At 29.4% G+C, this 115,343-nt stretch carries 108 protein-coding genes, 3 tRNA genes, 2 other RNA genes and 1 pseudogene (2 of these 114 cut by a window edge); 52 read left to right on the plus strand and 62 right to left on the minus strand.

The genetic code is table 11. The features are described from left to right. From BCB68_RS02985 to BCB68_RS03010, 6 genes are all read right to left on the minus strand, one after another. A protein-coding gene (locus BCB68_RS02985) for an SEL1-like repeat protein (RefSeq protein WP_094079472.1) crosses the window boundary here: on the minus strand, positions 1-506 show its 5' end (the start). Its footprint begins 1,150 nt before the window's first position; the window shows 506 of its 1,656 coding nt (coding positions 1-506); the start codon lies at positions 504-506; the stop codon falls past the left edge of the window. Positions 507-666: 160 nt separating this feature from the next. After that, positions 667-1,092, minus strand: a complete 426-nt coding sequence (locus BCB68_RS02990) for a zinc transporter 7-A (RefSeq protein ID WP_237048688.1) — start codon at positions 1,090-1,092, stop codon at positions 667-669. A gap of 40 nt (positions 1,093-1,132) precedes the next feature. Continuing rightward, on the minus strand, positions 1,133-1,762 hold the full coding sequence (fic, locus tag BCB68_RS02995) for a protein adenylyltransferase Fic (RefSeq protein WP_094079473.1): 630 nt from the start codon (positions 1,760-1,762) through the stop codon (positions 1,133-1,135). A gap of 282 nt (positions 1,763-2,044) precedes the next feature. Continuing rightward, positions 2,045-2,578: a hypothetical protein gene (locus BCB68_RS03000; RefSeq protein WP_094079474.1), complete on the minus strand. Its 534-nt coding sequence runs from the start codon at positions 2,576-2,578 to the stop codon at positions 2,045-2,047. A gap of 36 nt (positions 2,579-2,614) precedes the next feature. Then, positions 2,615-2,830: a hypothetical protein gene (locus tag BCB68_RS03005; RefSeq protein WP_094079475.1), complete on the minus strand. Its 216-nt coding sequence runs from the start codon at positions 2,828-2,830 to the stop codon at positions 2,615-2,617. Positions 2,831-3,078: 248 nt separating this feature from the next. Then, on the minus strand, positions 3,079-5,013 hold the full coding sequence (locus BCB68_RS03010; protein ID WP_094079476.1) for an ABC-F family ATP-binding cassette domain-containing protein: 1,935 nt from the start codon (positions 5,011-5,013) through the stop codon (positions 3,079-3,081). Between the two features lie 195 nt (positions 5,014-5,208). Here BCB68_RS03010 and BCB68_RS03015 point away from each other — a divergent pair, with 195 nt between their 5' ends. Continuing rightward, complete coding sequence (locus tag BCB68_RS03015; protein WP_007070517.1) at positions 5,209-5,472, plus strand: SemiSWEET family transporter; 264 nt, start codon at positions 5,209-5,211, stop codon at positions 5,470-5,472. A gap of 231 nt (positions 5,473-5,703) precedes the next feature. Continuing rightward, a complete protein-coding gene (locus BCB68_RS03020; RefSeq protein WP_094079477.1) occupies positions 5,704-6,918 on the plus strand; it encodes an ATP-binding protein in 1,215 nt (404 codons plus the stop codon). Between the two features lie 179 nt (positions 6,919-7,097). On the opposite strand, the gene BCB68_RS03025 is transcribed toward BCB68_RS03020, so the two are convergent. The 5 genes from BCB68_RS03025 to BCB68_RS03045 all read right to left on the minus strand — a co-directional run bounded on the left by BCB68_RS03025 (position 7,098) and on the right by BCB68_RS03045 (position 11,940). Next, positions 7,098-8,066 (minus strand): transposase, encoded by a 969-nt coding sequence (locus tag BCB68_RS03025; protein ID WP_094079478.1) that lies wholly within the window; start codon positions 8,064-8,066, stop codon positions 7,098-7,100. Positions 8,067-8,086: 20 nt separating this feature from the next. After that, positions 8,087-9,442 carry a DUF2207 domain-containing protein gene (locus BCB68_RS03030; protein ID WP_094079479.1) on the minus strand — a complete coding sequence of 452 codons (1,356 nt, stop codon included), beginning with the start codon at positions 9,440-9,442 and terminating at the stop codon, positions 8,087-8,089. 191 nt (positions 9,443-9,633) lie between these two features. Further along, positions 9,634-10,485: an META domain-containing protein gene (locus BCB68_RS03035; protein WP_094079480.1), complete on the minus strand. Its 852-nt coding sequence runs from the start codon at positions 10,483-10,485 to the stop codon at positions 9,634-9,636. A gap of 214 nt (positions 10,486-10,699) precedes the next feature. Then, positions 10,700-11,278, minus strand: coding sequence for a DUF937 domain-containing protein (locus tag BCB68_RS03040; protein WP_094079481.1), 579 nt, complete (start codon positions 11,276-11,278; stop codon positions 10,700-10,702). Positions 11,279-11,286: 8 nt separating this feature from the next. Then, the gene (locus BCB68_RS03045; RefSeq protein ID WP_094079482.1) at positions 11,287-11,940 is read right to left on the minus strand and encodes a lipoprotein; all 654 of its coding nucleotides are present in this window, start codon (positions 11,938-11,940) and stop codon (positions 11,287-11,289) included. Positions 11,941-12,210: 270 nt separating this feature from the next. Between BCB68_RS03045 and BCB68_RS03050 the strand changes: the two genes are divergently transcribed. After that, entirely contained in the window at positions 12,211-13,218 is a 1,008-nt protein-coding gene (locus tag BCB68_RS03050) for a phosphate/phosphite/phosphonate ABC transporter substrate-binding protein (RefSeq protein ID WP_094079483.1), read from the plus strand. A gap of 1 nt (position 13,219) precedes the next feature. Next, positions 13,220-13,462, plus strand: coding sequence for an RNA-binding S4 domain-containing protein (locus BCB68_RS03055; protein ID WP_094079484.1), 243 nt, complete (start codon positions 13,220-13,222; stop codon positions 13,460-13,462). Between the two features lie 226 nt (positions 13,463-13,688). Here the strand turns inward: BCB68_RS03055 and BCB68_RS03060 are convergent, their stop codons facing one another. The 14 genes from BCB68_RS03060 to pheS all read right to left on the minus strand — a co-directional run bounded on the left by BCB68_RS03060 (position 13,689) and on the right by pheS (position 30,661). Next, positions 13,689-14,735: an FUSC family protein gene (locus tag BCB68_RS03060; RefSeq protein WP_094079485.1), complete on the minus strand. Its 1,047-nt coding sequence runs from the start codon at positions 14,733-14,735 to the stop codon at positions 13,689-13,691. Between the two features lie 138 nt (positions 14,736-14,873). Continuing rightward, on the minus strand, positions 14,874-15,887 hold the full coding sequence (gene gap, locus BCB68_RS03065; protein ID WP_094079486.1) for a type I glyceraldehyde-3-phosphate dehydrogenase: 1,014 nt from the start codon (positions 15,885-15,887) through the stop codon (positions 14,874-14,876). Positions 15,888-15,992: 105 nt separating this feature from the next. After that, a complete protein-coding gene (gene ftsZ / locus BCB68_RS03070) occupies positions 15,993-17,147 on the minus strand; it encodes a cell division protein FtsZ (RefSeq protein ID WP_094079487.1) in 1,155 nt (384 codons plus the stop codon). Positions 17,148-17,219: 72 nt separating this feature from the next. Continuing rightward, entirely contained in the window at positions 17,220-17,888 is a 669-nt protein-coding gene (locus BCB68_RS03075; RefSeq protein ID WP_094079488.1) for a cell division protein FtsQ/DivIB, read from the minus strand. A 91-nt stretch (positions 17,889-17,979) separates the two neighbouring features. Further along, positions 17,980-18,831, minus strand: coding sequence for a UDP-N-acetylmuramate dehydrogenase (gene murB / locus BCB68_RS03080; protein WP_094079489.1), 852 nt, complete (start codon positions 18,829-18,831; stop codon positions 17,980-17,982). A gap of 32 nt (positions 18,832-18,863) precedes the next feature. Then, positions 18,864-20,213, minus strand: a complete 1,350-nt coding sequence (gene murC / locus BCB68_RS03085; protein WP_094079490.1) for a UDP-N-acetylmuramate--L-alanine ligase — start codon at positions 20,211-20,213, stop codon at positions 18,864-18,866. A gap of 17 nt (positions 20,214-20,230) precedes the next feature. Further along, positions 20,231-21,280, minus strand: coding sequence for an undecaprenyldiphospho-muramoylpentapeptide beta-N-acetylglucosaminyltransferase (gene murG, locus BCB68_RS03090; protein ID WP_094079491.1), 1,050 nt, complete (start codon positions 21,278-21,280; stop codon positions 20,231-20,233). 29 nt (positions 21,281-21,309) lie between these two features. Beyond that, positions 21,310-22,455 (minus strand): FtsW/RodA/SpoVE family cell cycle protein, encoded by a 1,146-nt coding sequence (locus BCB68_RS03095; protein WP_237048689.1) that lies wholly within the window; start codon positions 22,453-22,455, stop codon positions 21,310-21,312. A gap of 18 nt (positions 22,456-22,473) precedes the next feature. Continuing rightward, positions 22,474-23,853, minus strand: coding sequence for a UDP-N-acetylmuramoyl-L-alanine--D-glutamate ligase (murD, locus tag BCB68_RS03100; RefSeq protein WP_094079492.1), 1,380 nt, complete (start codon positions 23,851-23,853; stop codon positions 22,474-22,476). 143 nt (positions 23,854-23,996) lie between these two features. After that, positions 23,997-25,085, minus strand: coding sequence for a phospho-N-acetylmuramoyl-pentapeptide-transferase (gene mraY, locus BCB68_RS03105; RefSeq protein ID WP_094079493.1), 1,089 nt, complete (start codon positions 25,083-25,085; stop codon positions 23,997-23,999). 35 nt (positions 25,086-25,120) lie between these two features. Then, positions 25,121-26,506: a UDP-N-acetylmuramoyl-tripeptide--D-alanyl-D-alanine ligase gene (locus BCB68_RS03110; protein WP_094079494.1), complete on the minus strand. Its 1,386-nt coding sequence runs from the start codon at positions 26,504-26,506 to the stop codon at positions 25,121-25,123. Between the two features lie 112 nt (positions 26,507-26,618). Then, positions 26,619-27,134 carry an HRDC domain-containing protein gene (locus BCB68_RS03115; protein ID WP_094079495.1) on the minus strand — a complete coding sequence of 172 codons (516 nt, stop codon included), beginning with the start codon at positions 27,132-27,134 and terminating at the stop codon, positions 26,619-26,621. Positions 27,135-27,169: 35 nt separating this feature from the next. Beyond that, positions 27,170-29,569, minus strand: a complete 2,400-nt coding sequence (gene pheT, locus BCB68_RS03120; RefSeq protein ID WP_094079496.1) for a phenylalanine--tRNA ligase subunit beta — start codon at positions 29,567-29,569, stop codon at positions 27,170-27,172. Positions 29,570-29,644: 75 nt separating this feature from the next. Continuing rightward, positions 29,645-30,661 (minus strand): phenylalanine--tRNA ligase subunit alpha, encoded by a 1,017-nt coding sequence (gene pheS, locus BCB68_RS03125; RefSeq protein ID WP_094079497.1) that lies wholly within the window; start codon positions 30,659-30,661, stop codon positions 29,645-29,647. A 152-nt stretch (positions 30,662-30,813) separates the two neighbouring features. On the opposite strand from pheS, the gene ffs reads away from it, so the two are divergent. The 8 genes from ffs (at position 30,814) to BCB68_RS03165 (ending at position 35,698) form a co-directional block, all read left to right on the plus strand. Further along, positions 30,814-31,078: signal recognition particle sRNA large type (gene ffs, locus BCB68_RS03130), an RNA gene on the plus strand. A gap of 94 nt (positions 31,079-31,172) precedes the next feature. Continuing rightward, a complete protein-coding gene (locus BCB68_RS03135; RefSeq protein ID WP_094080753.1) occupies positions 31,173-32,417 on the plus strand; it encodes a GNAT family N-acetyltransferase in 1,245 nt (414 codons plus the stop codon). 99 nt (positions 32,418-32,516) lie between these two features. Continuing rightward, positions 32,517-32,855, plus strand: a transfer-messenger RNA (tmRNA) gene (gene ssrA, locus BCB68_RS03140). Between the two features lie 202 nt (positions 32,856-33,057). Continuing rightward, complete coding sequence (rpsF, locus tag BCB68_RS03145; protein WP_068155616.1) at positions 33,058-33,342, plus strand: 30S ribosomal protein S6; 285 nt, start codon at positions 33,058-33,060, stop codon at positions 33,340-33,342. 30 nt (positions 33,343-33,372) lie between these two features. Further along, positions 33,373-33,876, plus strand: a complete 504-nt coding sequence (locus BCB68_RS03150; RefSeq protein ID WP_094079498.1) for a single-stranded DNA-binding protein — start codon at positions 33,373-33,375, stop codon at positions 33,874-33,876. Between the two features lie 39 nt (positions 33,877-33,915). After that, positions 33,916-34,155 (plus strand): 30S ribosomal protein S18, encoded by a 240-nt coding sequence (rpsR, locus tag BCB68_RS03155; protein ID WP_094079499.1) that lies wholly within the window; start codon positions 33,916-33,918, stop codon positions 34,153-34,155. A 124-nt stretch (positions 34,156-34,279) separates the two neighbouring features. Further along, on the plus strand, positions 34,280-35,023 hold the full coding sequence (locus BCB68_RS03160) for a sirohydrochlorin cobaltochelatase (RefSeq protein ID WP_094079500.1): 744 nt from the start codon (positions 34,280-34,282) through the stop codon (positions 35,021-35,023). 159 nt (positions 35,024-35,182) lie between these two features. Next, entirely contained in the window at positions 35,183-35,698 is a 516-nt protein-coding gene (locus tag BCB68_RS03165; protein WP_094079501.1) for a COG2426 family protein, read from the plus strand. 80 nt (positions 35,699-35,778) lie between these two features. Here BCB68_RS03165 and BCB68_RS03170 read toward each other — a convergent pair whose 3' ends face one another. From BCB68_RS03170 to rpmH, 31 genes are all read right to left on the minus strand, one after another. Then, complete coding sequence (locus BCB68_RS03170; protein WP_094079502.1) at positions 35,779-36,414, minus strand: methyltransferase; 636 nt, start codon at positions 36,412-36,414, stop codon at positions 35,779-35,781. After that, positions 36,411-39,527: a DEAD/DEAH box helicase gene (locus BCB68_RS03175; protein ID WP_094079503.1), complete on the minus strand. Its 3,117-nt coding sequence runs from the start codon at positions 39,525-39,527 to the stop codon at positions 36,411-36,413. The genes BCB68_RS03170 and BCB68_RS03175 overlap by 4 nt, the downstream gene beginning before the upstream one ends. Before the next feature lie 78 nt (positions 39,528-39,605). Then, entirely contained in the window at positions 39,606-40,655 is a 1,050-nt protein-coding gene (locus tag BCB68_RS03180) for an RnfABCDGE type electron transport complex subunit D (RefSeq protein WP_094079504.1), read from the minus strand. Positions 40,656-40,711: 56 nt separating this feature from the next. Next, positions 40,712-41,332, minus strand: coding sequence for a hypothetical protein (locus BCB68_RS03185; protein WP_094079505.1), 621 nt, complete (start codon positions 41,330-41,332; stop codon positions 40,712-40,714). 122 nt (positions 41,333-41,454) lie between these two features. Next, positions 41,455-43,215, minus strand: a complete 1,761-nt coding sequence (locus tag BCB68_RS03190; protein WP_094079506.1) for an ABC transporter ATP-binding protein — start codon at positions 43,213-43,215, stop codon at positions 41,455-41,457. A gap of 39 nt (positions 43,216-43,254) precedes the next feature. Next, positions 43,255-44,346 carry a polysaccharide deacetylase family protein gene (locus tag BCB68_RS03195; RefSeq protein WP_237048690.1) on the minus strand — a complete coding sequence of 364 codons (1,092 nt, stop codon included), beginning with the start codon at positions 44,344-44,346 and terminating at the stop codon, positions 43,255-43,257. Position 44,347: 1 nt separating this feature from the next. Beyond that, on the minus strand, positions 44,348-45,088 hold the full coding sequence (locus BCB68_RS03200) for a glycosyltransferase (protein ID WP_094079507.1): 741 nt from the start codon (positions 45,086-45,088) through the stop codon (positions 44,348-44,350). A 25-nt stretch (positions 45,089-45,113) separates the two neighbouring features. Next, a complete protein-coding gene (locus BCB68_RS03205; protein ID WP_094079508.1) occupies positions 45,114-46,661 on the minus strand; it encodes a glycosyltransferase family 2 protein in 1,548 nt (515 codons plus the stop codon). Positions 46,662-46,695: 34 nt separating this feature from the next. After that, complete coding sequence (locus BCB68_RS03210) at positions 46,696-47,736, minus strand: glycosyltransferase family 9 protein (RefSeq protein ID WP_237048691.1); 1,041 nt, start codon at positions 47,734-47,736, stop codon at positions 46,696-46,698. Between the two features lie 65 nt (positions 47,737-47,801). Then, positions 47,802-48,857 (minus strand): glycosyltransferase family 9 protein, encoded by a 1,056-nt coding sequence (locus tag BCB68_RS03215; protein ID WP_237048692.1) that lies wholly within the window; start codon positions 48,855-48,857, stop codon positions 47,802-47,804. Between the two features lie 84 nt (positions 48,858-48,941). Further along, a complete protein-coding gene (locus tag BCB68_RS03220) occupies positions 48,942-50,081 on the minus strand; it encodes a glycosyltransferase (RefSeq protein ID WP_094079510.1) in 1,140 nt (379 codons plus the stop codon). A 17-nt stretch (positions 50,082-50,098) separates the two neighbouring features. Then, the gene (locus BCB68_RS03225; RefSeq protein WP_094080756.1) at positions 50,099-51,103 is read right to left on the minus strand and encodes a capsular polysaccharide synthesis protein; all 1,005 of its coding nucleotides are present in this window, start codon (positions 51,101-51,103) and stop codon (positions 50,099-50,101) included. A gap of 11 nt (positions 51,104-51,114) precedes the next feature. Continuing rightward, on the minus strand, positions 51,115-52,392 hold the full coding sequence (locus BCB68_RS03230; RefSeq protein ID WP_094079511.1) for an O-antigen ligase family protein: 1,278 nt from the start codon (positions 52,390-52,392) through the stop codon (positions 51,115-51,117). Positions 52,393-52,420: 28 nt separating this feature from the next. Next, positions 52,421-53,419: a capsular polysaccharide synthesis protein gene (locus BCB68_RS03235; protein ID WP_094079512.1), complete on the minus strand. Its 999-nt coding sequence runs from the start codon at positions 53,417-53,419 to the stop codon at positions 52,421-52,423. A gap of 60 nt (positions 53,420-53,479) precedes the next feature. Further along, positions 53,480-54,499, minus strand: coding sequence for a glycosyltransferase family 9 protein (locus tag BCB68_RS03240; protein ID WP_094079513.1), 1,020 nt, complete (start codon positions 54,497-54,499; stop codon positions 53,480-53,482). 173 nt (positions 54,500-54,672) lie between these two features. After that, positions 54,673-55,062 carry a hypothetical protein gene (locus BCB68_RS03245; RefSeq protein WP_094079514.1) on the minus strand — a complete coding sequence of 130 codons (390 nt, stop codon included), beginning with the start codon at positions 55,060-55,062 and terminating at the stop codon, positions 54,673-54,675. A 2-nt stretch (positions 55,063-55,064) separates the two neighbouring features. Continuing rightward, positions 55,065-55,904 (minus strand): PTS mannose transporter subunit IID, encoded by an 840-nt coding sequence (manZ, locus tag BCB68_RS03250; protein ID WP_094079515.1) that lies wholly within the window; start codon positions 55,902-55,904, stop codon positions 55,065-55,067. A gap of 12 nt (positions 55,905-55,916) precedes the next feature. Then, positions 55,917-56,735: a PTS mannose/fructose/sorbose transporter subunit IIC gene (locus BCB68_RS03255; RefSeq protein WP_060917709.1), complete on the minus strand. Its 819-nt coding sequence runs from the start codon at positions 56,733-56,735 to the stop codon at positions 55,917-55,919. 97 nt (positions 56,736-56,832) lie between these two features. Then, positions 56,833-57,324, minus strand: a complete 492-nt coding sequence (locus BCB68_RS03260) for a PTS system mannose/fructose/N-acetylgalactosamine-transporter subunit IIB (RefSeq protein WP_094079516.1) — start codon at positions 57,322-57,324, stop codon at positions 56,833-56,835. A gap of 281 nt (positions 57,325-57,605) precedes the next feature. Then, on the minus strand, positions 57,606-58,049 hold the full coding sequence (locus tag BCB68_RS03265; protein ID WP_094079517.1) for a PTS sugar transporter subunit IIA: 444 nt from the start codon (positions 58,047-58,049) through the stop codon (positions 57,606-57,608). Between the two features lie 100 nt (positions 58,050-58,149). Further along, positions 58,150-58,602 (minus strand): YfcE family phosphodiesterase, encoded by a 453-nt coding sequence (locus BCB68_RS03270; RefSeq protein ID WP_094079518.1) that lies wholly within the window; start codon positions 58,600-58,602, stop codon positions 58,150-58,152. Between the two features lie 284 nt (positions 58,603-58,886). Then, on the minus strand, positions 58,887-59,651 hold the full coding sequence (locus BCB68_RS03275; protein ID WP_094079519.1) for a GntR family transcriptional regulator: 765 nt from the start codon (positions 59,649-59,651) through the stop codon (positions 58,887-58,889). A gap of 26 nt (positions 59,652-59,677) precedes the next feature. Then, positions 59,678-62,236: a DNA gyrase subunit A gene (gyrA, locus tag BCB68_RS03280; protein ID WP_094079520.1), complete on the minus strand. Its 2,559-nt coding sequence runs from the start codon at positions 62,234-62,236 to the stop codon at positions 59,678-59,680. 45 nt (positions 62,237-62,281) lie between these two features. After that, complete coding sequence (gyrB, locus tag BCB68_RS03285; RefSeq protein ID WP_094079521.1) at positions 62,282-64,264, minus strand: DNA topoisomerase (ATP-hydrolyzing) subunit B; 1,983 nt, start codon at positions 64,262-64,264, stop codon at positions 62,282-62,284. 220 nt (positions 64,265-64,484) lie between these two features. Next, a complete protein-coding gene (mnmE, locus tag BCB68_RS03290) occupies positions 64,485-65,855 on the minus strand; it encodes a tRNA uridine-5-carboxymethylaminomethyl(34) synthesis GTPase MnmE (RefSeq protein ID WP_094079522.1) in 1,371 nt (456 codons plus the stop codon). A gap of 40 nt (positions 65,856-65,895) precedes the next feature. Continuing rightward, positions 65,896-66,225 carry a Jag family protein gene (locus BCB68_RS10830; protein ID WP_237048693.1) on the minus strand — a complete coding sequence of 110 codons (330 nt, stop codon included), beginning with the start codon at positions 66,223-66,225 and terminating at the stop codon, positions 65,896-65,898. Between the two features lie 239 nt (positions 66,226-66,464). After that, complete coding sequence (locus BCB68_RS10835) at positions 66,465-66,689, minus strand: hypothetical protein (protein ID WP_237048694.1); 225 nt, start codon at positions 66,687-66,689, stop codon at positions 66,465-66,467. Further along, complete coding sequence (locus tag BCB68_RS03300) at positions 66,658-67,335, minus strand: YidC/Oxa1 family membrane protein insertase (RefSeq protein ID WP_094079523.1); 678 nt, start codon at positions 67,333-67,335, stop codon at positions 66,658-66,660. The genes BCB68_RS10835 and BCB68_RS03300 overlap by 32 nt, the downstream gene beginning before the upstream one ends. A gap of 40 nt (positions 67,336-67,375) precedes the next feature. Then, entirely contained in the window at positions 67,376-67,585 is a 210-nt protein-coding gene (yidD, locus tag BCB68_RS03305; protein WP_216639367.1) for a membrane protein insertion efficiency factor YidD, read from the minus strand. Further along, on the minus strand, positions 67,585-67,911 hold the full coding sequence (gene rnpA / locus BCB68_RS03310; protein ID WP_094079525.1) for a ribonuclease P protein component: 327 nt from the start codon (positions 67,909-67,911) through the stop codon (positions 67,585-67,587). The genes yidD and rnpA overlap by 1 nt, the downstream gene beginning before the upstream one ends. Before the next feature lie 87 nt (positions 67,912-67,998). Continuing rightward, positions 67,999-68,136 (minus strand): 50S ribosomal protein L34, encoded by a 138-nt coding sequence (gene rpmH / locus BCB68_RS03315; protein WP_068155646.1) that lies wholly within the window; start codon positions 68,134-68,136, stop codon positions 67,999-68,001. 780 nt (positions 68,137-68,916) lie between these two features. On the opposite strand from rpmH, the gene dnaA reads away from it, so the two are divergent. The 16 genes from dnaA to BCB68_RS03395 all read left to right on the plus strand — a co-directional run bounded on the left by dnaA (position 68,917) and on the right by BCB68_RS03395 (position 83,138). Further along, positions 68,917-70,290 carry a chromosomal replication initiator protein DnaA gene (gene dnaA / locus BCB68_RS03320; protein WP_094079526.1) on the plus strand — a complete coding sequence of 458 codons (1,374 nt, stop codon included), beginning with the start codon at positions 68,917-68,919 and terminating at the stop codon, positions 70,288-70,290. Positions 70,291-71,006: 716 nt separating this feature from the next. Beyond that, positions 71,007-71,213, plus strand: coding sequence for a S4 domain-containing protein YaaA (gene yaaA, locus BCB68_RS03325; RefSeq protein WP_094079527.1), 207 nt, complete (start codon positions 71,007-71,009; stop codon positions 71,211-71,213). Between the two features lie 24 nt (positions 71,214-71,237). Next, entirely contained in the window at positions 71,238-72,326 is a 1,089-nt protein-coding gene (recF, locus tag BCB68_RS03330) for a DNA replication/repair protein RecF (RefSeq protein ID WP_094079528.1), read from the plus strand. 2 nt (positions 72,327-72,328) lie between these two features. Continuing rightward, positions 72,329-73,402, plus strand: coding sequence for a DciA family protein (locus tag BCB68_RS03335; protein WP_094079529.1), 1,074 nt, complete (start codon positions 72,329-72,331; stop codon positions 73,400-73,402). A gap of 58 nt (positions 73,403-73,460) precedes the next feature. Next, positions 73,461-74,480, plus strand: a complete 1,020-nt coding sequence (locus BCB68_RS03340) for a tetratricopeptide repeat protein (protein WP_094079530.1) — start codon at positions 73,461-73,463, stop codon at positions 74,478-74,480. Then, entirely contained in the window at positions 74,473-75,282 is an 810-nt protein-coding gene (locus BCB68_RS03345) for a lipopolysaccharide kinase InaA family protein (RefSeq protein ID WP_157697345.1), read from the plus strand. Before BCB68_RS03340 ends, BCB68_RS03345 begins: the two co-directional genes overlap by 8 nt. 35 nt (positions 75,283-75,317) lie before the next feature. Further along, complete coding sequence (gene mnmG, locus BCB68_RS03350; RefSeq protein WP_094079531.1) at positions 75,318-77,183, plus strand: tRNA uridine-5-carboxymethylaminomethyl(34) synthesis enzyme MnmG; 1,866 nt, start codon at positions 75,318-75,320, stop codon at positions 77,181-77,183. 291 nt (positions 77,184-77,474) lie between these two features. Then, on the plus strand, positions 77,475-78,350 hold the full coding sequence (gene pdxS / locus BCB68_RS03355) for a pyridoxal 5'-phosphate synthase lyase subunit PdxS (protein WP_094079532.1): 876 nt from the start codon (positions 77,475-77,477) through the stop codon (positions 78,348-78,350). Continuing rightward, a complete protein-coding gene (gene pdxT, locus BCB68_RS03360) occupies positions 78,350-78,937 on the plus strand; it encodes a pyridoxal 5'-phosphate synthase glutaminase subunit PdxT (RefSeq protein ID WP_094079533.1) in 588 nt (195 codons plus the stop codon). Before pdxS ends, pdxT begins: the two co-directional genes overlap by 1 nt. Positions 78,938-79,403: 466 nt before the next feature. Continuing rightward, positions 79,404-79,491 (plus strand) — tRNA-Leu (locus tag BCB68_RS03365). Between the two features lie 15 nt (positions 79,492-79,506). Then, a tRNA-Met gene (locus BCB68_RS03370) sits at positions 79,507-79,583 on the plus strand. Positions 79,584-79,589: 6 nt separating this feature from the next. Beyond that, a tRNA-Met gene (locus tag BCB68_RS03375) sits at positions 79,590-79,666 on the plus strand. Between the two features lie 123 nt (positions 79,667-79,789). Continuing rightward, entirely contained in the window at positions 79,790-80,845 is a 1,056-nt protein-coding gene (locus BCB68_RS03380) for a glycosyltransferase family 9 protein (RefSeq protein WP_094079534.1), read from the plus strand. 10 nt (positions 80,846-80,855) lie between these two features. Further along, complete coding sequence (tsaD, locus tag BCB68_RS03385; RefSeq protein ID WP_094079535.1) at positions 80,856-81,860, plus strand: tRNA (adenosine(37)-N6)-threonylcarbamoyltransferase complex transferase subunit TsaD; 1,005 nt, start codon at positions 80,856-80,858, stop codon at positions 81,858-81,860. A gap of 39 nt (positions 81,861-81,899) precedes the next feature. Next, on the plus strand, positions 81,900-82,469 hold the full coding sequence (gene pth, locus BCB68_RS03390; RefSeq protein WP_094079536.1) for an aminoacyl-tRNA hydrolase: 570 nt from the start codon (positions 81,900-81,902) through the stop codon (positions 82,467-82,469). A 168-nt stretch (positions 82,470-82,637) separates the two neighbouring features. Then, positions 82,638-83,138, plus strand: a complete 501-nt coding sequence (locus BCB68_RS03395) for a TlpA family protein disulfide reductase (protein WP_094079537.1) — start codon at positions 82,638-82,640, stop codon at positions 83,136-83,138. Between the two features lie 85 nt (positions 83,139-83,223). Here BCB68_RS03395 and BCB68_RS03400 read toward each other — a convergent pair whose 3' ends face one another. Next, positions 83,224-83,712, minus strand: a complete 489-nt coding sequence (locus BCB68_RS03400; protein ID WP_094079538.1) for a thioredoxin family protein — start codon at positions 83,710-83,712, stop codon at positions 83,224-83,226. Between the two features lie 274 nt (positions 83,713-83,986). On the opposite strand from BCB68_RS03400, the gene BCB68_RS03405 reads away from it, so the two are divergent. The 8 genes from BCB68_RS03405 to BCB68_RS03440 all read left to right on the plus strand — a co-directional run bounded on the left by BCB68_RS03405 (position 83,987) and on the right by BCB68_RS03440 (position 95,847). Further along, positions 83,987-85,417 (plus strand): alanine/glycine:cation symporter family protein, encoded by a 1,431-nt coding sequence (locus tag BCB68_RS03405; protein WP_094079539.1) that lies wholly within the window; start codon positions 83,987-83,989, stop codon positions 85,415-85,417. Between the two features lie 209 nt (positions 85,418-85,626). After that, the gene (adhE, locus tag BCB68_RS03410) at positions 85,627-88,236 is read left to right on the plus strand and encodes a bifunctional acetaldehyde-CoA/alcohol dehydrogenase (protein ID WP_094079540.1); all 2,610 of its coding nucleotides are present in this window, start codon (positions 85,627-85,629) and stop codon (positions 88,234-88,236) included. A 401-nt stretch (positions 88,237-88,637) separates the two neighbouring features. Beyond that, a complete protein-coding gene (locus BCB68_RS03415) occupies positions 88,638-89,615 on the plus strand; it encodes an ABC transporter permease (RefSeq protein ID WP_094079541.1) in 978 nt (325 codons plus the stop codon). Further along, a complete protein-coding gene (locus BCB68_RS03420) occupies positions 89,616-90,569 on the plus strand; it encodes an ABC transporter permease (protein WP_094079542.1) in 954 nt (317 codons plus the stop codon). A 44-nt stretch (positions 90,570-90,613) separates the two neighbouring features. After that, positions 90,614-91,633: an ABC transporter ATP-binding protein gene (locus BCB68_RS03425; RefSeq protein WP_094080758.1), complete on the plus strand. Its 1,020-nt coding sequence runs from the start codon at positions 90,614-90,616 to the stop codon at positions 91,631-91,633. Between the two features lie 10 nt (positions 91,634-91,643). Next, positions 91,644-92,573 (plus strand): ABC transporter ATP-binding protein, encoded by a 930-nt coding sequence (locus BCB68_RS03430; protein WP_094079543.1) that lies wholly within the window; start codon positions 91,644-91,646, stop codon positions 92,571-92,573. A 62-nt stretch (positions 92,574-92,635) separates the two neighbouring features. Beyond that, a complete protein-coding gene (locus BCB68_RS03435) occupies positions 92,636-94,225 on the plus strand; it encodes a peptide ABC transporter substrate-binding protein (RefSeq protein WP_094079544.1) in 1,590 nt (529 codons plus the stop codon). 38 nt (positions 94,226-94,263) lie between these two features. Further along, positions 94,264-95,847, plus strand: a complete 1,584-nt coding sequence (locus tag BCB68_RS03440; RefSeq protein ID WP_094079545.1) for a peptide ABC transporter substrate-binding protein — start codon at positions 94,264-94,266, stop codon at positions 95,845-95,847. A gap of 279 nt (positions 95,848-96,126) precedes the next feature. Here BCB68_RS03440 and BCB68_RS03450 read toward each other — a convergent pair whose 3' ends face one another. From BCB68_RS03450 to BCB68_RS03470, 5 genes are all read right to left on the minus strand, one after another. Then, on the minus strand, positions 96,127-96,894 hold the full coding sequence (locus BCB68_RS03450; protein WP_094079547.1) for a cobalt-precorrin-6A reductase: 768 nt from the start codon (positions 96,892-96,894) through the stop codon (positions 96,127-96,129). A gap of 53 nt (positions 96,895-96,947) precedes the next feature. Beyond that, the gene (locus tag BCB68_RS03455) at positions 96,948-97,562 is read right to left on the minus strand and encodes a histidine phosphatase family protein (RefSeq protein ID WP_094079548.1); all 615 of its coding nucleotides are present in this window, start codon (positions 97,560-97,562) and stop codon (positions 96,948-96,950) included. A 179-nt stretch (positions 97,563-97,741) separates the two neighbouring features. Then, the gene (cobT, locus tag BCB68_RS03460; protein ID WP_094079549.1) at positions 97,742-98,791 is read right to left on the minus strand and encodes a nicotinate-nucleotide--dimethylbenzimidazole phosphoribosyltransferase; all 1,050 of its coding nucleotides are present in this window, start codon (positions 98,789-98,791) and stop codon (positions 97,742-97,744) included. A gap of 21 nt (positions 98,792-98,812) precedes the next feature. Beyond that, on the minus strand, positions 98,813-100,111 hold the full coding sequence (hemL, locus tag BCB68_RS03465) for a glutamate-1-semialdehyde 2,1-aminomutase (RefSeq protein ID WP_094079550.1): 1,299 nt from the start codon (positions 100,109-100,111) through the stop codon (positions 98,813-98,815). Then, positions 100,108-100,677, minus strand: a complete 570-nt coding sequence (locus tag BCB68_RS03470; RefSeq protein ID WP_094079551.1) for a D-glycero-alpha-D-manno-heptose-1,7-bisphosphate 7-phosphatase — start codon at positions 100,675-100,677, stop codon at positions 100,108-100,110. The genes hemL and BCB68_RS03470 overlap by 4 nt, the downstream gene beginning before the upstream one ends. Before the next feature lie 166 nt (positions 100,678-100,843). On the opposite strand from BCB68_RS03470, the gene BCB68_RS03475 reads away from it, so the two are divergent. From BCB68_RS03475 to BCB68_RS03555, 16 genes and pseudogenes are all read left to right on the plus strand, one after another. Next, positions 100,844-102,139: a sugar transferase gene (locus tag BCB68_RS03475; RefSeq protein WP_094079552.1), complete on the plus strand. Its 1,296-nt coding sequence runs from the start codon at positions 100,844-100,846 to the stop codon at positions 102,137-102,139. 25 nt (positions 102,140-102,164) lie between these two features. Further along, complete coding sequence (gene rfbA / locus BCB68_RS03480; protein ID WP_094079553.1) at positions 102,165-103,031, plus strand: glucose-1-phosphate thymidylyltransferase RfbA; 867 nt, start codon at positions 102,165-102,167, stop codon at positions 103,029-103,031. A 2-nt stretch (positions 103,032-103,033) separates the two neighbouring features. After that, on the plus strand, positions 103,034-103,924 hold the full coding sequence (locus tag BCB68_RS03485; RefSeq protein WP_094079554.1) for a glycosyltransferase family 2 protein: 891 nt from the start codon (positions 103,034-103,036) through the stop codon (positions 103,922-103,924). A gap of 3 nt (positions 103,925-103,927) precedes the next feature. Next, a pseudogene (locus tag BCB68_RS03490) lies at positions 103,928-104,787 on the plus strand (DUF4422 domain-containing protein). Further along, on the plus strand, positions 104,771-105,535 hold the full coding sequence (locus tag BCB68_RS03500; protein ID WP_094079557.1) for an ABC transporter permease: 765 nt from the start codon (positions 104,771-104,773) through the stop codon (positions 105,533-105,535). The pseudogene BCB68_RS03490 and the gene BCB68_RS03500 overlap by 17 nt, the downstream one beginning before the upstream one ends. Before the next feature lie 9 nt (positions 105,536-105,544). Further along, positions 105,545-106,273, plus strand: coding sequence for an ABC transporter ATP-binding protein (locus BCB68_RS03505; protein WP_094079558.1), 729 nt, complete (start codon positions 105,545-105,547; stop codon positions 106,271-106,273). A 50-nt stretch (positions 106,274-106,323) separates the two neighbouring features. Then, on the plus strand, positions 106,324-107,427 hold the full coding sequence (gene glf, locus BCB68_RS03510; protein WP_094079559.1) for a UDP-galactopyranose mutase: 1,104 nt from the start codon (positions 106,324-106,326) through the stop codon (positions 107,425-107,427). Between the two features lie 19 nt (positions 107,428-107,446). Beyond that, entirely contained in the window at positions 107,447-109,234 is a 1,788-nt protein-coding gene (locus tag BCB68_RS03515; RefSeq protein ID WP_172826457.1) for a glycosyltransferase, read from the plus strand. A gap of 18 nt (positions 109,235-109,252) precedes the next feature. Beyond that, positions 109,253-111,433, plus strand: a complete 2,181-nt coding sequence (locus BCB68_RS03520) for a hypothetical protein (protein ID WP_094079560.1) — start codon at positions 109,253-109,255, stop codon at positions 111,431-111,433. Further along, complete coding sequence (locus tag BCB68_RS03525; protein ID WP_094079561.1) at positions 111,430-111,819, plus strand: GtrA family protein; 390 nt, start codon at positions 111,430-111,432, stop codon at positions 111,817-111,819. The genes BCB68_RS03520 and BCB68_RS03525 overlap by 4 nt, the downstream gene beginning before the upstream one ends. A gap of 32 nt (positions 111,820-111,851) precedes the next feature. Next, positions 111,852-112,556 carry a glycosyltransferase family 2 protein gene (locus BCB68_RS03530; protein ID WP_094079562.1) on the plus strand — a complete coding sequence of 235 codons (705 nt, stop codon included), beginning with the start codon at positions 111,852-111,854 and terminating at the stop codon, positions 112,554-112,556. 18 nt (positions 112,557-112,574) lie between these two features. Next, complete coding sequence (locus BCB68_RS03535; RefSeq protein WP_094079563.1) at positions 112,575-113,219, plus strand: hypothetical protein; 645 nt, start codon at positions 112,575-112,577, stop codon at positions 113,217-113,219. Continuing rightward, complete coding sequence (locus BCB68_RS03540) at positions 113,219-113,848, plus strand: HAD family hydrolase (protein WP_094079564.1); 630 nt, start codon at positions 113,219-113,221, stop codon at positions 113,846-113,848. The genes BCB68_RS03535 and BCB68_RS03540 overlap by 1 nt, the downstream gene beginning before the upstream one ends. Next, entirely contained in the window at positions 113,849-114,571 is a 723-nt protein-coding gene (locus BCB68_RS03545) for a glycosyltransferase family 2 protein (protein WP_094079565.1), read from the plus strand. Next, positions 114,571-114,900, plus strand: a complete 330-nt coding sequence (locus BCB68_RS03550; RefSeq protein ID WP_094079566.1) for a hypothetical protein — start codon at positions 114,571-114,573, stop codon at positions 114,898-114,900. The genes BCB68_RS03545 and BCB68_RS03550 overlap by 1 nt, the downstream gene beginning before the upstream one ends. Before the next feature lie 4 nt (positions 114,901-114,904). Continuing rightward, positions 114,905-115,343, plus strand: partial view of a glycosyltransferase family 2 protein gene (locus BCB68_RS03555; RefSeq protein WP_094079567.1) — the 5' portion only. It continues 302 nt past the right edge of the window; the window shows 439 of its 741 coding nt (coding positions 1-439); the start codon lies at positions 114,905-114,907; the stop codon falls past the right edge of the window.

Here is a 115,343-nt window from a genome sequence, read left to right on the forward strand (position 1 = left end):
TGGTTATCTTTCTCACAATAATAGTAATACTTTCCAAGCTCGTAATTTGCTCTTTGGCTGAATTTCAAGGATTCAGCTATTTTATCCCTTGCTTCTCCAAAAAATCCTGACATTATAAATATATTCGCTGTTCTAATATTTTCTTGATATTCCTCGCTTTCCTTTTTATCATATTCTATAAAATCTTTCCCATAATCTTCTGTAACAATATCATCCAACGAAACTATCTTCACGCCAAATGTATCTACATTCGATGTCTTTCCATTTTGTTTAGGCACACTTTCCGAAGAAATCCTATTTTCATTATAAGCACTTTCGCTAAAACTCGCTCTTTCTTCAGCTTCATATTTTTCAATTTCACGAACTTTTCTTTTTCTTTTTTCCCTCTCCTGCATTTCTCTCGAAAAGTCATCAATTTCATCCATTTTTTTACGATTTCTAAAATTCATTATTATCAAAATTACAATTCCAATAACTACGATTAATATCGATATTAATATTTCCATATTTTACCTTCTACTCCTGCCGTCTAACTTATTATTTCTCTTTTCTCCTGCACTCGCTGTTATATTTACGATTTTATCCATTATCTTAAACATTATCAATTCAAAATCTATTTTTATCATTCAATGTAAATATGTCCAATATAACGCTCATTATTTTTTATTATTTTCTTCCAAAATCTTTTATTTTCAAAAAAACAAAAACTATGACAGCACAAAAAATAAAAAACACCTCAAGATTACCAGCGTTATTATTGCTATCAATACAATCCTGTCTTTCCTTTGCATCAACAATACTTTCACAACTTCTCTGTCTTGAACTTCCTGAATGAGATCCGTGACTTCTCCAAAAAGATGACGAATTTTCTTGCTCATCATCACCAGACTTTTTAGATTTCCCATTTCCTTCTCCATCTGAATGTCCACTTGAATGCTCTCCACTACTATGTTCTCCACCATAATGTCCACTATAATGATAACTTCCACTACTTCCATGTGAATGACTATGCCCTCCACCGTGAGAATGTCCGCCACCACCTCTTCTTACTAATTTTTCCATTTCGACCTCACTTTCTTCAATCTTTTTCATTTTTTTCAATTTCTGCAATCTCAAAAATTCAATTTTTCATTCATTTTTTCAATTCTTTCACATCATATTTTCTCATATTTTCATATTCATAAGACTGATTAATACCATTCATAAATATATCTCTACTTTCCACATCTTCCGTCAAATTCTCCTTTAAAAGCATCTTTAGTTCCAAATCATTAATCACACTTCTTTTCATTGCCGATAAATAATTATTTTTACTGATATTTTGCCAATTCGCACACATTCCAAGCCTTTTTATCAACATCTGATTCAGCCAAATCCTAGTCGTTTTTCCATTTCCCTCATAAAACGAATACATTATATTCATCTCAACATATTTTTCAATTATTTCCTCAAAATTATTTTCAGGCATTTTAGAAACTGTCTTTAAATTATCTTCAAGATACATCGCACGACAAAACACAGTATCGCCTTTCCGAATATCATGTTTCCGTATTTTTCCTGCAGTTCCATAACATTCCTGAAACAAATATCTATGTATTTCCTTCAAGCCTTCAAAGGTTCCCACTTGAATTTTTTTCAATATCCTATTATCAAATGACTCTTTTGTCCGTTTTTTACTCAAAAATTCTTCATCATCTTGTGAAACTAGCCTTTTTAAAATTTTGTCACTTTCATTTTCCCAGCTGTATTTATTATTTACCATTTGCTTTTCCCTTTTTTCCTAAATATAGTTATCAAGAATAGTATATAATTTTTTTTATAATTTTTCTACCTATTTTTTATATTTTCCGAAAAAGTCCCAGTCAAAATCTGAATGATTCTCAAAATATTTATTACTACGTTTTTTACTCCTTCTTTATTTTTTATCTTAATATTTGTCGTAATATACTATGAAATTTATGATACTAAAAAAGACTAGAATTTTTTATATTTTTTCTAGCCTTTTTTAATTAAATATAACTTTTTTTGTATTAATTCCTATATTCTATTCTTTATTTTTCTTACCATTAAATAATTTATCAAGCATTAAACCAGTTTCTCCATATTTCATTTTACTTAACAAGGGACTTGATTTTATAATTTTACTACCATTTTTACACTCTTTTTTTATTGCTTTTACTATCTCTTCTGGTCCAGCGTAAGTTCCTATTACACCTGGATTAACCTTAATCGTAAATTCTCTTCCAAAATTAACAAATTCATTAGTAACTTGATCATTTATTTCTTCTGGTAAATCTTTATTTTCTTCTACTGCTTTTTGTATCAAAGATAATTTATATAGATGTGAACATTCTTCACTTCCAAATTCTTCAAAGTTTTCTTCCAAAGAACTCAAACCTTTTATATTTACTTTATATTTTTTATTTTCATTATCCCGAAAAATAAGATTTATTGATTTGTTTTCTATTAATTCATTTTTTTTCTCACTAGTATTATTATTGTGTCCACATTCAACCAAAAATAGCAATAATAAAATTATAAAAAATATTTGACCTCCTTTTTTTAATTTTCTTCTCATAGTCTACTCTCCTTAAATTAAAATCAAAATATTTTTTTATTCTTGTGGACGTACTTTTTTTATTTCTTCATATTCTTGCTCAGTTATATTTCTTTTAGTTAACAAATCATAATATGTCACTTTCATAGTTCCATCACTAAATTCTAAACAAGACACTACATCATAAGCTCTTGTACAATAATTTTGACCTCTACTAAATAAATTAATTGAACCAAAAAAAATCATAGCTCCTAAAATTAAATATTTTCTCATGTTATTTCCCCCTTTAGATTATATTTTTTTGCATTTATTTATCCTACGATTAAATTATAACATTTATTTTTTAATTTCAAAATTATAATATATGTATATATATATGAATTTCAATATATTTTATATATGATTAAAAATTGTTTAATACAAAAGACTAGAACTGCCCCCATTTTTTCTAGCCTCCAAAAATCACACTCAAATTAATTCATAAAAATTCAATGAATATTTTTAATTTAATAAGTTTTTTTCTATAATTCCAAACTCTCCAACTCCCCACTCTTCACATCCCACTCTTCCATCTTCTCCATCTCTTCTTCTTCCAGCTTGTCCAACTTTTCCTGCACTTCCATTAGTTTTTCCATATTGTTTTCTTTTCCAGCCTTTTCGTATTCTGCGTTCAAATTTTCTCTCATTTCTGTGATTTTTTCCATTTCCTTTTCCAGTTTTTCAATATCCCGCTTCAATTTTGCGATTTTTCTTGACTGTTCCTTTTGCTCCTGATATGACAATTTTTGCTCTTCTTTTGTCTCAATGTCAGTTGCAGTCAGATTCGATTTATTGTTTTTCAAACTTTCCTTGTAATCTTCGTAATTTCCTTTAAATTTCGTAAGACCATTTTCATCAAGATAGTAAATTGTATTACAAACCGTGTCTAAAAAGTGACGATTATGCGATACGACAAGCATTGTTCCGTCAAAATCTTCCAATGCATCTTCCAAAACTTCAATTGAGTAAATATCCAGATGGTTTGTCGGCTCATCTAAAATTAAAAAATTTGCTCTTTGCATATACAATTTTAAGAATGAAACTCTAACTTTTTCTCCACCGCTCAATTTTTCTACTTTTTTCAAAACATCGTCGCCTGAAAACAAGAAAGCTCCCGCAAGTGTTCGTAAATATTCTTCCGTTAAATTTAAAGAATTATTAATTTCCTGCAAAATATTGTTTGCTGGAGTCAAATCCATGTGATTTTGGTCATAATAGCCGACTTTTACACGAGAACCGTACTCAACTGTTCCTGAATCCTGCTTCAATTTATTTACCAAAATTTTTAGCAAAGTCGATTTTCCAATCCCATTTTTTCCAATAATTCCAACTCTTTCCCCACGGAATAGATGAAAACTCACATTATTCAACACTTTTTTGTCATCAAAACTTTTTGAAATTCCATTCACTTTTAAAACATTGTCCCCAGTAATCGTGTCTGTTTCAAATTTCAATTTCATTCTTTGTGGATTAAAAACAGGGTCATCCATTCGCTCGATTCTATCTAGAATTTTTTGTCGACCTTTTGCCTGTCTAGCCTTTATTCCAGCACGGAATCTGTCAATGTATTCTTCCATTTTCTTAATTTTTTCCTGCTCTTTTTCGTAACGCTTCATTTCCCCTTTCAAAATCATCTCTTTTTGAATGATAAACGCAGAAAAATTTCCATCGTATTTATGCAATTTCTTATTCTCGATTTCAAAAATTTTGTTACAAACATTATCCAAGAAAATTCTATCGTGTGAAACAAGCAAAAACGCCTTCGCATACCGTTTCAAGTAATCTTCTAGCCACTCAATCGAAACCAGATCCAAATGGTTTGTCGGCTCATCTAAAATTAGTAAATCTGGCTCAGACAACAACAATTTTGCAAGTGAAACTCTAGTTTGCTCTCCACCACTCAAATCTTTTAGCACCAAATTGTAATATTCCTCAGTCAGCTCTAGCCCTGTCAAAATCTGCTTTATCTTATACTCAATATCATATCCGCCCTTCGCCTCATAAAGCGACGACAACTCCGCAGACTTATTAATCAATTTTTCCAGCTCATCATTTTCAGCCGTTCCCAAAAGCAAATTAACCTTCTGAAGTTCGTGCCAAATTTCCCTCTCTTCTGCAAAAACCGACATCATCTCTTCATAAATCGTATTTTTTTCATCCGAAAATTCATGATTTTGCGACAAATATCCAATTTTCATAGAAGGACTTTTCACAATATTCCCAACTTCATTCAAATTATCTTCTGCTCCGTCAATCCGCTCTCTATCAAGTAACATCCGAATAATTGTCGACTTCCCAGCTCCATTCACCCCAACAAGCCCAATCTTATCCTTCTCCTCAATCGTAAAATTAATATCCTTCAATATATATTCCCCAGCAAACTGCTTATACACCCTATTAAATTGCACTAAACTCATCAAATTTCCTTCCTTTTCTCTATATTTTATTAAATTATTTTTTTATATTTTATATTTTAATTTTATTCGTTAAATTATATCATTTTTGATATTTGTTTACAATGTTTGAGAAATTTTCAAAATATTTAAGTTTGACAAAAATATTAAACTGTGATATTATAATACCTATAAATTTTTAAAAAAGAAGGTGATTTTATGAACAAAAAGAAAATTAACACTATTGTTGGTTCAATTGGAGCATTTATTGGAGTTTTTGTGTTTATAACCTATATTCCTCAAATTATTGCTAATTTAGGAGGAGAAAAAGCTCAACCTTGGCAGCCTCTTACGGCTTCGATTTCTTGTCTAATTTGGGTTATTTACGGATGGACTAAAGAACCTAAAAAAGATTTTATTCTTATCGTTCCAAATTTAGCTGGTGTAATATTAGGATTTTTAACTTTTATTACAGCTTTATAAATTTTTATTTATAAAAAATGAAATTTACTATTAAATATTTTTATTATACTTTTATTTAAAAACAAAAAGAGGTTTTATGCCTCTTTTTTTATTTTATCAGAAATTTTTATTTATTTTTTCTAGTATATAAGCAAAAAATATGTTATTTCGAAAAGTTTTTCTAGTATAAGTTGAAAAACTTTTTAATTTAGGATATAATTTCTTGTATATATTAATATAGGTGGTGATAAAATGATAAAAAGAGAGCAATATTTAAAAGAAATTAGAAAATTTATGGATAAGCCGATAATAAAAGTTATTACTGGTATGCGTAGAAGTGGGAAATCTATGATTTTAAAATTAATATCTAAAGAACTTGAAGAAAAGGGAATTAATAAAGAGAATATTATTTTTATTAATTTTGAGTCTTTAATGTTCGCCGAATTTTCAAATTTTCAAAAATTATATAGTTATATTATTGAAAAATCAAAAAATTTAGCTGGTAAAATTTATATTTTACTCGATGAAATTCAAGAAGTTGCTTCTTGGGAAAAAATGATAAATTCATTGCTAGTTGACTTAGATTGTGATATTTATATCACTGGTTCGAATGCTAATTTATTATCTTCGGAATTGGCTACCTACATTGCAGGAAGATATGTTGAAATAAAGGTTTTTCCTTTATCTTTTAAAGAATTTATAGATTTTTCCAAAATTCAAAATCCAGAAAAAATTTACAGCAATGAAGAATATTTTGAAAAATATTTGCAATTTGGAGGTTTACCTGCCATCCACAATTTCAATCAAGATAAAACTTCAATTTATCAGTATTTGACTGATATTTATAATTCTGTCTTGCTAAAAGATGTTGTTGCGAGAAATAATATAAGGGATATTGAACTTTTAGAACGAATAATTTTATACATTTTTGACAATATTGGAAATATTTTTTCTGCAAAAAAAATTTCAGATTTTTTAAAAAGTCAAGGTAGAAAGTTAAGCGTTGAAACCGTTTACAATTATTTAAAAGCACTTGAGAATGCGTATATAATTTCAAAAGTTCAAAGATATGACATAAAAGGAAAATCCATTTTAGAAACACAAGAAAAATTTTATCTTCTTGACTTAGGTTTAAAACATTCTCAATTAGGATACAAAGCAAACGACATCGCTGGTCATCTTGAAAACATCATCTATTTAGAACTATTAAGAAGAAAATACAATGTAAATATTGGAAAATTAAAAACAAAAGAAATTGATTTCATCGCACAAAAAGAAGATAAAAAATTATATATTCAAGCAACTTATCTTTTAGCCTCAGAAAACACCATTGAACGAGAATTTTCTCCATTAAAAAACATTGAAGACAACTATCCAAAATATGTTCTTTCTATGGATAATTTAGGTGAATATAATATAAATGGAATTCAACGAAAACGGATTATTGATTTTTTGTTGGATTTATAATTTTGGAATTATAGTAAAAATTTTTATTTTAAAATATTTTATTTTACTGACTTTTATAATACAATGACATCACGAATACGAAAAATTTTATCCAAAAATTTTCAAAATAATATACAAAAATGAAAGAGAACTAACCGAATCAGTTCTCTTTTTTTACTATATCAAACAAAGACATAGTTTTATCCCACGATTCTCAAAACTCTATAATTTCTGACTAATAAAAACGAAATATCCTCAATCAATATTTCTGATTTAGAAACAAAAATTCCACTTCCCTTATCTATTTCCCGCAAAATCAATCTATCATTCTCAAATTTTTCAATTATCCCAAATTTCTCAAAATATGATTTTTCATACTCAAAATGTACTAATATTTTATTTTCAAAACACTTTTTCAAGATTTCCTTTATTTCCATATTTGAAATATCAGGCAAAATTTCTTCTAAAGATATATTCTCTGTTTCTATTCGATAAACTTTTTCTGTAATTTCCCAAATGTCTGATGTTTTTATTATTATAAACTTGCAATCTGCCCAGAACAAATCATTTTCATAAATTAACGTATAATTTTCATCTTGAAAAATAACATTTCCTTGAATATCATTTCTCGCTATTACAATCTTATTTTCCTGAATTTTATCATCTTTAACGACAATATTTTTAACAACATTTTTCCCTATCTCTATACTTTTCATTTCACTTTTTCTTATAAATTCTTCTGATTTCCTATCACCCTCATCACACCATTGAAAATGTAAAATTTCTTTTGATTCTTTTACTAAATATCCTTCTCTCTGATAGTCATCTTCATAAAATAATCTTAATTTAATTTTATTCTTTTTGAAATATTTAAACAATTCCTTAAAAAATTTATTTTTTTCAAGTTCAATAATTTTTCTGTCACTAGATTTTCTTTCTTCTATTTTTTCCTTCATTAATTCCAAATATTCTGTATTTTTCCCAAATTTTTTCAAATCATCTATCTTTATAAATCTAAATCCGCCATTTTTCCCATACGGACTGATTGATGTAAAAATAGCAAATTCACCATTAATTCCTACAAAATTCCCAGCATCAAATCTCCCTTTAGACAAACGCCAATATTCCAACAACTCATCTTTCCCAATTTTTTCTAAAATTTTTTTCATAAAGTTTCCTCCTTAAAAAATCATCTTCCCATAATATTAACTTTCAATTCTCCCAACAATTTTTTATCACAAAAAACAGTCGAAATCAAAAATTTTTCATAAATAAATTCCTTTCTCCCAGCAAAATTATTTTTCTCCAAAGTAACATCCAAAAAATTCAAAAATCTTTTTTCAATTCCCAAAGCAAAAGCGTAAATATACATTTGCTGAAAATTTTCGATTAATTCATCTTCACTTGAAAAAGTGGGAACTTTCAATTTTTCAAAATTTAAAATGTATTTTCTGAATGATTCAATTTCATTCATAGCCAAAAGTCCGTTTTCAGTATACCGCACGATTAACTTTTTGTAAATGAAAAATAGAATTACAAATGTCAATGGAATTAAAATATAAAATCTTAGTTCAAATATGAATGCAATATTTGGCAACATAAAACTATACAACGAAAATAAAAATACCAATGCAATAAAAATTTTTAATATTTTTGGGATATACTTAGAAAATATCGGTAAAAATGATATTCTTAGCCAAAGACTTTCCAAGAAAAAAACGATTATTGCAGCTAAAACTATAAGTCCAAAATTCCCTTCCCCACTTCCAAATTTTACATCTTTACTTGTCATTATAATTGAAGCTAAAATAACTCCAAAATAAAAAATATAAAATCCTGAATTTTTCTTGTAAATTATAAATTCTTCCAATTTTTCAGGCGACCAAAATGAACCTAAAAACTTTTTCTTCGTCCTTTTATAAATCTCAAACATTTTTTCAAAAAAAGGATCTAAAGATTTTTGATTATATGAACTACTCGAAGAGCCGTTACTCGAATTATCCGACGAACCCTTTAAAATTACATTTATCAAAAAAGCTACTAAAAAAATTATTAACACTTGCAAGACTTCTCTAAAAATCTCTTTTCTTCTATCAATATTTTTTTCATCCATTTTCGGCAATTTCTCTCTATTCCCAAAACTTTGATAATCACTCAAAATCCCCTTTTCAGAATCCGACAAGCTATCTAAAACCCATCGCTCTTCTGCAAAAAGCTCATCTTGTCTATAATAATTACTTTTAGATTTTTCCAAATTTTTCTTATACAAAATATCTGATTGAAAACCCATATTTTCAAAAAGTTTTTCTCTTTTCGCAGTTATAAAATTTTTCTCAACCAAAGAAAATATCCCAATATGAAAATTTTTCTCCGGCCTAGAATTATTCAAAATTCCAACTCCCATTGCAGAAATGCTTTTCGGAACTTTCAATTTTGGTAGTACATCTTTTTTGAAAAAATTTTTGCCCCAAAATTTTACTGTCCAAATACAATAAATCAGTAAAATTATAATTGCAATTATATAGATAATTGCTATTCCTCTCATAAAAACCTCCAGCAATAATCATAAAATTAATAAATAATATTTATTATATTGTTTTTTTTAACGAATAAAGATTCTAAAAATAACTCTTTTTAACTCTTCAAAAAAATAAAAATGCACTAATCTAAACTGTTTTTATTAATAAAAAATATTAGTTTAAATTAGTACATAGTCATAATTATAATTTTTATATTTTATTTCACTTTTTTCATTGTTATTGTAGCACCTGTTTCTGTTGACAAAATCATAGTGTTGTTATCAACTAATCTTGTATATTTTACATCTTTTAATATATTTATAAATTCTTCTTCTATTGCCATTGCATCATTTGGACCTAACATCGCTGTAAGCATTAATTCAGAAACGATACGAATGTTATTATTTTTTATTTCATAATTTCCAGAATATGAATTTACTCCAGAGTTTCCGCTAATTCTTCCTCCATCAAAATTTACTGTAATTCCTTTACCTTTTAAGTTTACTTTTTTCCCAGAAATATTTGTAACTTTCCATTGAGTCGATGAAATTGCTTTTTCAATATTACCTTTTGACGAATTGTTAGAATTATTGTAAGTTACATTTTTAAAAGTTAGAGTTTCACCTTTCTCTGTTTCTAAAACTAGAGTATTTTTATTGTATCTAACTTTTTCCACATTTTGTAAAATTTTCATAAATTTACTTTCCAACTTCATCATTTTTCTAGAACCTGCCATTTCAGTCGTACCTGCATCAGACATAAGAATACCACCGTTCTGGCTTAAAGCATAAGTTCCAAAAAAATTATTCACTCCTGAAGTCCCGTTAAAACCATCTTCCGTAAAATTAATTTTAATTTTACTTACTCCATCAGTTATTGCAGGTCTAAATTTACTTTCTTTAATACTAGTCAACTGCCACGAAGTGCCTCTCAAATAATCTGTATCTGTACTATCTGTACTTACCATACTTTGTTCCAAATTACCCTGAGTTTTCTGTGTTACCGCTGAAAAAGTTGTATAATTAAATGCAAAAATTACAGCCAAAATCAACAAAATTTTCCTTTTCATAATAAAAACCTTCTTTCTAAAATTTTTAAAATAAAAATATTTTGGTTAACTTTACTCAATATGAATTGAATTACTGTTACCTTCATTCAATATAAGCGTACCACATTAAGAGTGAAATGTCAATATTGAATTAACATTTGAACGAAATAAATTTAAAAAATAATTAATATGAAAAATATGTAGTTCAAATTTTAAACTTTTTTATTTTTTTAGGTTATTTATTTCCACCCAAAAATTTACCAATCATTCCAGTTAAATCATCCATCACATTCCCATCTTTATTTGAATCCAAAAAATTTGTAATCATACCCATAATTCCACTCGCTCCTTCCAAACTTGATGAAAGTTTTGAAGTTAAATCACCAATTCCTTGCGCATCCAGATTATTTTCCTTTTTTTGCTGCCCCAATACTCCTAAAACTAGTGGTGCTAAAGTTTCTAGAATTTTTATACTGCCTTGTGCATCTAAACCGCTTGATTGGGAAACAGCATTTGCCACATTCTGTGTATTTCCACCAAATAAATGGTTCAAAATTCCTGCTCCATCTTTTAAATCAGGATTTTGCAAATAGCCCCCAAGATTATTCAATACTGATCCATCGTGCTGTTCCAACGCTTTATTCAATCCCTGTGCTTTTTCACTATTATTTGCATTTTTATTAACTGCCGCTAAAATTGCAGGTAGAGCTGCTGCTACTCCATTTCTCACTTCTTTGCTGCTCCCACCAACTTGCTGAGCTAATTTTTCTAAATCCTGTCCTTGTAAAAGTCCCAATAATGCTTCTAAATTCATTTTCCCTCCTAATTGATTTTGTTTCTTACTACTTTTGTCTGGAATGATTTTTCGTCGATGGCGATGTTTTGAAAATCTTTCTGTGCGTTTTGTGTATCAGCTTCTTTTGCATAAAATATAAATTCTCCCGTTGCACTGTTTATTTGTAATCCGTAAGTTATCCCATTTGTATATGTAAGTGAACTGGAAAATTCGTTATCTTTTAATTTTGATAAAATTTCTGCATAAATAGCTCTTGCTTCAGAATCTTTTAATTTACTGTCAGACACCTGAATTAAATTTGCCACTAAATTTTCAATTACTCCCAAATTTGCACTGTCCACTTTATTTACTTTTAAAAATATTCCTGTTACATTTATTCCGCTATAATCTAGCGCATAAATTGAATTTTCTTTAGAATTTATTTTAGCATAATAATAATTTCTGTTTTCAAAAATTAATTTTTCAAATTTATTAATTCCTATTCTATTTTTTTCAGATTTTTCAGAAAATATTTTAAGTACCGCTTCAATCGAATTATTTGAAAAAATATTCTCTTTTTTGATAATATTTTCTATATTTTCTCTTTCTTTATTTTTTTTATCACTTTCATCTTTCCCACTTTTTGCACAGCCAGCTAGAAACAGCCCCGATAAAATGATGACTTCAAAAATTTTTTTCATTTCTAAAACTCCAAAATCTTGATTAAATCATACCTTTCAAAATTAAAATTTAATCAATTAAATTATTTAAAAAAACTACTTTTTTACATTATACAACAAAAAAAAGTTTTTTTCTATACTTTTTTTGACTATAAAATATTATTTTTTTTAATAATTTTTTTATAAAAAAATTATATAAATAAATTTTCAAATAAAAAAATCCATATTGACTATAAAAATAACAAGTGTTATAATATGTTAATTTAAATACTTGATACTTAGGAGGTTTTTATGAAAAAAAACATTTTGAAACTTTTGACTTTGGTAATGACATTATTTTTTATGATAAGCTGTTCCAAAAAGAATGACACGATAAAAATTGTCTTTTTACCAAACGAAGCAAATGAATCATTAAAAAAATCACGAGATGAATTTGCCAACATAATCCAAAAAGCTACAGGAAAAAAAGTAGAAATTATAACAACTACTGACTACAATATCACAGTCGAGAATATTGTATCTGGGCAAGCACAAATTACTTATATCGGTGCCGAAGCCTATTTAAAAGCAAGAGAACGTTCAAAAGATATTGAAGCTGTGCTTACAAATGCTGGAGAAAGCGGAACTTTAAAAGATTCACTATATTACAGCTTTATCGCTGTTCGTAGTGAAGATGCCGCTAAATATAAAACTGGAAATAACTTTGACTTAAAAAAGCTTAAAGGAAAAACAATCGGATTTGTTACAAACAGCTCAACTTCAGGATTTAAAATTCCTGGAAAGATTATAGCTGATGAATTTGGAATAAAAAATACAGATGAATTGATTGAGCCAAATAAAGTGTTTTCAAAAGTTGTTTTTGGCGCTTCTCACCCTGGAACACAAGCGTTATTATTTAAAGGAGATGTTGATGTGGCGACATTTGCCATTCCAAAATCATTTACAACTTATGAACTAACTTCTGGAACTGACTTTAGATCTGGTGCTACTTACACAGTTAAGAAAGGAGCTGTCGCACCATTTGGACAGTATGCCGGAAAAAGTTTCACTGTAATCCGTTCAATTCCTGTCTACAACGGACCTATTGTGTTTAACACAAAAACTTTGTCAAAGGAAGATCAGGAAAAAATCAAAAAGGCTTTGATGTCTAAAGAAGTTACAGACAATCCATATATTTTCAGTCCAAAAGAAACAACAAAAAATTCAAAAATTAGAGGATTATTTTTAAGAGAAAATCCAAATGTTGGATTTATCGAAACAAATACCGCATGGTATGAAAGTATGAAAGGTATCAAATAAAATGAGATTAGACAAATTTTTAAAAGTTACAAGAATTATAAAAAGAAGAACCGTTGCAAAAGAATTGGCCGACAACGGCAATATCACTGTAAATGGAGAACAAAAAAAATCTTCTTATGAAGTGAAAAAAAATGATATTTTTGAAATAAAATATTTTAGCAAAAATATAAAAGTAAAAGTTTTAGATTTGCCACCAGAAAGCTTAAAAAAAGAACTTATAGACAATTATATACAAATTATTTAACAAATATCTAGCAAGAAGTCTCCCTCTTCTACAAGAGGGAGATGAATTGCAGAACATAACTTGAAATAATAATTATTATATGGCATAATACTCGTACATCAGGGCAGGGACTGCCCGAAGAGCTTGGTAAATATATTTGGCTAACAGAAGCAGATACTTCCCAAGAAGCTCCCGCTTCTAAAAGCAGGAGTAGTTCACTAATCACAAATAGCCGAAATAAAATCGGCTATTTTTTATAAAATGTTTTTTTCCCTTCGGAAAATATTAAAAATCCACCTATCAAACCTAATATACTTCCAATTATGGTATTTTCAAAACGACTGAAAATAAATAAAAAATGATTATTTAATGTAAGGCTTCCAGCTTCTGACAGTAAAATTGTAAGTGGTGTTATAAAAATTACAGCTATTCCATAATTTCTCGGCACTAAATATTCCACAATAAACTGCAAAACAACTATTGAAACACATATATAAAATATATCATTTTGGGAAACGATAAGTATTAAATAACAAAATCCAACTCCCAAAATTGTTCCACACATTCTTTGAATACTTCGTTTAAACACATGAATTTTAGATGTCCCTTGCATGATTGCAATACAAGCTACACAAATCCAATAAGGATTTTTGATTTTTAACAAAAATCCTATTGCAAGAGAAAGACTCATAAAAATTCCAACTATAAGACTTTCAATTTTTTTATTTTTTTCATCTCCCAAATTAATTTTCTTTTCAAGTTTTACTAAATTTAATTTTTTATTTTTTATTTTGTTTTGAAAAAACAAGCTATAAACAAAAGCTATGACACAAGTAGAAAGTGTTCCGAATGTTAAATAACCGACATTTTCCGCTATTTTTGAAATTGGTAAGTGTGGAAGGGAACTTGCAGTTGCACAAACCATAATAAAGAAAAAACTTCTAGGTGGCTTTAACTCAAAATGTAAAACTACATAATGTATGATAAAAGAAACAAATCCCAAAATAAAAACGATTATAATTTTATTAAAACTAAAGATAAGTCCTGCCGAATATGAAAATATAAATCCAAATGAACACCCCAAAAGAGCAGACATTTTTTCTTTTAAGCTCCCAAAAAGTGGAAAATAAACAACTATAATTCCCGCTAACGCTGAAATCATCGCATTTCTAAAATTATTTGTAAAATATCCAGTAAATATCGGAATTGCCATACATAAGCTACAAAGTATTGGTAAATCCATTGTTGCATCGATTCTTCTTATTTTAAAAAAATCTTTAATGTACTTTTTCATAATACCTCCTTTATTTTAAAATTTTTTATCAAAAAATGAATTTAACAAAGAAAAAAAGAAAAATCGACTAAAATTAGCCGATTTAACTTTTTAACTTTTGTTTCAACTTGACCTTTAAAAAATTTTAAAAGCAATTAATTATTTAGAAATTTTACTTGCAAAATATCCTAATGTTCTGATTAATTGAGAAGTGTAAGACATTTCATTGTCATACCAAGATACTGTTTTAACTAATTGAACATCTCCATTTTGAACAATTTTAGTTTGAGTTGCATCAAATAATGATCCAAAGTGGATTCCAACAATGTCAGAAGATACTAATGGTTCTTCAGTGTATCCGAATGATTCAGTAGATGCTTCTTTCATAGCTGCATTTACTTCGTCGACAGTTACTTTTTTGTTTAAGATAGATACTAATTCAGTTAATGAACCAGTTGGAACAGGTACTCTTTGAGCAGCTCCATCTAATTTTCCATTTAATTCAGGTACTACTAATCCAATTGCTTTTGCAGCTCCTGTTGAGTTAGGTACGATATTTACCGCAGCAGCTCTTGCTCTTCTTAAATCACCTTTTCTATGTGGTGCATCTAATGTATTTTGGTCTCCTGTGTAAGCGTGGATAGTTGTCATTGTTCCAGTTACGATTCCAAATTTATCATTTAATGCTTTAGCCATTGGTGCTAAACAGTTAGTTGTACAAGAAGCTCCTGAAATAACTGTTTCTGAACCATCCAAGATTTCATGGTTTACGTTGTAAACTACAGTTTTAACATCGTTTCCACCAGGTGCAGTAATAACTACTTTTTTAGCTCCTGCTTTTACGTGTTTTTCAGCTTTTTCTTTAGTTGCAAAGAAACCTGTTGCTTCTAATACTACGTCTACTCCTAATTTACCCCAAGGTAATTTTTCAGGATCAGCTTCTGCGAAAACTTTAATTTCATTTCCATTTACTACGAAAGCTCCTTCTTTAACTTCGATAGTTCCGTTGAATCTTCCTTGAGATGAATCGTATTTGAATAAGTGAGCTAACATTTTAGAATCTGTTAAGTCATTAATTGCTACAACTTCAAATTTATCTGTTTGTTCAGACATTAATCTTAATGCTAATCTCCCGATTCTTCCAAATCCATTAATTGCTACTTTAACTGCCATTTTAATAATACCTCCTAAAAATTTTATATATTAAAAGTTTAATATATTTATTACACTTTGAGTATAACACATTTTTAATAAATTTTCAATATCAAAAGTTATTTTTTATTCTTGAAAAAATGGTGGTAAGACAAAATCAGACATACTGTCGTCATCGTCTTCATCTTCATCGTCAAAATCTTTTTTTTGATTCTCATCCTTTTCTGAAAAAATATCTGATTTTTGCTGTTTTTCTTCCTCTGATGATAATGGTTTAATTTCTTCTTTCTTTATTTCTGGAGCAAATCTCACAGTTTTTGAATTATTATTTTCTTGTATATTTGAATGAAGATTATCTTGAAAATCTGTTGCTACAATTGACACACTAATTGTTCCTTCTAATTCTTCATCCAAAATATATCCCCAAATTAAGTTAGGTTCACTTCCAGCTTTTGCTGTTACTGTATTTGCAACTTCATTTACTTCATTTAGTGAAACATCTGGTCCACCTGTAATGTTTATCAATATTTTTCTTGCCCCTTCTATTGATTTTTCCAATAATGGACTGTTCAATGCTTGAGCTGTAGCACTTTTTGCTTTTTCATCTCCATTTGCTTCCCCAAAACCAAGCATAGCAATACCTGAATTTTGCATAATAGATCTAATATCTGCAAAGTCAAGATTTATAGTTCCTTGTTTCATAATTAAGTCAGAAATTCCTTTTATACCTATTTTTAATATCCCATTTGCTTCCTTAAAAGCATTTAACAAAGTGATATTCATTCCTGGAATTTCAAATAATTTATCATTTGGTATAGCAATTAACGTGTCGACATTTTCTTTTAAATTTTTAATCCCGGCCAATGCGTTATTTTTTTTGATAGGCCCTTCAAAACTAAAAGGTTTTGTTACAACTGCGACTGTTAAAATTCCCATTGACTTTGCCACTTCAGCTATAATTGGAGAAGCTCCTGTTCCTGTTCCTCCGCCCATTCCTGCTGTAATGAATAACATGTCTGTACCTTCCAGCACTTCTTTTATCTTATCTTCAGAATCTCTTGCTGCACTTCTACCTTTTTCAGGATCCGCTCCTGCTCCTGTTCCTCTTCCTAAAAGAACTTTTGATGTTGCCTTTGATCTATCTAAATCTTGCTGGTCCGTATTTATAGCTATAAATTCTACAGTTGTTATGTTACTTTCAATCATATCGTTTATTGCGTTACCACCAGCACCACCTACTCCTACTACTTTTAATTTTACAGTACTATTTAAATTTTCCATTATTTACTTGCTACTTAAAAATCTTATTTTAATTTTAAAAATAGCATCTCCTTTCTTTAAATTCTTTTAAGATTATTTTTTATAAATAATTTTATATCTTAATTCTATATAAGTCAACGGTCCTTCTTTTCTTATTATTTGGTCATACGCTTTATATGCGTCATTGTACTTTTCTTCAGTTACATCAGTATCTGTTTTAAATACCACACCATTCACAAGTAATATTTCATAACATTTGGGTGTTTTCCTTATTTCTGAAATCATAGAATAAAGATCTTTGTTTTTTATTCTGGAAACTATAGTTTTAATTCCTTCAAAACTCGCTTCATCTGTATAGTCTATAATTGGCATGCTCTTTGGCAAATCTTCTATTTTATCTCCATAAATATTTAATTCATTATCCGCTAAAAATAAATTTTCCCCTTTTCTTACATATGCATAAGGCTGTCTCTCTTCAATGTTAAATAATATTTTGCTTGGAAACTGTTTTGTAATTGAAACTTTTTTTACTCTTACATCATTTCTTAAAAAATCTTCAATTTCTTTAGTATTCAAATAAACAATATTTTTCCCTTTCATTTTTTCAACTTGTTCCGTTACATCTCTCTTTAAAAGTTTTGTATTTCCAGTTACAACAACTTCTTGAACTTTGAAATAGTCAGAATCAATAAATCTTTTGCAAAAAAATATAATTCCTAACAGTAAAAATAATATAACCAATATTTTAATTATGTTTTTCATTCTTAACTTTAACTCCACTTTTTTAATATTATTATACACTATTTTTCAATTTTATTCAATTTTTTTGCCAAAAAAATTAAATTGTTTAATTTTATTTTAGGATAATAATTTCTGTATTTAATTCTATATTAAATTTTTCAAAAACTACTTCTTTTACATGCTCAATCACTGAAATTACATCGTTAAAAGTGGCATTTCCAACATTTGTGACAAAGTTCGGATGTTTCTCAGAGATTCTTGCGCCTCCCACTTGATAACCCTTTAACCCAGCATCTGAAATTAATCTTGCAGCAAATTTTCCTTTAGGATTTTTAAATGTACTTCCCAAGTTTGGCAAGTCCAGCGGATGTTTTACTTTTCTTTGCTCTCTTTTGTCTTCTGAAGCAGCATGATCAAAACCAAATTTGAATTTAAATAGTGCTGATATGACAATCCATTTATTTTCTTTTATTTCAGTAGTTCTGTATTTAAAATGCAAGTCTTTTGTTTTTATTTTTTCTATTTTACCATCATTTTTACAAACTTCCACTTCCTCAATGCAGTCAAAAATCTCAGTTCCGTAAGCTCCGCCGTTCATATTAACAAGACCTCCGACAGATCCAGGAATTCCTGTAATATTTTCAAGTCCAGTATAGTTATTTTCTTCCATAAATTTAATTAAATCATCCAAATCCAATCCAGACTCCACTCTAACCAAATCAAAATTTTTATTTTTCTCTTCAACAGAAATTTTTTGCAATTTTTTTAGTGAAACAAAACTTATATCCAAATTTCCGTCATATATTAAAGTATTTGTTCCATTTCCTAAAATGAAAATATTTTTTCTCGTATCTATTATTTCTTTTAATTCATTTTTTTCTTCCACAAAAATTAATTCTTTGGCTATTCCACCAACTTTCATATTGGAATATTCTTTCATTTGTGCATTTTTTATAACTTCCATAAAACTTCCTTTCGCTTTTTCTCAAAAGTATTTTATAATTTTTCTAAATCTTGCGCTATTTCATGAGCTAGCTTTGAAACGCTTCCCGCACCCATAAATACATAAGTGTTTCCGCTGTCTTTTCCGCTTTTCAAAAGATTTTCAATCTCTTCTTTTGTCTGAACTCTCACATTTCCACCAATTTTTTCGGCCAGCATTTCTGAACTTACGCCATAAACATTGTCTTCACTTGCCGCATAAATTGGAAGCAGTATCAAGTCGTCAGCGTGTTTTAGAGCCTCCACAAAATCATCAAAGAAAAATTTTGTTCGGCTGTATCTGTGTGGTTCAAAGATTACTATAACTTTTCCTTTTTCTGTCTTATGTGCCGCTTTTATTGTAACTCTCACTTCTGTTGGATGATGCGCATAGTCGTCTATTATTCTTATACCATTATCATAAATCACTTGGTATCTTCTGTTTGCCCCTTTAAATTTTAAAATTCTTTCTTTTACTTTTTTCATATTACACCCAAATTCATGTGCAAAATAAATTACAGGAAGTGAATTTGAAACATTATGTTCTCCTGGAATACTCAAATTAAATGTTCCAAGATTCTCTCCTTTTTTCACAACTTCAAAACTTGTAATTCCATCTTCTACTCTTATATTTTTAGCGTAAATATCGGCTGTTTCATCTTTTATGCTGTACCAGACGATATTTTTATTTGTAAGTTTCAAATTTACTTTCTCAACTGTATCTTTACATAAAATTGCAATTCTCTCAGTGCTGTCAATAAATTTTTCAAACGATTTTTTTATATTTTCAAATGTTCCGTGATGGTCAAGATGGTCTGGTTCTACATTTGTAACAACCGAATATTTTGGTTTTATGTATAAAAATGAGTTATCGCTCTCATCGGCTTCCGCTATAAAATATTCCGAATTTCCAATTTTACTGTTACTTTGAATTTCTGGTATAAATCCACCAACTACAATAAATGGTTCTTTTTCTAAAAGCGCCACGCTTAACATTGAGCTTGTAGTTGTCTTTCCATGAGTTCCAGCAACTGCAATTCCATCAAAACGGTTCATTATTTCAGCCAGCAATTCCCCTCTTTTTATTTTTTTTATGTTGTTTTCAACGATATATTTATATTCGGGATTGGTTTCTCTTATTGCTGTCGAATAGACAAATAAGTCAATCCCCTTGTCTTTTACATTTTCTTCAACTTGTCCAATATAAACTTTTATTCCCAAATCTTCCATATCTTTAGTTACAGGTTTTCTCACTAAATCTGAACCTGCCACATTGAATCCGTCGGCTGCAAGTATTCTTGCAAGTCCGCTCATTCCAACTCCATTTATTCCACTAAAATATATATTATTTACTTTTGTCAACATTTTATTTCCTCCATTTTTTATAGTCCCATTTCTTTTATTATTAATTCTGACGCATTTCCTTTTTTCAAATTTTTTATATTTCCACTCATAAATTCCAAAGTTGTCTTTTGTTTTACAAGTGACAACGCTTCGTCAATAGCTTCTTCCACAGTTTCATTCGTAAAAATTTTAGCTGCGTTTTCAAATTCCAAGACATCTGCATTTTCTTTTTGCCCAACAAAATCATAGGGTATCAGAATTGACGGTTTTTCCAACTCAATCAATTCTGAAATTGTCGAAGCACCAGCCCGGCAAATGACTAAATCACACGCTGCCATTAACTGCGGTACATTTTCAAAATAAGGTTTTACGACAGCTTTTCCAAAATCTCTCATTCTGTAAGTTGCTTCCTCAAAATTATCTTTTCCAGTTGCCCAAAATAATTTTAACTTTGTGTCAGCCATTATCTTTTTCCATTTTTTGGAAACCGCTTCATTTATATTTTTTGCTCCAAGACTCCCACCAATGATAAGTATTCCATGCTCATCATCCTCTATTCCCAGTTTTTTTCTCTCTTCTTTTTTATTTTTTGTATAAAACTCTTCTCTAAGTGGATTTCCAGTTACAACAAATTTAGACTTTTGATTTTCTTTTACACTGTCTATCGTATTTTTAAATGCGACAAATACTTTTTTGGCACCTTTGTAAAACCATCTGTTAGCTTGTCCCATCGTGTGATTTTGCTCCTGCAAGTAATATGGAATCTTTAAAACATTTGCAGCTACTAAAACTGGAATTGTAATATAATTTCCAAATCCAATTATCTTTTGCGGCTTTTCTTTTTTTAATAACTTTATTGTGCTAAAAATCGCTTTTAACATCTTAATTCCAGATTTCACTGAATTTAACGGCAACACATCAAGTCCAATAAATCTAAAATTTTCACGAGGGACTATTTCTTTTTCCATTCTATGCTTTGTCCCTATGAATAAAATATCTATATTTTTTTTTCTCATTTCTTTTGCTATAGCGAGAGCTGGATAAATATGCCCACCTGTACCACCGGTGGTAAATACTACTTTTTCCATTTTCTTTCCTTTCATTTTCAAAAATTTTTTTACATCATATATTCCACTTCATTAATTTCGTCCAATTCATCGCCCATCTCCTGCTTATAGAGCGCCCTTATGACATTGTAAACTATTCCTAATGCAAACATGCTGACAAATATGGAACTTCCGCCATAACTCATAAGTGGCAACGAGATTCCAGTTGAAGGAAGCATATTAGTTGCAACAGTAATATTCCCCAATATCTGTGTTGCAAACATCACAAAAATTCCGATAAGCAAATATTTTGCAAACATATCTTTAATTTTAAAGGCGACCATCAAAATTATAGCAAGTAAAAATACATAGACTAAAATTAAAAACAAAACCCCTATAAATCCATTTTCTTCAGCAAATCCAGAAAGTATGTAGTCCGTGTGAATCTCAGGAAGAAATTTATATTTTTGAAATCCATTTCCATAACCTCTTCCTGTTAATTTCCCACTTCCTATCGCTATTAATGACTGCTGTACCTGAAAAGGAATTACTTGAGTATTTTTGTGACCTTCTATTCTATCAACTCTATATTTATCTCTCATTAATAAAATATTTCCGAGAATCACTAAAAATAAGGATATTATCGAAAAAATTGGTAAATTAATGCCCGAAATAAATAACATTAAAATTCCAATAGCTGCAACTTGAATCATACTCGTATATGATTTTTCTGCAAAAATAAGAAACGAATAAACCCCTGTTACTCCTAAAATTATAAGTGCCGAAATCCAAGGTTTTGTAGCTATCATATTTTTCTTTTTTAACCGCTCAACTAACACAGAAACAACTATAATTATTATTAACTTGGAAAATTCTGACGGCTGTATTCTAAATCCCAACAAATCAATCCAACGAACCGCTCCCTTTGACTTGCTTCCAAAAAGCAATACCGCTATAAGCCCTATTATTCCTATTATATAAAGAGCTGAAAAAATCTTAATTTCCTTATATCTCTTGTAGTTCATCATAGCCGCAAAAGAAAAGCAAGCCAAACCGCCGATCATCCAAAGCATCTGTTTATATAAATAATAAAAATCTGACTGACCTTTTGGTACAATTGGATAACTGACACTCGCCATCGTCAAAAGGCTCATCGCCAAAAGAAATAAAATAACTATTATAAATGCTGTCCCTAAAAATTTTTTATTTTTAAACAATTTATTTTCTCCTATTTTTTATTTTCCTAAAATTTTTACAGTCAATTCTTTAAAAACTTTTCCCCTGTGCTCAAAACTTTTGAATTGGCAAAAACTTGAAGTTGCTGGAGAAAAAAGTACAGTCTGATTTTTTTCAAAATCTAAATTTTCTTTTAAATCCAAAAGTACATTTTCAACAGTTTTCAAATTTTTGTAGTTTTTGTAATTGACTTTTTCCATATCATCTATCAAAATTTGTGCATTATCCCCAATTAAATAAACAAAGTCCACCTTTTTACTAACTTCTTTTATAAGTGGCATATTATCAATTTTTTTATCATCTCCACCTAAAATCATCACAATTTTGTTATCAAAAGAATCTATCGCTTTTAAAGTAGATTCCACATTTGTCCCTTTTGAATCGTTGATAAAAGCTGTATTCCCTTTTGTAAAAAAATTCTCAAGTCTGTGTTCAAGCGGTGCTGTAGATTTCAAAAACTCAGAGATTTTTTCATTTGAAACATTCAAGATTTTTGCAGCCAAAATTAGAAACAGCATATTTTCCAAATTATGTTTTCCTTTTAGCGACATTTCACCAACATTCATCAAAAGTTCAGAATTTTTTTCGACATATTCATCGGAAATATTATTTTCATCAACTTTTTTAGTCAAATCCCTCATAATGCGAATATTATTTTTATATATAAACGCTGTCCCCTTTGTCTCTTTGCTTAAATAAACTTTTTCTGCTCTTATTTTATCTTTTAAATTTTCTCTTTTTTCACAAAGTTCAAAAAATTCTGCATCGTCCAAATTTATAATTGCGAAATCATCAGCTGTCTGTTTCGTAAAAATATCAAATTTTGTCGAATAATAATCTTCCAATGTGGCATATCTTGTCAAATGATCTGGCGTTAAATTTATAATTCCAGCAATATGTGAGTGAATTTGTGGATTATTTTCCAGCTGATAGCTGCTTAACTCCAAAACTACATAATCTAGCGGTGTTTCATCCGCCACAAGCTTTGCAAATGAAAAGCCGGCGTTTCCAGCAAGTTTTGCTCTAAATCCTGCAAAATTCAAAAGCTCTGCCATTTTTGTACAAGTTGTTGTCTTTCCATTTGTCCCCGTAAATGAAATTATTTTTATATTTTTGTTAACATATTTATACGCCAAATCAATTTCTGAAATTATTTTTATATCTTTTTCTTTTGCAACCTTTAAAAGTTGTGCTTTCCAAGGTATTCCTGGACTTTTTACAACAAACTCTATATCTTCTTCATTTAAAATTTTTATTCCTTCTTCTGAGCTCAAAGCCACTTTATCATCCACTAAATACACTTTGTAACCTTTTTTCTCAAGTAATTCTTTCGCTCCGTGACCACTTAGTCCCGCTCCAAAAACTATCGCTTTATCCATATGATTATTCCTCTCTTTTTCATATATACTTATTTTATTTTTATAACAAAATTTTATTAAAAAAATTAAATAAAAATACAATTTTTTTATTTTTTTGCAAAGGATGAAAAAATCATCCTTCGCTTTTTTATTTTAAATTATTTTTATCTCATTTTCAAAATTAAAAATGTAATTAGACAAGTCATAATTGAAACTATCCAAAATCTTATCGTAACTTTCGTTTCAGGAAGTCCCAATAATTCAAAGTGATGATGAATTGGCGCCATTTTAAACACTCTTTTTCCAAAAGTTTTGTAGTGCCAAACTTGAATCATAACGGACAACGCTTCCACAATAAATATAAATCCTGCAATTGGAAGCAGCAATTCCTGCTTTAAGAAAATAACTACTATTCCTAATATCCCTCCAAGAGTAAGTGAACCAGTATCTCCCATAAACACTTGCGCTGGATAAAAATTAAACCACAAAAATCCAGTTAGAGCTCCGACAATCGAAGCGAGATACACACAAATCTCTGCAGACTCTCTGACATAATTCAAATTTAAATATTTTGCATATTCATAATGCCCTGTTAAATATGTAATTATAAATAATGTTATACTTACAACAATTATAGGTCCACTCACTAATCCATCAAGTCCATCTGTCAAATTTACCGCATTTGATGAACCTATTATGACAAAACCCATAAATACGAAAAATAAAATCGGCGTTATGTACAAATATGAATTTTTAATTATTGGATTTACTATTGAAAAATCAATTGTTTTATTAATCATTCCAAACTTATAAATAAACCAAAAAGTTATTGCAGTTATAATAAGTTGTCCCACAATTTTCTTTTTTCCTGAAAGTCCATTTTTATGTCGCGTCAATTTCAAGTAATCATCATAAAACCCAATTGTTGTAAATAGTATTGTTATAAAAAACAAAAATATTATAAATTTATTTTCATAATTTCCAGCAATTAATGTCGCAAAAAGTATAGCTCCTATTATTAAAATTCCACCCATCGTAGGTGTCCCAGATTTATCAAAATGAGATTTTGGTCCTTCCTCTCTCGCTGTATCCCCATACTTTTTCTTTTTCAGCCAAGCGATAAACGGCTTTCCAAACATAAGCATAAACAAAAATGCCACGGCAAATGCCACAGAAGATCTAACTATAATAGATTTAAAAATTCTCAGTGTTCCAAAATTGTTTATGAATAACTTTTGCAATAAATATAACATTATTTTTTTAGAATTTTAAAAATTCTATCTCCTTTCTATTCTTCTATAATTTCTTCCAGTTTTATTCCTCTCGAAGCCTTCAATAAAACAACTTTCTTTCCTTCAATTCCCTTTATTTTTTCCTTTATTTCAGTTTTTTTCTCAAAATAAATAACTTCTTTATTTTGTAAACTTTCTTTTTCAATCCTGTCAAAAAGACTTTTAATTCGCTCACCAAACAAATAAATCGAGTCAAATTTCACATTTTTTAAGACATCATAAATATCTGCGTGATATTTAAGCTCATTTTCTCCTAATTCCAACATATCGCCTAAAACTATAATTTTTTTTATGTTTCTTTCGTTATAAATTTTTGAGAATGTTTCAAGTGATTTTTCTATAGAACTAGGACTTGCATTATAAGCATCATTTATATAAGTTAAATCCCCTTTTTCAATTATTTGAAATCTCATATCAGTCAAACTTATATTTTTTATGGCATCTTCAATCACTTTATCTTCAATTCCAAACTGTTTTACAACCGCTATTGCCATTGTCAAATTTAAAACATTATGCTCTCCCAAAACATTTGTTTCATAATTTCTCGTTACATTTTTTTTACAGATTTTTCCAAAATATTTCAATATAAATCTCGTTTTATTTTTATCAAATTCAATATCTCCATAATAAAAATTTTCCGAATCTTCTAAAAAGTCGTTTTTTTGTAGATTTAGCGCTTTTACGACTTTTATTTTTTCGGATTTTATATTTTTTAGATATTTGTCATCTCCGTTTACAATCAGTGCCTCTTTTATATACGGTAAAATTTCCGTTTTAGCACGAAAAACATTTTCTTTTGTTTTTAAAAATTCAAGATGTGATTCTCCGATATTTGTTATGACGTTTATATCGGGATTTGCAATTTGTCCAAGTAAGTCAATTTCCCCAAAATCACTCATTCCCATTTCCAAAATAATAAATTTATCATCCGTCTCGCTCCGAAGTAAAGTAAAAGGCAATCCAATATGATTATTGTAATTTCCCAGCGTCTTTTTCCCTTTATACTTTTGAGACAAAATATGATAAATCATGTCTTTAACCGTAGTTTTCCCGTTGCTTCCTGTAATTCCTATCACTTTTATATTAAGGCTGTCACACCACTTTTTTGCAAACTTCTGTAAAAATTTTACGCTGTCATGCACAAAAAAAGCCTTTTTTTCAAAGCCCCCGTCTATTTCTATATCCGAATTATCATAAACTACAAAAGCACCTTTATTAAGCGCTTCATTTACAAAATTATTTCCACCTCTTATCGCAACAAATAAATCTTTATCTTTAATTTTTTTCGAGTTCATTTCGACATTGTCAAAATCAATTATTTCCCTGTCAAACTCTATATTCTCTTCCTTTAAAAGAGCAGCAAAGACATCACTTTTTTTCATAATTCGTTCTCCATATTTTAACTTAGTATTTCTCTGTAGGATTATATCACTAGATAACCATTTTTTCAATATATTTTTAAAATTAATTTTAATTTAATAGAATTTTTAGTTTTTAATCACTAGCTTCATAAAAATTTTCTAAAATTAACAAAATTTCCCTGCCATATTCCTTTGTCTTTTTTTCTCCCATACCTTTTATTTTTGAAAGTTCCAAAGAATTTTTAGGTCTAGCCTTCACTATTTCCACAAGAAGTCTATTAGAAGCAATTATGTAAGGTGGGTAACCTAAATCATCCGATTGTTCCCGCCTCCACTCCCTTAAAACTCTATAAAGCTCCAATTCCTTTTTAGTTTGAAGTTCTGCTTCAGGCAAACTCTTCTTTTCCAAATTTTGATTTTTCCTAAACTCACCGTTTTTCTGAAAAGAAACATTTTCACTTTCTTTTTTTTTTATTTTTTCATATTCAACAAAAACTGTCCAGTAATATCTTCCATCTATTTCCACCAATTCTGGCTTATACTTTTTTATTTCAGAATCTTTTAGTGCAAACAAAAATTCTCGTTCCAGCCTATCTTGGTCAAACTCTTCCATATCCTCGTCAAACGGCAATGTTATAATTTTAAACATAACCTTTTTCCCCCTTTTATTTAACTTTTTTGACTTTATTGTCTCAAGATACCGTCAAAATCTTTTTTAACTTTATTCACAATTTTATTTGAAATTTCCACAATTTCCTTTTCTTCAAGAGTTTTATTCTTATCTCTCAAAATTACACTAATTGCCACACTCTTCATGCCAGGTAAAACTCCCACACCACGATAAATATCAAATAATTCCACTTTTTCAATCTTTTTATCAACTTTTTCAATTGCTTTCAAAATATCCCCAACCAACACATCTTCTTTTACAACAAAAGCAAAATCTCTTGGTACTGCTGGAAATTTAACAAGCGGTTCATAAACAGTTTTTCTTCCAATATATTTTTTAATCAAGTCAATACTAAATTCTGCAACTAAGACAGCTTTTTTATTCAAGTCAAAATTTTCTAACACATCTGGATGAATTTCCCCGAAACTTCCGATTAATTCCCGTCCGACAAATACATCTGCCGATCTTCCTGGATGAAGTTCAGTCGCAGCGCTTCTTTTTATTTGATAATTTTTAAATCCTAATTTTGTAAAAATTTCCTGCACAATTCCTTTTAAGTCATAAAAATCGTAAGGTACAGGTTTTGCATTCCACAAAGTCTTATCATTTTCCCCAGCGAGAATAAATGCCAGTTTAGTTTCTTCACTAGCAAGTTCTTCCCCTTTTTCAAAAGTTCTGCTCACTTCAAAAAATCTTATGTTTGATACATTTTTATTCATATTATCTTTTGCATTTTTCAAAAGGCTATAAATTAGTGTTGGTCTCAATGTTGCAAAATCTTCTGTAATTGGTCTTGGCAAGTCTATCAAATTTTCTCTTGGAACTTTTGTAAATTTAATTTTATCCATCGCATCTCTTGGCACAAAGCTGTAATTTATCACTTCTTTTAACCCTGCTTGAGAAGCGATAACCTTTACTTTATCATAAAGTTTAGTTGTATCCATAGTCGCTTTTGGATTGATGTCAAGTCTTGGCAAAATATTTTCGATATTGTCAAAACCGTACATTCTAATAACTTCTTCAAAGTAATCCTGCTCATTTTCCAAATCATCTCTGTAGGTTGGTGCAGTTAGTGTAAGGCTATCTCCATTATCTTTAACCTCCACTTCAAGTTTTGTAAGTATTCGAATAACTTCTTCTTTTGGAATAACTTTCCCAACAAATCTGTGAAGCTTTTCAAAACTAAGTGTCGCAACTCTTCTAGCATAAGGTTCTGGATAAATATCAACTGCTCCAGCTAAAATTTCTCCACCAGCAACTTCTTGAATCAAGTTTGCAAGTCTATTAATCACATTTATAGCGTTACTTCTATCAACTCTTCTCTCGAATCTATACGAAGAATCACTGATAAGTGCAAGTCTTCTAGATGTTCTTCTAATGTTTATTGGATTAAAATGAGCTACTTCCAAAAGTATATTTTTTGTATTTTCAGTAATTTGTGAATTTTGACCACCCATCACTCCACCAAGTGCCACTGCTTTTTCTGTGTCAGAAATGACGATGTCGTCTGTTGTAAGCTCTCTTTCTTCTTCATCCAAAGTCACAAGTTTTTCGTTTTCTTTGGCACTTCTAACCGAAATTTTTCCTCCAGCAATTTTATCAAAATCAAAAGTGTGATTTGGCTGATTCATTTCCATCATTACAAAATTTGAAGCATCCACAATATTATTTATACTTCTAATCCCGATTGACTCAACTCTTTCTTTAAGCCAAGCTGGACTTTCTTTCACAGTCACATTTCTTATAATTCTAGCCACATATCTTTTCGATAAATCGCTATTTTCAATTTCTACTTTTATATTATCTTCTGTTTTTTCACCAGTTTCACTATTTATTTCTGTACTTGGATAATTAACTTCTTTGTTGTAATAAGCCCCAAGTTCTCTTGCAATCCCGATGTGAGACAAGCAATCTGGTCTATTTGGTGTAATTTCCAACTCAAATACGACATCGTTTACTCCAAGATATTCTTTTAACGGCATTCCAATAGGTGCATCTTCTGGCAAAATCATAATTCCGCTAGAATCGCTTCCAAGCCCAAGCTCTTCTTCCGAGCAAAGCATTCCGCTTGATTCCACACCTCTAATTTTTCCTTTTTTTATGACAAAATCTTCAGCCAGTCTTGCTCCAATCTGTGCCAGTGCAACTTTGTCCCCAGCTTTGTGATTAGGCGCTCCACACACAATCTGCAAAACTTCTTTTCCGTTGTCAACTTTGCAAATTGTAAGATGATCAGAATCAGGGTGCATCTCTTTTTCAACGATTTTTGCTGTCACAACTTTTTCAAGATTTTCCCCTTTTACATCTATTTTTTCCACTTCCTGCCCAATCATAGTTAAGGCATTTTCTAGTTCACTTATTTCAATTCCATCTAAATCTATATATTGCTTTAACCAGTTTAACGAAATCAGCATTCTTTTCTTCTCCTTATTTTTTAAATTTTTCTATCTATTTTTTACTTTAAAACTCCCATTAGATTCTCAAAAATTCTAAAATTGATCCAAAAATCTTTCATCATTTTCAAAAAACGCTCTCAAATCATCAATTCCATATTTTAGCATTGTAATTCTCTCAAGCCCCAATCCAAATGCAAACCCTTGATATTTTTTTGCGTCAATTCCAGCATTTTCCAAAACTTTTGAGTTCACCATTCCGCTTCCAAGTATTTCAAGCCAACCTGTACCTTTACATACACGGCAACCCTTTCCTTTACAAACTCCACATTCCACATCCATTTCAGCAGACGGCTCTGTAAATGGGAAAAAGTGTGGACGAAATCTCACATTTCTATCTTTTCCAAATATTTTTTTCACTATGTTTTCCAAAACTGCTTTAAAGTTAGCAAACGACACATCTTCTCCCACCATAAGCCCTTCAACTTGGTGAAACATCGGAGTATGCGACACATCATAATCAGGACGGTACACTTTTCCAACAGAAATCATTCTAAATGGTGGAACTTTATCTTTCATGTAACGAATTTGCATTCCCGAAGTCTGAGTTCTTAAAACAACGTCATCTTTTATATAAAAAGTGTCGGTAAGCTCCCTCGATGGATGTGTTTTAGGAATATTCAAGTCGTCAAAATTATATTTGACATACTCAACTTCTGGTCCGTCAACAATGTCAAATCCCATTTCAGATACAATATCTTTAATTTCCATGACAGTTTTTGTAATTGGATGAAGTGAACCGATATTGGCTGCTCTTCCCGGCAAAGTTATATCAATAGTTTCATTTTTAAGTCTTTCCTGTTTTGCAATTTCCTTCAAATTGACAGTTGTTTCGTTAAATTTATCTTGCAGCACTTTTTTTATTTCATTAGTAGTTTTTCCAAATTCAGCTCTTTTTTCAGCGGCAATATTTGCCATTTCTTTCATAATTGCCGTAAATTCCCCTTTTTTACCCAATATTTTCACTTTCAGATCATTAACTTCTTCAAGATTTTCTATTTCGTTAAGTTTTTTTAGAACATCTTCTCGAAGCTGTGCCAATTTTTCCAACATTTATCTATTTCCTCCTAATTTTTGTTCTATTTTTTAATTTAAAGCTTATTTTTTAATTATACTACTATTTTAAATATTATGCAAGATTCCAAAAATATTGGGACAGAGTAAAATATTTGACAGTTTCAAAAAAAAATGATAGAATACAATTGTCATACTAGCCGGGGAGATAGCGGTGCCCTGTATCTACAATCCGCTTTAGTAGAGGTGATGCCAAATTTGAGGGGAGTTTTAGTGTCAACGCCTTATTTTAAAGATGTTGAGAAGATGGTCCCATATTGTAGGAAGCTTACGAACCGTGTCAGGTCGGGAACGAAGCAGCACTAAGTTAGTTTTTCTAGGTTTATGGGGTAGCTGTTTTTGAGTCTTTATCTTAAGAAACGGATGGTAAAATTTCTTCGATTGTTTGGCGTATGACGCTCTTTTTGAAAATAAAATTATGAAATCTATAAAGAATAGCAATTGCTATTCTATTTTTTATACTTTTAATTTAAACAATTTTGGAGGAAAAATGAAAGTTGAACATTGGGATAAAAAGTCAAATATAACAAAAGAATTACAAAAATTCCGAGCACTAGATATAAATTTTTCAATAGATTTAGACAATGACGAACTTTTTTTCATTTATAATGAAGAAAAGTTGTGTGGATATGCGACAATAAATTTGGAAAAAAACGCAAAACTGAAAAAGATTTTTGTAATTCCAAAATATAGAAATAATGGCTATGGAACATTTTTGCTAAAATATATAATCAATTGGATAACTAAAGAAAAATGTGATTCATTGACTGTGACAAATCACAAAAAGATGAACAATTTTTTGGAAAAGCAAAAATTTTTGCGAACAGAAGACGGATATATTTTAGATAAACTTCTGGAAATTCAAAAACAGAAAAAAAATATGGTTTTTGTAGCAAAAGTGGCAATAATTATCAATATTATTCTAGCTTTCTTAAAAATATTTTCTGGAAAAATTTTTAACAGTATGTCGCTTTTAGCGGATGGATTAAACTCGTTTTCAGATTTGATTACAAATATTTTGGTAATTATCGGCTTGAAAGTTGGAAGCAATCCTGAAGACAAAGAACACCCTTTTGGACACGGAAAAATAGAATCTGTCTTCAGCATCATAATTGGAACATTTATTATGCTTTCTGCAGTTCAGCTGATTCGAGAAAATATAGAAAAGGTTTTTTCAAAAAATGGAGAAAATGTAAAATTAAGCAATATTCTTATCACAATTTCGATAATTTCTATTTTAATAAAAGTTTTTCAGTTAATTTTTATGAAAAATAAGACAAAAAGTTATCGAGGCGCTTTGATAAATTCACTGCTTCAAGATTACAAAAACGATATTATAATCTCAATCTCAGTATTAATAGGACTTTTATGCTCCGAAATTAATCCTGTTTTTGACACAATTATTGGACTTATCGTTGCGATTTACATTTTAAAGAGCGGATATGAATTAATAAGAGATAATTCTTTAATCTTGATGGATTCCCAAAATGAAGAACTGCTTTCCAAAATAAGAGATGAAATTTTAGAATTTGAAGAAATCGAAAATGCACACGACTTTAAAATGACAACTTCTGGAAAAGATATTCATATTTTCTTGGATGCAAGAATGAAAAAAGACAAGACAATAGAAGAAGCTCACGAAATTATAAATACAATTTCAAAAAAAATAAAATATCAGCACCCTAATATAAAATCATTATTTGTGCATATAGAACCAATGTACGAAAACGACTAAAAATTTTTTTAAAAATAAAATATTTATATTGAAAAATTAAAAAAAATATGTTAATATAGTTTTGAAAAAAGTATTTAAAAAATATTTAAATAAACATTTGGGAATGTTTTGGTTTCGACAGGATAAAAAACTTATTACTAGCAAGTAAGCGGGAGCTTTAAAATCCAACTAAAATATAATCGGAAACGATAATTACGCATTAGCTGCCTAAGATAGCGGCTCATCACTTTTGGAAATGCCGTTTTTCCACTAGATGATGTTACTTTTTACGGCTTACTCAAATGTATGATTATGTCACTTGAGGAAATTTTATAATCTCGCTTTTAGACTTTTGTTTGTTTAATATCTAAAAGTTAAAAAGATAAATAAACTAAACTTGTAGAGGGTAGTAAAGACTTTTTATTTTGGACACGGGTTCGATTCCCGTCATTTCCACCAAAACAAAAATAAAATCTTTATAAATAAATTAATCATTTTCATATTTAAATAAGTCTTTTTAGACTTATTTTTTTATAAATCTTTATTTACAAAAAAATTTTTTTAAATATTCTTGATTTTGACATTTATTTTTGATATAATTATATGAAACCTGCTCTATTTGGAAGTAGGGCTAAAAAAGCCAAAGGAAAGGAGAAAATCAATGAGAAATTACGAAATTATGTTTATTTTATCTACACAATTGACTGAAGAAGAAAAAAATGCTGGAGTTGAATTTGTAGAAAACACTTTAAAAGCTGCTGGAGCAGTTGAAGTAAAAACAGAAGTTTGGGGAGATAGAAAATTAGCTTATCCTATTAAGAAAAAAGAAAATGGATATTATGTATTAACTACATTCCAAACAGATGGAACAAGATTCACAGAAATTGAATCAAAATTAAACATCAATGAATCAATTTTAAAATATATGATTGTCAAAAATGACTAATAAATAGTAAAAACAAGGGGGACAAGTAATATGAATAATGTTATATTGATGGGAAGATTGACAAGAGATCCAGAATTAAATCGAAGTTCAGGCGGAAAGGCATTTGTTAGGTTTAACATAGCAATAAATCGAATTGGAGAAGGAACTGACTTTATAAATTGTGTTGCTTGGGAAAAAACTGCAAAAACTATTTCTGACTATTTTAAAAAAGGTCAAAGAATTTTGGTACAAGGAAGTATTAGAACAGGAAGTTATGAAAAAAATGGTCAAACTATTTATACAACAGATGTCCTAGTAAACCGGTTTGAATTTATCGAAAGTTCTGGAAACAGTGCAAATAATGGAAATTATGACGACGAATATCAAAGTTCTTATAAAAGTAAGAAATCAAAAAAGTCTTTTAAAAAACAAGAGGAAATTTTTGAAGATGATGATTCAGATGTTGATGAAGACATATATTATGACAAAAATTCCAATAACTTTGCTGATGAAGACGATGATGATGACGAAGATGAAGATCAGTTTCCATTTTAAAAAATAATTTAAAGTAAAAAAATTAGGAGGTGTGATCGAATGAGAGCAAAACCAGCTACTGAATTTAAAAGAAGAAAAAGAAGACCAAAAGTAAAATTTAAAGTGGAAGATATTAATTATAAAAATGTTGAATTATTAAAAAACTTTATGAATGATAAAGGTAAAATTTCTCCTGCGAGAGTTACAGGATTAGAAGCTAAAGTTCAAAGAAAAATAGCAAAGGCAATCAAAAGAGCTAGACAAATCGCTTTAATGCCTTACACAAGAATTGAAAAATAATAAGACATTTAAAAACTGCCTAATAATATAATTTATTTTTAGGTGGTTTTTTTATTTTTATTGACAAATATTATTAAAATGATACAATATATCAGTAAAATAAAAAAAGGGAGAATTTATTTGTATGAAAAAAGGCATTGTAATTGCAAGTTTTGGAACAACACACGAAGATGCGCTAAAAAGGACAATTGATGTTATTGAAAATAAAATGGGACAAAAATATGGATTTGAAAATTGCAAGAGAGCTTTTACTTCCAACAAAGTTAGGGAAAAACTCAAAATAAAAAGAAATTTGATTATTTTTAATCAAAGTGAAGCGTTGCAAGATCTTAAAAATTATGGATTTGAAAAAATTTTCACAATGTCGCTACATATTTTAAATGGAATTGAATACAAAAAATTAAGCGATAAATTTGGAAAAATTTCAGAACCTTTGTTATTTAATGAACTTGATTTCAAAAAAATTGTTGAAAATAAAGAATTTAATGACGCAAAAGAAAATGATGCCATTGTCTTTGTAGGACATGGCTCAGAAGATGCTTCTGATGAAAGTTATGAAAAGTTGCAAAATTATTATAAAAAATTTGGGAAAGAAAATATTTTTATTGGAACTATCGAAGGAAAAATAACAATTGAGCATATTTTGAAAAAATTAAAAAACACAAATTTTAAAAAGATTTTGCTAAAACCTTTTTTAATTGTAGCTGGAGATCATGCTAAAAACGACATTATGTCAGATGACGAAAATTCCTGGAAGACAATTTTAGAAAAAAATGGTTACAAAGTTGAAACAGAACTTATCGGAATGGGAGAATATCCGTTTATTCAAAAAATGTTTTTTGAAAAATTTGAAAAAATATATGAATAATAAATAATAATTTTGATTTTATAAATATGGAAATTTAAGATTATAGTAAAAAATAAAATATTTAATAAGTTAGTAAAGTTTAGTAAATAAAGAAATAATAATAATAAAAATAAATAAAATAAGAAAAAAAGAAAGAAAGAAAGGAAAAAATTAAAAATTATGAAATTAGCTGAAGATTTTAGTAAATTTATACAGACTTCGCTTTTGACAGCGCCACTTTTAAATAAAGCGCTTGGAGTTTTTTTTATTTCAATGCTGCCAATTATTGAGCTGCGTGGAGCAATACCTGTGGGAGCGGCTTTAGGACTTCCATGGTATCTAAATATGGCTGTCAGCGTCATTGGAAACCTACTTCCAGTTCCATTCATTTTGTGGTTTTCAGTCAAAGTTTTTGACTTTTTGAAAAAACACAATATTTGTACTGGGATTATAAAAAAAATAGAAGATAGAGCAATGAAAAGAAGCGAAAGTCTTGCAACAGGAGAATTTATAGGACTTATGCTATTTGTTGCCATTCCATTTCCAGGAACGGGAGCTTGGACAGGTGCATTAATCGCGGCACTTCTTCAATTTGATAGGAAAAAATCATTTTGGTATATAACTTTAGGTGTATTAATTGCAGCAATTATTATGATTTTAGTTTCATACGGAGCTTTGACAATTTTTAAACATTAAATTCTAAATTTAAAGTTTAATAAAAAAATAAATAAATAAAATAATAATAAAATAAAAACTCCAATTTAGGAGTTTTTTTGTTACAAAAATTTTATCTCAGAATTTTTTCCACCTTTTTTTCCATGCAAAATGACCAAATCCCGAGTTTTATATTTGTTAATTTTTATTTCCAAAATATTCATTTTATTTGCATAAACATATGAAAAAACTTCATTAAGCCTATCATTTGGAACTATGACAAAAAATTCGCCATAATTTTTCAGCAGCCTTTTTATTTCAAAAAAAAGTTCTTCCAAAGTTAAAAAAATTTCAAATTTACTAATTTTTTCCGATTCTTTTTTTGGAAGTTTTCCGCTGTTAATTTTTTTGTACGGTGGATTTGAAAAAATTACATCAAATTGCCCCGTTATCTCTTTTATATTCTTATTTATTGGAATTATTTTGTTTTCTAAAAAATTATTTTTTATATTTTTTCCCAAAATTTCAAATATCTCTTTTTGAATTTCGACGGCAAAAATTTTTGAAACCTTTGAAATTTCTGAAATTAAAATTGAAATTATTCCTTGTCCTGCGCCAATTTCCAAAAACTCACCAGATTTTTTGTTATATTTTTTTATAAATTTTGAAAGCAAAATTGCATCTTCTGTTATTTTTAAACCTTCGTTCAAAATCGTTATTTTTTTATTTACGCTCTCCAAATTTTCTACATATTTCACAACTTTTCTCCCCTTTTGACAACTTCCAAAAATTCTTTTTTCAAAACTTCAATTACAACAAAATTTTCTTCGTTTACATTTTTTTTATTTTCCCCCAAAATTTCCAAACTTTCCACTTTTTTTATTTTTATTTTTTCAGCCAAATTTTTTATTTCTTTTTCACAATTTTCCACAAAATACAATCTATAGCCATCTTTTACTTCCAAAGTCCTCTTTATTTTATTTTTTTGAGCAAATAACTTAAATTTTATACTCATAATAAACTTTTTCAAACTTTCTGGAATTTTTCCAAATCTGTCTTTTATTTCAAAAACTAAATCTTTTAGCTCCTCATTTGATGAAAGCGTGGCAAAACGGCGATAAATATTTAGCTTTTCTTCATTCTGAATATAATTTTCTGGAATAAATCCTTGATCAAATAAAATAATTTCCACGTTTTCAACTTTTTCGCTAAATTCCCCTTTTTGACGCTGAATTTCTTCATTTAACATCTTTATGTACAAATCGTAGCCAAAAGTTTCAATTGTTCCATGCTGCTTGTCCCCCAAAATTTCTCCAGCGCCACGAATTTTTAAATCTTCGACAGAAATTTGAAAACCGCCAGACTTTATTCCTTCCACTTTAAAGAGGCTATCTTCTTTTTGTTTTCCCAATTTTGTTGTGTTTCTTGTCTTTAACAAATAGCAGTAGCCCTGTCTATTACTTCGTCCTACACGACCCTTTAGCTGATAAACTTGAGCCAATCCAAGTCCTGTAAAATTTTCTATTAAAATTGTGTTTACGTTCGGAATGTCAATTCCATTTTCAATAATCGTGGAAGCTACCAAAATATCAAAATCTCCATTTTCAAAGCGAATAAGTTTATCTTTAATTTCCTGTGGCGGAAGCTGTCCGTGAATAAATTCTATTTTTACAAAATCTGGAATGATTTCTTTTAGTTCCTGCACTTTATTTTTCATGTTTTTTACATCGTTATAGATATAAAAAACTTGACCATCTCGAGACAATTCTTTTAAAATTGCCATTTTTACTTTATTTTCGTCCCATTCCAAAATTTCCGTTATTATTGGAAGCCTATTAACTGGCGGCGTGTCAATGATTGAAATATCCCGTATTCCCAATAGCGACAAATTTAGCGTTCTTGGAATTGGAGTTGCAGTCAATGTCAAAACATCCAGTTTGTCCTTTTTCTCTTTTAATTTTTCTTTCGCTTTTACTCCAAACTTCTGCTCTTCGTCAATGATTAAAAGTCCCAAATTATTAAAGACAACGTCATCGCTCAAAAGCCTGTGAGTTCCAATAACCAGGTCCACAGTTCCATTTTTTAAATTTTTTAAAATTTCATCTGATTTACTTTTTGTAAGTCTTGACAAATTTTCTATGATAATCGGATAATTTTCAAATCGCTTTTTAAACCTTTCAAAGTGCTGCTGAGCCAAAATTGTAGTAGGAGCTACCAAAATTACTTGCTTTCCATTGTCAATCGCTTTAAATGCCGAACGCATAGCAACTTCAGTTTTGCCGTAACCGACATCGCCGCAGACGAGCCTATCCATAATTTTTGGACTTTCCATATCATTTTTTACATCGTCAATCGCCTTTTTCTGATCAGGTGTAACCTCAAATGGAAAACTTTCTTCAAATTCCTCTTGCCAAACCGTATCTTTTTGATAAATAAATCCAGTTTGTCTTTTTCTTCTAGCTTGAATTTTTATAAGTTCAGCTGCAAATTTTTGAATGTCCTCTTCCAATTTTTTTCGTTTTCTTTTGAATCCAGAAGTTCCCAGACGAAATAATTTGGGCTCCAAATCATTAGAAATATATTTTTCAAGCCTGTCCAGCTTTTCAACAGGAATGTATAAAATATCTTCATCGGCATATTTTACTTTTAAATAGTCCTTGTCATCAATAGTCTGAATTCCTTTGTAGATTCCAACTCCATACTGGATGTGAATTACATAGTCGTCTACTAGAATTTGATTTAGCTTTTTATATTTTATAGATTTTTTTATTTTTCTGGAATTTTCATAGATATAGCCATCAAGCTCCCTGTCCGTCAAAACAAAACTTTTATTTTTTTCACTAAAAAATCCTTCAAATAACTCAAAATTTGAAACAAAAAAATTATTTTGATTTTTTTTCAAAATGTGATTGTATTCGGAAAGTTTTTTTTCGTAATTTTTTGTTTGAATAAAAATTTTATTTTGATTTGCCAATTTTTCCAGCTTCTCTTTATCTTTAAAAGTTTCCAGCTGTTCTTTACTAAAATTTTTTGTGGAAATAAAAAAACTTTTTTTCTTCAAATTTTCATATCTCTTTCGATACAAATTCTCTTTTTTTCGATTTAACAAAATATATTCTTCCATTTTATAGTCAATTAATTCTTTATTTTCGATAGCAATTAAAACTTCGTCATTATTTATTTCCGAAATTATTTCGACTAGCTCATATTCGCTTCCACTCAAAACATTTCCAAAAATTTTTATCTCCTTAATTTTTTCAATCGAAATCTGGCTGTCAACTTCAAAAAATCTAATGCTTTCTAATTCATCGCCAAAAAACTCAAGTCTAACAGGATTTTCCAAATCTGGTGGAAAAATATCAACAATGTCCCCACGCTGGCTAAACTGCCCCTTCTTTTCAACTAAATAAGAACTTTCGTATCCATTTTCCAAAAAAAATTTTTTTATTTTTTCAAATTTATATTCGCTTCCAATTTTAAATTCCAAAAAATTTACTTTTTCAAAAAAAATATCGAGTGAAATTTGTAAATTCATAAATAAAATAAATTTATCTTGATTTCTTAAAATATCCAGCATTTTTACATTGATTCCGACAATATCTTCTTTAGTTTGCGAAATATTTTCAAAAATATCAATATATTTTGTATCTTTATCTGAACTTTTAGAAAAAGTATTTTTCTCATTATAATAATTATCCAGCATTGAATAATAATTTTCTAAATTTTTATTGGAAGTTGAAATATAAATTATTTTTTTAGCTTTCGATCGCTGCAAAATCCACGGAATTTCCCCTCGATACACTTTATCTTTCTCATTTAATTTTGCAAAAAAACTTTTATCCATCTGTTTTAAAAAATTAAAAAATTCCATTTTCCACCCTCTCTTTTAAAATATAAAAAAAACACTCTGGCTTTTCAGCCAAAGTGAATAGGATTTATTTCCCTATTTTTAATCTTCATTATTTTGATTGTACAACTTCCAAACTCCAAATACTAAATAGATGTAAACTAAATATGGTATAAATCCATTGTTGTGTAAAAATGCGAACACAAAGACTAAAATCATAATTAATATTGCAAATCCAAGTCCTTGAATAATTTCCGCAATCGAAACAGTCTCATTTCCAAACACATTTGGTTTGTAAATAATGTTTATTCCTCTTGTGAAAATATTTAAAATTAAGATTGAGTAAATGATGGCTTCTGACTGAACACCCAAAAACCAAAAAGCAATTGTCGAAATTCCAAGCATAACCCCAAAAAATATTTTTCCAAAAGAATGCTCTGGACTTGTAAATTTATCCGTCATTACAAAAACTCCAAAGAATAAAAACTCTCCAAGTGAAGTTGACACCAAAATGCCATTATTCGCCGCCAAATTTAATCCCATAAAAATTGTTATAAAAAAGGCCACTGGAATATGCCAAGTTATTCTTTGCCGAAAGATCAAATAAATTGCTCCAATAACAATTGCTAAGACAGACAATGAACCTATCATTCCTCTACTTGTTATAAATAGCGACATTATCTTTGAAGAATTGTCAATTGGTATTGTAAGTGCCCCATCAAATCCCCAAACTGGAGATTCTGGAATCAGAAATTTTGAAAAAAATGTCACAACAAATAATTTTCCCAATACAACTGGATTAAATATTTTTTTATCAATATCTCCATAAACATTTTTTCCAAAAACAACAGCCATCGCTCCTGCAAAAAGCGCTACATAAAATGGTACAAATGGAGGTAAAATCAGTCCTGTTAAAACTCCTATAGCTGTGGAAGAAAATGTGTCCTTTCTTTCTGAGATATTCTGCTTTCTATATAATTTTAAGTAAATTAATTCCACGACTTCCGCTCCAATAGTAGAAGTTACTATAGTTATCAGTGGTTGTAAAGTATAAATAAAAGACGCTAAAAATATTGGAACTAGCGAAATAAAAATGTCAATGTTTGTCTTAAAGACATTTTCATTAATCTCTCTTTTTTTTCTTCTAAACATAATAAATTTTTTCACTACCTTTCTTGTTAAACTTTTAATAATTATTTTTTTCTAACTTATTCTTGTGATGATGCACCTGAGCTTTGACTACTTCCACCACTTTCACTTCCACTGGCAGAAGAAGATGAACTGCTGCTACTTTCACCACTGGTAGAACTAGACGATTTTTTGTTGCCAGATGAACTTCCCGATGAATGCTTTTTAAATTTTTTAGGCGCATAATTTCCATTTTCAACAGCAAATTTTTTCTTGCCTTTTTTATGATGCTTTTTACCATTCACATCCATTGCAAATTTTTCATTGACACTAGCTGCCGACTGACCTTGAAGATTTTTTTCTTGACTTAATTTTTGTTGTTGCTGTTGTTGTAATTGCTGCTGTTGTTGCAACTGCTGTTGCTTAAGTTGTTCCTGCTGCTGTTGCTGTTTAAGTTGTGCTTCCTTTGCAGCTATTTCTTGCGGAGTAGCAGGTTTTGGCGTACTTTGCTGTACTTTTTCAGGTGCCGGCTGAGCTGCTTTTACCACTTTTTTAGTATTTTTTTTCTTATTCATAATTCCAGAAAATGGATTAATATTTGTTTTTTGATTCAAATTTTTTGACTTTTTCGCAGTTAAACTTCCGAATGCAAGTAATCCGACAGAAATTAAAAATATGAAAATTCCTTTTATTTGTTTCATAGCTCTCTCCTAATTTTTATTATATTTTAGTCACTTGTAAAAGCTTAAATTTTTTTACTTTTACAATTACTTACTCAAATTATATTTATTTTTTATTATAACATATTTTTCCTAATAATTCCTTATTTTTTTTTAGAAAAATCAAAGTTTTTGTTATAAAGTGACCTATAAAGTCCATTTTTTTCCAGAAGCTCGGTGTGAGTTCCTATTTCTTTTATTTCTCCTTGCTGCAACACCACTATTTTATCGCTATTTTCAATAGTTGTAAGTCTGTGAGCGATGACAAATGTAGTTTTATTTCCCATCAATTTTTCCAGCGCATCTTGAACTAATTTTTCTGATTCATTATCCAGAGCTGAAGTAGCCTCATCCAATATAAGAATTTGCGGATTTTCAAGAATTGCACGAGCAATTGCTATTCTCTGTTTCTGTCCTCCTGACAATTTTACTCCCCGTTCACCGATTTCAGTATTATAGCCTTCTTCCAGATTTTCTATAAAATCATGTGCATTAGCTTTTTTTGCGGCTTCTTTTATTTCATCAAAAGTAGCATCTCTTTTTCCGTATTTTATATTTTGCAAAATTGTTCCAGAAAATAAAAATGTCTCCTGCGGAACTATTCCAATATTTTTTCTCAAAGACTTCACATCATAATCTTTTATATCCACTCCATCAATTTTTATCACTCCACTTGACACATCAAAAAATCTAGGAATCAAATTTACAAGGGTCGATTTTCCACCGCCAGAATTTCCTACAAAAGCCACTGTTTCACCTTTTTTTACAGTTAAATTTATATTTTTTAAAATTCTCTCCTCGCTATCTTTATATTTAAAATCCACATTTTCAAAAGTTATATTATCTGAAAAATATTGAAATAAAATCTTATTTTCGTTATCAATAATCTTAGGTTCTTCCTCCAAAATTTCAAAAACTCTCCCAACTGACGGAATATCCACGCTAATTTCGTTAAATCTAGTAATTGCACGACGAATTGGAGTATACATCGAACTTATGGCTCCCATTATAGTGACAAAATCTCCTGGCGTGAAATCATGTCCTCGTAAAACACGATAACCTCCTGCAAGTAACAGTCCCGCTATCATAATGTAGTTTAACGCTTCTGAAACAGCACTTGAGCGAGCATTGTATTTCGCAGTTTGAATGGCAATTCTTTTCAACTTCGTATTTTTTATTCTAAAATCTCTGATTTCCTCCTGTTCCATAGCAAATGCCTTTATAACACGGATTCCAGAAAGTGACTCCTGCAATTTTGAATTTATTACTCCCATCGCTTCTTGCCTTTTTTTCCCAGAACGTTTTAATTTTTTTGAATATTTTTTTACAACCGTAATCAAAACAGGTGCAACAATTAAAATTCCCAAAGTCAACTTCCAGTCAATACTAAGTGCAAGCCCAAAACAAATCACAACTTTAAAAATTTCTGGAATCATATTAAATGTTTCTTTTATTACACTATTTATATTATTTGGGTCAGTTACGACCTTTGTCATGAGTTCTCCAATTTTGGCACTAGAAAAATATTCCATATCAAGTTTTTGTATCTTTATGTAAATATCATCGACGATATTTTTGTATATCGAAGCGGAAATTAATGCTGAAAATACAGTATTCCAGTAAACTAGCACAGCTCCTATTATTGCAAGCAAAATCATAGACCCTGCCGCATAAAGAATATCTTTTTCATTGCTCTCAATAATTCCCTTATCAAAAAGTCTTTTTATAAGAGCAAGTGGTGCCGAAGACACCGCTGATGAAATCATTGCCAGCAAAATATTTAAAAATATAGGAATCGAGTAACGCTTCATATATTTCCTTAATTTTTTTATTGAATTATAATTTTCTGATTCAATAACTTTCATTTTTATTTTCCTTTCTTTTAAATCTAAAAACTTAAAAATCTAAAATTTAAATAATTTTTTTATTTTTTTGTATAATGGGGTTTCTCCGTTATTTATTTCTTTTTTAAATTCAGATAAATTTTTAAAATCATCTCCACTTATCCGATAAATCCAGTCTTTGTTCAAATTCAACGAATTTGCTCCTTTTCTTGTCGTAACAAACACTTCCACGCCAAGTTTTTTTAAATCTTCTCTATTCCCTTTATAACGGTGTCCCCAAGGATACGCCAAAACAAAAGGAGTTTTGTGAAGATTTTTTTCAATAATCTTTTTATTTTCTAAAATTTCAAAATTTACTATTTCTGCAAATTTATTTTCATCAATTTTATAGAAAAACTCATCTTTTTTTTCAACAAATAGTTTATTCAAAAATTCTATTTTTTCCTTACGAGATTTTTTCCGAAATCCATCAGAATTTTCAATTTTTCTATACTTTTCAACAAAATTTTTCTTTGGACGAAATCCAGCGACTGACACTTGGCTAATCAGTTTAAAAACAGGAAGCCCATCTAATTTACCACTGTCATTTTTCACATTAAAATGTCCATCTTTTCCTTCATAAAATAAATTGTAGCTCTCTCTTTTAAAATACGGCGAAGTATCTTTTTCATAAAAATCCACAACTTTGATTCGCTTTATTGTCAAATCATGTGAATGTGTGTGCATCTGAAAATCAACTAAGCCACTTTCATACATTTCCTTTATATTTTCCCAGCTCAAATAATCCGCATTATTTCCGACATATCTCGTATTCAAAAAAATAGTCGCCTTTATATTATATTTTTTCAAAATTGGATAAGCTAGTGTATAATTATTTTTGTAGCCGTCGTCAAATGTGACAAGTATTGAATTTTCAGGCAATTTGTAATTTATCTTTTTTAACTCTTCCATTTTAAAAGAAGTCTTATCTTTAATAAGTTTGATCTGCTCTTCAAACTCATCTACAAATATCCCTTCTTTTCCAGGTTTGTCATCAATGCTATGATACATAAGGCAAATTGCAAATTTTTTTCTAGTTTTGTTGTAAATAATAAATATTAGAAATAGCAAAATAACAATTGCTACTAAAATTACAGCCATTACTTTTTTCACCTCACTTTATTTTCCCAGTCATTTTTAAAAATTTAGCTCTCACTTTTTTTATAAATCTGTCAATTTTAAAACTTAAAATTGTGTTTTTTTTATTTTTACTAAAATGCACATGTCTTTTGTCTCCAATATGTTTCACGCAAGGTTCTTTAAAAAATACAGTACAAAATCCCTTCTCTTTATAAAAATCTGATAAAACTTCTTCATATCGCTGATTTTCAAGCTTTTCGTGAAGTCCAAACAAATCCATGTCTTTTTTTCGCCGAAGCCCAGGATTATAAGTAAAAATCTCACCTTTTACCTTGTAAAATCTTTCACCCGACTTTGACACATAATCGTCTTTTTCGCTAAAAAAATAATCATTGTTGTAATCTTCCTTCGCTCTCATTCCGACAATCAAAATTGAGCTGTCTTCCTCAAGAAGAGCCATTGACTTTTCAATAAATCCCTTTTTAAAAAACTTCCAGTCATCTTCACAATGAAAGATATATTTTGTGTCAACTTCTTTATAAGCTTTGTCAATTGACTTTAATTGCCCTAATCTTGTAGAATTTACAATAAGTTTAAAATTTTGATTTTTATAATTTGAAATCAATTTTTCCAATTTCTTTCCTTCGGTACTATCTTCCGTAATTATTATTTCTTTTATCGGATAAGTATTGTACTCAAAAAAACTGTCCAATGTTTCTCTTAACAAATCAAATCTTCCAGCACTTGTAATGACAAGTGTAACTTCTTTTTTCATCGTTTTTTCTCTTTTCTATAATAATTTAATCATATTGATTCAGCCCTTTTTCAGCTACCATCTTTTTATTTTTTATCGCATCACTTAACAATTTGTCATTTTCTTTTAAGTGACTTCTATCATTTTCCTTATGAAAAATATGATAAGTTAGCGCACTAAACTTCAATTTCTTTTTTTTAATTCCATTATTAAAAAGCCTTAGCGCAAGTTCGCTATCTTCTCTACCCCAGCCCTCAATTTTTTCCTCAAATCCATTTACAAGCTCTAAATCCTTCTTAAAAAAAGACATGTTGCAACTTCTAATCCCCTTTAAATTTTTATCTTTTTTTGTCAAAATTTTAGATAAAATCGAATTTCTTATCATATTAAGTTTATTTTTAAAATTTTTGTCAAACAAATTTTTCCACAAATTTAATTTTTCGCCATTTATAATTTTTTGCGATTTATCTTTTGATATTATAACACGAGAACCTTGAATAAAAAAGCCATTTTCTTTTTTTTCAATATGATCTTGCACAAAATGTCTCTCCAATATCAAATCCCCGTCAATTATTATGACATAATTTCCAGTTGCCTTAGCAATCGCTCTATTTCTCGACATTCCCGCTCTAAATCCCTTATCTTCCTGCCAGGAATGAATAATTTTTACAAAAGGATTACTAATTTGAAAATCTCGTACCAAATTAGCTGTTTCCTCCCTTGAGCCATCATCTGCCACAATAATTTCATGCGGCAGGACAGTTTGAGCCAAAACGCTTTCTAAACACAGTTTTAATGCATCTGGCCAATTATAAGTCGTAATCACAAGAGAAGTGTCTTTTCCCAAAGTGTTGTAATAAGCTTCGCGCAATTTAGTATATTTTGTCATCGTATAAATCGAGCTATACTTTGCCAGCAAATATCCTTCATAGCCGTCCAAAAATCCCAATTGCAAAATATACATTTTCACAAATCTAAACAACATTTTTGAATAAATTTTTATAAAACTTGGATTTTTTTTATTTTTTATATATTCTTTCGCACTTTGTGAAGTATACCGATTCAACTTTTCCAAAAATTCTTCGATACTGTCGTAAGTATAATGAATTATAAGCTCATTAATTTTTTCAATTTTTTCTTTTGTTTGATATTTCTCGTGAACTTCCCTGTTACTAATTTTAACTTTCCCATTTTTCCAAAGTCTAATTACATAGTCGTCCCAGCCACCAAACTTAATTTTACGCCCAAAAGCGATGTTTCTAAGTTTTATTTTATAAACTTCACTTGAAGGATTACTACTATTTATGATCATTTTTATTTTTTCTTTTAATTCAGACGACACAACCTCATCTGCATCAAGAAGTAAAATCCACTCTCCACAGCACTTTTCCAAAACAGAATTTTTTTGAGGCCCATATCCTTTCCATTTTTCCACAAAAACTTTTGCCCCTTTAAACTTGGCTATTTCCACAGTTCTATCTCTACTCTCGCTATCGACAACAATTATTTCATCTGCAATCCCTTTAATCGCATCAATCGTCTTTCCAATCCTATTTTCCTCATTAAAAGTTATTATCCCAACCGATAATTTCATTTAGCTTTCTCCCATTTTTTAAAATTATTTTTCTTTAAAAATTACATAAAAGTTTTTCAAAATCAATATCATTTATATTTTTTTCTGGAAAATCAATCAAAATATTTCCTTCTTCCTTTATCCGCCATTTATTTTTATTAAGCTTTGGTCCATAAAAAGCCATCACTTTTCGATTTAATCCCTCTCCCAAATGAAGTATCGAAGTATCCAAGGAAACGACTAAGTCACTTCGATTAATTAGAGAAATACTATCCAAAATCGTCCTTGAATCTTCAAAAAAATATACATTCTCATCATTCACATTCTTTAGTGTTTCATAAATTTGCTCTCTGTCAGATGGTGAATCAAGTATCACAATTTTATCATTTGGATATTTTTTTCTCAATTTTTTTAATATCACAAGTGAATTTTTCAAATTTGTCTTTCTTCCACTCGAAGCCCCAAAAAAGTTTACTGAAATCACTCTTTCGCTTTTATCACTTTGACGAATATTTTTTTCTCTAAAAAATTTGTCAACTTTTTTTTCTGACTCACTTGAAATCGGCACCTCATATTTAGTATTCGTAATTTTAATATTTACACAGTTAAGCATTTCCCGATAGATGTCTTTCATCCTCAAAGTCTTACTTTGTTTGACATTCTCGTTGTAAACTGAAAAATCATCTTTGTTGTACCCAATATTCACTTTAGCATTCATTTTATTTAGAAAATAAACTTGCTTGTATTTTAGACCTTCTGTAGAATCCAGTATCACATCATAATTATTTGGCTTTAATTTTTTTATCATCTCTTTCCACTCTCTAAGCTTTTTTCTGTTAAAGACATAATAATTATCAATATTTTTATTATATTTCAACAAATTTTCCAAAGAATTATCAGAAATTACATCCAGCTGTATATGTGGATATTTTTTCTTAATTTCTCTAAACATAAAAGAACTTATAATATAATCTCCTATTTTCCCATCTATTCGCATAAACAGCATTTTTTTTATTTTATCAGGTGTAAGATTCACTTTTTCTTTCTTTTTGTCAAACATTTTACTCAAAAAATCATTTTTCTTATCAATTAACACATCTCTATAAGGTTTGTAAAACTTCCAATTTATTTTTTTATTTCTTTCATTTTCTTCTTTATTTTTTACCTTTCATTTTGTCCATAAATTTTACTTATTTCAAAATTTAGCCACTTTACTGCATCTTCCATGGGGAAATTATAAAGATCGTTTTGAGTTCCGACAATATTTGAAATCACTTGTAAATTATCGACACCTTTATTTGGTATAGGCGACCATCTGTAAAGGTTTGCTTCATTATTTGCATAAAAACTAAGCACTGGTTTTTTTAGCGCACAGGCAATGTGAACGCTTCCACTATCAACTCCCACAACTATATTTGAAGATGCCAAAAAATTTACGTATTCTTTTATTGAAAGCACTTTAGCTAAAGAAATATCAATATCATTTTTCAAAAGTGAAGTTAGCTTCTCAAAATATTTTTCACTTCCACTCGTTTTAGACATAACAATTTTTACATTTTCAAAATTTATTTCATTAAAAAGTTTTGCCAGTTCTTCAACTTCTATACATCTATCATTTCCTTGCGGTGCAACTAAAATTTTCACTTTTTTTTCTGTCAGATTCCAATTTTTTTCCATTTTCAAAACTTCTTGTTGACTTAATTCTATTCTTGGAATTTCTTTTTCAATTTTAAAATATTTTGCTAACTCAGAATACATTAAATAATCAACAATATGAGAATTTATTGGCGTTACAGTTACAAAATCATAAATTTTTACATTATTTCTGTTAAAATAATGTCCTTCTTTATCTTTTCCAAAACTTATTATTATTTTCGGAGCGAGTAACTTCGTCCAAATAAGTCTTTTTGTATTAATCTGATCTTTAAAATCCAAAAGCAAGTCCCACTTTTTTCGCTGCTTAATTATTTTTTTTCTATCAACAATTTCATCAACTACTTTTTCTTTTTGATTAACAAGTTCTATAAAATTTTTATTTCTCTCAGTCGAAACAATCCCAATTTTTGCACTCGGATACATTTTTTTCAGCTGCCTTGCGTGACTAAAAGAAATAAGCGTATCTCCCAGTGCATCTTTTGGACTTAAAAGTACCGTTTTTACATCCTTTAAACTTATATTCTTATACTTTTTTTTATTTCCAAGCAGTAAAATTGTCAATTTTATTTTAATTTTTTTATTACATTCATTATTTTACTCCCGCTATCTTTTTATCCAAAGTAATTTACTTCAAATTTAATGATTTTACTCAAAAACTAGATTTTCCAACAGTTCTTTTAATTTATTTCTGTTACTTTCAATCGAAAAATCTTTTGCACGATTTAGCGCTTTTTCACAATAATATCTATACTTTTCTCTATTTTCAAGTTCCAAAATATCTAAAACAAATTTATCTTTGTCATTTAACGGAACAAGTTTTCCATATTCACTATTTTCTCCCAAAATGTCTTTCGGTCCAGTAGGACAGTCATAGGCGACAACAGGAATCCCAAATGTCATACTTTCGATTAAAACCGTAGGAAGTCCTTCATATTTCGCCGTATGCACAAATAATTTCGCATTTTTAAAGAATGGATATGGATTTTCCATCTGCCCCAGCAAAAAAACATCATTTTCCAATTTATATTCCTGTATTTTTTGACTAAGCAATTCATTTTTTATCCCGCTTCCAATAAAATAAAGTTTTTCTTTTATCCCTTTTTTCTTCAACTTATAATAAATATCAATTAAATGCTCAGGCTGCTTTTGCTCCGAAAGTCGTGAAACTTGCAAAAAATAATCTTCCTTCAAATATTTTTCATATTTTTTTTCCACATCTTCCGCTCTTTTTTTTATAAATTCCAAGTCAATTGGATTGTAAATCATCACAACTTTTTCACTATTCATTTTAAGTTTTTCCAAAAACTCTTTTTGCATAACTTTTGTAATCGCTATAATTTTTGAATACTTTTTATATTGCTTTTTATATTTTTCAATTTTTTTGCTCGTCAATTTTTCCCCAAAAGTAAGCGAAAAATGAACCCACGAAATCAAAGGTACATTTACAGAAAAATTTTCATATTTTAATAAATTTGAAGAATAATCTATTACAACATCATATTTTTCTTTTTTTATTTTTTCTTTTATCAATTTTGAATATTTATTTTTTGCCAAAAATCTATAAAACTCTTTTATAAGTTTATTTTTTCCATCATAAAAATCAAACAAAAATTCATAATTTACGCCTTTAGGAATCTCATTTTCAAACAAATTATTTTCTTTATGATTCCAAGTTATAAGTAAATCTATGTTGTGCCCTAAATCTCTTAAATTTTTTAATACATTAATTAAAACTCGCTCTTCTCCTCCCATACTCAAATGACCGTGTAAAACCAATATTTTCATAATTTTCCTCTCGCTTTTTAAATTTCATATAAATTTTTAAAATATTCAAAAAAAGTATTTTCAACTTTCTTTTTACTGCTGTCTATTTTAAATGACAACTTGTGAATGCTCACAGAATCAGTTATTTTTTTTAATTTTTCTTTGGAATAAGTATCAAACCACACTTTAAAAAGTTCGTGAGGCAATGTGTCTGAAACAATTTTACACCTATCTTTCTTATAATATTTTTCAACTAATTCCGTATACAAAATCTGCATAAAAAAATAATTTGGAATCTTGTCATTATCTCGCCAAAAAACTAAGAGTAAATCAAGAAGTGTAGCCATTATTTTATTATTTTTATGAGAAAATATTATGCTGCTCAACATCTTTATTTTAGATTTTTTATTCCAAGAAAAATAAATCGAATCATAAAGTTCAAATTCTTTTTTATTTTTGAAATCACCATCTCTTTGAAAAAGAAAATAATCCATTTTAAAATATTCACTCGGCAAATAATCTGTGAGTAAAATTGTCGCATCAATCCAGACTCCACCGTAATACTTTAAGAGAGAAAATCTCAAAATATCCGTGAAATGAGCGTATCCCATTTTCTTTTCAGACAATTTTTTCATCACATAATCAGGAAATTCCAAATATTCGCCGATATTTTCCATATCCAGTCTAATCAAAGTGTAATTTTCTCTATATTTATTCATCGCTCTGTAACAAATTTTTACCACATTTGGCAAATTTTCATAATCCCAGCCTTGTCCCCAAAATTGCCAAATTATTTTTTCATCATTTAAAAACTTTTTTTTTGGAATAACTTTAGCTATTTCAATTTTATCTTTAAAATAATCGGCTAAAATTTTATCCCAGTCACTGACAATAGCCTTTTGATTAGAAAAATACACTTCTCTTTGTATTTTATCAAATAAAAAATTTGGCATAAGTTCTTTGTAAATATATTTAAATGGCTTTTTTTTTAGTTTTTCATTTAATTTATAAATTGTGGAAGCGGTGAATTTGTATTCTTTCATAATCTGTCCTTTCATTTTTTATTATTTTTCAAAATTTTCCATTTTTGATAAAGATAGCACATAAATACGATTAAAATGGTCAAAGTTAAAATCATGTGCTTATCATTTAAGTTATCATCAGTCATTCCTTGAATAAGCCAAGCAATAAGCGATACCTTCGTAGCCAGTTCAAATGCCAAAATTTTTGAGCTTAAATTTTTCTCACTTTTAGAAAATCGTGTCTTAAAAAATATTATTGCAACTTCAACAAATAAAAATATAAAAAATACAAATCCTAAAATTCCATAATCCAATAAATACTGTAAATATGAATTATGTGAAGCTACATAGTGCTGTGGTCTAATATTTGGTCCACTTAAAAAATATTTATTCACGTAGTCCATAGCTCCTATTTTCTTATAATAGTCTAAATTAAACTGCTTTCGTTCTATTGCCTTCCATCCATAAATCGGCTTTTTCTCAAATGCCGCTACTCCTGTTTCCCAAAAAATCACTCTAAGATTACTTGACGGATCCTTTTTATAATCCACTATATATTTAAGTCTGCTTGAAATCGAAGTCGGAAGTAGAAAAAATCCACACGCACAAGCAATCAAAAGTGCAACAACATATTTTTTATTTTTCTTAAAAACTAAATAAAAAATAGTTGGCAGAAGAGAAATATAAACCATTTTAGATCTGTTGACAACCACGATAAAAGTAACTAATAATGCCAAAATAATCAAAACTATTTTTATAATCCTATTTTTTTTCTCATCACTATTTTTATAAAAAAGTATAAAAGAAAGCAAAAACAACAAAATTATACACATAATATTAGCAAAATCCTGAACTGTCAAAATAGCAGTTACTCTTGGATAATCAAACCCTACAGGATGCGCCCAAGCATTAAAATTTTTAATAAAATTAAGCATCGCAAACATTAACGTTACCGTTCCACCAATTAACAACGCTTTTATAAAATTAAATACCTTTTTATCTTCATTCAAAAAATAAATTAGTGGAAAAAAAGACAAATATTTAAAATTATAATTATCAAGCCTTGAATGTAATCCTCCGTCCAGAAAAGCAATGACAAACGGCGTCAATGCCAATAAAAAAACTGCAACAGAAATTTTTTTCTCCTTAAAAACAAAAATATTTCCCCTATCTTTATCAAAACTTATCGAAATTAAAAATAATACCAAAAGCAGTGGAATTAACACATTATTTTCAAATTTCTCTGATAAAAATAATGACAATGCAAATAATAAACAAATTCCATATCCTATACTTTTTATTCTTTTCATATTTTTCTCCTTATTAATTTAATTATTATTATATATTATACAACTTTTTTAAATATCTAAAATAAGTATTTTCATATTCTTCCTCTGCCGTTCCCCATTTGAATGACAATTTGTGAATACTTGTTTTTTCTTTAATCTTTTCAAATTCTTTTTCTTTATATTTTTCATACCAAACTCTCATAAGTTCATGTGAATATGTATCCGAAATAATTTCACACTGATACTTTTTGTAGTAATTTTTCATCAATTCGTAATACAATATTTGAAAAAAGAAATATTTTGGAGCTTTTTCATTATCTTTCCAAAAAATTAATAATAAATCAAGCAATGTTTTTATAACTTTACTATTTTTTTTCGCAAATATTACGCTATTCATAACTCTAATTCTCATGTCTTTATCCCACGAAAAATAGACACTGTCAAAATCTTCCCATTTTTTCTTGTCTTTTAAATTATCATCCCTCTGAAACATAAAATATTCCATCTCAAAATATTTCTGCGGTATATTATCCGTCAAAAGTACAGTTGCATCAAGCCAAACACCGCCATAATGATAAAGAAGCGCAAGTCTTATTATATCCGTAAAATGTGCATAGCTCATTTTTTTATTTTCTATTTTTTCTAAAATATATTTTGGAATTTTTAAATATTCTTCTATATTATTCATATCCAGATAGTATATTTCACAATCTTTTTTATATTTTTTTACAGAGCTAGAAGAAATTTTTATCACTTTAGGTAATTTCTCGTATTCCCATCCCTGTCCCCAAAATTGCCAAATAATTTTATCATTTTTTATTTGTTTTTTTGGAGTAATTTCGCTTATTTCTATTTTATTTTCAAAATAGTCAACCAAAACTTTATTCCATTCTTTTGCAATCTTTTTTTGAGTTCTGTAATAAATTTTTTTCTGTATTTTTTCAAAAACTTTTCTTGGAAATATTTCTTTATAGACATATTTATAAGGTTTTTTTCTAAATTTTTTATTAAGTTTATCCAATTTTGAAGTTCTAAATTTATATTCCATTCAAATCAAAGCTATCCCTTCTCAATTTTTTTATATAAGACTATCTATTTTATCTAAATTCTAACTTTCTTCCAATCTTTTCACAATTTCCCCATAAACCCTATCTATACTAATCAAAGGAATTCCTTTATAATAATCCTTTTTATATTCATGCTGATGTTCAGGGATTTTCACAATATTATTTTCATAAAACTCATTATCCTCAATAACATTACTTTTTTCTTTCCAAGGAAAAAATCCAAGTGACCTTTTTCCTGGTCCAAAAATCCCGATTACAAAAGGTTTAGAAAATCCACTTGCAATATGGATGGGAGAACTATCATTTCCAGCAACCACATCCGCAAACGACAGCAGTGCCGAAAATTCCAATAAATTTATTTCTCCCCTCAAATCTATCACATTTTTTTTATTAAAGTTCAATGGCAATTTTTTTTCCACTTTACTTCCAGTTATCACAACAAAATTCTTCTCATCATCTGACAACTTTCCTATAACTTTCCCATATTTTTCAATCGCCCACATTTTCTCCGGCCTTTGACTTCCAGGTGCAACGACAATCATTTTCATAAATTTTTCGTCAAAACCTCTTCCTTTCAAAATCTCTTTAATTTTTATTTTATTTTCTTCACTTGGATAAATTCTAATCGGAATCCTTTTCCCGCTGTATTCAACTAAATCCAGAAGTCTTTCAACTTCATGCTTTTTCATATCATAATGAACTTTTTTATCCAAAAGAAAAGAGCCTGTTGCCACATCAAATCCAACTATTTTGGGAATTTTAGCCATTTTTGCAAGCGCAATTGAACGGATAAATCTGTGCGGAATAACAGCATAATCATATTTTTTTTCCTTTAAAATTTTTAAAACTCTAAAAAATCCTTTTATTCCTTTATCTTTTCCTTTCTTGTCATAAAGAAGAATCTCATTTAAATTTGGATTATTGCTTATTATGCTTTTATTTGTCGGCAAAGTCAAATAATCAATTTCTGAATCTGGATACATTTCTTTCAATCTCTGTATTAATGGTGTTGACAAAACAATGTCGCCAATAAATGCAGTATGTATGATTAATATCTTCATATCATTTTCCTTTTTTTAATTTTTCTTTCTTAAAGATTATATCATAAAATGACACTTTTTTTCTTATTTTTTTCTATTATTTTTTAAGCAGAGGAGTATTTGAAATTTTTACTCTATTCTACTTTAAAAAAATAAAAAGAGGAAATACCCCTAAAGATAATCCCTTCTTTTCATTATTTTTTATATTTTTTAACAAATTCAATAAGTTCTGCTATCTCTTTTTTAGCTTTTTCTGATAAAACTTTTACATCATTGGTCATTTGTTTAGAACGAGCTGTAATAAAGTCCAAATATTCAGTATTCTTAGTTTTCAAATACATATCTTTAGCGTAATACATATCACGAAAATCATTCTTAGCCTGTTTTATAAGCAATTTTTGCCCAACCATAACAATTAGAGCCGCTGCTAACGCTATTATTGTTCCATAACCTTTTGTAAATGGATATAAAATCATTCCAATAATCATAAGTCCTGTAACTAAAATAGAACTATTTTTAATATATCCTTCCTTTGGCGGAACCTTTACAAATTTTTCCACTTTTGAAATCATTTTCTTAAACATAATTATGCCAAAATTCCTAACCAGAATCCGATTATTCCTATTGCAAAGAATCCAAAGATAATCCAAATAGCATTTACTTTTCTCTTCAATAAGTGCATACATCCAAATGTTAATAATAATGCTAATAATCCAGGTAATAATGAATCTAAAATACTTTGGACAGTAGTTACAACTTCTTTTCCTGTTGAATCAGTATATTTAGACAACACCAATGGAACATTTATTGAAGTCCATTTAGAAACCAAGGCTCCCATTACGAAAAGCCCTAATATAGAAGCACCTTGAGTTAATTTTTGAATTACTCCACCTTCCATATCCCCAACGATTTCAGTACCTTTTTCATAACCATATTTTAATCCATACCATCTAGTCAAAACTCTTGCAATATTTATTCCAATGAAGAAAATCAATGGACCTAATAAATTTCCTCCAGCAATAGCCAGTGAAGCTCCAAGCGCCGCTAAAACTGGTCTTAATGTTCCCCAGAAAATTGGATCTCCAACTCCAGCAAGCGGTCCCATAAGTCCTACTTTAATACCACTTATAGTTGCGTCATCAATATCTACTCCATTTGCTTTTTCCTGTTCCATCGCAGCCGTAACACCCATTATAGTTGAACCAATCCAAGGTTGAGTGTTAAAGAATTCCAAATGTCTTTTTAATGCAGCTGCTTGATCTTCTTTCTTAGAATAAAGTCTTTTTATTGCAGGAATCATTGTTACACAAAATCCCATTGACTGCATTCTTTCAAAGTTGAAAGAACCTAATAAAGTAGTGGATCTCCAATACATACTTTTCAAATCTTTATCAGTTAGTTTTTTTTCTACATTATTTTCTGCCATTTTTCTTACCTCCTATAGTCCTTCCAATTCATCGTCAGCTTCTTCTGCAATTCCGGCTCCACCGCCATCATTTCCACCACTTGGCAAAGCAATAGAAGCGTGATATTTAGGATTTAATTGAATGTACAAGATTGCAAGGCATAATCCCAAAATACCTAAACCAACTAAGTTAAATTCTGTAAATGCCGCTATTACAAATCCTAAGAAGAAGAATGGCATTAAAGCTTTTGCTTCCATCATATTTATAACCATCGCATACCCAACAACTACGATAAATCCTCCTGCAATTTGCAATCCTCTGGTAATTACTTCAGGAATTGCATGTAATGCTCCTTCTACAGCACTTGTTCCCGCAATCAGACCAACTAGAAGTGCTGGTATCGCAACTCTTAACGCTTGTAAAGCCAATCCTGCAAGGTGACACATCTCAATCCCTTTAAAATTAGCTTGTTCTGCAAAATCATCCGCTTTATGTTGAAAGAATACTGTTATTGTTCTAACGAAAATTGTAAGAACTTGTCCTGCTGCTGCAATCGGTACTGCAACTGCGATTCCTTCTCCAATTGACTGTTTACCTACTATTACTAATATCGCTGAAATTACACTTGCTAGTGCCGCATCTGGTGCCATTGCCGCTCCGACATTCATCCATCCAAGTGCTATCATTTCAAGTGAACCACCTAAAATGATTCCTGTTTTTAGATCTCCCAGTACAAGACCGACCAAAGTACACGCCACTAATGGACGGTGAGTCTGTCTTTCGTCAAGTACGCTTCCCATTCCTGTTATTGCTGCTACCAATACCAGTAAAATTAACTGAACAACATTCATTTTTTAGCCCTCCTACAATTTTGAGTTTTTATACTTTACAATGATTTTTAATTTTACTAAATAAATCAGGAAATTTTATATTTCCTGATATTTTTTACTAGTCAAATGAAATAGAATCCAATTTAGAATTAATATCTTCTTTTGCAGAAGTTACTAATTGTCTCATATCAAGTTCTACTCCCATAGATCTTAATTTATTGAATGCTTCCAAGTCATCTTTATTAATCGCAACTGCTTTTGAAATTAATTTATCTCCTTCTTTAAAAGTCATTCCTCCAACATTGACTGTTTTAATGTCAACTCCACCTTCGATTAATCTAACAACATCAGCTGGACAAGTAACAAGCAGCATTACTTTTGTTTTAGCATATTTAGGGTTTTTATAAACTGCGATTGCTTTTTCAACAGGTATTACAAATGATTTTACTCCTTCAGGTGCCACTTGTAATAAAAGTGATTTTCTAATTTTATCTTCTGCCACATCGTCATTTACCGCAAAAATTGCTTCAGGTTTAGTTGCTTTTACCCATGAAGTCGCAACTTGTCCGTGTATTAATCTTGAGTCTATTCTTGTTAAAACTAATTCCATAATTCTATTTCCCGCTACCGAAAACTCTGTAATTATTTTTTTTATTTTAATTTAGTTTGCAGTAACGCTCCCTTCTTTTTTATTTTTTATATTTTTTTACTTAATTTTTAAAATTTTGTTTTTTCGAGTGTATAAAAATTTTTGTATAAATAGAACAGCAAAGTAGTAAATTTACTAAATTCATCTATTAGTTTACACAAAATTATGGACACTCTCTATTTTCAGCCAAAAAATTTTCACATTTATTTTATATTTCAAATTTACAAATGTTTAGTAAACTTTTATAAATCCAATTCATCCAAATTTTCATCTTCATCGCTTGAACTGTCAACAAATAATTCACTGAAAATCTTAATTCCGTTAATTCCAGAATTTTTTGCAATTTGAACTAATTCTGCAACATCGTCTGTTTCTTCTCTAGCATCTAATACTTCTAGTAACATAGGCACATTGACCCCTGTTATTACATCAGTATTTTTTGTTTCAGCAACTACACGGCATGCTGCATTATATGGACTTCCACCAAATAAATCCACCAAAAATAATGTTCCTTCACTGTTATATTTTGCAATAATGTCCTGATATTTTTTTATCAAATCTTCAGGTCCTTCTCCAGGCACAAAAGTGACAAAATTCAGCTGTTCACTTTCTCCTAAAACCATTTTTGTAAGATTAACAGTTTCCTGCGACATTTTTCCATGAGTTGCTACAATTAAATTAATCATAAAAACTCTCCTTTCATCCAAATAAAATTTCTTAAAAGAACTTGTTAATAAAATTATACCTCATTTTTTTTATATTGCAAATTTTTAGTAAAAAAAATTTTTATTTTAAAATTTTTTGTTCAAATCTTTTTCCGCCATAGTACATCACATATTTTTTATCTTGCAATGCGCCTGGATTTACAAAAATTATTCCATTTTTTTCTTCCAAAAATTCCTTGTGAGTATGTCCAAATATGCAGATATCCACATTTTCATAACGAGCTTTTTTTTCAAGTTCTTTAAGAGTTGTTTTTACATTGAAAAGATGTCCGTGAGTAAGTAAAACTTTTTTTCCAAATAAATCAAAAATTTTTGTTTCTCTCGTGTCGAAGTCATCGTAATCAGTATTTCCTTTTACAATTGCAAAAGGAATTTCCCTAAATACAAGTGACATATCAAATGCATCGGTGCTGTGATCTCCAGCAAATATGACAACTTCTGGTTCTTCCAGCTCCATCACTTGTTGAAAATAATCGAGTCTTTGGTGGCTGTCAGAGCAAATTAATGCTTTCATAATTTTGTTTCTCCTTTCTTTTTCAATTAAAATATTAATTTTTTGTTAAATAAAAAGAAATAACTATTCTAGATAAGAAAAATTGTTTATATCATGTTTTGTGTGTCATAATTATAATTAATCAAAATTTTAATTTAGTTAGTTTTTTATTATTCTTTTCTGTTTTTATGTTATTTTTTATAAAATTTTCTTTTATTTAAAATTTTTTATCAAAAATTCATAAAAAAAAACTATATCCAAAATAAACATCTTTTTATTTAATCTTTTGGATATAGTTTAAAGTATTATACTATAAATATTGGTTTTTTTACATTTTCAAGAAGTCTGATTCCCAATTTTCCTGTAATTTTTTCCACCATAATAGTGTATCTTAAGTCCCCCATCAAAATGAAATCATGATTTTTAGTTTCCTGTAAAAGCGTTTTAAAAGTTTCGCCTTTTTTATAAATCAAATTATAATTTTCACCGAATCTTTGAGCAAGTCCATCTTCTTCCTTTTCAATTTCGCTATTTACCCTAAGAACATTTATTTTTTGTTCCCCAAACATGTATAAAAATGTGAATAACGTCTTATTCGCATTATAAGCGCCATCATCCAGTAAAAGTATATTTTCCATCTCAAATTCTTCCACATTTGGTAAAATAATCAAAGGCTTATAGTTACTTCTCAAAAGTTCTTTTAAAACTGGACTAACTTTTTCATTTTTTACCAAAACAAGTGCATCGTATTTTTTTAATTCTTCCAGCGCAACTTCATCAGTTTCCCCTTCTTTTGCATAAACTTTTTCAAAAGAGCTGTCCATCTGTTTTTTTATTTTTTGAAAAGTTTTTTCTTCCTGGTCCTTGTATTCCTTAACAAAATAATTCATTCCCACATTTACACCAATTCCTTCGACTGCTACAGGAAAAATTTCATATTTTAAAACATCTTTTACATAAATTACATCCATTTGCACATCATACTTTTCTTTAAATTTTTTTCCAAATTGTGTCAATGCCTTAATTTCATTTTCTGCTGTAATTAAAAATAAAATTTTTTTAGATAACATTTCAATCACTTCCCAATATCAATTTTTTATTTTTTTTCTAATTCAGATGTTTCTGTTATTTTTACTGTTGAAACTATCTTTTCACTATTTCTTACTTTCATTATTTTAACTCCTTGTGAAGAACGTCCAAATGTAGAAATACTGTCAACTTTTGTTCTAATAAGCGTACCTTCAGAAGTTATAAGCATTATTTCGTCATCACTGCCGACTATTTTAACATCTATTATAAGTCCTGTCTTTTCATTTAATTTAGCATTTATAATACCTTTTCCGCCTCTGGAAGTCAGTCTGTATTCTGATAATTTAGTCCGTTTTCCATAACCTTCTTCAGTAATTGTCAAAATTTTAATTTCATCATCATCTATTTCTGAATTAATAATCGCCGCTCCCACAATTTTATCTTTATCCCTGAGAGTTATTCCTTTTACACCAGCAGCTCCAGTTCCCATGCTTCTTACATCTTTTTCAGAAAATCTTATTGCAATACCATTTCTAGTTGCCGAAAAAATTTCATCTTCTCCACTTCCACTTGTAAGTCCTACAAACATAACTTCATCTTCGTCATTTAATCTAATTGCCCGTTTTCCAGCTTTCATAATGTTGCTAAATAATGTCAATTCAGATTTTTTAACAACTCCATTTCGTGTTACAAAGAATAAGTTTTTATCCTTTTCAAATTCACGAACTTTTATTATTGTGCTCACTTTTTCGTCACTATCCAGATTTATAATATTTCCTATAAGTTTTCCACGAGCCTGTTTTCCCGTTTCAGGAATTTCATACACTTTTATACTGAACACTTTTCCTTTTGTTGTAAAAATAAGAAATGTGTCAAGATTTTTGGCGATATACATATCTTTTATCACATCGTCTTCCACAGTATTTGTGGCACTTACTCCAACGCCACCTCTTTTTTGTGAACGATATGTGTCGATTGCTATTCTCTTTACATAACCTTTTTCAGTAAGTGTCACAACCACTTCTTCATCTTTGATTAAATCTTCAATACTGATTTCAGCTCTCGCATCTCTTATTTCTGTTCTTCTCTTGTCACCAAAATCTTCTTTTAACTTAAGAGCTTCTTCCCTAATTATTTCAAATACTTTACTGTCATCTTCCAAAATTGCTGTTAATTCTGCAATCAGCTTCATAAGTTCATCATATTCTTCGTTAATTTTATCTCTTTCAAGCCCAGTTAGCCTTTGTAGTCTCATATCAAGAATTGATTTAGCCTGTACTTCTGAAAATGAAAAGGCATTTATCAAATCTATTTTTGCAATATTGGCATCTTTTGCAGCCCTAATAATTCTTATTACTTCTTCAATATGGTCCAGTGCAATTTTAAAGCCTTCCAAGATATGAGCCCTATTTTTAGCTTTATTTAGCTCAAATTTAACTCTTCTTGTAATTACTTCAAATCTATGCTCCAAATATTTTTCCAAAATTTGTTTCAAATTTAAAATTTTTGGTGCATTGTCAACCAATGCCAGCATTATCACACCAAAAGTATTTTGCAGATCAGTAAATTTGTAAAGACTGTTCAGTACAAGCTCACTTTCTTCGCCTTTTTTAAGCTCAATTACGATTCTTATTCCGTCTCTGTCAGTTTCATCACGTAAATCCGAAATTCCTGATATTTTTTTCTGTTTTACTAAATCCGCAATTCTTTCGATAAGTCTTGCTTTATTCACCTGATACGGCAATTCTGTCACAATTATTGACTGTCTTCCAGTTTTTGATGTTTCCACATCCACACGTCCTGCCACTCGAAGTTTTCCACGCCCAGTTCTGTACGCATCATAAATTCCCTGTTTTCCATTAATTATTCCACCTGTTGGAAAATCTGGACCCTTTATGTACCCGATTAATTCATCAATCGAAATTTCTGGATTGTCAATCAATGCAACAATTCCATCAACGACTTCCCCTAGATTATGTGGAGGAATATTTGTAGCCATTCCTACCGCTATTCCATTTGCCCCATTTAAAAGTAGATTTGGCAATTTTGCAGGAAGCACAACTGGTTCATCCAAACTTTCATCAAAGTTTTTTCTGTAATCAATCGTGTCTTTATTTATGTCAGCTAGCAATTCCTCCGTAATTTTGTCCATTCTAGCTTCAGTATATCTCATGGCCGCTGCTTCATCGCCGTCAATTGAACCAAAGTTTCCATGCCCTTCAATTAATTCATATCTCATGTTAAAATCCTGAGCCATTCTTACCATAGCCCCATAAACTGAGGAATCTCCGTGCGGATGGTATTTCCCAAGCACATCTCCGACAATTCTTGCAGATTTCCTAAATGGTGTCTTATGGGTCATCCCCATTTCATTCATTGCAAAAAGTATTCTTCTGTGAACAGGTTTTAGCCCATCTCTTACATCAGGCAAAGCACGGCTCACAATGACACTCATCGAATAATCAAGATATGCAGACCTTATTTCTTCTTCGATATAGACATTTTGCTCATTTGATAAGTCCGTCGTTTTAGAAATTCTTTCTAAAGTTACTTCTTTCTCATTGTTTTCTTTATTTTTTTCTACTTCATCTTTTTTTTCTTTGTCATCTCTGAAATCATCAGACATTTATTTACCTCATTTCTTTTTCTTTTTCAAAATTTTCTTGCAGTTTTAAATATCCAAATTCTTGACATAACTTGCATTTTCTTCAATAAATTTACGTCTTGGCTCAACTTTATCACCCATTAAAATATTAAACATTTTATCAGCATACGAAGCATCTTCCATTGAAACTTTCAAAAGTGTTCTTACTTCTGGATCCAATGTAGTTTCCCATAATTGCTCAGGATTCATTTCTCCTAGCCCTTTATATCGCTGAATTGTATATTTTTTATTTTCACTCTCCAGTACTTTTGTAACTTTTTTTAGCTGTTCGTCTGAATATGCGTATCTGATTGCTTTTCCAGCCTGAATTTTGTATAAAGGAGGCTGCGCTATGTAAATATATCCTTCATTTATCAATTCTCTTAAATGTCTGTAAAAGAATGTCAGCATCAATGTTCTTATGTGAGCCCCATCGACATCGGCATCCGTCATTATTACAATTTTATGGTATCTCAATTTTTCAAGGTTCATATCATCGCCAAATCCAGCTCCAAATGCAGTTATCATATCACGTATTTCTGCATTTTCAAGCGTACGGTGCACACTTGCCTTTTCCACATTCAATATTTTTCCACGAAGCGGCAGGATTGCCTGAAATCTTCTATCTCTTCCCTGTTTTGCCGAACCTCCCGCTGAGTTTCCTTCGACTATGAATATTTCTGATTCAGCAGGATCTTTTGAAGAGCAGTCAGCTAGTTTTCCAGGAAGTGAACCCACTTCCAGATTACTTTTTCTTAGTACAAGTTCTCTTGCCTTTTTAGCCGCTTCTCTTGCTTTTTTTGACATTGTCATTTTTTCTATTATTTTTTCAGCCGCTTTCGGATGGTCTTCCAAATAGAATTTTAAATTGCTTCCAACAATATTTGAAACAATTCCAGTAACTTCACTATTTCCGAGCTTAGTCTTTGTCTGCCCCTCAAATTGCGGTTCGGGAATTTTTACGCTTATTATGCATACAAGTCCTTCTCTCACATCCGTTCCTTGAAATGTACCACTTTTTTCCTTTATCAAATTCATCTGTTTTGCTATATCGTTAATTGTTCTAGTAAGCGCCGTTCTAAATCCACTGACATGAGTTCCACCCTCATGGGTATTTATATTATTTACAAATGAATAGACGATTTCTCTTTGAGCAGTTGTGTAATTCATCGCAATTTCCACTTCAACTATTTTTGCCCCAACTTTTTTCATATAAATATTTCCATTTTCGTCCACAGCTTCCACTTCTCTGGCAGGCTGAGTTTCAAACGAATCCGCCATATAAATAACATCATTTACAATTTTTTCATCGTCCATTATTTCATTCAAAAAATCTTTTATTCCTCCCTCAAAATGAAATTCCTCCTCTTTTATATCATCTTTTTTTCTCTCGTCAATTAATTTTATTTTAAGCCCCTTATTTAAATACGACAACTCTTTTAATCTTGATTCCAAAACAGAATAGTCATAAACTGTCGTCTCAAAAATTTCATCATCCGCCTTAAATCTAATAACTGTTCCATGAGCGTCAAGCGGAGCATCTCCAATCTTTTCTGGAGCAGAAGTCGGCACGCCTCTTTCAAACTTTTGTCTTACAATCTGTCCATCTCTTGTCACAGTTGCCTCCACCCATTCAGATAGAGCATTTACGACTGAAATTCCCACTCCGTGCAGTCCTCCTGACACTTTGTAGTTGTCATTGTCAAATTTCCCTCCAGCGTGAAGCACAGTCATAACCACTTCAAGCGTTGATTTTCCTGTTTTATGCATTGCAACTGGAATTCCACGTCCATTATCTGTTACTTCAACAACATTTCCCTCAAGTATTCTTACTGTAATTTTGTCACAAACTCCCGCAAGTGCTTCATCAACACTATTATCGACGATTTCCCACACCAAGTGATGCAGCCCTTTTGATGATGTTGAACCTATATACATTCCAGGTCTTTTCCTTACAGCTTCCAGTCCTTCCAATACCGTGATACTTTCAGCTCCATAATTATTAGCCATTTTTTATAATTCCTCTCTTTATCTTCTCTTATATTCTTATAAATAAATTTTTTAATTAAATTTTTTTATACAAATTTTAAAATTACTTATATATATTATACTACATTTTTGTTTTAATTTCCTTAGTGTACTTTTCCCAAACTTTTCTATTTGCAAAATCTACATTTCATTTTGAACTAAATTTTTAAATTACTTTTAAAATTTTATTTCTCTCTATTTTTCATTTTCCCACGCAAAAATTTCCAAATACATGGTCTAAAATATCTTCAGATGAAATTTCTCCAGTAATTTCTGAAAGGCTATCAAGCGCTTCTTTCAAATCAACTGAAATCAAATCCATAGGAAGCCCAGCATCTATTGTCTCAAAAATATTTTTTATTGCCTCTTTCGTCTTTTCAAGCGCCGTTTTATGTCTTATATTTGTAATTACAAGTTTTTCCGAAGAATCTTCAACTTTTTCAGAAATAATATAAGAATAAATCTTTTCTTCCATATCTTCAATTCCAATATTATCCTTTGCCGAAATTTCCACAACATTTTCCAAATCAAATTCTTTTAAATCAATTTTTTTTGCCAAATCAATTTTATTTAACAAAACTATCGCCTTTTTACCATTTTCTTTAATTTTTTCAATCACTTCTCTGTCTTCTTTTTCCAATTCTTTTGAAGCATCTAGCACAAGTAAAACTAAATCCGCTTTTTCTATAAACTCTTTTGATTTTGTAACCCCAATATTTTCCACAATGTCGTCAGTCTGTCTAATTCCAGCTGTATCCACAAGCACCAAAGGAATTCCTTTTATGTTTATAACTTCTTCAATTACATCTCTTGTCGTCCCTGCCACATGCGTCACAATCGCTCTCTCTTCCCTCAAAAGTGAATTTAGCAAAGTCGATTTTCCCACATTTGGTTTTCCAACAATGACTGTCTTTATCCCCTCTTTTATTTTTTTCCCTTTATCATACGACTCAATAAGTCTATTCGCTTCTTCATACACATTTTCAAGATTATCTCGTAAATCTTTTGGAAGCGGATCATCAATCCCTTCTTCAGGATAGTCAAGCACCACATTCACATGTGCTGTAATATCCAAAAGTGCCTTTTTAAAACTATTTACTTTATCCCGCAAATCTCCTCTTAGCTGATCCAGTGATAAAGACACGCTTTTTTCAGTTTTTCCATGAATGATGTCCATTACCGCTTCAGCCTGAGATAAGTCAATTCTCCCGTTCATAAAAGCTCTTTTGGTAAATTCCCCTTTTTCTGCGTGTCTTGCTCCATTTTTCAAAACTAGCTCCAATATTTTTTGCGAAACAACCACTCCTCCATGACAATTTATTTCCACAATATCTTCACAGGTGTAAGTTTTTGGCGCTTTTAATCTTGCTACCATCACTTCGTCAATCATTTTTTTCCCATCTTTGATAAACCCATAATTTAATTTAGAAAAACCCAAATCACTGTTTGGGTTTTGTCTTTTAAATATTTTTTCTAAAATTTCAAATGATTTATCGCCAGATATTCTTATTATTGCAATTCCTCCTTCACCTTTTGGTGTTGAAATTGCAGCTATTGTGTCATCCCATAACATTTTTCTACCTCTTTTTAAATCATTTTTTTAAATCATTTATTTATTTTATTTTGTTATCAAATTTTTTTATAACTAAATATCTTTTTGGCTCTTCTCCAAAGCTTTCTGTTTTAAGTCCGTGCATAAATGAAACTTCTTCGTGAATTATTTTTCGTTCTCTTGCCGACATTGGATTCAATTTTATGGCATTTCCTGTTGAAAGCACTATTTTCCCTTTTTTTCTAGCAAGTTCCCTAAGTGAAATTTCTCTCTTTTCCTTGTAATTATTTGAATCTACCACAATTTTTATATTTTTAAATTTTCTTAATACGCTTATCAGATATTCAAAATTATTTAGTGTGTTCCCTTTTTCTCCGATGATGTATCTCATATCTTTTCCATCCAGTAAAACTAAATATTTATCACTATTTTCCTTCTTTATAGCAATAATTTTTATATCTAGCTTTGTATTAACTATGAACTCTTTAAAAAAACCTCTAATTTTATCAACGGTCGCATCTGCTGTACTTTTTTTGATTTCATTTTTAAAATTGTTTTTTTTACTTGAATTTGGTTTTGAAATTATCTTCTTTTCTTCTACATCTTTTGAATTATTTTCTATATTTTCTTTTACTTGTTTTTTTTCTTTTTAGAAAATTTATTTTCTAGATTTTCTAACTCAGATTTTTTTATAATTTCAACTTCATATTCCCCTTTTATGTTGACAAACAATATTTTTTTTGGATATTTTAATATCTTTACACGATAAGTTTCATCTTCTTGTAAAGTTAGAGAACGCTCTATCATCTCTTTAAGTTCTTCTTCATTTTGTGACTTTAGTATTATTTTCTCCATCATCACTTCTCCCTTTTAGAATAATATATTGTTGCAACAGTGCCAGTGCTCCAGAAACTAAGTAATATAAAGTTACTCCTGATGGCATTCTATAAAATATAAATAACATCATAATTGGCATCATGTACATCATTGTCTGCATCTGCTGATTATCTTGTCCAGGTGTTGCCATCATTTTTTGCTGAACAAATGTAATAACTACATTTAGTATTGGCAATAGGTTAAACGCAAATGTTCCTATCATAAATAATTTGTCAGGCTGTTTTAATGTGAACCACAAAAATTTTGCATCATTGGGTATTGCTTTACCCATAAATGCATAATATAATGCTACAAATATTGGTAATTGAATTAATAGTGGAAGACATCCTCCTAGTGGATTTACTCCAGCTTCACGATATAATTCTGCTGTTTTCTTTTGAAATTCTTGAGGATTATCTTTATATTTCTCTTTTAATTTATCCATTTCAGGTTGTATTTCACGCATTTTTTTCATTGATTTTTCCTGTTTTAGTGTTAGCGGGAATATAATTATTCTCATCAGTACTGTCACAATAATTATTGCTATTCCATAGTTCCCTACAATTTTGTAAATAGCATTTAGTACAAATACAACAAAGTTTACCAATGCTGGTATTTTGAACATAAACTTTCCTCCGTATTTTATTTTTATATTAAGTTTTTAATTATTTTAAAGGATCATAACCACCTTTATGAAAGGGATGACACTTTAGTATTCTTTTTATGCTTAAGTAAGTTCCTTTTATCGCTCCATATTTTGTAATTGCCTGTCTTGAATATTCCGAACAAGTTGGATAGAATCTACATCTTTTTCCAAATATAGGAGAAATAATCTTTTGATAAATTTTTATTAGAAATAATAAAATTTTTTTTATCATTTTATCACCTTGCTTAGGTCTTTTTCTATATCTTTGTATTTTATATTTTTTAGATTATCTTTTAAAATTGATTTACCTACAAAAACATAGTCTGTATCTTTGTGAAATCTTTCTTTGTTTAGATTTACAAATTCTTTAAATAGTCTTCTGATTCTATTTCTATAGACAGAGTTTCCTGTTTTTTTACTTGCTACAAATCCAAATCTTTGTTCTTTTTTGAAATTTTTTTTTATAAAAATAATAGCATACTTGGTATGCACTTTTTTTGATTTGTTATATATTATTGAAAAATCTTTTGTTTTTTTTATTTTATTGATATACATACTTCTTCTTCTTTTTAATTCATTTTTTATTTAAAAAACAGGGGAAATATTCCCCTACAATTTAATTTTGTTTGTAAAACTTATAAATTATGCAGATAATTTATTTCTTCCTTTTGCTCTTCTTCTTTTTAATACATTTCTTCCACTTTTATTTTGCATTCTTTTTCTAAAACCGTGATCTTTTTTTCTTTTTCTTTTATTTGGTTGATATGTTCTTTTTGTCATTTTTTTCTTTTTTCCTTTCTTTTTTTCTTTTCTTTTCAATAATTTTTAGTATTTTATAAATATTATATACAAAATTTGAATAAAAGTCAAGTAAAATCCCTTTACCAACTTATTAACTTTTTAGTTTTCCATAGTTTTCCACAATCTATTATTATAATATATTATATATTATTATATATATATTATTATTATACAATGTGGAAATGTGGGAATACTGATGAATAAAGGATTTGCCAGAGAATAACATGTGGAAAACTTTTACCTAAATTGTGGAAAACTTTTTTCCACAAAGTTTCCCACATGTTTCCCACAATTTGATGTGGAAAACTAAAAAAATGTGGAAAAAATGTGGGAATCCAGTAAAATAGGCTATTCATTTTTATGTGGAAAACTTGTCAATTTTGAGCAAAAATAACAATAAACCAGGTAAATATAGTATCTAGTACCTGTGGAAAACTATGTGGAAAACTTTTTGCTAAATCTTGATTATTTATTTTATATATGTTATATTCATAATATAAAAATGTATCAAATTTGAAAAAAAGGGGAAAAAAATAAAAAAATTGTGGAAAACTCTCTAGTTTTTTTATTTATTTAGCAAAAAAATAAAAAATCTAAAAAATGTGGAAAACCAAATGTGGAAAACTCTAAAATTATTGTTTTATTAATGTGGAAAAGTAAAATTTTAATTTGGATAAAAATTAATAAAATCCTGAAAGAGAGTGACTTTTAAAGCTATTGATTCATTTGAAATAATTTAATTAAAAGGGAGATGAAATTGTGCAGGAAGCTGAAAAATTATGGGAAAAGTTAAAAAAATTAGTGAAAAAAAGTGTGGAAGAAGTAATTTTTGAAACATTTTTTCAAAATGTCAAGGCTGTGGAAATTGTGAAGAATACGCTTCTGTTATCCTGTAACTCAAAAATTATTAAAAAAAATGTGGAAAACTACAGAATTGAAATGGAAGAAATCTTAGAACTTGTAACTGATGAAAAAATGGAAATAAAAATAGAAATAAAGAAGCAAAAAAAGGAGATAAAACATCCTGAAATGAAGATTTTTACCACAAAGGATCTGGAAAAGCCTAAAATTAAAAACGAAAAAATGGCAAATACTGGTTTAAATCCAAAACATAGGCTAGACAACTTTGTAGTTGGTGAAAATAGTAGACTTGCATATAATGCTTGCCTTGCTGTAGTAAAAAATCCCAAACCTGTTTACAATCCTCTTTTTATCTTTGGAAGTTCTGGACTTGGAAAAACTCATTTAATGCAAGCTGTAGGAAATGAAATTCTTAAAAAAAGTCCTGAAAAAAGAGTGTATTATTCTACATCCGAAGAATTTGCAAATGAATTTTTTAAAGTTTTAAACAGTGGGAGAATCCAGAATTTTAGGGATATATTTAGAAATTTAGACGTACTTTTGTTAGATGATATTCAATTTTTTGAAAAAGTTTTTGGACGTGGTGAAGGGACTGTGGAAGAAGAGTTTTTCCACACTTTTAACAAATTACAGGAATTGGGAAAACAAATTATTATGATAAGCGACAAATCTCCTAAAGAAATAAAGAATTTATCTAAAAGACTGGAATCTAGATTTTTATCTGGACTTACGGTAGAAATCCAGCGTCCTGGCTTTGAAACTAGAATGATGATTTTAAAAAATATTGCAAAAAGTCAAGACATAGAAATTGGCGATGATATTTTGGAATATATTTCAGATGCAGTCGTTTCAAATGTTAGAGAACTTGAGGGAATTTTGACGAATTTGAACGCTAGAGCAAAGCTATTAAATGAACCTATTACAATAGATCAGGTTCAGGAAATGCTTTCTCACAACATAAAAAAGGAGCGCTCAAAGATGACAGCTCAAAAAGTGATAGAGATGATTTCATTGCATTATGGTGTAAGTGTTGACGATATGAAATCTAAAAAAAGGCAAAAAAAAATAGTAGAATCTCGACAAATTGCAATGTATATACTAAAGCATAATGTTGAGTTAGATTTAAGTTTAACCGCTATTGGCGGGCTTTTTGGAGGAAAGGACCACAGTACAGTAATAAGTAGCATAAGAAAAGTAGAAAAATCAAAAGAGGAAGATGACGTATTCAAAAAAGAAGTAGAGAATTTATATAAAAAGATATTTAAAATATAGAATTTTTTTTTTATTTAGTGTGTGGAAAGAAATTCTAAAAATGTGGAAAACTATGTGGAAAACTTTTGAAAAATTTAGATAGTTTTCCACAATGTGGAAAAAGTTTTCCACAGGGAAAAAATTATTTATAAAAAATTAAATAAAAATTATTATATATTAAAAAAAATAAAAAAATAATTTAAAATGTAAAAAATTTTTTGGGAAAAATGTGGAAAAAAGAGAAGTTTTCCACAATCTATATTTTTTATGAGAGTAAATAAATCCTTATTTTTAAACGGAAAGAAATAAAAATGTGGAAAACTATGTGGAAAACTGGATTTAAAAAATGTGGAAAACTGACAAGATTTATTTTGAATGTTGAAAACTTATAAAAATTTAAATTATATATAAAAAGTATTATAAATTTAATTAAAAATAAAAAGAAAGAAATGAGTTTTCCACAAAATCCAAAAATAGTAAAATTTTAAAATAAATTTTTAGAATGTTTGAAATCCTCTAAAAATAGGTATAAAATGGTATTGTGGAAACTATGTGGAAAACTATGTGGAAAAAGTTTTCCACAATAAAATTGAGTTTTCCACAATTCAATTTTAAACATTAATATTATTAATGATTAAAAAAATTGACTAGAAATTTTTAATAAAGTATAAATTTTTTGGAATTTATGATATAAATATAAATAGTTAAAAATAGAAAATCAATAAGGGAGAAAAAAAATGATAATACATACAGAATTTATAAAGTTAGATCAGTTGTTAAAGTGGGCAAATTTAGTTGAATCGGGGGCTATGGCAAAAATGGTAATTTTAAATGGTGATGTGAAGGTAAATGGGGAAATTGAAACTAGACGAGGGAAAAAAATATATCCAGGCGATGTTGTGGAATTTAATGGAGAAAAAATTGTTATGGAAAAAGAAGTTTAAAAAAATAAAAAAGGGAAAAATATAATGTATTTAAGTCAAATAAATTTTAATAATTTTCGTTGCTTGAAAGATGATAAATTGCTGTTTAATAGGAATTTTAACTTAATTTATGGGAAAAATGGGCAAGGAAAGACTTCTCTTATTGAAGCTGTTTATTTTCTCGCAACAGGAAAAAGTTTTAGGACAAAAAAAATTAAGGAAATGAGAAAGTATAATGTCCATAGAACAATTGTCTTTGGAAAATTTGAGACAAATGATGGAAATAAAATTATTGCAATTGATGTCAACGAAGAAAAGAAGGATTATTACATAAATAAAAGTAAAAGTAAATATATAGACTACATCGGAAACTTAAATGTAATTTCTTTTATTCCAGAAGATATTGAGCTAATTGTGGGAAATCCTAATATCAGAAGAGGTTTTTTTAATTATGAAATTTCACAGGCGAGAAAAGATTACTTGAAGTCGATTGTAAATTTTGAAAAAATACTAAAAGTCAGAAACAAACTTATAAAAGAAAATAAAACTTGTTGCGAAATTTATGAGATTTACAACAAAAAATTTATTGAAGAGGGTGTGAATATTATAGTTCACAGAAGAGAATTTATACAAAAGATATCGGTTTTGCTAAATTTTAATTACCAGAAACTGTTTGACAAAAAAGCTAAGTTAAAGTTAAGATATGACTGTTTTTTGGGAGATGTAGAAAAAAAAAGTAAGTCTGAATTAGTGGAAAAATTTGAAGAGCAGTGTTTAAAAAAAATGGAGAGGGAAAATTTTTTGGGATACAGTTTGCTGGGACCGCAAAAAGATGATTTCGTCTTTGAGTTAAATGGAAAAAATGCAAAATCTTATTCTTCTCAAGGAGAAAAAAAATCAATAATATTTTCACTAAAAATTTCTGAGATTGACATTTTGATGGCGGAAAAAAATGAATATCCGATTTTTATTATGGACGATATCTCTTCATATTTTGACGAAATTAGAAAAAATAGCATTTTGGATTATTTCAAAAATAAAAAAATTCAGTGTTTTATAACTTCGACGCAAGATTTGAAAATTTTTGGAAAAAAATTTATTGTTGACGGTGGAAAAACAGAAGTGGGGGAATAAAAATGGAAGATAAAGTCAATAAATTAGGTAATTTAGCTAAATATATATATGATAAGAAAAAAATTTCTTTTTTTAATAATGAAAAATATATTTTGGAGAAAATAAAAAAAAATTGGGAAATATTTGTTGGTGGTCCAATTTTTGAAAGGTCTGAGCCAAAAAGTCTGTTTCAAAAAATTTTGACGGTAAATTTGACAGATGCGACGGTTTATCACACATTTCTTCTGCATAAAAATGTGGTAAAGGACAGAATTAATAAATTTTTGGGTGAAGATGTCGTAGGAAATATTGAGATTCATAAAGTAAACTATAAAATAAAAAGAGAAATTTTAGATGAATTAATTGAAAATGAAGAAAATTTTGGAACTTTAAAAGTTGGAGAGATGTTAAGAGAACACGAAGTTACTAAAAGAAGATGGGGAAATAATAAAAAAAAAGTTTTTACTAAAAAATTTACAAAAAAAGGTAAAATTGATATAAATAAAGTTATTTTGCCAAAAGAAATAATCGACAAAATTCATAAAGCTATGACTGAAAATCCAAATCGCGATAAAAAACTTTCAGAAAGATTGGAAAGAATTTTGATAAAGATGGAAAAGCGGAGAATTTGTCTAAAAGAGCTTGGATATGTGGAGTGCAAAATGTGTAAAAGTCTATTTAAGCCAATGAAAGATGAAAAAATTTGTTTTGAGTGCGAAATGGCAAAGAAAAATAAAATTTTTGAGAGTATGATGAGACTTATTCAAGAAAAACCATTTACTGGGGAAAGACAGGCACTAAAAATTATAAAGACGGATAAAAAGACATATTACAAGGCACGGGAAGTTTTGGCACAGCAGATTTATAATGAACTTTTATACTTTTGTATTGAAAAAAATAAAGAAATTGGCAATAATGAAGAATATAGCTTTGAAATACGAAACGAAGCTAAAAAAGAAATGGAAGATATGATAAAAAATTATATTGATTGCAAAATTGGAAGTGACAATAAAGAAGTTTTTAAAATTGAGCGAAAAAGAATTTTGTCAAAATTAAAAAAAGATGTGGAATTCAGAATGAAATACAGATACAGATAAAAATAAAATTTTTGAAATTGAAGATAAACTAAAGATTTGAAAGAAAGGGAAAAGTCAAGTGAATGTGGAGCAACTGCTTTTGGAAGCGGATAAAATGATAGAAAAAAAGGAATATGATAACGCCATGCTTTATTTAAAAACAGTTTTAGAAATAGATGAAAGCAATTTTGTGGCATTGACTGGAATAGTTGAACTGTATTCTGAGTTTGAAATGTATGGGGAAGCAGTAAAATATGCAAAGAAGCGTTATAAAAAATATCCTAAAAACAAAGATACCATTTTTTCTCTTGGATACATATATCAGACATTGGGAAAGTTTAAAAAAGCGATTTCTGTTTACAAAAAATTTTTGGAAGAGGAGGACAACTATTTTGTTTACTTGAATTTAGGAATGTGCTATTCCTTTTTAAAATATTTTAAAAAGGCGATGGAATATGTGGAAAAAGCTATTGAATTGGAACCAAAAAGTGTTGAAGCATATGTCCAAAAAGGTGATATTTTTACAATGATGAAAAAATATGACAGTGCAATCTTGCAGTATAAAAATCTTGTAAATTTTAAAGGAATAAAATTGGCTAAACTATATGCTCGAATGGGAGATACAATGGTTTATTCAAATGATGTTAAAAAGGCTATAAAGTATTACAATATCGCTATAAGCTGTGAAGATGTGCAGGATTACATATTTGAAGATTTTTTTGAAATTTTGCTTCAAGTGAAGGAATATAAAGAAATTGAACTGTTATTTTTAAATTATGAAAATTCAGGTTTATCAAGAATAAAGATGTTAAATTTAAAGGGGCGATATTATCTTGCAAGAAAAAAATTTAGTGAAGCTGAAAAAATTTGTCGAAAGATGATAATGATTGAGCCAGAAGTTCCTAGACATTACTACAATTTGATATTTGTTTTGGAAAAGGAACACAAGTATGACGAAGCTTTTGAGTGCATAAAAAACAATAAAAATATTTTGACAAATGAAAATATTTTAAAGGAACTCAAAAAAAAGTTGAATGAAGGTAAAAGAAAATATAAAAAAATTTTAAAAAATAAAAAACAAGAGGTTACAGATGAATAACTATAAAATAAATAAAAATTATGAAAAGGAAATTTTGGTAAAAACATTAGAAAATTTTGATAAAATTGGTGAATATGTCGTGGAACCCAGTCGAAATGAGATAAAAAGAGTTGTTATAGATGAAAAAAATTTTTGTAAAACGCTAAACATAAAAAAATTTAAAAAACCAAATTTTATTTCAAATGTTATTTATAAATATATAAAAGGCTCAAAGGCTAAGCGCTCTTTTGAATATGCCAAAAAGCTTTTGGAAAAAAAAATAGGAACACCGGAGCCAATTGCTTATTTTGATAAATTTGGAAAAGATAAAAGGGATTATTATATAAGTGAAGATTTAAAATATGATTTCACTTGTCGGGAGATATTTTGGCCTGAAGATTATGAAAAAGTTAAAGAGGAGAATTGGTACAAAAAAATTGAAGAAAAACGAGAAAAAGTTATAAGACAGTTTGCAAAATTTTCGTATGGACTGCACGAAAAGGGGATTTATTTTGAGGATTATTCGCCAGGAAATGTGCTAATTGTAGAAAAAAGCAAAAATTATGAGTTTTATCTTGTGGATTTGAACAGAATGAAATTTGATGTTAAGATGAGTATTAAAAGTCGGATGAAAAATGTTTCAAGAATGATGGAAGATGAAAAACTGACTAAAATTTTTTGCAATGAATATGCAAAATATTGTAAACTATCTGAAAAAATTATCTACAAAAATTTGAATAAATTTATAAAAAAACATAAAAATTATGTGTTTATAATGGATTTAACTAGACCAGTTAGAAGAGCCTTTAAAAAGAAAAAATAATTTTAAGAAAAAAATTTTTTTAGAAAGGAAAAAAGATGAGTAAAAATTATGATGTAATAGTAGTTGGAGCGGGACATGCAGGAGTGGAAGCAGCTCTGGCTTCAGCAAGACAAGGCCTAAAAACAGCTTTATTTACTATTTATTTAGACAGTATTGCTATGATGTCGTGCAATCCGTCAATTGGAGGACCTGGAAAAAGTCATTTGGTGTCAGAATTAGGGATGCTTGGCGGAGAAATGGCAAGACATATTGACAAGTATAATTTACAGCTTAAAAACTTAAATCATACAAAGGGACTTGCCTCAAGAATAACGAGAGCTCAAGCCGATAAATATAAATATAGAATTAAAATGAGAGAAATTGTGGAAAATCAAGAAAATTTAGAGGTTGTTCAAGCAATTGTCGTGGATTTAAAAGTTTGTGAAAAAAAAGTCTGTGGTGTTGTGGACAATTTTGGAATTGAATATGGGGCGAAAGCGGTTGTGCTTTGCACAGGAACATTTTTAGGCGGAGAATACATTATGGGAGATGTTAAATATTCTTCGGGAAGAGTAGGGGAACCTGCGAGCGTTGATTTACCCAATAGATTGGAAGAATATGGATTTGAGCTGGACAGATACCAGACTGCAACGCCACCTAGAATTGCTAAAAAATCAATAGATTTTTCTAAAATGCAAAAACTGGGCGGAGAGACAAATCCAAGGTATTTTTCTTATGAAACTGAAAAGGAATACAGTGAAACACTTCCCACCTGGCTTACATTTACAACACCAGAAACGATAAAAGCTGGAAAACAAATGTTAAAATATTCGCCGATTGTAACTGGAATTGTGAGTACAAAAGGACCTAGACATTGTCCTTCGCTTGATAGAAAAATTATGAATTTTCCGCAAAAAACCGACCACCAGATATTTCTGGAGCAGGAATCTATAGAATCAGATGAGATTTATATAAACGGATTTACGACAGCTATGCCGCCATTTGCACAAGAAACTATGCTGCATACAATCACAGGCTTGGAGAATGCTCAAATCGTGCGATATGGGTATGCTGTGGAATATAACTTCATTCCAGCTCATCAGCTCAATTTGACGCTTGAAACGAAGGTTTTGGAAGGGCTTTATACTGCGGGAACAATTAATGGGACAAGTGGATATGAAGAAGCGGCGTGTCAAGGATTTATTGCGGGTGTGAATGCGGCTAGAAAAATTTTGGGAAAAAAAGAAATTGTGATTGACAGAAGTGAAGGATATATTGGAGTTTTGATTGACGATATAATTAATAAAAAAACGCCAGAACCATATCGGGTACTGCCATCAAGAGCTGAATATAGACTTACATTAAGACAGGACAATGTCTTTATAAGACTTCTTGAAAAATCAAAAGAAATCGGAATTTTGGACAAAAATACGACAAAAAAATTGGAAGATGCCGTAAAAGAAATTTACGATGAAATAAAAAGATTAAAAGAAATTACAATTTATCCGACGAAAGAGAATAATGAGAAATTAAAAAGTATTGAAGGTGGCAAAGAAAATGGTATGAATAGTCCTGTGTCGGCGTTTGACTTTTTGGCAAGAAAAGAAATTAATTATGATAACTTAAGTGAGTTTTGTAAAACTATAAATTTGTCAAAATTGGCGAAAGAACAAGTAGAAATAAATGCGAAATATAAAATTTTTATAGAGCGGGAAAAAGCTCAGATTGAAAAATTTAAAAAGTTGGAAGAGATGGAAATTCCAAAAAATTTTGATTATGAAAATGTAAAAGGACTGAGTAATATAGCAATTTCTGGATTAATCTACGGAAATCCTAAAAATATTGGACAAGCTAGTAGAATCAGTGGGGTAACCTACAATGACATTTCAATTTTAATTGCGATGTTAAAAAGTTTACAATAAAATTTTTTTGTAATGCTAGAAACTTTTTTGAAAAACAAAATTATTAAGTTAAATAAATTTATAGATAAAAAAACAAAACTAAAAATAGAAAAAATATAATTTTTCAAAATTTTTAGTTTTGCGTAGTCACAATTTGTTTTAATTTATTATTTTTTACATTAAAGTATACCTTAATTTTTCAAAATAGTCAATGAAAAGTGAGCAAATTAATTATATAAATTTGTAAAATTTTTTGAATAGTAGTATAATAATTATATATTAAATTTTTTTATCATGAAAGGATGGAATTTTATGAAAAATGAAAGATATGAATTAAACAAAAATCTGGCACAAATGTTAAAAGGTGGAGTTATAATGGATGTTTCCACTCCTGAACAGGCAAAAATAGCTGAAGCGGCTGGAGCGGCGGCGGTTATGGCACTTGAAAGAATTCCAGCTGATATCAGAGCTGTGGGTGGAGTTTCAAGAATGAGTGACCCTAAAATGATTAAAGGTATTCAGGAAGTCGTTTCAATTCCAGTAATGGCAAAAGTTAGAATTGGACATTTTGTGGAAGCGCAGATTTTAGAAGCGATAGAAATTGACTACATAGATGAAAGTGAAGTATTGTCACCTGCCGATGATAAATTTCATGTAGATAAGAAAAAATTTAAAGTTCCTTTTGTATGTGGAGCAAAAGATTTGGGAGAAGCTCTTAGAAGAATAGCTGAAGGAGCTTCAATGATAAGAACTAAAGGTGAGCCAGGAACTGGGGATGTTGTACAGGCAGTAAGACATATGAGAATGATGAATCAGGAAATAAGAAGAATACAGAATATGAGAGAAGATGAACTTTATTTTACAGCTAAGGAATTGCAAGTTCCTTTTGATTTAGTAAAATATGTTCACGAAAATGGTAAATTGCCAGTAGTGAATTTTGCAGCAGGTGGTGTTGCTACTCCTGCAGATGCGGCTTTGATGATGCAGCTTGGAGCTGAAGGTGTATTCGTTGGATCGGGAATATTCAAATCTGGAGATCCTGTAAAAAGAGCACAGGCGATAGTTAAAGCTGTTACTAACTATAATGATCCAAAAGTATTAGCCGAAATTTCTGAAGATTTAGGAGAAGCTATGGTTGGAATCAATGAAAATGAAATTAAGTTACTTATGGCTGAAAGAGGTAAATAATGAAAATCGGTGTATTGGCTTTACAAGGAGCTTTTGCAGAACATAGAAAAATGCTGAAAAAACTTGGGATAGAATCATTTGAAATAAGAAAAAAATCTGATTTAAGCAATGCTGTTAATAATAATGATATTGACGGATTAATTATCCCAGGTGGAGAAAGTACAGTTATTGGAAAGCTGCTTTATGACCTTGATTTATTTGATGACATAAAAAAACTTATTTTGGAAGGATTGCCTGTATTCGGTACTTGCGCAGGATTAATTCTTTTGGCAAGGGAAATTGAAAATGACAGTCGGACTTATTTGGGAGCGATGGATATAAAAGTTAGAAGAAATGCCTATGGAAGACAGCTTGGAAGTTTTTTTACTGAAAGTGAATTTAAAGGGATTGGAGTTATTCCAATGACATTTATTCGAGCACCATATATTTCAAGTGTGGGAAAAAATGTGGAAGTTCTTTCGGAAGTTGATGGGAATGTTGTCGCAGCAAGGGAGAATAATATTCTTGTGACTTCGTATCATCCTGAGTTAAATGATAATCTTAAAGTACATAAGTTTTTTGTTGAAATGTGTAAATTAAATAAATAAAAATAACAAAAATATATTTAAGAAAAAATTTTTTATCATTCTTTGGATTGGTGAAGTTAAATATTTAGAAGCAAATAAAAAATATTTATTAGTGTATTGTCAAGTCAAGTACAATAAAAAAGTAAAAATAATAAAAAAATATCTTTTAAGAGCAGAATTTTTTCTGTTCTTAATTTTTTTCTGCTATAGTATTATCAAAATGGTATTTTTCTGCATCTAATTTTTCTATCAACTAAAGTAATAATACAGGTTTCATTTTTTCCATTTTTTTTACTGCACCAATTTCATAATATCCCTTTTTAGCAGGAGGGAAAACTTTATATTTTGTAAATGACACAGATTTACTCTGTTTTTTTATGCATTTTAGTGTTGCACTTGATTATACAGTACAACCCTAAAAAAATATCAAAAAAACACTTGACATAAAAGTAAATATATAGTATAATTATTTTTGTAAATTTGTTTAGCCTTGGTGGCGAAATCGGTAGACGCACAGGACTTAAAATCCTGTGGAATATTATTCCGTGCCGGTTCAAGTCCGGCTCGAGGCACCATAGTGTTTAGCTTGTCGCGGGATAGAGCAGTCAGGTAGCTCGTCGGGCTCATAACCCGAAGGTCGTTGGTTCAAATCCAGCTCCCGCCACCAAATTATGCCTAGATAGCTCAGTTGGCTAGAGCATACGGTTCATACCCGTAGGGTCGGAAGTTCGAATCTTCTTCTAGGCACCATTTTAAAAAATAATTTTAAGTTAGGAAGTTAATTAGCTTTCTTTTTTTTTATTTAAAAAACTTGACTTAATTCGATATTTGATGTATAAAATTTAAATAAATAATAACAAAAGGAAAATAATTATGAAAATTTTAATAATGAGATTTAGCTCATTTGGTGATGTTTTACTGACGACACCTGTGATCAGAGCGATTAAAAAAAAATATCCAGATGCCACAATTGATTTTGCCGTCTATGACACTTTCTCTCAAGCGATTTCGCTTAATCCAAATATCCGAAAACTTGTGGTTTTTGAAAAGAAAAAAAGTAAGGATAAAGAATATATAAAAAGTATAATTTCTCAATTAAAAAAAGAAAAATATGATTTTGTGATTGATTTACATTCTAAAATTTTGTCGAGAATAATCGGAATAAAATTGAAAAATTCTAAAACTAAATATTTTCGCTACAAAAAAAGAAAATGGTGGAAAACTCTTTTGGTTAAAGCAAAAATTATTGATTATAACGCCGATTGCACGATTGTGGAAAGTTATTTTTCTGCACTAAAAAAATTGGGAATTGAATTTTCTTGGAAAAATAAAAAAAATGGACTTGGGGATGCGCTGGAGTTTTATGTGGAAAATTCTGTAGAAAAAAATTTGATTGAAAAATATGATTTAAAAAATGAAGATTATTTTGTCCTTGCACCTGGAGCTTCTAAATTTACGAAAAAATGGCCATTTTACAATGAATTGGCGAAAGATTTGTTAAAATATTTTTCCAAAAAAAATATAAAAATTTTTGTGATTGGTGGAAAAGAAGATAAAAAAATTGTGCAAGACGATGAAAATGGGAGAATTATTAATTTATGTGGAAAAATTTCTTTTAAAGAAAGCGGAATTATTTTGAAATATGCAAAAATTGCTGTTGTAAATGACTCTGGACCATTTCACATAGCTCGTGCTGTCAAAACTCCAACTTTTGTATTTTTTGGACCAACAGATCCAAATTTATTTTCTTTTGAGAAAAATACTTTTTTAATAAAGAATCCAAATTGTAAATCTCACTCGCTTTATGGAGATGATAAATTTCCTAAAAAATACGAAGACTGCATGTCAGGAATTTCTGTAAAAGAAGTGCTACAAAAAATAATTTTTGAATATGAAAAAATTACTGAAAATAAAAATAATTTGAAATAAGGAGAAAAAAATGAAAATACTCGCAATCGAATCTTCCTGCGATGAAACTTCAGTCGCTGTAATTGAAGATGGAAAAAAAGTGTTGAGTAACATCATTTCAACACAAATTGACATTCATAAAGAATTTGGTGGAGTTGTGCCTGAAATCGCCTCTCGTCACCACATCGAAAATATTTTGCCAGTTTTTACACAAGCGTTAAAAAAAGCAGATATAACTCTTAAAGATATTGATTACATCGCTGTTACAAATACGCCAGGACTAATTGGATCACTTTTAGTCGGACTTATGTTTGCAAAATCCGTAAGTTTTGCCAACAATATTCCGCTTATTCCAATAAATCACATAAACGGACACATTTTTTCAAGTTTTATTGAAAGTGATGTAAAACTTCCAGCAATTTCACTTGTCGTCTCAGGTGGGCACACAAATTTGTATTATATTTACGAAAAAGATGAGAAAATTGTGACAGAGCTTTTGGGAGAAACTTTGGACGACGCAGTTGGAGAAACTTATGACAAAATTGCTAGAATTTTGGGACTTCCATATCCTGGTGGTCCGCAAATTGACAGACTTTCAGTTGATGGAAAAGATATTTTAAAAATCAAAAAACCTAAAGTTGACGGATATAATTTTAGTTTTAGCGGAGTTAAAACTTTTATTACAAATTATGTGAATCACGAAAGAATGAAAAAAAATGAGATTTCAAAAGAAGATATTTCAAAGTCGTTGCAAGAAGCTATTGTAAACATTTTGTATGACAAAGTGGAAAAAGCGGTAAAAGAAAAAAATGTAAAAACTTTGCTTGTAGCTGGAGGAGTTTCAGCGAACAAAGGTCTTCGGAAAAAGTTTGAAAATTTTTCAGATATTGAAGTTCATTTTCCCAAAATGGAATATTGTACGGATAATGCGGCAATGATTGGAGTTGCGGCTTATTACGAACTTAAAAATAAAAAAATTGATGACAAAAAAAATAATTACGATGTTGATGCGATTTCTACAAAAGAAGAAAAATAAAAAAATACAATAAAAAAAATAAAAAGGAGAAATTTTATCATGAAATTAATCGTAGGATTAGGAAATCCAGGCGAACAATATAAACTAACTAGACATAACATAGGATTTATATTTATTGACAAATATTTAAAAGAAAAAAAAATTACAAATTTTACTGAAAAATATAAATCACTTTTTGTAAACACAAATTACAACGGCGACAAAGTTTTTTATCAAAAACCCTTGACTTTTATGAATTTAAGTGGAGAAGCGGTTGGAGAAGCGGTAAGATTTTTTAAGATTGATCCAAAAACTGAACTTTTTGTAATTTACGACGATATGGATATGCAGTTTGGAAAATTGAAAATTAAGCAAAATGGAAGTGCTGGAGGACATAATGGGATAAAATCCATTATTTCACATGTTGGAAATGAATTTGTGCGAATAAAATTTGGAATTGGAAAACCCAAGACGAAAGAAGAAATATTGGGATATGTGCTTGGAAAATTTACACCTGAAGAAAAGGAAGTTTTAAGAGATTCGAGAGAAAAGATTTTTAATTTAATTGATGATATAAAAGACGATATGCCAACTCAAAAATTAATGAATAAATATAATTCAAAAAAATAATTTTTTATTTTTTTAAAATTGTATATAAAAATGTTGACTTATAAAGTTATTGTGCTATAATAATTTTGTAAAAAATTAAAAATCTGCAACAACTGTATTTGACCAAAATTTCTAGAAACTTAATGAACAGAATTTAAAAATATATTAGTTGCATGAAAGGATGTAAAAATGAAAAAAATATTGATTATTTTGTCACTGCTTATGACATTTGTGCTAGGTTGTGCCAAAACTGTTAAAACTTTTGAAATCAATGTAGAACCAGGAACTAAAGTTCCAAATTTTGAGCTAAAAGATTTTAGTGCAGCAAAAACACCAGTTAGAAAAATTTTTAATAACGGAAAGCCAACTTTATTTATAGTAGCTGCCGAATGGTGTCCAGATTGTCATATGGAACTACCTGATGTACAAAAGTTTTATGAGGAAAATAAAGACAATGTAAATGTGGTAGTTGTATTTACAAACAAAAAATCTTCATTATTAAATGCAAAAAAATATGTGGAAACACAGAAGTTTACTTTCCCTGTGTACTACGACTTTGATGGTTCAATTTCAAAAGGATTTAAAATAACTGAAGTTCCGACTAACGTTAAAATAAATAAATCTGTAATAGAAGATTTCCAAAAAGGAACTATGCAAATTGATGGATTAAACAAAATGTTTGAAAAATAAAAAAATTTTTTATAAAAATGAAAAATACAGGATTTTTATTATTTTAAATAAATTTCCTGTATTTTTAATTTAATAATTTATAAAATTATTTTTGTAAAGAAAGAAAATATTTTACCAATTCTTCTTCAATTTTATCATTAAATTTTCCAATTCTGTAATTGTATTTTAAATCTTCAAAATTATCTGGATTTTTTTCCATTTCTTCTCTCACAACTTTTGGAAACTCATTCCAGAATAATTCATAATTTTCTCCCTTTTTGGCAAATAAAGACGGTATTTTTATTTTTTCTCCTTCTTTTAGATTTGGAAAAAACTCAGCTCCAGTTTTTCTATTTCGATAATCTATTTTAATTTTATCGTTCAAATCGCTAAATTTTTTCAAAAATGTAACCGCAGCTCTGCAATCTGGACAGTAAACTTGCGCAATTGCAATAATTTCTATTTTTTTTTCAATATTTTTTATTGCTTTTACCGTTTTTTCCGAAAGCTGAACTTTTTTTATAATTCTTAACTGTTTTTTATCTTCCTGCTCTTCTGTAACTTCATATTTTAAATAATCTTCAAATGTAGCCATAAAATCTTTATCCTTTCAATCTTTTAAACTATTCAATGATATAATTGAATACTATCATATTTAATTTTATAAGTCAAGATTTTTTTTATATAAACATGGCAAAATAATTATTTGGTGAACTACTCCCACTTATAGAAAGCCTACGATTTCTTGCTATCTTTTTATTAAAAAAATGAAAAAATTAACTTAAATTTCACTCTTTCGTTGTAAAATACTTATTTTTTTGGTATAATTTTATTTATAAAGTAAAAATTTTTTAAATAAGGAGAGAAAAATGGATTATGGACAGTTAGTTAAACTGATTAACGACATTAATAGCTTTATTGCTAGTAATATTCTGATGTGGGGGTTGCTTGGGGCTGGAACTTATTTGAGCTTCCTTCTTGGATTTCCACAAATTACAAAAATAGGCTATGCTTTTAAAATGGTATTTGGAGGGCTGTTTAGAAAAACTGAAAATTCTAATGAAGGTTCTATGTCTTCGTTTCAAGCATTGGCGACGGCTGTTGCGGCACAAGTTGGAACTGGAAATGTGGCGGGAGTTGCTACTGCCATTACTGCCGGGGGACCTGGTGCAGTTTTTTGGATGTGGGTTTCGGCATTTTTAGGAATGGGAACAATTTTTACAGAAGCGGTTTTGGCGCAAAAATATAGAAAAAGAATTCACGGAGAACTTGTTGGAGGACCTGCATATTACATTTCAAGAGGACTTAAGAAAACAGGAAAATTCGCCAAATTTTTAGCTAGTTTCTTTTCTGTGACAATTATTTTGGCACTTGGATTTATGGGAAATGCAGTTCAATCAAATTCAATAGCTGCGGGAATAAAAGGAATATCTGGACTTGAAAATATAAATCCTGGTATAATAGGAATTATAGTTGCGATTTTAGCCGCTTTAATTTTTATCGGTGGAATGAATAAAATTGCGAAATTTGCTGAGTTAGTAGTACCTATTATGGCTGCGGTGTATATTTTGGCAAGTATTTTGGTACTGCTGATATTTCATAAAGAAGTTATACCTACATTTACTTGGATTGTAAAAAGCGCATTTAGTCCTAATGCAGTTGTGGGAGGAATTGCTGGAGCCAGTGTGAAAGTGGCTGTTCAAAAAGGAATTGCCAGAGGTCTATTTTCAAATGAAGCAGGAATGGGTTCAACTCCTCACGCTCACGCTGTGGCACATGTAAAACATCCTGCAGAGCAAGGGCTTTCAGCTATGGTTGGAGTATTTATTGATACAATTTTGGTGTGTAGTGCAACTGCGCTATCTATTTTAGTTACAAAGGCTTACATTTTAAAAGATGCAAATGGAGATTTTCTTGTGGGAGCACAACTGACGCAAGGTGCTTTCAAAAGTTCTTTTGGAGAATTTGGAGCAATACTTTTAGCCGTTTGTCTGGCATTTTTTGCATTTACAACGATAATCGGGTGGTATTATTTTGGAGAATCAAATATCAAATTTTTATTTGGGAAAAAGATGCTTTTGCCATATAGAATTGTTGTGATTCTTTGTATAATAGCAGGTTCTCTGCAAGAAGTAAAAATTGTATGGTCACTAGCTGATATATTTAACAGTTTAATGGTGCTTCCGAACTTAATTGCGATTGTCTGGATGTCATTTGAAGTAAAAGCGCTTTTCAAAGATTATAAAGAAAAGTTTGCAAAAGGGAATGTAACTTATGATTATAGTGAAGAAGATAAATAATTTTTATTAAACACAGAAAATTAAAAAAAAATAAAAAAATAGAACTATCTGAAAAATAGTAAAAAGATAGTTCTTATTTATTTTAAATTAAATGTAAAATTAAGTTTTTTATCAAATGAAAAAAATCACTTGACAATTTTTAGTAAAAGTAGTAGTATTATTATATCAAAATGAAGTATATACTTATAAATTATTGGGAGGAATCATAAATGGCAGTTAAAGATTTGGACAGTTTGAAGGAATTGATTGCTCGTGTACGACGAGCGCAAGAAGAATTTTCAACATTTGACCAAGAAACAGTTGATAAAATTTTTAGAAAAGTAGCTCAAAAAATTAATGATGAAAGAATTACACTTGCAAAAATGGCAGTGGAAGAAACAGGAATGGGAATAATAGAAGATAAAGTTATCAAAAATCACTTTGCTTCGGAATATATTTATAATAAATACAAAGATGAAAAAACTTGTGGAGTTTTGGAAGAGGATAGATCTTATGGAGTTAAAAAAATAGCTACTCCAATAGGAGTTATAGCAGGAGTTATACCGACTACAAATCCAACTTCAACAGCAGCTTTTAAAATATTATTAACATTAAAAACGAGAAACGGTATTATTTTATCACCACATCCAAGAGCAAAAAAATGTACGATTTATGCAGCAAAACTTGCATTGGAAGAAGCTATTAAGTACGGAGCTCCAAAAGATATAATCGGATGGGTGGATGAACCAAGTGTGGAATTATCTAAAGAACTTATGGAAAATGCTGATTTAATCCTTGCAACAGGTGGACCTGGAATGGTTAAAGCGGCTTATTCATCTGGAAAACCAGCAATCGGAGTTGGAGCTGGAAACACGCCAGTTATAATTGACGAGACAGCTGATATAAAAATGACAGTGAATTATATTTTAATGTCTAAAACATTTGATAACGGAGTAATTTGCGCAACTGAACAATCTGTCATTGTGGACAATAAAATTTATGATAGAGTTAGACAGGAATTCTTAGACAGAGGTGCCTATATATTAAACGAGGAAGAAAAACAAAAGGTTAGAGAAATTTTGTTTGTAAATGGCAGATTAAATGCGGAAGTAGTTGGAAAAGGTGCTTATATAATCGCACAAATGGCAGGACTTGAAATTCCTCACGCTGCAAAAGTATTAATTGGAGAAGTTGAATCGACAGGAATGGAAGAACCATTTGCACACGAAAAATTATCGCCAGTACTTGCAATGTATAGAAGTGAGAATTTTAAAGATGCACTTGATAAAGCGGAAACATTGGTTGAATTAGGAGGACTTGGACACACTTCGGCTCTTTATGTAAATTTGGCGGAAAGAGAAAAAATTGATGAATTTGGAAGAAAAATGAAAACAGGAAGAACACTAATTAATATGCCGGCTTCACTTGGAGCAATTGGAGATGTGTTTAACTTTAAATTGGAACCATCATTGACACTTGGATGCGGTTCTTGGGGTGGAAACTCAGTTTCTGAAAATATCGGAGTAAAACATCTTATCAATGTTAAAACAATAGCGGAAAGAAGGGAAAATATGTTGTGGTTCAAAGTGCCTCAGAAAGTATATTTTAAATATGGTTCACTTCCAACAGCTTTGGAAGAATTAAAAGGAGAACATAAAAAAGCCTTTATCGTAACAGATAGCGTGCTAGCAGAATTGGGATACACAGATCACATTACAAAAGTCTTGGAAGAAATCGGAATTGACTTTAGAATTTTCTCTGATGTAAAAGCAGATCCATTACTTAGCTCAACTCAAGAGGGAGCAAAAGCTATGCTTGAATTTAAGCCAGATGTAATTATTGCGCTTGGTGGAGGTTCAGCGATGGATGCCGCTAAGATTATGTGGGTTCTATATGAATATCCAGAAACTAAATTTAAAGATTTGGCAATGAGATTTATGGACATAAGAAAAAGAATTTTGCCATTCCCTAAAATGGGACTAAAAGCTAAATTTATTGCAGTTGCAACATCAGCTGGAACTGGTTCAGAAGTTACACCATTTTCAATTATTACAGATGATGAAACTGGAGTAAAATATTCACTTGCAGACTATGAATTAACTCCAAATGTGGCGATAAATGATCCAGAATTAATGCTTTCAATGCCTAAAGGACTTACTGTGGCTTCAGGAATTGATGTATTTACTCACGCACTTGAGTCTTATGTTTCAGTTATGGCGACAGAATATACAAAACCTTATTCATTGGAAGCGGCTAGATTGGTATTCAAATATCTTCCAGAGTCAGTTGATGGTGGAGCAAAAGCTATAAAAGCTAAAGAAAAAATGGCAAATGCTTCTTGTCTTGCAGGTATGGCTTTCGCAAATGCATTTTTGGGAATTAACCACTCGCTTGCACATAAATTAGGTGGAAAATTCCATATTCCTCATGGAATTGCAAATGCACTTATATTAGAAACTGTAATAAGATATAATGCTGCTGACGCACCTACAAAAATGGGAGTTTTCCCTCAGTACAGATATCCAAACGCAATGCAAAGATATGCAGAAATGTCTGACCATTTAGGATTTGGAAAAGATGTACATACAAAAGAAGAAAAAATGGAAAAATTAATTGACGGAATTGTGGAAATTAAAAAACGAATTGGTATACCTATGACAATTAAAGATTGGGGAGTGCCTGAAAAAGACTTTTTAGAAGCGGTTGATGAAATGGCATTGAATGCATTTGATGATCAATGTACAGCAGCTAACCCTAGATACCCACTAATTTCTGAATTGAAGGAAATTTTACTAGAAGCTTATTATGGAACAAAAGATTATAAAAAAGAAGAAGAATAGTTAGTTTTCTAAATTAAAACTTTCTAAACTAAAACTATTTTAACAAAAAGATGGCAAGAAGTCTCCAACTTCTATAAGTGGGAGATGAATTGCATTTTTGATTAACATTTGTAGCAAAATGTATTACACTAAATATATCAGGGTAGGAACTACCCGAAGAGCTTGGTAAATATATTTGGCTAACAAAAGCAGATACTTCCCAAGAAGCTCCCGCTTTTAGAAGCGGGAGTAGTTCACTAAAACTGCACTTAAAATCTTAAATACAAGATAAGAGAGTGTAGTTTTTTTATATTAAAATAAAAAATATTTGTATACAAAAATAAATAACTTGCAAATATGTATTTTTCTAGATATAATAAGATATATAAAAATTTTGGATAAGGAAGGGAGAAAATCTAAGTATGAAAAATATTTTGAAATTTTTGATTAAACGGATTTTGATGGGGCTTGGAACACTTTGGCTTGTCGTTACGATTACATTTTTTTTGATACATATGTTGCCCGGCGATCCATTTCAAGATGAAAAAGCGATACCACCTGCAATTAAAGCAAATTTGATGGCAAAATATCATTTGGATAAACCTTTAGGCGTTCAGTATGTGGAATATTTAAAAAGTGTTTCAACTGGAGATTTGGGAATGTCTATGAAGGCGTCTGGAAGAACGGTAAACAGCATGATAGAGGATGGATTTCCAAAATCAGCTGATTTAGGAGCAAGGGCTTTAATTTTTGCACTTATAGTGGGAATTCCTTTAGGGATTATAGCTGGACTTAATAGAGGAAAGTATCAGGACAAAATTGCGATGTTGATTGCGATAGTTGGGATTTCTGTGCCAAGTTTCGTACTGGCTGGACTTTTACAAAAATATTCAGTCGATGTTCACAACAGAATTTTAATTGGTAAATTGCACTTGCCACTTTTAAAAATTTCACTGCTTGGTTGGAGAAAACCTGAGAATAAAATACTTCCTGTAATTTCACTGGGGCTTTATACGATAGCGCTTGTGGCTAGACTTTTGCGGGATAAAATGATAGAAGTGATGGGGCAGGATTACATAAAACTTGCGATTGCAAAAGGTGTGAAACCACGAGATGTGGTTTTTAAACATGCTTTGAGAAATGCAATTTTGCCGATTATTACGATAATGGGACCGACAATTGCGGCGGTTCTTACAGGTTCGTTTGTAATTGAGCAGATGTTTTCGATTCCGGGACTTGGAAAATATTTTGTTGGTAGTATTAACGACAGAGATTATACTTTAATTTTGGGAGTTACGGTGTTTTATGCAATCTTTTTGATTTCGATTATGATAGTTATGGACATTATCTATGTTTTGGTTGACCCTAAAATTAAACTTGGGAAAGGAGAAAATGAGTAAATGACACAAGATATAAAAAATAATGATTATTTGCCAAAACCAGAAGACTTTGAAATAGTGGGACCAAATTTGGCACAAAGTGAAGTTATTTACAAGCCAAGTTTAACTTTTTGGCAAGACGGGCTGAGAAGGTTTAAAAAGAATAAATTGGCACTTACATTTTTAGTGATAACTACGGTATTTCTATTTTTGGCAATATTTGGACAGATGATGACAAAATACACTTATAACAGCAATGACTTGTCTTCTAAGTTTTTGACTCCAATGGAAGGAATGAAAAAAGGTCACTTTTTGGGAACTGATAATTTGGGAAGAGATTTATTTGCAAGACTTTCACAGGGAATTAGAATTTCTATGGAACTTGCGATTGTAACCGCTGCTATATGTGTTGTATTTGGGACAATTTATGGAGCAATTTCGGCATATTTTGGAGGAATTGTAGATACAATTATGACAAGATTTGTGGAAATTTTGATGATTATTCCTTCTATGATTTATATAATTTTACTTATGGTAATTATGGGAAATGGAATAAAGACAATAATTATTGCGATGTCGCTTACAAGATGGTTAAATTATTCACTGTTAGTTCGTGGAGAGGTTTTGAAAATAAAAGAAAATGAATTTGTATTGGCTTCAAAATCGCTTGGAGGAAATTTTTGGTGGATAACGCTAAAACATTTGGTGCCAAATACACTTAGCATAATAATAATAAGACTTACGACGGATATACCAAATATTATTTTTACGGAAGCATTTTTGAGCTTTATTGGACTTGGAGTACCCATTCCACAGGCTTCGCTTGGAAATTTAGTCTATGACGGGTCGTCTAATATAACTTCTTATCCGTATTTATTTATTATTCCGTCAGTTGTAATTTCACTTATTACATTGTCATTCAATATTATAGGAGATGCGCTAAATGATGCACTAAATCCTAAATTGAGAAGTTAAAATTTAATTTTTTCTAAAAATTGGGAAAGGAAAAAATGGAAAAAATGGGAAAAAAATTATTGGAAGTAAAAGATTTAAGTGTTTCTTTTAATACTTACGCAGGAGAAGTTCAGGCGCTTCGTGGAATAAGTTTTTTCGTTGAAAGAGGAGAAACTTTGGCAATTGTCGGAGAGTCTGGAAGCGGGAAGTCGGTTACAGTTCAGACAATTATGAAACTTATTCAAATGCCGCCGGGAGAGATAAAATCGGGAGAAATTTTGTTTGACGGAGAAGATTTGGTCACTATAAGTGATGAGAAAATGGCAAAACTTCGTGGTGGAAAAATTGGGATGATATTTCAAGATCCAATGACTTCACTAAATCCAACAATGAAAATTGGAAAGCAGATTATGGAAGGAATTTTAATTCATAAAAAAGTAAATAAAATTGAAGCTAAAAAGAGAGCTATTGAAATGCTTAAAAAAGTTGGAATTCCAAAGCCAGAAGAGCGATTTAATCAATATCCACATGAATTTTCCGGAGGAATGCGGCAAAGGGTTGTAATTGCAATCGCTCTTGCGTGTGAGCCAGACTTACTTATCTGTGATGAGCCAACAACGGCGTTAGATGTTACAATTCAAGCACAGATACTGGATTTGATAAATGAAATAAAAAAGGAATTAAATATAGCGGTCATTCTTATAACTCACGATTTGGGAGTTGTAGCGCAGACGGCGGATAGAGTTATTGTTATGTACGCAGGAGAAAAATTGGAAGAAGCGCCAGTCAGAGAATTATTTAGAAATCCAAAGCATCCTTACACTTGGGGACTGTTAAAATCACTTCCAAGACTGGATATGAACTCAAATGAAAGGCTTACTTCAATTCCTGGTACACCGCCAGATTTGTTAAATCCACCAAAAGGAGATCCGTTTGCGGCTCGTTCTGAATATGCGATGAAAATTGACTACGAGAGAAAGCCGCCTATGATTGATTTAGGAGGCGGACATTTTGTAAAATCGTGGCTGTATGTCAAAGGAGCTCCTAAAATTGAATTTTTAAAAGATGAAAAAAATGATGACTAGGAAGTGAATTATGGAAAAAATAATAGAGATGAAAAATTTAAAAAAATATTTTCCAATGAAAAAAAAGACTGTACTAAAAGCGGTTGACAATGTGACGATGGATATTTACAAAGGAGAAATCCTAAGTCTTGTCGGGGAATCTGGAAGTGGGAAAACAACGCTTGGAAGAACAATTAGCAGACTTTACAAAAAGACAAATGGAGAGATTTTGTATAATGGAAAACCTGTGGAGGATTACAGCTTAAAGGATTTCACAAAAGAGATTCAGATGATATTTCAAGATCCACAGGCATCGCTAAATCCCCGAATGACGGTAGGAGATATAGTCGCTGAAGGAATTGACATTCATAAACTTGCAAGTTCAAAGCAGGAGAGAATGGAAAAAGTTTATAGTTTATTGGAATTAGTTGGATTAAACAGGGAACATGCCAGTCGTTTTCCACATGAATTTTCTGGAGGACAACGGCAAAGAATTGGGATTGCTAGGGCACTTGCTGTAAATCCAAGTGTTTTGGTGTGTGATGAGCCAATTTCGGCACTAGATGTGTCAATTCAAGCGCAAGTTGTAAATTTATTAAAGGATTTGCAAAAGGAGAGAAACTTGACTATGCTGTTTATTGCGCATGATTTGTCGATGGTAAAATATATTTCAGACAGAGTGGCAGTTATGTATCGGGGAAAAGTTGTGGAACTTGGAACACCTCACGCAGTTTACGGAGATCCTGTTCACAGTTATACAAAATCGTTGATTTCTGCCGTACCAATTGCAGATCCAGATTATAAAAAGACTGAAACAATTGACATGGACGAATCATATTTGCGAAGTCCAATTGGAAATGTGACTGAAATTAATGAAGTTCCAAGTGAACCGGAGTTTACAGAATATAGACCGGGACATTTTGTGGAAACGGCATTTTTGAGAGAAAAAAATTTGATTTAAATGTCATTTTAAATAAAAAAACAAAATAAAAATAAATAAATAAAAAGAAGGATGGTAAAAAAATGAAAAAAATTTTGTTACTTTTAAGTTTAGTTGCGTTTTTTATCGTTTCTTGCGGAAGTGGAAGCGGAGATAATGAGCTAATTTTAAATTTAAAAGAAGAAGGAAAATCTTATGACCCAGAATTAGCAAATGATTCAACAGGAGAATTTGTAGACTCTCTTGTGACAGAAACACTTACAAGACAGGCAAAAGATGGAAAATCATTGCCAGGGGTGGCAAAAACTTGGGAACACAATCAAGATTCAACAGTTTGGACATTCCATTTGAGAAACAACGCAAAATGGTCAAATGGAGATCCGATTACAGCGCAAAACTTTAAAGATGGTTGGGTAAGAGCACTAGATCCAAAAACTGCTTCAAAATATGCGGATAAATTATTTTACATAAAAAATGCAAAAGAATTTAATTCAGGAAAAATCAAAAATCCTGATGAATTAGGAATAAAAGTTGTGGATAACTACACTTTAGTAGTAACTTTAAATGATCCATTGCCATATTTTGACTCAATTGTGCGAATTCAAACTTATGCGCCGCTTAACAAAGCGTTTTACGACAGAGTTAAGGATAAATACATGACTAGTAAAGAAACTTCAATTTCATCAGGTGTTTATAAAATAAAAGAATGGACAAGAGATTCACAAATTGTCTTTGAAAAAAATGAAAATTACTGGAATAAAGACAGCATAAAACTTGAAGGTGTAAAAGTTGTGTTTATAAACGATCCGAATGGAAGCTTGAACGCATTTAAAAATGATGAGATAGATTCGACAAATATTTCTATTGAACAAGCTAAAGAATTTAAAGATGACAAGAGAAAAATACTTACAGATGATGGTTCTGTCTGGTATATGACTTACAATATGAAAAATAAAGTTCTTGCCAACAAAAAAATAAGACAGGCGTTGTCTCTTGCTGTGGACAGAGAAAAATTGGTGTCTGATGTGCTTAGTGGAACTGGAAAACCTGCTTATACATATACTGCAAAAGGCGTTGGAATAATGGGAGTGCAAAAAGATTTTTCTGAAGAAGCTGGAAAAGTTTTTCCTGCATTTGATGCTGCAAAAGCGAAAAGTTTATTAGCTGAAGGATTAAAAGAGCTAAATTTACAAAAGTTGCCGACACTTGAAATGATTTTTAACGACAGTGGAAATAATAAAATAATTTCAGAATATATTCAAGATCAGCTTCATAAAAATTTAGGTGTCGATATAAAAATACAAGCGATGACTTTTAGCGAAAGACTTTCTAGAATGGAACAGAGAAATTATGAAATTGCACTTGCCGGCTACAATGGCGATTTTAACGATGCAATCACTTATTTGGACAGATTTGTGACAAAAGATGGAAATAATTACTCAGATTACTCAAATCCAGAATATGACAGATTGGTTAAATTTGTAAAATCTTCTGGAGATCAAAAAGCGAGAGTGGCTTCAATGATTCAAATGGAAAAAATTCTTGCTGATGATATGCCAGTTGGAATACTTTATTACAGACAGAATACAAAATTAGTTAATCCAAGAGTTCACGACATAGTATTTAGTCCAATTGGAAAAGATTATGTACTGGACTATACTTATATTAAATAAATTTTAAAAATAATAAAAAAGAAAGAGAGGATTTTTAGATGAAAAAATTATTGTTGACATTGGCAATGTCGCTATTTTTACTATCTTGTGGAAATGGCGGGAATGACCAAAACACATTTTCTGTAAATATTGTAACGGAGCCAAGTTCGATTGACCCGCAAATCACAACTGACATTCCTGGAGGAACAGTCGATGAACTTATTTTAGAAGGATTGCTTCGAAAAGATAAAAATGGAAAATCAGTTGCAGGACTTGCAAAATCGTGGGAAAAATCAAAAGATGGATTAAAATGGACATTTCACTTAAGAGATGGAATAAAATGGTCAAACGGAGATCCAGTAACCGCAAAAGACTTTAAAGCAGGATGGCTTCGTGCGCTAAATCCAGCAACAGCGGCAAGTAACGCAAATATGTTATTTGTAATAAAAAATGGAGAAAAATATAACGCTAAAAAAGCGAGTGCCGAAGAAGTTGGAATTAAAGTGGTTGATGACAAAACTTTGGAAGTTACATTGGAAGCACCAGTTTCATATTTTGATGATTTGGTAACATTTAAAGCATATATGCCTCTAAACGAAAAATATTATAATCAAGTTAAAGACAAATATTTTTCAGAAGCTAAATATACAATAGCTGTAGGTCCTTACACTTTGGACGACTGGACACATAATTCAGAATTGAGATTGAAAAAGAATCCTAATTACTGGGATGCGGCAAATGTTAAGACAGAAAATGTAGTTTTAAAAATGATTGACAGTAATTCGTCTGTAAATGCTTTTAAAAATGATGAAGTTGATGTTACACCAGTTACATTTGAACAAGCTAAAGAATTTAATGGAAAACCTGAATTAGTGACAGCTAAAGATGGAGGAATTTATTATTTGTTATTTAATGTAAACGATCCAGCTTACAAAAATGTGAAAATCAGAAAAGCTATTTCAATGGCAATCAATAAAAATGATTTGTTGACTAAAGCACTTTCAAATTCTGAAAAAGCGACTAAGACTTTCACACCGCAAGGAATTGGACTTAACGGACTAAAAGGTGATTTTGCCAAAGAAGTTCCAACAGATCAGCCAAAATATGATGTGGCAGAAGCTAAAAAATTGTTAGCTGAAGGAATGAAAGAAGCAGGGATTTCTAAATTGCCAAATATAAAAATATTATTTAATGACAGTGGAAGCAGAAAAGCGATTGTGGAATATATTCAAGATAATTTAAAAACTAATTTAGGCGTTCAAGTTGATGCGGAAATGGTTACAAGTAAAGAGCGTGTAAACCGTACAAAAGAAAATAACTTTAACATTGCTCTAATGAACTGGACTGGAGATTTCTTAGATCCAATCACATATTTAGATTTATTTGAAAGTACAAATGCAAATAATCGTGGAAAATTTGTAAATTCAAGATATGACCAGCTTGTAAAAACTGTAAAATCGACAGACAATCCACAGACAAGAGTACCAGCGATGATAGAAATGGAAAAAATAATTTCACAGGAAGCTCCAGTTGTAATTTTATTCCAAAAACAAAAACAATATTTAGTTAATCCAAGAGTTACTAATTTAGGATTTGTTTCAATTGGTGGAGAGTTCTTTATAAGAGATGTTGTATTAAAATAAGTGTTTTAACAATATTTAGCAAGAAGTCTCCTTCTTCTATAAGTGGGAGATGAATTGCAGAATATAGCTTGAAATAACAGCTCTTATATGGTATAATATTCATAGTCAGGGCAGGGACTGTCCGAAGAGCTTGGTAAATATATTTGGCTAGCAAAAACAGATACTTCCCAAGAAGCTCCCTCTTCTACAAGTGGGAGTAGTTCACAAGATTGAAATACATCGTGTCAAAATAAAGAATCTAAAATAAATAAAAAAGTCGGGAAAAATTTCTCGGCTTTTTTAAATATGATTTATAAGTTTATCAATGTCAGAATAAACATTTCTGTAGTTCACAAAAGGTCTTTTTAGCACTAAAACAACTGTTCCAAATTCTTTACAGGCATCAATTTTCTCTTTTTCTCCGCCAGTTTTTCCACTCTCTTTTGTAATCAAAAAATCAATTTTAAAACTTTTAAGCATAGCTAAATTCAAATTTTTGTCAACAGGCCCTTGAATTGCAATTATATTTTTAGGTAAATATCCAAGATTTTCCGCCTTTTGAATGGAAGCAGTTGTTGGAAGTATCCGCACAAAAAGATTATTTTTTTTACTCATAGCTTTTATTTCTTCTAGATTATTTGATCCAAGTGTACTCAAAATGTTTTTATTTTCATATTTTGAGATAAATTCATTCATTTGACTCAAAGTTTCAAATTTAAAGACGTTTTCATCTCCATAATCAAGCATTTCCCGCTCAAATCTCACATATTTAGTCCCAAGTTTTTTTGTAACTTTCAAAATGGAACGGCTCACATTTTCAGCATATGGATGACTTGCGTCAACGATGAGATTTATATTTTTTTTGGTGATGACTTTTTCCATTTGTTCTTCGTCCAATTTTTTACAAATAACTTGAATATTTTTTTTGCTATCCAAAGTATATTTTTTCAAAAGTTCTCCGCCGTAGGAAGTGGCAGTACTAACAAGAATATCCTTTTTATTTTTCACACTGACAAGTTTTTCCAAAATATCTCTTCCGTCTTTCGTTCCGCCAATTATCCAAATCATATTTCTCTCTTTCCAAAATTTTTTATTTATTTTACTATAATTCTTAAATAATTCTATTGAAAAAATTTACCATTTTCAAAATAAAATATTCGACATTCTCCATTTCCAATAAGTTTTCTCTCATCTAAATCGTCTGCTTCCCTGTTTTCAATATAGTTAAAGAAAAGCTCTAAAACAGTTCCGTGTGTGACAATCAAAATATTTCCGCTTTCGTGAGCTTTCACGATTTTATCAAGTCCTTGTAAAAATCTAGCTAGTCCATCTTTCAACTCTTCTCCGCCAACATTTGTCGCACAGTAATTTTTTACATCATAAAAATAGTTGTGAGCTTCCTGCGGAGAAAAATCAAAAATCTCGATAAAAGTCATCCCTTGCCATTTCCCAAAATAAATTTCATTAAGCTCGGGAATTTCTTGAAGTTCTGGTTTCTCATTTTTATTATCTTCCAAAATAATTTTTGCAGTTTCAACCGTTCTTCCCATTTGACTAGTATAAACAGCATTAAATTTAACATCTTCCAATTCTTTCGCAGTTTTCTTAACTTTTTCAATCCCTTCTTCTGTAAGTGGCGAATTCATCTGTCCCTGAAATTTTTCCAGGACATTCCATTCAGTTTGTCCATGTCTTACAATGTATAATTTTAATTTATTTTCTTTAATTTCTTTCATTTTTTATTTTTTTTTCCTTTCTCTTTTTCTTTCGTTTCTTTAATTTCTTTAAGTTATTTCTTTTCTTTCTTTTATATATATTTTTTTAAAATTTATTTCTTTTTTTTTTTAAATTTTAATTTTTAAATTTTAAATTCTTATATTTTATTTTTTTAATTAAGTCAATTGAGTTAAGTTAATCAAACATCTGGATAAGTTCTCACATCTTCAGTTATTCTACAAGCCGCTTCTATGATTGGAAACATCATAATAGCTCCAGTTCCTTCGCCAAGCTTCATATTCATCAGAAGTGGCGCGGTTAAATTAAGCTCACTCATAATATATTTCATCCCTGGCTCACAGCTCAAGTGCGAACCAATCATATAGTCACGAGCATTCGGACATAATTTTTGTGCAATTAATGCCGCAACAGCTGAGATAAAGCCGTCTATGACAACAGGAACGCCATTTTTAGCGCAACCTAAAAAAGTTCCAGACATTCCTGCAATATCCAGTCCGCCAACTTTGGAAAGCATGTCAATCGGATCTTTTTTATCAATTTTTTTAGTCGAAATCGCTCTTTTTATAACTTCTTTTTTATGTTCCAAAGTCTTTTTATTAATTCCGCTTCCAAATCCAACAATATCGTCCAGCGGCAAATCTGAAAAAACTTTTAAAATAGCGCCGCTCGTCGAAGTATTTCCAATTCCCATTTCTCCAGTCGCAAAAAGATTATAACCTTTTTTCACAAATTCGTCCACCATTTTTATTCCAATTTCAATGGCGGATACAGCGGTTTCATAACTCATAGCAGCTTCGTCTGCAATATTATTCGTCCCAAATGGCATAAGTTTTTTGTCAATAATTCCTTTAAAATCAAATTTTTTTGAATTGCTTGAACTTTCATCAATTCCCAAGTCGACTACTTTTACATCAGCACCAAAACTTTTTGCCAGAGAATTTATCGAAGAAGTGCCGTTTAACATCGCTTCTACGACATATTGAGTTATAACTCTTTTGGATTTGCTTACTTTTTCACGCTCTACACCATTGTCAGCCGCCATAACGAGTACCATTTTTTTCTTAGGTTGATAATTTTGCTGCATTCCTTCTAGTTTTATTGCCAAATCTTCAATAATTCCAAGTCCTTTCGGAGTTTTTAGCAAAGAATCAAGTTTTTTTTCTTTTTCTTCCATCCGCTGTCTATTCGCCATTTCAATTTGAGTCAAAGTTTTTTTCAAAATCTCCATTTTTCTCCTAAATTTTTACTTTTACAAACTATTTTTTATTTTCTCAAATGCTTTTTTCAACGCAAAATAAAATTTTTCATAATCTTCGTCGGAATGAACATAGGAAATGAAATGAGCTTCATATTTTGACGGCGGCACAATAATCCCATTTTCTAACATTGTGTCAAAATAAATGGCAAACATTTCATCACTTGTGTCAATTGCATCTTCCAGATTTTCTATTTTATCCTTTGCAAAAAAGATTGTAAATAAGCTATTAACATAGTTCACAGTCGCAGGAATTTCATATTTTTGAATTAAGTTTTCTATTTTAGAAACCAGTTCTTTCGTTCTTTTCTCCAAAGTCTTGTAAATTTCAGGATTTTCTTTCAAAATGGAAATCGTTTTAATTCCAGCGGCGACAGAAACTGGATTTCCAGAAAGAGTTCCAGCGTGATAAACATTTCCAACTGGTGAAATCGAATCCATAATTTCTTTTTTTCCACCGAATGCACCAACTGGATATCCGCCGCCAATGATTTTCCCAAGAGTGACCAAATCTGGCTGTATTCCAAACACTTCACAAGCGCCACCAAGCGAAATTCTAAATCCTGTAATAACTTCGTCAAAAATTAGAACAATATTTTTTTTACGAGTAATTTCTCGCAAAAATTCCAAGAATTCTTTTGAAGTCTCAATAACTCCCATATTTGCTGGAATAGGTTCAACAATGACACAGGCGATGTCATTTTCATCTTCAATAATTTTGTTCGTTTTTTCAAAATCTCCAAATGGAGCAGTTATTGTGTCTTTGGTTACGGCTTCAGTAATTCCGTTGCTGTCCTGATGCTCAAAAGTAAGAAGTCCAGACCCCGCTTTTACAAGCAGTGAATCCGAATGCCCGTGATAACATCCTTCAAATTTCAAAATTTTATTCTTTTTTGTAAATGCCCTGGCAAGTCTCACAGCCGCCATCGTAGCTTCAGTCCCAGAAGTTGTAAGCCTAATTTTTTCAATCGCAGGAAAACATTCTTTTACAAGTTCTGCCAATACAACTTCTTTTTTTGTCGGAAGCCCAAAAGATGTCCCTTTTTCCATCTCGGATTTCACAACTTCAAGAACTTCAGGGTAATTATGCCCAAGTATCATAGGTCCCCAAGATCCAATCATATCAATATATTCATTCCCATCTTCATCAAAAAGTTTGCTTCCTTTTGCACTTTCAATAAAAATGGGATAGTCTTTTTTTACGGACTGAAAAGCTCTGACTGGACTATTTACACCACCTGGAATAGATTTTTTTGCTTCTTCAAAAATTTCTTTAGATTTATTTGTATTCATTGATTTTCTCCTTCTTCAATTAAGTTGGCAAATTCCAAAATGTCGTTCACAACAATGGAATCTAAGCCATTTTCTTTAAGTTTTGAAATGTTTTTAACTCCATATCCAGTTTTGACGAGGACGGTTTTCATTCCTAGTTTTTTTGCAGGAATCAAATCTGTCACTCTGTCGCCAATCATAAAAGAGTTTTTTTCATCTATTTCAAATTCTTTTATTGCCAACTCAAAATTTTTCGTATTTGGTTTCCGACATTCGCAATTTTTTTTGTATTTCCCAATCCCATCAGGATGATGCGGACAAAAATACGACTTTTCAATTTTAATTCCCTTTTTTCGCAAATCTTCTTCAATAAATTTTTGCAATTTAAAATAATCTTCTTCGCTGTAAAATCCTTTAGCAATCCCAGCCTGATTGGTAATAATGACAAATTTATAACCCAAATCTCTCAATTTTGCTAGCCCAGAGACAACATTTTTTTCATATTCAAATTCTTCAATTCTATGCAAATAATTTTTTTCAACATTAATCACGCCATCTCTGTCGAGCAAAATAAATTTATTTTTCATATTTTTTTTAAAACTCCTTCCTTTTCACAAACAATTATGCTTACACAAATTATATAGAAATTACTTCCAAAAATCAATAAATTCTTTTTACATTTCAGTTGAATTATGCTCTAATTTGTGCTATACTTTTTACTGAGAAACTAAGAAGTTTTTAAGGGAAAAAGATATGAAAATAAAAAAAATCGTTATAATTCGAATAATATATATTATTGTTCTGTATTTAATTTACAATATACTGTTAAATCAATACGATTATGTAACAAGATATTTGACAAATTTTATCTTTTTGGTTTTCATATTTATAAAATTTATTTTTGGACAATTGGATTTTTATGCTGAAAGATTTAGATTAAAAAATATCTTTGTAAATTTTTCAATTGACGCAATTTTTGCGTTTATGCTTTTTATTTTTTTAAAAAAAGTTGAGATATTTTATGTTTTCAGTGCAGTTTTCTTCTTTCAAATAATATTTCGGAAAATAATATCTTCGATTTACATGAAAAAGAAAAATGTCCTGATTTTTGGATCAAATCATATTGAAAACAATATTCAAGAAGATATTATAGCTAGCTTAGATTACAACTACATCGGTTATATTTCCGACAATAAAAGCCGTGCAACAAAATATTTAGTTGGAAATTATGCTGAAATGGAAAAGATAATAAAAGAAAAAAAAATTGATCTTCTTGTAATTGTAAAAGATATGAAAAGTCCAAGTTTTAAAAAGTATTTAAAGCGACTTTTTGATTTGAAAATAAATGGATTAAAAGTTTTGAGCTATGAAATATTTAATGAAGAAATTCAAAAAAAAATAGATGCAAGTAAAATTGACGAAGAGTGGTTATTGCAGTCTAATGGTTTTGATATTTTAAACGATGGAATGCAAAAAAATATGAAACGTGGAGTAGATTTAGTCATAGCTTCAACACTAATGATTTTGCTCTCGCCAATGGCACTAATCGTGGCAATTTTAATAAAGTTGGAATCAAAAGGTCCAGTTATTTTTAAACAGGTGAGAATTGGAGAAAATATGGTTCCATTTAAAGTTTATAAATTTAGAAGCATGAAAATACACGATCCCCAAAAATATTCAAAATATGCACAGGACAACGACAATAGAGTGACAAAAATCGGAAACTTTATAAGAAAGACAAGAATTGATGAATTGCCACAACTTTTCTGTATTTTAAAAGGAACGATGAGTTTTGTGGGTCCAAGACCAGAATGGGATATCTTAGCCAAAGAGTATGAAAAGCAAATACCATACTACAATTTAAGACACATGATAAAACCTGGACTTACAGGCTGGGCGCAAGTGATGTATCCTTACGGCGAAAATATTGAAGATACAAAAAGAAAGTTAGAATACGATTTATACTATTTAAAACATCAGGATTTAATTTTAGATGTTTTGATAATCTTTAAAACAGTCAAAGTGATACTATTTGGAAAGGGAAAATAATAGTTAAATAAAATTGGAGGATTTTATGAAAGGAATTATTTTAGCGGGAGGAAGTGGAACAAGGCTTTATCCTTTAACAAAAGCAATTTCAAAACAAATTATTCCAATATATGATAAACCTATGATTTATTATCCATTATCAGTATTGATGTTAGCAAATATAAGAGAAATTTTAATTATTTCTACTCCTAGAGATCTTCCAGTATTTGAAGAATTGTTGGGAGATGGAAGTCAATTGGGTTTAAAACTGGAATATAAAGTGCAAGAGCATCCAAACGGCTTAGCTGAAGCATTCATAATAGGTGAAGAGTTTATAGGAAACGACAATGTCTGTTTGATTTTAGGGGATAACATCTTTTACGGAAGTGGTCTTTCAGGATTACTGGAGGAAGCTTCAAAGTTAAAAGAGGGAGCAGTGGTATTTGGTTATCCTGTAAAAGACCCGAGAGCCTACGGAGTTGTAGAGTTTGATAAAAATGGAAAAGCAATTTCGTTGGAAGAAAAGCCGAAAAATCCAAAATCAAATTATGCAATACCAGGATTATACTTCTATGATAATACAGTTATTGAAAAAGCTAAAATTATAAAACCATCCTCTAGAAATGAATTAGAGATTACAGCGATAAATGAAGAATATTTGAAAAAAGGTAAATTAAATGTTAAAAGTTTGGGAAGAGGAACTGTGTGGCTAGATACAGGTACTCATGAAGCTTTGTTACAAGCTGCCAATTATATGGAAGCTATTCAAAAAAGGCAAGGATTTTATATCGCTTGTATTGAGGAGATTGCTTATCAGAAGGGGTGGATTACACCAGAAAGATTGAATAAATCAGCTAAATCTATGATGAAAACAGCATATGGACAATATTTAGCTGATTTGTTGAAGGGATAAAAATGAAAGTAGAAATATTGATGGCTACTTACAATGGAGAAAAGTATCTAAGAGAACAGATAGATTCTATTTTAAAACAAACTTTTAAAGATTGGAAATTGATAATGAGAGATGATGGTTCTAAAGATAAAACTATAGAAATTTTAAATGAATACGAAAAAAAAGATAAGAGAATCAAAGTTTTACAAGATAACAAAGGAAATCTTGGAGTTGCAAAGAATTTTGAAGAGTTACTTAAAAATTCTTCTGGAGAGTATGTTATGTTTTCCGATCAAGATGATTATTGGATGGAAAATAAAATAGAGAAATATATAAAAGTTCTTGAAAAACTAGATAAAGAAAATTTAAAAAATCCACTACTGATACATTCTAATTCATATGTTTGTGATAAGAATTTAAATATATTGAAAAAGGAATTTATAAATTCTAAAATAGCAAAAGAAAATAATGGGAACAGTTATTTTTTTTGTTATATTGTTCAAGGTGCAACATTATTGGTAAATAGAAGAGTGGTAGAATTAGCTTTACCTTTTTTAAAAAGTGTAAAATTGCATGATAGATACTTTCATTTATTATCAGAGTTCTTTGGAAAAAGGATATTTATAGATGAAAGTTTGACAAAATATAGGCAGCATGGTGGTAATGAAATAGGAGCAAAAGGAAGTATTGTAAATAAAATCTTAAAAAAAAGATATTTTGATAAAAATGATAGAGAATTAATTATTGAAATAAGTAAAAAATATGATAAAATTTTAAAGAAAAGTAACTTAAAAGATATTGAAAAATATATAGAGGTAACAGATAGAAGTAAAAATAGAATAAAGAGATTTTTATTAAGTAAATATTTTGAAATGAAATTAATAAAAAGATTATTTTTATTAATAAAAGGATAAAAAATGTTAAAGAAAAAAGGAATTATAGGAGTAGCATTTCATAAAAAATATTTTAGTTACGAAGATGATATTATTACTCCAATTTATGTTGGTGCAAAAATAAACAAGGAAAATTTGAAATATTTAAAAGATTCTACAGGAGATAATATTTCAGAAAAAAATGAAAATTTCTGTGAACTTACAGGTATTTATTGGATTTGGAAAAATGTAGATGCTGATTTTTATGGAATGATGCATTATAGAAGGTATCTTTCTTTTGAAGACAGACTAGAATATAAAATAAAGCGGATTATATATGTTTTTTCACGTCTTTTTTATTTAAATTCAATAATAAATATGTTAGATATGAAAGAATTATTTCAAATAAAAATATGTGAAGAAGAAATAATTAGAAAAGAAATAATGAAAGTATCTAAAAATATTATAAATAAAATTCAAAAATACGATATATTTTTACCCAAAAAAGAAATTTTTAATAAAAGTGTCTATGAACAGTATAAAAATGTTCATATAGTGGAACATTTGGATAAATTATTGGAGATAATAGCAGCAGAATATCCAGAGATATATCCCTATTATGAAAGAAAAATAAAAAAAGGAAATAAAATTTATCCATTAAATATATTTATTATGAAAAAAAATATTTTTTTGAGTATTCAGAATTTATCTTTGACGTGCTATTCAAATTAGAAAAAAAAATAAAAATTCCTTTGGATACTTATCAAAAGAGAGTTTTTGGTTTTTTATCAGAGAGAATGATGTTGCCATTTATTGAGTACTTAAAGGATAAAAAAAATGTAAGAGTAAAAGAGGGAATAGTACTTTATTTAAATAGAAAGGAAAAAAATGAAGGAGATATTTGAATATAGAGCGCTTTTGATTGAACTAGTAAAAAGAGATATAAAAAAGAAATACAGGAGATCAATATTAGGGATACTGTGGAGTATGTTAAATCCATTTTTTACAATGCTAATTATAGCGATGGTGTTTTCAAGTTTTTTTAAGTTCGCAATTAAAAATTTTCCTGTATATTTATTAACAGGACAATTAATATTTAATTTTTATTCAGAAGCAACAAATACAGCAATGGGTTCGATATTAGAAAATGCTTCGCTAATAAAAAAAGTTTATGTTCCAAAACATATTTTTCCAATAGCAAGAGTATTATCAAGTGGAGTAAACTTTATATTATCTTTACCAGGTTTAGTTCTAGTAATATTAATAACAAAGGCTCCTGTTAAATTTCCTATAGTATTCTCTTTTGTTCCAGTACTGTATGTCCTCTTTTTTTGTTTCGGAGTAGGATTGTTATTAGCATCAATAACGGTTTATTTTAGAGACATGTTTCATTTATATGGAGTGCTTTTGACTGCAATAAGTTATTTAACGCCATTATTTTATCCAAAAGAAATAGTTCCTGAAAAATATATGTTTTTGATAAAATTAAATCCAATGGTTTATTTTGTTGATTTATTTAGAGATATGGTATATTATGGAAAAATGCCAACTTTAGATGAACATCTAAATTGTATATTTATTATTATTATTTCGCTTTTTGTTGGAGTAGTAGTATTTAATATGAATAAAAAGAAATTTATACTTCATATATAGGAGGAAATCGTGGAAGAAATAGTAAAAGTAAAAAATATTTCTATGAGATTTAATATGAGTTCAGAAATAATACATTCTTTCAAAGAATATGTAATAAAATTGTTAAAGAGGCAACTATTTTTTAAAGAATTTTGGGCTTTGAGAGATGTTTCGTTTTCTTTAAGAAAAGGAGAAATATTGGGGATAGTAGGATTTAATGGTTCAGGAAAAAGCACAATATTAAAAGTAGTGGCAGGAGTATTGGAGCCAACTTCAGGAAGTATAGAAGTTATTGGGAAAGTTGCACCTCTTATAGAGTTAGGAGCTGGATTTGATCCAGATTTGACAGCAAGAGAAAACATATTTTTGAATGGTGCTGTATTGGGGTATGATAAAAAATTTATGGAAGAAAAATTTGATGAAATAGTAGATTTTTCTGAATTGGGAGAATTTTTAGATACACCGTTAAAGAATTTTTCTTCTGGAATGTATGCAAGATTAGGTTTTGCAATAGCAACTGTAGTTAGACCGGATATTTTAATAGCTGACGAAATTCTTGCAGTAGGAGATTTCCATTTTCAGGAAAAATGTGAACGGAAGATAAAGGAAATGATGGCACAAGGTACAAGTATACTTTTTGTATCACATTCAATCGAACAAGTAGAACAGCTATGTGATCGTGTGGTTTGGTTAGAAAAAGGGAAGTTGAGGATGGTCGGAGAAACTTTAGAAGTTTGTGAAGCATATAGAAATAGCTAAAAATTTTAGAAAGGAGAAAAATAGTTAATTTTAACTATTGAAAAGTATAAATGAAGTATGATTATTTAGTAGTAGGAGCAGGACCTTTTGGGGCAACATTTGCGTATGAAGCAAATAGAAGAGGGAAAAAAGTTTTAGTGATTGACAAAAGAGATCATGTTGGTGGAAATATGTATTGTGAAAATATTGAAGGAATAAATGTTCACAAATATGGAGCACATATTTTTCATACTAGTAATAAAAAAGTATGGGATTATGTAAATCAGTTTTGTACATTTAATAATTATATAAATTCACCAATAGCAAATTATAAAGGTGAAATATACAATTTACCATTCAATATGAATACTTTTAATAAATTGTGGGGAGTTGTGACTCCGGCAGAAGCTAAAGCTAAAATTGATGAACAAATAAAAGAATCTGGAATTACAGAACCTAAAAACTTAGAAGAACAAGCAATTTCTTTGGTAGGAAAAGATATTTATGAAAAATTGATAAAAGGTTATACTGAAAAACAATGGGGAAGAAGTACAACAGAATTACCAGCATTTATTATTAAGAGATTGCCTGTAAGATATACTTATGATAATAACTATTTTAATGATAAATATCAAGGAATTCCTGAAGGTGGATACAATGTAATTTTTGATAAGTTGTTAGAAGGAATCAATGTAGAATTGAATGTTGATTTCTTTGAAAAAAAAGAAGAATTATTGGCTAAAGCTGATAAAGTAGTGTTTACAGGTATGATAGATCAATATTTTGATTATAAATTTGGTGTTTTAGAATACAGAAGTTTAAGATTTGAACATGAAATATTAGATGAAGAAAATCACCAAGGGAATGCAGTAGTAAACTACAATGAAAGAGAAGTACCTTATACAAGAATAATAGAACATAAACATTTTGAATTTGGAAAACAGTCAAAAACAGTTATAACTAGAGAATATCCAGCAGAATGGAAACAAGGAGATGAGCCTTATTATCCAGTAAATAACGATAAAAACGCTGAAATCTTTAAAAAATATCAAGAATTAGCAAAGCAAGAAAAAAAAGTGATATTTGGTGGAAGATTAGCTAATTATAAATATTATGATATGCATCATGTATTTGAAGTTGCTTTGGAAGTAGTGGAAAATGAATTTGAGAAATAAAATAGAAAGGAGAGCGATTATGAATTTACAAAGAGCGGTATTTCCTAAATTTGAGATGTGTACAGAAGGAGAACTTTATTTTAGAATAAATCAATTTGCGAGTATAGATATAGCAAATTCTGTAGTACGTTTAGAAAAATTAGGAATGGTTCATACAGATACATATTTTAATGGATTTAGCATTGGAAAGTGGAAAAGATATACTAATATTGAAGATTTAGGAATCTTTTTAAAATTTAAAGGAAAGATAAAAGTAAGGTTTTATCAGCATAGACTTTATTATAGTTACAGAGCTTTAAAAGAAGTATATTTTGAAAGTGATAAGGTTAAAGAAGTAAAAATTCCATTAGAATTTTGGAAGACTTTAGAAGATGGGATGTTGGCTTTTGATATAGAGGGATTAGAAAGTAGTGAAATATATAATTTTGGATATTATACAGAAACAAAGCCACTTAATAAAATAAATTTAGGAGTTTCTATAACACATTTTAATAGAAAAGATTATGTATTACCTGCATTAGAGAGACTGAAAAGAGAGCTTTTGGGTGATAGCAATTTTTTAGGTAAAGTTTCTATCTATGTTGTTGATAATAGTAAAAATCTTCCCAATGTTGAAGGTGTAACCATCATTCCAAATGAAAATTTAGGTGGAGCCGGTGGCTTTACAAGAGGCTTGATGGAATTAAAAGAATCAGGAGAATTTACTCATTGTTTATTTATGGATGATGATGCTTCATGTGAGATAGAAAGTATAAAAAGGACTATAAATTTATTAGAACATGCCACAAAACCTAATTTAGCTGTATCGGGAGCAATGCTTAGAGAAAATGAAATGTTTAGACAAACAGAAAATGGAGCTCAATTTAATGGAGCATGTAAGCCACTTAAAGATGGACTGGATTTAAGATTTTATAGGGATTTGCTTTTAAATGAACAGGAAGAAAAAATAGATTATGCAGGTTGGTGGTTTTTTGCTTTTCCAATTTCAGAAGTAAAACACTATGCTTTCCCTTATTTCGTTCGTGGAGACGATTCAGGATTTAGTTTAGTTCATGATTTTAAGATAATAACTTTAAATGGTATTTCATCTTGGCAAGAGGATTTTGCTCTAAAAAATGGACCATTGCCACAATATTTAGATACTCGTTATCATATAATGCATTATTTTCATAATTTGGTAAAAAGCAGCAGAAGAAATATTATAAGAACAAGTAGAGGTATGATATTGCGAAATTTACTTACATATCAGTATGAAACAGCACTAGCTGCGATATGTGCTTTGGAGGATGTTGCCAAAGGAAGTGATTTCTGGAGAAATAATGTAGATATGATGAAGAGAAGACCAGAAATATTAGCATTAGTGAAAAATGAAAAGGCAATTGAGATTTCACCTGAAATTATGGCACATGCTAAAATAAAAGCAAGTATGGAAGAAGATATAATTAAGAGAGAAGAAAAGAAAAAGCGAAATGGTGGAAAAATAAAAAGAATAATGAGTCTAGTGACATTAAACGGGCATTTAGTTCCTAAAATATTTTTAAAAAACAGTATAGTGGCACAACATAAAGGTTATGGAGGTGTATTAAAGGAGATTTTTTTACATAAGAAAGTTTTATATATACATCAACCGACGCATAAAGGATTTATAGTTGAGCAAAGTAAAGGGAAGTTTTTTGGATACTTGTTTAGATATTTTAAAGCATTGACTGTATTATTATTAAAATATAAAAAATTATCTAAAGATTATCAAAGCACTTATGATGAGCTTACAAGTTCTGAGTTTTGGAAGAAACAATTTAAAAAATAACAGGAGGGATTTATTTAAATGCTAGAAAAATTAAATAGTGGAAAAATAAAACATTTATTCTTATCAACGAAAATAAAAATCAATGTTTTGGATTTGTTATATGCTAGTATAATTTCTTTATCTATATTGTTAATATGTACTTTTTCTGATAAAAATTTCTTTTTCTATGACGATGCTCAGCATAATTATTTACCTTATTTGCAATCAGCTGGTAAAATTTGGTTAAAAGGCGAAATACCTTTTATGATAAAAAATACATTTATTAGTCAAAATCAAGTTGTTGATATAGATAAAGCTATTTTTTTACCTCAGAATATATTCTTGTCAATTTTGGCAGCTAAAATAACTTCCTTTACAGTTGTTGCAAATATTTTTGCGTTCATTAATATGTTCATAATGAGTTTTTTTGCTTTAAAAATAGCAAATGCTTTTTCATTAAGTAAAAAAATAGGAATTATTATAGCTTTTTTATTTTGTATGAATCCTGTATTTTTATATTTTTATTTACCTTCTTGGTGGAATGTTCCAGCAGGACAGGCATGGTTTGTTGGAGCATTAGCGAGTATTTTATTATTAAGAAAAAATTTTAATTTAAGATATTTGATTTTAAATATTTTTACTGTTCTTTCATTATTAGGGGCAGCATGGCCTCAATCAATAATGGCTTATTTTGTAGTAGCGACGTTTTTTGTTTTTGAATTGTTAAAAAATAAAGAATACAAAAAAATGTATATATTTTTTTCAATTTCTTTTGGGATAATTTTGATTGGATTGAATGTTTATTCAGAATATATTTTATCATTAAATTTATTAAATAGAGATTCTAGATTTGGAAACTTTGGAAATCTTTTTACGCCATCATTTAATCATATTTTTATGACATTTAATCCAGTTTATTATAATTTTTTAAGTAGATTTCAGGGATATTTAATTACATATATTCCAATAGGATATTCTTCTATATATATATTATTTTTAATATGTTTCAAAAAAAATTTTTGGAACTTACTTAAAGATAAAAATTTTAAATTTTTAAGTTATTTAGTTTTGTTTTTTGCAATACTAAGTCAATTACCGTCTAATTTTAGTCAGTTAAGATATAATTTTAGATTTTTACCATATTTATCTGAAATTTTAATAATAATTTCTTTATATGGAATAAATAAATTTGAGTTAGAGTTTTCTAAAAAAAGAATTCAAACTTTTATTGGAATATTGATGCTTTCATCATTGTTATCTTTTTTTGCACTTGAAGATAATTTTTGGAAAGTTTTTCGAGTAAATATTATATTTTTAATTTTATCGGTTTCTTATCTTTATAGTTTTATAAAGAATAAGAAAATGGATTTTTTATCTTCAATAGTGTATACAATATTTATGTTGTTACTTATGCTTTTTGTTCAAAAATCTGTAGATGGAGTTTTACCTTTTCCAAATATAAAAAAAGAAATTAATAGAGAAAATTATTTTAGCAAAACGGGTTATCTATTATCATTAACAAATGGAAGAGAGGGAGTAAAAGAAAATATAGAAGATTTGTATTCAGCACAGTTTTTATTATATAATATTAAAGCAATTAATGGATATTCAGCTATAGGAAGTAGAAAGCTTGAAAAATCAATGGATACATATTGGTCACAACATTTTTTCAATGAAGAAAAAACAGTAGATAAAATGTCAAATAGATTTAATGGAGTTTGTTATTTTGATTTATTTAATATAGATTCTATTGTTATATATAAGGAAAAATTAACAGAAGATATGAGAAATAAAATTCAAAGTTGTGGTTACAGTCCTAGAGAAGTAAAAGCAAAAGATGTTTTATTTTTTAATAAACCTGTTAGAAATATAGGAAATATTTCATATGTTTCTGATGGAATAAAAATAAACAAAATGTTAGAAGATAGAAATAACATAGAAAAATATTCAATAACTTCCACTAAGAGTGGAATAATAATATTAAGTAAGCCTTATTGGAGAGGTTATAGAGCATATGTAAATAATAAAAAAGTAAATATTTCTGAAGAAGGAGGATTATTGAAGCTCGATAATATACCTCAAAATTTAAATAATGCAAACTTAGAGATAAAATATTTTCCAGTAAGTTGGAAAATAACTTTATGGCTAGGATTGATAGGAATTATTGAAATATTTTTGGTATTAAGATATTTAAAAAAATGGAGGATAGGAATTAATTGAAAGGTCAAATAAAAGAAATATTTAGGTATGGTGTTGTTGGAATAATTACAACCGCTGTAAATTTACTTTTGTTAAAAATATTAATAGAATTGGGAATGTATTATATCTTAGCAAATACAATTTCTTATACAGTTGGAGTTATTTTGAGTTATTTTCTGAATCAACAATATGTATTTTTAGATTCATCAAAAAATGGTAAAAAAGCAAAAGAACAATTTTTAAAGTTTTTTATATTGAGAATAGTTTCTTTATTGATTGATAATTTCCTATTCTATTTTTTGGTAACAATATTAGGGTTTCAAATTTATTGGACAAGATTAGTTTTAACATTTGTAATGATTTTAGGAACTTTTATATTTAACAAATGGTTTATATTTAAGCGATAATAAAAAATAAACATTAATTGAGGAGGAAAACAATGAAAATGTCAATAGTTGTACCTTGTTATAATGAAGAAAAAAATATACCATTGATTCTTGAGAAATTTAAAAAAATTATAAAAACAGAAGAAATCGAAATAATATTAGTAAACAATGGTTCTACAGACAATTCAGCTGAAGTCTTAAAAGAATTACTGCCGAATTACGAATTTGCTAGAAGTGTTGATGTTGCTGTAAATCAAGGATATGGTTATGGAATTGTACAAGGATTAAAAGAAGCAAAAGGAGAATTTATAGGTTGGTTGCATGCTGATTTACAGACAGATCCTAATGATGCTTTAAAAGCTTATAAAATATTAAAAGAAAATAATTGGAATAAAAATATTTATATTAAAGGAAGGAGAAAAAAGAGAAAGCTAGGAGATAAATTTTTTTCCACAGGTATGTCTATATTTGAAACTTTTTATTTAGGGAAAATATTGACAGAAATAAATGCACAGCCAAACATTTTTCATAGAAGTTTTTTTAAAGAATGGAAAAACCCGCCAAAAGATTTTTCATTGGATTTATATGCATTATATATGGCAAAAAAATTAAAGTTAAAGGTTAGAAGAATAAATGTTATTTTTCCTAAAAGACTTCATGGAAAATCAAGTTGGAATACAGGATTAAAATCGAAAATAAAATTATCAAAAAGAACATTGGAATTTAGTAAAAATTTAAAGAAACGAAATATAAAATAAAAAAGAGGTAAAATAAAAATGATAATATTAGCTCATAGAGGATATTGGAAAAAATTATCTGAAAGAAATACAGAAGAAGCTTTAAAAAAAGCATTTGCAAAAGGTTATGGAATCGAATCAGATATTCGTGATTACGATGGGAAATTAGTTATATCCCATGATCCAGCAAACAAAAATTGCATGCCTGCAGAAGAACTTTTTAAAGAACTTGCAAAATACAATAATAAACTTTGTTTTGCTATAAATATAAAAGCGGATGGATTAGGAGAAGAATTATCAAAACTTTTGAAGAAAAATAATATAACAAATTATTTCTGTTTTGATATGTCTGTACCTCAAATGATATATTATTGTGAGAATAATTTTAATGTCTTTGCTAGACAAAGTGAATATGAGTCTGAGCCTTTATCATTATATAAAGAATCTCAGGGTGTCTGGATAGATGCTTTTTATGATGACAGCTGGATAACAGAAGAATTAATTTCAAAACATATGAAAAATGGTAAAAAAATATGTTTAGTTTCACCAGAGTTACACTCTTTTCCATATTTAGAATTTTGGAAAAAGTTAAAAAGTTTTGATATAGACTATTCTAAAATTATATTATGTACAGATGTGCCTGATGAAGCAAACGAATTTTTTAATAAGGAGTTGATTGGATAATGATAAAAGCTATTATTTTTGATATGGATGGAGTACTTATAGAAGCAAAAGATTGGCATTATGAAGCTTTAAATAAGGCTTTATCTCTTTTCGGATATGAAATAAGCAGATATGATCATTTAGTTACTTACGATGGCTTACCAACATCAAAGAAACTTGAAATGTTAAGTATGGAAAGAGGATTGCCAAGAAAATTACATAAATTTATAAATGAATTAAAACAGCAATATACCGTAGATAAAATTTTTACAGATTGCTTTCCTATGTTTCATCATGAATATGCTTTGGCAAAATTAAAGAGTGAAGGATATAAATTAGCTGTTGGATCTAATTCTATAAGAAATACAATAGATTTGATGATGCAAAAAAGCAATTTAAAAGAATATTTGGATTTCTTTTTAAGCAATCAAGATGTTAAGAAAGGAAAACCAGATCCTGAAATTTACAATAAAGCAATAGAAAGATTAGGATTAAATCCAAAAGAATGCATGATTGTAGAAGATAATTTTAATGGAATTGCTGCGGCAAAAGCATCAGGAGCTCATGTGATGGAAGTAGAAACAGTTTATGATGTAAATTATGAAAATATAAAAGCACACATAAAAAAAGCGGAAGAGGGGGTAATATAAATGAAAATAATAGTTCCTATGGGTGGAGATAACGAAAGTATTACAACACAATATATGCGTTCATTATATGAAATAGAAAAGAAAACAGTATTACAACATGTCTATGAACATTTATCAAAAATAGATAATGCTGAATTTATATTTATTGTAAAAAGAGAAGATGTTTCAAAATATCATGTGGATGATATGTTAAAATTACTAGTACCTAATGTTAAAGTGATTATAGCTGAAGGAGAAACAAAAGGAGCAATTTGTACTTGTTTATTAGCTATTGATGGAATTAATGATGAAGAACCATTAATTGTTGTTGGTGTTGACCAAGTGTTAAACATTAACTTGAATGAAGTTGTAAATAATTTTATTAAAAATGATTACGATGCTGGAACAATTATTTTTGAAGATATTCACCCAAAATGGTCTTATGTAAAATTAGATGAAAATGGATTTGTTATACAGGCTGCAGAAAAAAGACCAATAAGTAAAAATGCAACTACAGGATTTTATTATTATAGAAAAGCAAAAGATTTTCTTGATTCAGCGACATTGATGATAAAAAAAGGAGCAAGTGTAAATGGGGTTTATTACGTTGCACCTTCCTTGAATGAAATGGTTTTAAAACAGAAAAAAATAGGTACTTATAGAGTTGATAAGTCAAATTACTTTAATTTGAAAAAACAAAGCGGAAGAGAAGAGTATGAAAATTACTTAAAAGGAGTAAAATAATGAAAGTGTCACACATTAGTAAAATGAAAGGTGGATGGTTTGTAGGAAATTTTGAACCAACACTTTATAAAACAAATGATGCTGAAGTAGCAGTAAAAGAGTATAAAGCGGGAGATTATGGAGTAAGACATTATCATAAAATAGCAACAGAATTAACTGTTATAGTCAGAGGTACTGTTAAAATGAATGATATTGAGTATAATGAAGGGAGTATTATAATTATGGAACCTGAAGAAAAAACAGACTTTTTAGCAGTGACAGATACAATAACTGTTGTTGTAAAACTTCCAGGTGCAAATAATGATAAATATATTGATAAAGGAGAGTAAAAGAATGTTAAATATAGTAGTTCCTATGGCAGGAAGAGGAAGCAGATTTGCAAATGCAGGATATAAATTACCAAAACCATTAATAATGGTTCATGATAAACCAATGATACAATATGTCACAAATAATATAAGACCCAAAAAAGAACATAGATTTATATATCTTTGTTTACAGGAACATATCGAAAAATATGATTTAATAAACAAATTGGAAGAAATTTCACCAAATTGTATTATCGTTCCTGTTGACGGAGTAACAGAAGGAGCGGCTTGTACTGTTTTATTGGCAGAAAAATATATAAATAATGATGACGAGATGATGATAGCAAATTCGGATCAATATGTAGATATTGATATAAATGATTATATCAAAGCTCAAGAGGGATATGATGGGCTTATCATGACAATGAAAGCTGATGATCCAAAATGGTCGTTTATAAAATACG

The organism is Leptotrichia sp. oral taxon 498 (assembly GCF_002240055.1).
Taxonomy (GTDB): domain Bacteria; phylum Fusobacteriota; class Fusobacteriia; order Fusobacteriales; family Leptotrichiaceae; genus Leptotrichia; species Leptotrichia rugosa.

Coding starts and splice junctions, on each gene's coding strand:
- BCB68_RS03270 (WP_094079518.1), bottom strand. CDS start 58,602: ATGAAAGCATTAATTTGCTCTGACAGCCACCAAAGACTCGATTATTTT.
- rfbA (WP_094079553.1), top strand. CDS start 102,165: ATGAAAGGAATTATTTTAGCGGGAGGAAGTGGAACAAGGCTTTATCCT.
- pdxS (WP_094079532.1), top strand. CDS start 77,475: ATGAAAAATGAAAGATATGAATTAAACAAAAATCTGGCACAAATGTTA.
- BCB68_RS03470 (WP_094079551.1), bottom strand. CDS start 100,677: ATGAAAAATAAATTTATTTTGCTCGACAGAGATGGCGTGATTAATGTT.
- BCB68_RS03175 (WP_094079503.1), bottom strand. CDS start 39,527: ATGGAATTTTTTAATTTTTTAAAACAGATGGATAAAAGTTTTTTTGCA.
- BCB68_RS03045 (WP_094079482.1), bottom strand. CDS start 11,940: ATGAAAAAAATTTTTGAAGTCATCATTTTATCGGGGCTGTTTCTAGCT.
- BCB68_RS03455 (WP_094079548.1), bottom strand. CDS start 97,562: ATGAAAGAAATTAAAGAAAATAAATTAAAATTATACATTGTAAGACAT.
- mnmG (WP_094079531.1), top strand. CDS start 75,318: ATGAGTAAAAATTATGATGTAATAGTAGTTGGAGCGGGACATGCAGGA.
- BCB68_RS03415 (WP_094079541.1), top strand. CDS start 88,638: ATGAAAAATATTTTGAAATTTTTGATTAAACGGATTTTGATGGGGCTT.
- glf (WP_094079559.1), top strand. CDS start 106,324: ATGAAGTATGATTATTTAGTAGTAGGAGCAGGACCTTTTGGGGCAACA.
- BCB68_RS03075 (WP_094079488.1), bottom strand. CDS start 17,888: ATGAAAAACATAATTAAAATATTGGTTATATTATTTTTACTGTTAGGA.
- BCB68_RS03225 (WP_094080756.1), bottom strand. CDS start 51,103: ATGAAAGAATACAAATTCACCGCTTCCACAATTTATAAATTAAATGAA.
- BCB68_RS03300 (WP_094079523.1), bottom strand. CDS start 67,335: ATGTTCAAAATACCAGCATTGGTAAACTTTGTTGTATTTGTACTAAAT.
- BCB68_RS03055 (WP_094079484.1), top strand. CDS start 13,220: ATGAGATTAGACAAATTTTTAAAAGTTACAAGAATTATAAAAAGAAGA.
- BCB68_RS03450 (WP_094079547.1), bottom strand. CDS start 96,894: ATGATTTGGATAATTGGCGGAACGAAAGACGGAAGAGATATTTTGGAA.
- BCB68_RS03345 (WP_157697345.1), top strand. CDS start 74,473: ATGAATAACTATAAAATAAATAAAAATTATGAAAAGGAAATTTTGGTA.
- BCB68_RS10830 (WP_237048693.1), bottom strand. CDS start 66,225: ATGAGATACATCATCGGAGAAAAAGGGAACACACTAAATAATTTTGAA.
- BCB68_RS03050 (WP_094079483.1), top strand. CDS start 12,211: ATGAAAAAAAACATTTTGAAACTTTTGACTTTGGTAATGACATTATTT.
- hemL (WP_094079550.1), bottom strand. CDS start 100,111: ATGAATACAAATAAATCTAAAGAAATTTTTGAAGAAGCAAAAAAATCT.
- BCB68_RS03535 (WP_094079563.1), top strand. CDS start 112,575: ATGATAATATTAGCTCATAGAGGATATTGGAAAAAATTATCTGAAAGA.
- BCB68_RS03220 (WP_094079510.1), bottom strand. CDS start 50,081: ATGAAAATATTGGTTTTACACGGTCATTTGAGTATGGGAGGAGAAGAG.
- cobT (WP_094079549.1), bottom strand. CDS start 98,791: ATGGAGATTTTGAAAAAAACTTTGACTCAAATTGAAATGGCGAATAGA.
- BCB68_RS03255 (WP_060917709.1), bottom strand. CDS start 56,735: ATGAATGTTGTTCAGTTAATTTTACTGGTATTGGTAGCAGCAATAACA.
- BCB68_RS03040 (WP_094079481.1), bottom strand. CDS start 11,278: ATGAATTTAGAAGCATTATTGGGACTTTTACAAGGACAGGATTTAGAA.
- BCB68_RS03395 (WP_094079537.1), top strand. CDS start 82,638: ATGAAAAAAATATTGATTATTTTGTCACTGCTTATGACATTTGTGCTA.
- tsaD (WP_094079535.1), top strand. CDS start 80,856: ATGAAAATACTCGCAATCGAATCTTCCTGCGATGAAACTTCAGTCGCT.
- manZ (WP_094079515.1), bottom strand. CDS start 55,904: ATGGCAGAAAATAATGTAGAAAAAAAACTAACTGATAAAGATTTGAAA.
- BCB68_RS10835 (WP_237048694.1), bottom strand. CDS start 66,689: ATGGAGAAAATAATACTAAAGTCACAAAATGAAGAAGAACTTAAAGAG.
- BCB68_RS03265 (WP_094079517.1), bottom strand. CDS start 58,049: ATGATTAATTTAATTGTAGCAACTCATGGAAAAATGTCGCAGGAAACT.
- BCB68_RS03035 (WP_094079480.1), bottom strand. CDS start 10,485: ATGAAAAGGAAAATTTTGTTGATTTTGGCTGTAATTTTTGCATTTAAT.
- pdxT (WP_094079533.1), top strand. CDS start 78,350: ATGAAAATCGGTGTATTGGCTTTACAAGGAGCTTTTGCAGAACATAGA.
- BCB68_RS03010 (WP_094079476.1), bottom strand. CDS start 5,013: ATGAGTTTAGTGCAATTTAATAGGGTGTATAAGCAGTTTGCTGGGGAA.
- rpmH (WP_068155646.1), bottom strand. CDS start 68,136: ATGACAAAAAGAACATATCAACCAAATAAAAGAAAAAGAAAAAAAGAT.
- BCB68_RS03540 (WP_094079564.1), top strand. CDS start 113,219: ATGATAAAAGCTATTATTTTTGATATGGATGGAGTACTTATAGAAGCA.
- BCB68_RS03475 (WP_094079552.1), top strand. CDS start 100,844: ATGAAAATAAAAAAAATCGTTATAATTCGAATAATATATATTATTGTT.
- BCB68_RS02990 (WP_237048688.1), bottom strand. CDS start 1,092: ATGAAAAAGATTGAAGAAAGTGAGGTCGAAATGGAAAAATTAGTAAGA.
- BCB68_RS03235 (WP_094079512.1), bottom strand. CDS start 53,419: ATGGAATATAAATTTAGAACTTCAAAATTGGATAAACTTAATAAAAAA.
- gap (WP_094079486.1), bottom strand. CDS start 15,887: ATGGCAGTTAAAGTAGCAATTAATGGATTTGGAAGAATCGGGAGATTA.
- rnpA (WP_094079525.1), bottom strand. CDS start 67,911: ATGTATATCAATAAAATAAAAAAAACAAAAGATTTTTCAATAATATAT.
- BCB68_RS03190 (WP_094079506.1), bottom strand. CDS start 43,215: ATGAAAGTTATTGAATCAGAAAATTATAATTCAATAAAAAAATTAAGG.
- BCB68_RS03020 (WP_094079477.1), top strand. CDS start 5,704: ATGATAAAAAGAGAGCAATATTTAAAAGAAATTAGAAAATTTATGGAT.
- BCB68_RS03550 (WP_094079566.1), top strand. CDS start 114,571: ATGAAAGTGTCACACATTAGTAAAATGAAAGGTGGATGGTTTGTAGGA.
- BCB68_RS03135 (WP_094080753.1), top strand. CDS start 31,173: ATGAAAGTTGAACATTGGGATAAAAAGTCAAATATAACAAAAGAATTA.
- BCB68_RS03005 (WP_094079475.1), bottom strand. CDS start 2,830: ATGAGAAAATATTTAATTTTAGGAGCTATGATTTTTTTTGGTTCAATT.
- BCB68_RS03165 (WP_094079501.1), top strand. CDS start 35,183: ATGAAATTAGCTGAAGATTTTAGTAAATTTATACAGACTTCGCTTTTG.
- rpsF (WP_068155616.1), top strand. CDS start 33,058: ATGAGAAATTACGAAATTATGTTTATTTTATCTACACAATTGACTGAA.
- BCB68_RS03030 (WP_094079479.1), bottom strand. CDS start 9,442: ATGAGAGGAATAGCAATTATCTATATAATTGCAATTATAATTTTACTG.
- fic (WP_094079473.1), bottom strand. CDS start 1,762: ATGGTAAATAATAAATACAGCTGGGAAAATGAAAGTGACAAAATTTTA.
- recF (WP_094079528.1), top strand. CDS start 71,238: ATGTATTTAAGTCAAATAAATTTTAATAATTTTCGTTGCTTGAAAGAT.
- BCB68_RS03400 (WP_094079538.1), bottom strand. CDS start 83,712: ATGGCTACATTTGAAGATTATTTAAAATATGAAGTTACAGAAGAGCAG.
- BCB68_RS03200 (WP_094079507.1), bottom strand. CDS start 45,088: ATGAAAAAAGAAGTTACACTTGTCATTACAAGTGCTGGAAGATTTGAT.
- pheS (WP_094079497.1), bottom strand. CDS start 30,661: ATGTTGGAAAAATTGGCACAGCTTCGAGAAGATGTTCTAAAAAAACTT.
- BCB68_RS03150 (WP_094079498.1), top strand. CDS start 33,373: ATGAATAATGTTATATTGATGGGAAGATTGACAAGAGATCCAGAATTA.
- BCB68_RS03160 (WP_094079500.1), top strand. CDS start 34,280: ATGAAAAAAGGCATTGTAATTGCAAGTTTTGGAACAACACACGAAGAT.
- BCB68_RS03440 (WP_094079545.1), top strand. CDS start 94,264: ATGAAAAAATTATTGTTGACATTGGCAATGTCGCTATTTTTACTATCT.
- BCB68_RS03545 (WP_094079565.1), top strand. CDS start 113,849: ATGAAAATAATAGTTCCTATGGGTGGAGATAACGAAAGTATTACAACA.
- BCB68_RS03000 (WP_094079474.1), bottom strand. CDS start 2,578: ATGAGAAGAAAATTAAAAAAAGGAGGTCAAATATTTTTTATAATTTTA.
- BCB68_RS03335 (WP_094079529.1), top strand. CDS start 72,329: ATGGAAGATAAAGTCAATAAATTAGGTAATTTAGCTAAATATATATAT.
- yaaA (WP_094079527.1), top strand. CDS start 71,007: ATGATAATACATACAGAATTTATAAAGTTAGATCAGTTGTTAAAGTGG.
- BCB68_RS03110 (WP_094079494.1), bottom strand. CDS start 26,506: ATGAAAAAAAGTGATGTCTTTGCTGCTCTTTTAAAGGAAGAGAATATA.
- gyrA (WP_094079520.1), bottom strand. CDS start 62,236: ATGTCTGATGATTTCAGAGATGACAAAGAAAAAAAAGATGAAGTAGAA.
- BCB68_RS03420 (WP_094079542.1), top strand. CDS start 89,616: ATGACACAAGATATAAAAAATAATGATTATTTGCCAAAACCAGAAGAC.
- BCB68_RS03435 (WP_094079544.1), top strand. CDS start 92,636: ATGAAAAAAATTTTGTTACTTTTAAGTTTAGTTGCGTTTTTTATCGTT.
- BCB68_RS03275 (WP_094079519.1), bottom strand. CDS start 59,651: ATGTTATCTAAAAAAATTTTATTTTTAATTACAGCAGAAAATGAAATT.
- BCB68_RS03380 (WP_094079534.1), top strand. CDS start 79,790: ATGAAAATTTTAATAATGAGATTTAGCTCATTTGGTGATGTTTTACTG.
- BCB68_RS03205 (WP_094079508.1), bottom strand. CDS start 46,661: ATGAAATTATCGGTTGGGATAATAACTTTTAATGAGGAAAATAGGATT.
- BCB68_RS03230 (WP_094079511.1), bottom strand. CDS start 52,392: ATGAAAAGAATAAAAAGTATAGGATATGGAATTTGTTTATTATTTGCA.
- BCB68_RS03425 (WP_094080758.1), top strand. CDS start 90,614: ATGGGAAAAAAATTATTGGAAGTAAAAGATTTAAGTGTTTCTTTTAAT.
- BCB68_RS03405 (WP_094079539.1), top strand. CDS start 83,987: ATGGATTATGGACAGTTAGTTAAACTGATTAACGACATTAATAGCTTT.
- murB (WP_094079489.1), bottom strand. CDS start 18,831: ATGGAAGTTATAAAAAATGCACAAATGAAAGAATATTCCAATATGAAA.
- BCB68_RS03015 (WP_007070517.1), top strand. CDS start 5,209: ATGAACAAAAAGAAAATTAACACTATTGTTGGTTCAATTGGAGCATTT.
- BCB68_RS03185 (WP_094079505.1), bottom strand. CDS start 41,332: ATGAAACAAATAAAAGGAATTTTCATATTTTTAATTTCTGTCGGATTA.
- pth (WP_094079536.1), top strand. CDS start 81,900: ATGAAATTAATCGTAGGATTAGGAAATCCAGGCGAACAATATAAACTA.
- pheT (WP_094079496.1), bottom strand. CDS start 29,569: ATGCTGATTTCGTTAAACTGGTTAAAGCAATATATAGATTTAGATGGA.
- BCB68_RS03485 (WP_094079554.1), top strand. CDS start 103,034: ATGAAAGTAGAAATATTGATGGCTACTTACAATGGAGAAAAGTATCTA.
- rpsR (WP_094079499.1), top strand. CDS start 33,916: ATGAGAGCAAAACCAGCTACTGAATTTAAAAGAAGAAAAAGAAGACCA.
- BCB68_RS03025 (WP_094079478.1), bottom strand. CDS start 8,066: ATGAAAAAAATTTTAGAAAAAATTGGGAAAGATGAGTTGTTGGAATAT.
- ftsZ (WP_094079487.1), bottom strand. CDS start 17,147: ATGGAAAATTTAAATAGTACTGTAAAATTAAAAGTAGTAGGAGTAGGT.
- BCB68_RS03515 (WP_172826457.1), top strand. CDS start 107,447: ATGAATTTACAAAGAGCGGTATTTCCTAAATTTGAGATGTGTACAGAA.
- murC (WP_094079490.1), bottom strand. CDS start 20,213: ATGTTGACAAAAGTAAATAATATATATTTTAGTGGAATAAATGGAGTT.
- BCB68_RS03240 (WP_094079513.1), bottom strand. CDS start 54,499: ATGAAGATATTAATCATACATACTGCATTTATTGGCGACATTGTTTTG.
- murD (WP_094079492.1), bottom strand. CDS start 23,853: ATGGATAAAGCGATAGTTTTTGGAGCGGGACTAAGTGGTCACGGAGCG.
- BCB68_RS03060 (WP_094079485.1), bottom strand. CDS start 14,735: ATGAAAAAGTACATTAAAGATTTTTTTAAAATAAGAAGAATCGATGCA.
- BCB68_RS03260 (WP_094079516.1), bottom strand. CDS start 57,324: ATGGAATTAGTTTTAACAAGAATAGACTCAAGATTAATACACGGACAA.
- mnmE (WP_094079522.1), bottom strand. CDS start 65,855: ATGTTATGGGATGACACAATAGCTGCAATTTCAACACCAAAAGGTGAA.
- mraY (WP_094079493.1), bottom strand. CDS start 25,085: ATGTTATATTTATTGCAAAAGTTATTCATAAACAATTTTGGAACACTG.
- murG (WP_094079491.1), bottom strand. CDS start 21,280: ATGGAAAAAGTAGTATTTACCACCGGTGGTACAGGTGGGCATATTTAT.
- adhE (WP_094079540.1), top strand. CDS start 85,627: ATGGCAGTTAAAGATTTGGACAGTTTGAAGGAATTGATTGCTCGTGTA.
- BCB68_RS03180 (WP_094079504.1), bottom strand. CDS start 40,655: ATGTTTAGAAGAAAAAAAAGAGAGATTAATGAAAATGTCTTTAAGACA.
- BCB68_RS03115 (WP_094079495.1), bottom strand. CDS start 27,134: ATGTTTAAAATTATAACATTGCCGTTTGACGAGGATATGGAAGAGTTT.
- BCB68_RS03500 (WP_094079557.1), top strand. CDS start 104,771: ATGAAGGAGATATTTGAATATAGAGCGCTTTTGATTGAACTAGTAAAA.
- gyrB (WP_094079521.1), bottom strand. CDS start 64,264: ATGGCTAATAATTATGGAGCTGAAAGTATCACGGTATTGGAAGGACTG.
- BCB68_RS03520 (WP_094079560.1), top strand. CDS start 109,253: ATGCTAGAAAAATTAAATAGTGGAAAAATAAAACATTTATTCTTATCA.
- BCB68_RS03245 (WP_094079514.1), bottom strand. CDS start 55,062: ATGTTTAAGAAAATGATTTCAAAAGTGGAAAAATTTGTAAAGGTTCCG.
- BCB68_RS03430 (WP_094079543.1), top strand. CDS start 91,644: ATGGAAAAAATAATAGAGATGAAAAATTTAAAAAAATATTTTCCAATG.
- BCB68_RS03530 (WP_094079562.1), top strand. CDS start 111,852: ATGAAAATGTCAATAGTTGTACCTTGTTATAATGAAGAAAAAAATATA.